We start from the raw sequence: 115,343 nt of genomic DNA on the forward strand, positions 1-115,343 counted from the left end.
CATAGAAGAATCAATTTGCGAAAAGGCAGTCAGGCTTCCCCGCATCTGTAATACCGTAAAGCGAGTGATATAAGCAATAAGCAAAATCCATATTGTGCCATAAACTCCTGGCTGAAAGCCTGGCACCGGCTGTAGCCACATTAAGATAATCGCTAATGCAAATACCGTTCCTGGCAAAGCATAAGGAATAGTTACAATAATTTCTGAGACCCTCACCAAAACAGATGGCTTTTTAAAACGAAGATAGGCAATAACGGTTCCAATTACCATACAAATCAGCATGGTTACCAAGGCAAGCGTTACGCTATTTCCTATCGCAGCTCCCGTTTTAGCATCCTCAAATAATAGATACGAATAATTTTTTAAGGTAAGATTTTCCCATGAAAGGGATAATCCATATGCCTTGATAAAGGATGTAGAAGCCATAACGACTAATGGTAAAAGTGTCGTGAGCAACAGGAACATCCAGAGCACTATTTCCACTGCATTTCGCCAGCCCCTTGGGAGAAAATACCTTGGCTCTATATCTCGTGCTGCTGTTTCACTTACATTGCTTTTTCTTATAATTGCCCATTGGAGGACTGTCCCAAGTAAAGCAATTACACCAAGAATAACGGAAAGAACAGCAGCTCTTGCAAAGGCAGATGGTCCATATCCAATAATCTGTTCGTAAATATACGTACTCAAAACGCGGATATTTGCTGGTATACCAAGAAAAGCCGGAATGCCAAAATTATCAATATTAGATAAAAAAGCAAGAATACCACCACTCGCAATTCCCGGAAGCGCCATTGGAAAAATTACCTTTCGAAAGACAACTCCCCCAGATGCCCCAGAAGTATTGGCGGCATATTTCAGTTCCCTTGGTATCCTGCGAAATACTTCCACACTCATCAAATAAACAAGGGGATAATGGGAAAGCCCAAGAACAAAAATGATTCCTCCCATACTGTACAAATTAACTGATTGATGGAAAAGAAATTGGATAGGGCCGTTTCCTCCAAAAAACTGTACCCACGCAAGGGTTGAGATATACGATGGTATCAAAAAAGGTAAAAAGATGAGTAATTGCAGCCACTTTTTTGTCCTGATATTCAAGTATGCCATGATAAATGCAAGACCTACTCCTAAAATAAGGGAGAGCAATGTGCTTGCGACCGTAATAATAACAGTGTTTTGAATCGTCTTCCACGTTGCCTTTTCTATCATTACTTCCTGATAAAGTTCCAGACTAATTCCTTCTCCAGAGGAAATGCTCAGCCAGACAAGACGCCAAACAGGAAGTAAAAAGATAAAGACAAGCAGCAGAAATCCAGGAATCCCCCACCACTTACGGGAAAAATAAGAAAAGGAGAGCGGAAATAATGCTTCCTTCTTCCTTTCAGAGCTCTGAATAGATGAGTTCATTATGTCCACTCCTTCATAAAAAGTGTTCTATTCACTAATTACTGTTTCAAATTCTTTCTTATCACCATCTCTGGCACGATATAATTCTTGCACATCAGTAGAAAGGACTTTCATTTCATCAATCGTTTTAAGTCCCTCAGGAGCTTCAATTCCTTTGCGAATTGGTGTATATCCAAGCTCGGCAGCAAGCTTTTGTCCTTGCTCGGATAGAACGAAATCAACAAAGGCCTTTGCTGCCCCTAAATTCTCGGCGTCTTTCATAATTCCTATTGGTTCAGTGATAACTGGCACCCCTTCTTCAGGATAAATTAGCTCCACTGGAGATCCTTCTGCTTTCGCGCGTGTAACTAGATAATCTACAACCATCCCATAGTCTTTTTCTCCACCAGCAACACCCTTAAGTACATCGCCATTCCCTTTTGTAACCGTTACATCATTTGCAGCAATATTTTTGTAAAAGTCCCATCCTAAGTTATCTTGACGAGTGAACACTCCTAAATTATAGGCAGCAGCACCAGAATATAATGGACTTGGCATAATAATTTTTCCTTTTGCTTCTTTAGAAGTAAGGACATTCCAGCTTGTTGGCATTTCTTTTACTTTTTGCGTGTTTACAACTAATCCAGTTGCCATGACCTTCGTTCCATAGTAAGTACGATCTGGATCCACAAGCTCAGCAGGAATTTCAGCAGCTTCTTTTGATTCATATGCTTTGAGCATATCCTCTTCTTTTAAACTTTCAAATGTTACTGCATCTGCTACCAATAGAACATCTGCTTGAATCTTGCCAGCCATTTTTTCCGCTTTAATTTTTGAAATGACTTCCTCTGTTCCGGAACGGAATGTTTCTACCTTTACATCAGGATATTTAGTTTGAAATCCTTCTACTAATTTAGCAGCATCAGCATCGGGCTGTGAGGTATAAAAATGAAGGGATCCCTCTAGCTTCGATTCTGATGAACCTGTATCTTTAGATGCATTACCGGGCTCACTGTTTTCCTTACTGCCACAGCCTGCTGCAAAAACCATCAATATTCCAAACATTAATACAAGCATCCACTTACGCATAATCTATTTCCTCCTCATCTGTACCAGCAATATTTAAATGAGCAAACCAACGTTCAATTTGTTCTTTTTTTCTTCTATGAAATGTTCTAAACTCAATCGGTGATATAGTCACAAAGCCTGTTCTCAACAAGGTGTAATCACTATCTGCATTAAGGTCCTTCATATTGTGAAGCTGATCCTTCAGCCAGTAGTACACTTGTCCATGTGGATCATTCAGTCCAACATATGAATATCTGGCAACATCCATATCCAGAGGGACAATACGTACTCCCTTATAAACTTCCCTTGAAAGGTATGGTAAGTTCACATTAAGAAAAACTCCTTTAGGAATCTTGTTTTGCAGAAGTACTTCCACAATAGGATAAAGCAGCTTTTTTACTTTCTCATAATTGATATCCATATCAGAAAAGGCATTTAATGATACTGCTACAGCTGGAATTCCATAAAGCTGCCCTTCCACCGCTCCAGCCATGGTGCCTGAATAATAAAGATCACGCCCTAAATTTGGTCCAAGATTTATTCCTGAAACAACAAAGTCTGGCGACTCTTTCATCAGCACTTCTATTCCAAGCTTGACGCAATCTGCCGGAGTTCCATTAACAGCCCAGCACCCTTTTACACCAGGAAAAAGCGGTAGTGGTTTTGCTTTTAAAGGAACTCTTAATGTTATCGAATGACTGACAGCACTTCTTTCCTGATCTGGGCAGGACACATAAACATCTGCAAAATGCTGAAGCACTTCAACTAGAGCCTGAAGACCTGGAGCGAAAATACCATCATCGTTTGTTACGAGCACTTTCATTGCGGTACCCCCTTCATCATTTCCAGGCTTTTTAAATAATGAAGATTATGATTCCACCAGTTTAAACTTTCTGATGCATCAAAGCCCTCTACTACAACAGGAAGATCATTTATCGATATGAATTCATTCAGCATATTTCTATCCAGAATACCCATACCAAGAGGAACATGCAGCTGCGCTCGTGAATTGTCACTAACATGAACTTTGTCCACATTTATTAACTGAGCAAAGGCTTGCTGTGGAGTTCCTTCTGAAATATGAGCAACGTCAAAGGTTGTTTTCAGTTCCGGTAAGAAGCTCGCGATTAATCGATTCATTATTTCCGGAGCTGTCACGAATTCCTTTGTCTTTACCTCCATCAATTCTATGCTTAAGGTTTTCTTGTACCGCTTTGCTGTTTCGATTAATGTAAAAATGGATTCCATCATGAAAGCTTCGTATATTTCCTGTTTTATCTGCGGAAGTGTCAACCTCCCCGGATGAAACGTTATCGAGTCTGCCCCTATCTCATCTGCTAACTTAATAGAATTCCGTATCTGCTTTACAGAGCCTTCTCTTATTTCTTTTTCTAAAGAACTAATATTTAAGTCCCAACTCGCTGCATGCATGGTTAGGTTGATAGACTGATCCCGATTCGCTTCACGAATTTTGTTTGGATCTGTACCGTGAAACCACACATGTTCTGCCCAAATTTCTAATCCTGATAACCCGCTCTGCTTAGCAAGCTGGACCACTTGATCTACCGGATAAGCCCAAGCTAGTGTGGAAGCAAAATGCATAAAAGTACCTCACTCCTTTTGATAGACACTATCTATAAAATGTTATTTCCTCTATTAATTTAATTTTAGAAAATAAATATAAAGCTACTTTGGGGAGTATTGTAAAGAAATTATCAATAAATTTTGGATTATTGTAGAAAGAGGGATTGATTTTACAAGAAGAAAGTGAGTTTTTGTAAAAGGAGCGTAAATTATTTACACTAGATTAAAATACACTGCAATTTAAGTGTGGAAAAGAAGCTTAAGTTAGTTTGAAGAAGCAGAGGGATATTCCCAATAGCTAATAAAATTAAGTTTTTCCATTAACAAAAAAATGCTCTCCGAATATGAAGGTCAACTTTAGAACCTCCAATTACTATACAATATGAGACTTTTGTTTCGAAAAATAAAAATATATAGATAAAGTAATTTTTTTTTATTTATGTAGACTTTATATCGTCAAACGATATAATAATTATATACATCGCATGGCGATATAACGCTTAAGGATATATTCATTTTGTTTGGAGGTGATTAAAATATCAGAAGAGAATAACCACGCAGCTTTATCAGAAACAACATACTATATATTACTATCTCTTATGAAGCCTCAACATGGCTATGGTATTATGCAATTTGTAAAAAAGCTTAGTAACAATCGTATAACTTTAGCCCCCGGCACACTTTACGGTGCAATTAAAGCACTATTAGGTAAAGGCTGGATTGAGCTTAATGAAACGGATATTATAAAAAGAAAAAAGGTTTATTTGATAACCGAAATCGGCTATCAAGTAATAGAAGCAGAAATATCAAGATTAAAGGAGCTGTATCAAAACGGATTAGAGATTACTGGAGGCCAGAAAAATGACTAAAAAAATGAAGAGAAGTTTCTTAAAAAATCTTTTTATTAATATAGAAAAAGAAGAGACTTGGTTAAACAATATGTGTGATAAAGGCTATGCACTTCATGATATTTCAGACGGATATTATATTTTTGAACGCTGTAAGCCTGGTACCTATATTTACAGAATAGAATTTCTCCAACAAGAAATTTTTCAAAAAGAAAAGGAGTTCTATCTGGAATTAATGAAAGATTTGAAAGTTGAATCGATAGCATCAATCAAAAGGTGGCACTATTTTAGAAGGGAATCCTCCCTAGGTGAATTTGAAATCTATTCTGATACCGATTCACAAATTGAACATTATAAAAGGGTTAATTTTATTTGGTACATCCTAGCCTTAATCTTTATTTTACCCGGCCTATTTCAAAACATTTTATCAGGAAACATCAGTCAGTTTGATTTCACTTTAAACATTATTTTAATAATCATCGGATTCTTCTTTCTTACTATGGCATTCCCACTTACAAGAAAAATCAACCACTTAAAGAGAAAAAAAACTTTGTATAAATAAGCGTTCTCCAGTAATCTCCCTATAAATAAAGATATCAATATTTGAAGTAAAATAGCCAATTAACCTTTTGTGAAAAAATTGCGATTAAATAAATCTCTAAGAATAGTCAATATTTACTTAGCCGCCACTAAGCAGAAATTGATTATTCTTAGTAACCTCAAATAATGAGCATCCTATTAATTATAAATATTTTATCTTTTAGAATAATTCACTAGCGTCGCATTAAAATAATTAAACACGAATCATTAATCAGAATTTTCTTTAATTATATTTTTCCACAAAAAAATCCTTTATAATGGTTGGCGGTAGTAACCTATCCAAATCCAAAATAAAGGACATATGCATGGATAAGTTTACACGAAAAACATCATTTGAACAATGGGTTTCACCACTTAACCCTTCCTTATTTAAGGAGCTGGTGAAAACCCATCAATTAAATTACTATACAAAGAAGTTACACATGTCTTCCTTTATGAAATTACTTTTGTATACTCAACTCCTGGGAACAGAGAGTTTACGAGCGTTAAGCGATGCTGTATTTTCAGAGGATCTCCAACGTGCAACAGGCCTTGACTCGATTAGTTTCTCCCAATTTGGAAGACGATTACATCAGATTCCAACGACGTTCTTTCAAACGATTTTTCTAGATTTGGTCGCTCAAATTCATGAAAAAACGGATTTTCAAAACAGAAGAAAAACGACAACACCACTGAAAATCATGGATTCAAGTACATTACCCCTGAACTTAACCAACCATAAATGGGCAGAGTTCCGAAAGACAAAATCAGGTGTAAAGCTTCACTTACGCCTTGTTTTCATGGAAAAGGGGTTTTCTTATCCTGATCGTTCGGTCATCACAAATGCCATCGAACAGATGAAATCGTGGTGATTGGGACGACCCAAAATCGTTCAGAAAACGTGTTTCGTCGGCTAAAATTACTTGATACAAAAGGAAACGAGCTAACCTTACTAACCAATCGATTTGATGTAAGTGCAGATGAAATCGCAGAAATCTATAAATCTCGTTGGGCGATTGAACTCTTTTTTAAATGGATGAAACAACATTGGAACATCAAAAAGTTTTACGGTCATAGTGAACAGGCGGTACACAATCAAGTGTATATTGCGATGATTGTGTATGGTTTGAACGTATTGGCGCAGCTGAACACGAATAGCGACCGAAGTTATTTACAGATTAGTCGCTATTTAAAAGCTACTCTATGGAATTCCGCACGCATATGGTTACGTAAAATCAAAGGAAAGAGCGTTCCATAAAGGTTTTTACAGTCGTTGTCGCACAAGTCACAGGTTATAGTAAAAAAATGGATGTGTACTACCTCAGCTTTGGTTTTTCAATTCTTCTTTAAAATGAGAGGAGATGAAAACTGAAAATTCAGAACTCATTTATGCGACGCTAGTGATAAAATTTACACAAAACAGTAAATTATTCCTATTTTCAAAATAATTACGCTATTATTCTTCACTCTTATAGTTTTCACTATAAATAGCAAAGCCTAAGGATATAATCCCTAGAATAACAACTATAATTGGTATTAACGCAAATCCATTATTAATAATTCTATACGTTCCAAACCCTACAAGTAATAGACATGTCAAATAATTCAACATTTTCATCTTCATTATCAAATATCCCTCCTAGGTTCTAGATATTTTCACTACACAATATAATTCTACCATTGTAGACATATGAACAAACGAACCTTTTTTCCTGAAATCTCACATTTTAAGATAAATTAACAATTTTATATTGACAAATATATACATACTATTCAATAATTAACGTGGAATTCTTTGGAAAACAATAAAAAAGGGTGTGTGTAGAATGCAATTAGAAACAGAACAACCCATTTAAAAAAAAGAAAAACCTTCTTTTTTTTAAATGATTAATGCTCCTCTTAAACAATTCAAGTTAATCAGAAAAAATCCTAAGATACTTGTCCCTATAATTCTTTCTCTTATCCTTACTTTATTAAGTTCTATTATCGTTACTATTTCATTAGATATCAGTAAGTTAGCTAGTCAACTACCACAAGATCTAGAGGTAGATGTTGAAAATATGCAGATGTTTATAAAAGTAATAATTGGTATAACTTCCTCATTCGGCATGATATTAGGAACTGCGCTAACTTGGTTTCTCTTATCAGCTGTACAATTAATATTTGCAAAACTAAAAAAATCTAATGTGACTTATAAAACATTTCTTTCTATGAATATACATATAGGTATTATTGGCATCTTAGGAACTATATTAAATGCAATATTAGTTCTAATTCTTGATTAGAACATTACCTTTACAAGTCTATCAGGCATTATCAATCCTTCATCTGATTTATTAAGAGCAATTCTTTCACCTTTTGAGATATTTTTAATTTGGCAATTGATACTCACTGCTATCGGTCTCCAAACTGTGGCCAACCTTTCAAAGGGTTACTCCTGGTCTATAGCAATTGTAATTAATATATTCTTGAGCTTAATAAATATTTTGACAGCAATCCTGCAATGAATCATCAATAATCTAAGAACTGTATTGCAAATTACTCTATCAAAATACTTGTTTTAAATTACAGTAATGTAGCATGAAATAAATGAATTTATACAGCTAATGGATATTCGTCTAACTGATTATATGTAACCTATTTGGATTAAACCTATACTATAAAATAGATTAAAAAAGCTCTATAGATTAGTTATTTGTTTCTTCGGTGTTAACTACAGTTGTTTACAAGTCACATTTTTCAGTATCAAATTCCCGACATATTCCAAATCTAATGAAGTAGGGAAACCATTCTCATGGCTTCTCCCTTATCCAACCGTACGTGCCCTATTAAGGCATGCAGCTTACCCATATATTACAATGTTGTTAATCAAAAGGATGTATTCTAGGCATTTTGCATCTTTTGAAGCTGGTGAGGAGTAAAATACTCTTCACCTTTTCCGTTCCTCCTCTTCCTTTGGGGCATAGAGAACGCTTTTCTGCTTGCTTTAATATTGAAAAATAAATAAATCAGAAATTGTGCTTGTAAATGCGGATTTTGTTCGAGGTTAACGAAACTTATTGATTTCGTTATTCGTATAGGATAGTAAAAATAGCGAATGGTGTTGATAACGATGTTTAAATCTGAATTAGTCAATTTAGTTTTGAAATTTGTTTGTTATGCTCTATTTATGCTTTTTATTCTCTTTAGTGTTGTTGATTATTGGTTAAAAATTGCCTTTGTCGTTCTTATTATCCCTCTATGGGTAATTACGGATGTTATAAAATATAGAAAAAAGAAAGAAAACCATGAATTTTAAAAAATAAAAATGCCTGCTGCCACTGGCTAATCGAGCAATCCGATTCTACCAGGAGTAGAGGCATTTTTTCTAATTTATAGTTTCATTAAACATTGGCCCAATTTCCAACACTCTTAATTTTCTTATATTCAGGCTGCCAAACTGCATCAACCACAGCCTTTGTTACATCCGTAATCTCGGCTCTTGCAATTCCTTCCTCTATAGCCGCTTTTGCGACTTCCACTGCCACATAGATAGATACATCATGTAATTTCTCAATCGAAGGAAGTAACGATGCCCCTGGTTGGTTCGTTTCGCACATCTCGGCTACCGCATTGGCGGCTGCGGCAAACATTCCTTTGGAAATAATTTGCGCTTTTGCAACAATAGCTCCAAGCCCTAAACCCGGGAAGACAAATGCATTATTCGACTGCCCAATTTCATAAGAAACACCATTATATTCTACATCAGCAAACGGACTTCCTGTTGCAATTAATGCTTTTCCGTCCGTCCATTTAATTAAGTTTTCCGGCATTGCCTCAGCAAGATTAGTAGGATTGGACATCGGCATAATGATAGGACGTTCTACATGCTTTGCCATTTCTTTCACGATTTCTTCCGTAAAAGCACCGGCTTGGCCAGAAGTGCCAATTAGGATGGTTGGCTTCACCTTTTTAACTACTTCCATTAAAGAAATGATCCCATCCTCATTTCGATTCCATTGCTTGACTTCTTCTGCTCTTCTTACATAAGGCATTTGAAATTTCAAAACATCTGGTGTTTCATCTGTTAGTAATCCTCGATAGTCAATCGCCCAGAAACGCTCATATGCTTCTTCTTTAGTAAGTCCTTCCAGAGCCATTGTATCAACCATTTGGTCTGCATTGCCGATTCCTGCAGCCCCTGGGCCAAAGACAACGATGCGCTGATCTTTCAATGCACCGCCTGTTACTTTTAATGCAGACATAATCGCTGCAAGCGTTACAGCACCTGTTCCTTGAATGTCATCATTAAAAGTAAGAATTTTGTCCCCATATTTATCCAAAATATTGCGGGCGTTCACATTGCCAAGATCCTCCCAATGAAGTAGTACTTCTGGGAAAAACTTTCTTGCGGTATGAATGAATAAATCAATAAATTGATCATAACGTTCTCCACGAACACGGGCAAACTTATTACCAATATAAATAGGGTCATCAATTAAGGACTGATTATTCGTACCAACATCTAGTACAACCGGCAGAACTCGGCTAGGATCAATACCAGCAGCAGCTGTATATACCGCTAGTTTTCCTATTGCAATATTAATACCACCTACTCCTTGATCTCCAATACCAAGGATACTTTCCGAATCAGTGACAACAATTAAATCTATATCATTTTTGGCTTTTCCTAGATTACGAAACGCCTTTTCCACCCCTTCCAAATGATCAATGGAAAGATATAATCCTTCTGGACGATGGTAGCTATGAGAGTAAGACTGGATAGCATCACCGACAGTCGGTGTATAAACAATCGGCAGCATTTCTGCAAGATGTTCCTTTAAAAGTCGGTAATATAGAACGACATTTCGGTTATATAAGTCATTCAGTAAGCCATTTTTGAAAAGGTTGGTGGTCCGCATTAAATATTGCTCATAGACTCTATTTACTTGTTCATCAAGCGTAAGTACTTGGGGCGGTAACAGACCGTCTAGACCAAGGTCTTCCCTTTCCTCTTTTGTAAAAGCTACTCCTTTATTTAAAAAGGGATTAGAGAGAATTTCTTTTCCTTTTAATGTTGTGATAATTACATTATCTGACACAGTCATTGTGGGTGATCCTTCTTTCTATTTAAAATGATGATCAAAAGATCGCTTTCTTTTGTTCCTATGTTATTACTGTTTGTACTTTCTCACTAGTTTATTTAACTTAAATTCATTATTTTGTAACTAAATAATGCAGTACTCCTTTTTACCTGTCATGCTGCACTCGCCATCGATTTTTTAGTCTTCTTTCTTTGCGACCTTTTAAATACATAGCTAACAATAATCGGACAGATAATGGCAGATACAACACATGCTGCTGCAACTTGAGCAGTAGCTGCTGGGGCTATAGAAGATAAGGTCGGATCTGCGGCTGCAACCACAGCTGGTGTAGCGACAGCATTCCCAGCAGTAGAGCCTGTTGCTAAGCCAACAATTGGATTTTCTTTAAATAATTTCAAAAGAAGATAAGCTCCAATTCCTGTAAATGCGGCTATTAATCCTAGTAATAATCCAGGTCCTCCTGCTTCTACAATGGTTCTAAGATCCATTCCTGCTCCTAATGGGAAAGAAAAGAATGGAATTAATAATAATTTACTGCTACCAAGAAACTTTCTCATGTCCGGATCAATATTTCCCAAAATCATTCCAATCAAAATTGGGATTAAGACACCTACAAGTGCCTGGAAAGGAATGGCTGCAAGTCCGGATGCTCCTAGTGCAACTAGCGTGAAAAATGGTCCGTCTTTTAAAGAAAATAATGCATATGCTCCTACATCTGTTTCATCACCATAGGAAGAAGCAAGCGATGCATATAATCCTCCATTCGCATTTAATAGGGCTGCAAGAATTGCCAATGGTGATAACCCTAATATTCCAGCAGGTCCAAAAAACATGGCGACTGCAATCCCTATCCCTGCCCCTACTATAAATTTACCTGTTAGTAAGATGGCACCCTTTTTGATTGCCTTTGGGGCAAGTTTGAAATTAATTTGTGAACCAATCAGAAACATAAATAAAGCAAGAATGGTGGATGATGCTTCCTTGCTGAATAAAGCTGTTGTAAAATGGCCAATTTCTAAAAATTGCGGAAAAAATGTGTTAGTTAATACCCCTAAAAATAACGGTACAACCATCATACCACCTGGAATTTTATCAAGTGTCTTCTTAATTGGAATATGCATTTTAATCCTCCTAACAAAGTTTTTACTCCCTATCGACTTCATTTGAGCCTTTATCAATACGTTTGAGATTGTTATGCTCAAACTGCTTTTGTTTTTTACAAGTTCATCTTACTCCCCTGTTAAACGCTTTCATAGTTTATGAAAGTTTAATAATTCTTTTTGTAAATAAAAAAAGTAAGCAGCCTTCATACTGCTTACAAAAAGTTTTTTATTCTGTGTTCTTTTAATCGATTATATTCATGTTGATAAACAGGTCTTCCAATCGTTCCATAGATTACCTTAACTTCCAGTATTCCTAAATCTTTTAAGAAATTTAAATACTTTCTAGCAGATACTCTTGATATACCTACTAAGTTCGCAGCATCATCGGTCGAAAAGGGTTCCTCTTTTAATTTTTGAACTGCTTCCCATACTTGTTTTAACGTATCCTTTGTTAATCCCTTCGGCAATTCTTCCACTGTCACAGTTTCTTCTCGATGCAAAAGAAGCGCATCCAACTCTTGTTGACTAATGGAAGCTTGCTTATTGGTAATCCTAGTTTGTTCTAGATAAGTTGTCAGTGCTGTGTTAAATCTTTCAAACTCAAATGGCTTTATTAAATAATCGACTACACCATGTCTTAAAGCCTTCTTAATGCGCTCAAGATCAGAAGCAGCTGAAATCACGATAACATCAATAGCAAGATCATTTTTTCGTAGATAAGCTAATAGCTCCAGTCCAATCTTACCAGGCATAAAAATATCTAAAAGGATAAGCTCTATTTTTTCTTTTTTTAATAAAGAAATCGCATCATCTACTGAATTGGTGGTTGCAGTTAAATGAAACCCATTGATTTGAGAAAGGTATCGTTTATTAATTTCTGCTACCATCGGATCATCTTCCACAATCATCACATTAATCATTTTATTCATCCTCTGCTTTATATGGTATATATACGGCAAAAGTGGTGCCCTTTCCAGGCTTGGACGAAATAATAAGTTCCCCCTCTAGCCTTTCAATCGCCATTGCCAATAAATACAATCCAAATCCCCGATTATTTCCTTTAGTAGAGAAGCCTTTATCTAGCACTTTATTTTGAAGGGCATTCGTCATTCCTATTCCAGTATCTTTCACTTCGATGGTTAAAATTTCTTCTGCATAATCCAAGGTAAGATCTACCTTTTTGTTTATGCTGTCTACCATTGCCTCTATTGCATTATCAAAGATATTTCCGATAATCGTAATTAGTTCATTTGTAATCTCCGGGTCTGCTGGTTTTGGAAGGATATTTTCACAAGCAAAGGAAAGGGAAACGCCTGATTCTCTAGCAAAACTTAGCTTACCAATCAAAAACCCAGCAAGTACAGGATCTTGAACCTTCTTCGTAACAAAGCCTACCTCTGTTTCCCGGTGATTAACCGTTTCACTTACATAATTAGCAAGGGTTTCATATTGTTCCGTACGAACTAAACCAAGGATAACATGGAGTTTATTCATAAACTCATGCGCCTGAGCACGGAGCGCATCCGCATAATTGCGCACCCCTGTCAGCTGCTCAGCTAATTGCTGAACCTCTGTTTTATCACGGAATGTGGCAATAGCCCCAACTACTTGATTTTCTACCACTACAGGAACTCTATTTACCAAAATGGTTACCCCATGCAAGTTCTGCTCTTGATCCAAATCCATTTCACCGGATTTTATAATGCGTGTTAACCGAGTTTCTGGTAAATAATCTTCAATGTTCCTTCCAATAGCATCCTCCCCAATGCCCGCTTTTTGAAAAAGCTTACTAGCTGCCTTGTTCACAAGCGTGATTTTTCCCTCTTGATCAATGGCTATAATGCCTTCACGCACAGACTGCAGCATCGAGCTTCGTTCTTCCAGAAGCTTGGCAATAGCAAAGGGTTCGAGCCCTAACAGAATTTTTTTGAAATATCTCGCCAGCACTACAGCCCCAATTATGCCAATGAGAATTCCTATTAATGTCCCTATTCCAATCCCCATCCGTCCTTTGTGGACAGCTTCTGTTACACTCTTTAAAGAAATTCCTACTGCCACTGCACCAATTTGCTCTTCCTCAGCGTTTTTTATTGGCGTAAATGCCCGCATCGATTTTCCAAGCGTTCCTTTGGAAATAGAAACATATTCCTTTCCATTAAGTACTGGTCCTTCATCCCCTCCACTGAAATGCTTTCCAACTTTACTAGATTCCGGATGGGATAGACGGTTTCCGTTCATATCCATCACCACAACAAAGTTCACATTCGTTTGTGCTTTAATTTTATTGGCAAACACCTGTACATCTTCTGTATTTTCTCTGCCTTCAAGAACTTCTATTACTTGCGGAGTTATCGCCATCATCCTCGCAACATTCAGTGCCTTCTCTTTCTGTGTTTCTTCCACGCTGGAGGTAATACTATTACTGATAATCAAATCCGTAATGCCAAGAGACAATGCAACAACTATACATACAAAAATAATAATGCTAGCTTGTAAACTGAATTTGCCTTTTTTCATATTCTCCTCCAAAGTGTTATAGGGTTAATTGTTTTAGTCATACGTAAATAAAAAACTGCTGCGCTCAAAAAGGGATAGAAGCAGACTCCATTCTCTATCATAAAGGCTATCATTTAATAAAAGAGTTTCTATCTGTTGATATATATGGCCATGAAAACTAAAAAACCTTCCCCTGTTAAGAGAAAGTTTTTTAAATTTATTATATACTTAAATAAGCTATGGGGCCTTTTTGTAATTAAAAAAAGTCCTTCCTTAAAACAAAGAAATGCTGTCATAGGTTGGTTTTGTTTTCATAAAAAATGATAAGTGTTCTTTTAAAAATGCCACATAACGGTCAATCTCTTCTACTGTAGAGTATGGCGAAATAGTGAAAAATTTATGCGCATATACAGGGATTTGCTTGTTTGAATTTGCTGCTTTTACTAGGCACTGCTTTTTTGTATTTCCAAAGAAGATCGTATCTCTTTCAGCACCGATTATTTCTGCAAACGCATCATTAAATTGATTAATTTCAATCATTTCCTCAGCAGTTAAAAGACCGTTCCTTTCTTCTATCCATTTTGGCTCTTCTGGATAAAAACGGAAAGTGGTAATCGGTGAAACCTCATTCGTAATGGCAGCATTCGGGATTTCTTTTGTCAGCGTCTCTCTAAATTTACTATTCACACGAATATAGTTAGCTAGCAGCTTTTGATATCCCTCCACACCAAATGCTAATAACGATGCATAAATTGCTAACGCACTTCCCATTCTCGAACATTCTAATGTATAGCCTGTATGATAGCTGCCGTAACCACGATTGCCAACATAAGGAGTTTCCTCTTCGTCTAAATCAACATACTTAAGACTCTCTCTGTTTTTAACCAAAAATAAACTCGTAATATACGGTGTTTGTCCTAGCTTATGGAAATCAAATACCATACTATCAGCAAGTTTGATCTGTGTAAACTTCTGTTGATAGGATTGCAAAACTTCCTTAACAACTTCTTCCAATTGAAGAGGATTTCTCTCAAAATCATAATCATTAAAAAAGGTATACATTCCTCCCATCGCTGAGTCTGCATGAATATAGAGCGGGCTTAGACAATGTCTGCGTTCTAACTCCTCCGCAAGCTGCTTAATTCCCTTTATATCATCGATTCCAAAGGTATCTGTTGTACCCATTGTTGCCAGAATATAAAGAGGCACCCCACCTTTTGCAATAACCTGTTCTATTTTCTCCTTTAAATCTTCAAGATTCATAGAATGATCTTGGTTCACCTTGACTCGAACCATATTTTCTACCCCAATTCCGGCAGCTTCTACCGATTTATATAAGCTGTAGTGAGATAGCTCCGAACAGAAGCAATAAAGATTTTTCGGAATGCCCATTAGGTTAGAGGAAGGAGCATAACGAGCAATAGCGAGGCGTAAAGAATTGAAAACAGCCCCTTGTCCTCCCCATGTTGTATAGCCCGCACTTAAATTTTCGTCATATCCGATTAATTTAGAAAGCATACTTGTGATTTCCACCTCAGCTGTAGCTGCGGCTGGACCTTCTACATCCCAAAGGTTATTGCCATTTACAAGCACCATGACTAAATTACCTATGATACTAGCAATATTCGGCAAAGGTGCTGCATTTGCCACATAATTACGATTGACATAGCGATGACCTTCTACCAATTTTAGAAGCTCCTTGATTACTTCATTGATCGACACACCTGCTTGAGGAACATTCGCATTTTGAATCACACGATTATAATAATCCTCTGTGTACTCTGGCATTTCTCCAAGTGTTAATTTGTCAGGATCCTTTAATTCATCTATTTTTGTTAAAATTGTCTTAAAGTAGGACAGCAATTCCTCTCGTTGAAAGTCATTTCCGTCCATGCTAGGAAACAATTCTTGTATTTCCTTCATTATTTGACCTCCTGAATGCTTCTTATTATTTAACAAAGTAATAATCAACCTGATAGGCCTGCTGCGTCTAAGATAACGATAATTATGACAATAGGAACAATGTATTTCAACAGGACGTAAAAAATACATATTCTTACCCTGCCAATCCTATTTTTGCTCTCCATTGCTCTTGTTGTGACATAATTACTCCCTTTCCACTTTTGCAGCATATACTCCCTTCTGCTAGAGACAAAAGTCCAAATAAAAAAGTCCACACGAAAGAGGACATAAAAAAGCAATATATTGCTTATTAGCAAATATCCAGCCTTTTTTGGCAACCCGGCTGCCATGGAAATTGGCCCGCAGCTTTGCGTCCTCATGTTTCAATGAGTTTGCTATTTTCAAAGGAATATAACAAAATACTGTTATTGACGTTAAAAGTGGAATGAAAGTAAAAGCTTCTCACAAGTTTGATTACCGATGAGAAGCTTTTTTTCTAGCTTAAACCGCTACACTAACATCACCTTCAGCATGTGGGTTTTGTGCTGATTCTTGATTCCACGTAGATAATAGTTTATCCACATCATTTTTCAATTCTAAAAGATTTTCGGCTTCTTGTACTAAATTTTGAATTGTTTGTAATTCATCATCGCTGATTTCGATTAATTCCTCAAACATTTCAACCGATTCCCGTGAGATAGAAGCTATCTGTACAATTGTTGCCATGATTTGTTGAGAAGCAGACGATAATTCTTCTGTACTTGCAGAAGAATTTTCATTATTTTCCGCAATAACCTTTGTCGTAGACAAAATCTGTTCAAACATTGTTCCAACCTCTAGAATGTTCGTATTTGTCTCTTTGAATTCTTCTGTGCCCTGCTGCATTGATTTGACAACTATATTCGTTTCTTCTTGAATATTTTTCACAATATTGGATACTTCTGAAGAGGACTGACGGGACTGTTCAGCCAATTTTCGTACTTCGTCTGCTACAACAGCGAATCCCTTACCGTGTTCACCAGCCCGAGCTGCTTCTATTGCTGCGTTCAATGCCAATAGATTAATTTGTTCAGAAATCCCTGTAATTACTTTTACGATTGTACCAATTTCTTTAGACTTTTCACCAAGATTATTTATCGCATGAAAAGTCGTATTGATTGTTTGGTTAAATTGCTTCATTTTCACTAAAGAGTCCTTTAACTTTTCGTCTCCCTCTTGCGTTAATTCTAACGTAGTATTGGACTGTTCAGAAATTTGATTGGATCTTATGGACAAATCTTCAATCGCCTGAGCCATTTCCTCCATTGAAAGGGCGCTTTCCTCTGTAGCGACTAATTGTTTCTGCAAACCTCTGCCAACCTCATCAATTGCAGCTCTTACAATGTCCGCCTTTTCCATCGCATATTCACCGATCTCCGTTAAACTTTCTCCCTTTTTATGTACGTTTTTGGAAAAAGAAAAGAACTTTCCCCTCACATGCTCTAAAAATTCAATTACTTGATTAAAGGTAGCATGATAAGAACTTGCTCCTTCTACTTTGCTGCTCATATTACCTGCCGCTATTTCTTTCATCCCGTTCATTATTTCTTTATTAATATGAGGATGGTTTTTCAATGTAAAATATCGATAAGCAAAATACACGGTGGTAACCAATAAGATAACAATAATACCTAGCAATATAGCCTCCATAATAAATAACTCTCCTATTTATATATTTGTTTAGACATTTGAAATTTTAAAGTTCTTTCATAATGATATATGTGCCGTCAGCGATTGTTGCAGGAATATCTTTTAATCTACTATTTTCTTGATATCTATGAACAATATAATTTCCTTTAACATCTTTATATTTTTTCATATTGTGATATTTTTCCATTACACGTATAGACTTAGGATTAGTTGCTTCTCCTACAACAGCCTTTAATCCCTGTTCAGATGCTTTCGTTATTAATTTATTTCCTAATTGCTTAATAATTTCGTGACGCTCGTGTTCAGCAGTTACTCCTAACATAAATAAATGAAGTATCTCGCCATCCTGCAGTTCTTTTCCAGTACGCTGCTTATAATCTTCCATAAAGCGTTTATCTACATCTTCAAGAACATGTAGAATAACATTCATATCTAAAAAGGTGCCTTCAAATACATCTTCCCCAATAATCTCTGGCGCATTAGTATCTCCAGCAAGAACACCAACAACCTTTTGATTATTATCTATAGCGACTGCACAATATCCCTGCTCCACAGTAGCATCTATATAATCTTTCGTGAACTGATAGAAATCATCATAGCCTATATTTAATTGTCCAACCATTGGCTCTTGAACCCATTTCCCAGCTATATCCACTCCAATAAATGAGCTCGCAAGACAGTCAGCAGCCTTTTCGATTAGTTCCGTTTGTTCCTTTGTTATAATTTCATATTTATACGACATTTCTACCTTTTTCACTTCATAACTCCCCTTCAAATCCGATTAAAAACAGCCTTCTATTTACAACCTGGCATTACTTAGAATGAGATGCACGATCAATAAATGTACCTGCAAAATCAATTCTTTCTAGGGCATTTCTAATTTGCACTTGGGCAATTTTAGACGAAGGCTTAATTACAAGAACATCCTTAAAACCTAAGCTAGAGTAAAATTGCATTGTTTGTTCTAACTGAGGTACCACCTTTGATGGAACGGGCGTTTGATGAGTACCATCCACGACAAAAGTATAGTCTTTTTTGGATACTTTACTTATCGTATCCTGTAAATCAACCATATACCCCTCTGCGTCTTCCTCTCTCATCAATCCATGTACCTGTACACGTACTTCTTTTGAGTTTTCATCTATTTCCATTTTGTACTTCTTTTTGTCTACAACAATCATCTCGAATCTCCTTTTCTATAAGTTTGTTTAGTTTATATTTTTTATTGTTCTCCCACGAATCCAAAGCAAAAATAAATAGCTATCCTAATACATAAATAGGGATAGCCAAATAATTGCTTAAAGTATACCTGGCAACCCGACTATCATTATCTAGGATGATTTTAGACTCGTAGCTTTGCGTCCTTACCTTTCGATAAGTTTGCTTTTTTCAATTTCAGGAAAACAATAGTTCTAATAGCATATATACATATTACTATTCCATTATAAGGAACTTGTCATTTTTTGTCGATACCAGGATTTTCTCTTCACATAAAAGAAACAAAAAATAGGTCTAATTACCTTATAATTTCCAAACGATAATATTTGAAAATTCTCTCTCCTTGCGTATATAGTTAAAATGTATAAAAAACCCAATAAAGGAGTGAAGTTATGGGATTGAAAAGGAATTGGGCAGGTAATTATCAATATAGCACGACGAACTGGCACGAACCAGAATCAGTGGAGGAAATTCAACAATTAGTTTTAAAATTAAAAAAGCTTCGTGTAATTGGAACTCGCCACTCATTTAATAACATCGCAGATTCAGACGAGAATATCGTCTCTTTGCAAAAACTGAATAAAGTTATTGCTATTAATAGGGAAGAAAAAACAGTAACTGTAGAAGCAGGAATGAAGTATGGAGATCTATGCCAAGTGCTTCAGCAGCATGGCTATGCCTTACATAATCTTGCATCCCTACCACACATTTCGATTGCTGGAGCTTGTGCCACAGCAACACATGGTTCAGGTAATCGCAATCAAAATTTAGCTGCTGCAGTTTCCGCTATGGAAGTCGTTACAGCGGACGGTAGTATCATAACTTTTTCAAGAGAAAAGTCAGAAGAGGAATTACATGGTGCAGTCGTTGGATTAGGAGGAATTGGTATTGTTACAAAACTAACCTTAGCTATTCATCCAAGTCATCAAATGCGGCAAGATGTTTATGAAAATCTTCCATTCGCTCAAATAGCTGATCATTTTGATATCATTTCTTCCAGTGCTTATAGTGTCAGTCTGTTTACAGATTGGCAGAACGAAACATTTAATCAAGTGTGGTTAAAGAGCAAGCTGACAAATGACCAGACTTTTTCACTAGGTGATGACTTTTACGGAGCAAAAGCAGCCAAAGAAAATCTTCATCCAGTACGAGGAGTCGCTGCAACTAATTGCACGGCACAGCTCGGTGTTCCAGGAGATTGGCTTGACCGCATGCCACATTTCCGAATGGACTTCACTCCAAGTAAGGGACAAGAGCTGCAAAGTGAATATATTTTCCCGCGAGAACATGCTTATAACGCTCTTTGTGCCCTTAGTGACATTCGTGAATACATTGCACCCCTTTTATTTATTTCTGAAGTGCGGACAATTGCGAAGGACGAACTTTGGTTAAGTCCATCCTATAAACAGGATTCCGTCGCTATTCATTTTACTTGGCAAGATAAGTGGAAAGAAGTTCAGCAAGTACTCCCGCTAATCGAATCCAAGCTCGAGCCTTTTCAAGCAAAGCCACATTGGGGGAAGCTATTTACTACTGCCCCTTCCAAAATACAATCGCTATATGAAAAAATGCCCGCATTCCAGCATTTACTTATGAAGTATGACCCACAAGGTAAGTTCCGCAATACTTTTATGAATAGGTATATTTTTAACGAACAGAATTGAATCCGTTTACAATAAAATGTCGCTAGGCTGCTTCTAAACTAAAAAGCAATGGATGCTTAATCTATTGCCCCCATTGCTTTTTAGAAAATATAATTTTTTTCACATCCTAAATCTCAATAATAATTGGAAGAATCATCGGCTTTCTCTTTGTTTGATTAAATAAATACTGGCCAACTGATTTTTTAATATTTTGTTTCATTACATTCCATTTATGAATATTCTCTGATTGCAAGTCATTGACAGTCTTTTTGACCAAACGGTTTACTTCCTTCAGTAATTCATCCGAGTTACGGGCATAAACAAATCCCCTCGTAATCGTATCTGGGCCAGAAATAATCTTCCTGTCGCCCTTGCTGATGGTGATAATAACAACAAGCATCCCATCTTCCGATAACTGCTTTCGATCTCTTAACACAATATCGCCAACATCCCCAACACCCATCCCATCTACATATGTGTCTCCTGCTGGGACAAAGCGTGTTTGACGGGCTACTCCATTTTTGATATCGACAACTTCTCCATTTTTAATAATAAAAGTATTCTCTTTTTCCACTCCCACTGATTCTGCTAATATTCGATGATGGTAGAGCATACGAGATTCTCCATGAATGGGAATGAAGTAGGTTGGTTTCATTAAGGTTAACATTAGCTTTAAATCTTCTTGATAACCATGACCGGAAACGTGCATACCGGTTGTACTGCCAGAACCATAAATTACTTTTGCCCCAAGTTGAAATAAATTATCTATGATTTTAGAGACGTCTTTTTCATTTCCAGGGATTGGAGATGCTGCTAGAATCACGGTATCCCCCGGATATATTGTGACATCGCGGAAGTTCCCACTTGCTAAACGTGACAAAGCAGCCATTGGTTCTCCTTGACTACCTGTACAGAGAATGGCAACTTTTTCTACTGGCAGTTGATCTACTTGACTGACATCAATTAACATTCCCTCCGGCATATGAAGATAGCCACGTTCTATAGCAACGTTCACCACATTTACCATACTGCGGCCAAGCAATGCTAATTTACGATTCGTTTTTATAGCAGACTCTACTACTTGTTGTATTCTATTAACATTCGAAGCAAATGTCGAAATGAAAATTTTCCCATCTGCTTTCATAAAGGCTTCATCTAAATGAGAACCAACCATTTGTTCAGAAGGAGTTAACCCCTTTCGTTCTGCATTTGTGCTCTCTGATATTAATGCTAAAACTCCCTGCTGCCCGATTTCCGCCATTTTATGTATATCAGCATATTGGTTATTAGCCGGGGTTAAATCAAATTTAAAGTCACCTGTGTGAACAATATTTCCTTCTGGGGTGTGGAAAACAACTCCAAGACAGTCTGGGATGCTGTGACTTACCTTAAAAAAGGAAACTTGCACTTCTCCAAACTCTAGCTTGGAGCTAGAATCAATAGTTATTAATTTTGTCTCTCCGTTTAGCTTATGCTCATTGATTTTAAGCTCTATTAAACCTAAGGTAAATCTTGTAGCATAAATAGGAATGCTTAATTTCCTTAGAATATAGGGGATTCCACCAATATGGTCTTCATGACCATGGGTAACGATTAAAGCTTTTATTTTATCTTGATTCTCCTCCAAATAGGTTATATCTGGAATTATTAAATCAATACCCAATAAGCTTTCATCAGGAAATTTCCCTCCACAATCAATAACAAAAATTTCATCCTGATATTGAACGACATACATATTTTTTCCGATTTCATTTATTCCGCCTAATGCAAAAAACGACAAAGCATTCTCATCCACTTTCATTATTCTCCTCCTTATCGCACTAAATATTGTTATTATTTCTTTTTTATTTAGCTTTCATGCAAAAAGAAGAGAAACACATCTATTGCTTAAGAAACTTTAAAGAAAAGGCTCCTGCAGAAAAAGAAAAAACCCCAATAAGGGGTCTTAATCCAAAATTCACTATTTTAAGTTTTTTATGCCAGTTTCTAATACTTCCATTTGCCATAACGTTTGTTCGTCTGTTATGGTCTTATCTTCCCCATTTATAATCGCTTTGTATAAATCATCATACACTCTTCCATAATCGCCGTTTACCGATTTCACTGTTTCTTCATGGATTGTCCCTTCATCATCAATGTAGGTTAATACTCCATAGTGTTTTATCGTATCTATCCCGAAATCTTTATTATCCGGCATGTAAAATAATTTTAAATGTTCCTCTTGACGATCTTTTGTTTCTTTCACAAAACATCCCTTTTTTCCATGAACGACAAAGCTTGGTCTTTCTTTCAATCTGAAATAACTAGACTTTACAGAAACTTTCATCTTCCCATAGTACAAATCTAAATCAAAATAATCATTCATTCTTCCTTGTCCTAATAATTGTCTCACATCATAATGAATATGATCAGGTTTGCCAAAATAGCTGATAACCTGATCAAGCGTATGGCAGCCATGTCCATATAAAAATGACTCTGCTGGATTAAAGGTCTGTGCAGATTCTGGTACTTCAGGACGGTAATAATCATAGTGCATCTCCAATTCCAGCAAGTCCCCTAGTTTTCCTTCTTCGATGACCTTTTGCACAGTCAGAAAATCACTGTCAAAACGTCTATTTTGATATGCCTGCACAATTAAATTCTTTTCCTTCGCCAATGCAAATATTTCTTTAGCCTGTTCGGCAGTTTCCATGAAAGGTTTTTCAACTAAACAATGTTTATCATGTTCTAGTGCTAATTTAGTGTATTCAAAATGACTGTCATGTCTTGTACAAATAACAATTAATTGAATGTCTTTATCGTTTAATAATTCATTTAAATCAGATGTATAATTTACTCCTGCAATTCGATCCCAGCTTTCATGCTTTGGATTTCTTTGAAAAATTGTTTTTACCTTGATATTCTCTCTTTGTAATACAAACGGCAGGTGATATCTGTTTGTGCTTTTCCCATTTCCAATATAACCAATAGTAAGCATAGCAGCCTCCTAGTAATTTATTCATTATACTATTTATCCCATTTTTCTTTCTATTTGTCATGTGAAAAGCACCTCCTAAAAAAAACAAAACTAGGAGGTGCTTTTCTCTTTTATATTGTCTTACTTACATTAAGTGAATTAGGTGGAATACAATACCTACCACGAATAAGCCAAGAATCATAACGATTGGAGAAACTTTCTTTCTAAGCAGCCACATACAAAGAAGTGTTAACAATAATCCAGCTAAACCAGGAATTAAGCTATCTAAGTTACTTTGTAATGTTGTTACTTTTATTGGATCTAATGAAAGACCAGCAGCTTGCTGTTCCAAGGCGGTTTTAATCCCCTCTGCTCCAGCAGGTAATTTATCCCAATCAATATAAGCACCTTCATCAAGCTCTACTGACGATACTACAGGGGTAAATTTGACCGATACCCACCGGTTTACGAGTGCACCGAGGATAAACATCCCGAGAATCGATGCCCCTTTTGTAATGTTTTGCAGCAACCCACCAGATAAGTCATCCGTAATTTTTGAACCAGCTTTGTAGCCAACTTCTTGTGTGTACCAAGTGAATCCCATGCGGATAAGGTTCCAAGCAAAGAAGTAAATAATTGGTCCAAGAATATTACCAGTTAAAGCAAGAGAAGCAGCCAAAGCACCAAGGATTGGCTTCACTGTAAACCAGAAAACTGGATCTCCAATACCAGCTAATGGTCCCATCATTCCGACTTTAACCCCTTGAATTGCTTTATCATCCACTGGTGCTCCATTGGCACGCTCTTCTTCAAGCGCTAATGTTACACCAAGAATAGGTGAAGCGACATAAGGATGTGTATTAAAGAACTCTAAGTGACGTTTTAGCGCTTCCGCACGATCTTCTTTTGATTTATATAATCTTTTTATTGCAGGAATCATGGCGAATGCCCAACCACCGTTTTGCATACGTTCATAGTTCCAAGAACCTTGAATAAACGTGGAACGCCACCAAACCGAAATACGATCTTTTTTTGATAATTTAAATGCTTTTTCCATTTTCTGTCCCCTCCTTCTTAGTAATTATCGATAATATCGCCTAGTGGATCACCAGTGTTCCCATTTCCGCCATTACCAGAGCCGCCTTTGTTAGAAAGCGCAAGATAGATAAGAGCAAGAGCCACACCGATAGCCCCAAGACCAATAAGTGTAATTTGTGAAACAGTCGCTAATACGAAACCAATCGCAAAGAATGGCCATACTTCTTTTGTAGCCATCATGTTAATAACCATTGCGTAACCAACAGCAACAACCATTCCCCCGCCGATTGCTAAACCGTTTGTCAACCAATCTGGCATAGCTGTAAGTAAGTCACTCACAGGACCTGCCCCAATAGCGATAATTAACGCAGCTGGTATAGCAATACGTAATCCTTGTAAGATGATCGCAAAAATATGCCATAGTTCAACTTTTTTAATGTTTCCTTCTTTCGCCGCCGCATCCATCAAATGCACCAATCCTGTTGCAATTGTACGAACGATGATAGTTAATAATAAACCAGCAACTGCAAGTGGAACTGCAATCGCAATGGCAGAGGATACACCGGCATCCCCTTGACCGCTTAAAACTAAAATAATGGCAGATGCAACTGATGCTAATGCAGCATCCGGTGCTACGGCAGCCCCAATGTTCGCCCAACCTAAAGCGATCATTTGAAGGGTACCACCTAAGATAAGACATGGTACTAATTCTCCTGTAACTAAGCCGATTAACGTACAGGCAATGATTGGTTGGTGAAAGTGGAATTCATCCAGGATTCCTTCAACACCAGCTAAAAACGCTACAATAATGACTAATAATATTTGAATCATATTCAAATCCATGTTTATTAATCCTCCTTTTTCTTTGATATTCGGATTATTTTCGTCTATTTAACTCTTCTTGTGCTTTCTTGATTATTTCATCCATATTACCTTTTGAATCATTCGGAACTTTACGTACATCGAAGCTTAAACCAGCTTCTTTTAACTTCGCAAATGCATCAATATCGTCTTGGTTAAAAGCTAACACCTTATTCGGTTGAACTTTACCAGGTGAGTGTGCCATAGAACCTACGTTGATTGTCTTCAATGGAACACCACCCTCAACTGCTCTAAGAGCATCCTGTGGATTTTCAAATAGTAGTAAAGCGCGTTGACCACCAAAGTGTTGATCATCTTTTGCAAGTTCGATCATTTTTTTCACTGGAACAACATGTGCTTTTACTCCTGGAGGAGCAGCTTGTTGGATTAATTTCTTACGAAGTTCATCCTTCGCTACTTCATCAGAGACAACAATAATACGGGTAGGCTGTGTCGTTTTTGTCCAAGCCGTTGCTACTTGCCCATGAAGTAAACGAGAATCAATACGTGCTAACACATATTCAAATTTTCCAGGAGCACCTGCACTTACTGGCTGAGCAGTCGTATTAGCAGCTGTTTCTGCTGGTTCTAAAGCTTCAGGTCTTACTTTAACTCCTTCTTTAGCTGTTCCTAAAATATGTGCGGCAATTTCATGTGCAGTGTTCATTGTAAAGCGTGATGCATAAGCTTCAATCAACATTGGTAAGTTCATACCAGCAACAATTGCCCATTTTTCATTGTGTTCTTCAAACAAGCTATTGGCTTGGTTGAAAGGAGTTCCACCCCAAAGATCAACTAAGAATAGTACTTCGTCTTGGTTATCGAAAGAGGCGATTGCTTCTTGCATTTTTGCCTTTACATCTGCAGGTCCTTCGCTTGGCATCAATGTAACAGCTTTTACATTTTCTTGCTCTCCGAAGATCATTGCTCCAGATTGCAAGATACCACTGGCAAATTCACCGTGACTAGCAATGATAATTCCTACCATCTTTTTACCTCCCATTATTATTTTTACAGCTATCAAGCTGCATTTTTCCAACTCATCTAAAGCGATTACATATAAGCGATTACAGTGTTTGATAAAAATAAAAAAGGCATGAGTAAAAAGTCGATTTAAATGAATTTATAGGTATAGAATGCCCCTATTCTCTTCATTCAATCATACTTTTTTACTCATGCCTGATCGAATCAGTAACACGTAAAATAATGACGATAGTTATTCAATTTATTCTGTAAACGCTTTAAACGGAGTAATTAATATCCTTCTGCTTCACTTTAGTAAGCTTGCAAAAAAATTATAGCACACTGGATTTTCTCTTTCAATAGGGAAATTTTTTTTTTGATTCCGCTATCATTTTCTTAAAACCTCTCTCAAAAACAATGCTGAGATTCCTAATTGCAATATATTTTTTTCCTCTATCCTTTCTACTGCGGATCTGTTATTTTTTCGACTTACCCGTTAATCCGCGTTTAATAACATCAAAGAAACTCAACGATTGAACCATACGCTTCGGATCAACATACTCACGAATTGCTCGTAAAACTTTTTTCGGGTCTTTAGAAGAAAATGTATACGTCCCATTTCGCTTCGTTTGGATAGAATAACGCGGGATCCATTTCCCCTTGAACATGATGGAAGCAATTACATAATCTACCTCTTCCCAAGGAATCTGGATAAACTTGCGAGCATCACGGCTATTAAAGAATTCAAAGCCCTTGTCCCCAATCATAATCTTCCCATATTCTGAGATTCCTGTGTGTGAAGTTGCATTCATAACTAAATCGACTTTTGTATTAATTGATTGGACCATTTGTTTACTCCATTTCTATCTTTTAATACTAATAATTATACGTGTTTTTTTGCTTTAAGCAAATACTCTGGGAGAGTTCACATTAACTTAAGAATTTAGATTATGCAATTAAGAAGCTACTGTATTCAGCGGTATCTTTAGAATTACTAGCAAATAGTTTTGATGAGTTGATCAAATATTGGTTGGGAATGCTCCAATCTATATGTTCACGGATAATTATTATTTCCGAACGTATTTAAAAAAAGTTTGAAATCATGCGTGCCGATTTTACAACATCGACACGCATGGAGAGTATTTTTAGGGCTGTCTATTTGACCATAATAGGACTAAAATTGGTTTCGCTTTTTTCTTTTGATCAGGAAATGAGGAATTAATATCAGATACGATATGCATAAAATACAAATCATAACAAAATCGCTATCTTGTTTATTTTTCAGCCTTCCTCAATCGGTGATGATCCATTAGAGGGTGCTCCTAAATGTCTCTACAATATGCTCTACTGTAAATCCATATTCCTCCATTAATCTATTTGCTGGAGCGGATGCACCAAAATGATCAATGGTAATCATTCTTCCATTATGTCCAATATATTCTCTCCAACCTAAACTAGAGCCTAATTCGATTGCCACACGTGCAGTTATATGACTAGGAATCACCCTTTCCTTATAATCTGCTGGTTGTTGTTCAAAAAGATCCCAGCTTGGCATACTTATAACAGAAACATATATGCCTTCCTTTTCTAACACTTCTTGTGCATCAAGAGCAAGGGTTACTTCTGAACCCGTAGCAAGTAACAGACCAACTACTTTTCCTTTTGCTTGTGATACAACATAAGCGCCTCTTTTTACCCCTTCATACACTTGTTCTTGATCAGCCTTAAGAGTTGGAAGATCTTGGCGAGTTAACACTAAAGCAGTCGGATGGTCTTGACTTTCAAGTGCTAAGCGCCATGCTGCCGCCGTTTCCTTCGCCTCTGCTGGCCTAGTGACTGAAATACCAGGCATTGCCCTTAATGCCGCAAGATGCTCGATTGGCTGGTGTGTCGGCCCATCTTCCCCGACTGCAATACTGTCATGTGTAAATACATAAGTAACTGGTAACTTCATCAGTGCGGCTAAGCGAATCGCTGGGCGTAAGTAATCAGAGAAAACAAAAAAGGTTGCTCCAAATACTTTCACTCCACCGTGAAGAGCCATCCCGTTTAATGCGGCACCCATTGCAAATTCACGAACACCAAACCAAATATTGCGTGCTTCATAACCATCTAACGCAAAGTTCTTTTCCGATGAAATCAAAGTTTTATTAGATCCTGCAAGATCAGCTGAACCACCGATCATTTGTGGAATGGCATTTGCTGCTGCATTTAATACTCTTCCTGAAGATTCCCTCGTTGCTATTTTTAATCCTGATTCAAATATAGGCAGATCCTTTCGCCAGTTTATAGGAAGTTCGCCTTTTACAGCACTCTCAAATTGCGCTGCAAGTTCAGGATAGGTTGCTTTGTACTCCTCAAATTGTTCATTCCACTCTTGCTCTATGGCTTTTCCTTTTTCTCTGATACTCGCAAAATGCTTTTCTACTTCTTCTGGTACAAAAAATGGTTCTTTTGCTTCCCACTGATAAGCCGCTCTCGTTAATTCAATTTCTTCTTTCCCAAGAGGTGCACCATGACTCGCCGAGGAACCAGACTTATTAGGTGAACCAAAACCAATTGTTGTTTTAACCTCAATTAAAGTAGGTCGTTCTAAATCTGTCTTTGCTTCTTTCACTGCCTTTTGGATAGCTTCAATATCATTACCATCTTCTACGCGCAGGACTTGCCATCCATATGCTTTAAATCGATCTGCTACACTTTCAGAAAAAGATAGATTGAGATTCCCGTCTAGTGAAATATCGTTAGAATCATATAGCACAACTAAACGACCTAGCTTTAAGTGCCCTGCTAGGGAAGCTGCTTCCGCAGATACCCCTTCCATTAAATCCCCATCGCCACAAAGACTATAAGTAAAATGATTTATTATATGGAAATTCTCCTTATTATACCTTTCAGCTAGATGACTTTCTGCCATTGCCATACCAACCGCCATCACGATACCTTGACCAAGCGGGCCTGTTGTCGCTTCTACTCCTTCTGTATGTCCATATTCAGGATGTCCAGGTGTTTTGCTTCCCCATTGACGGAAATTTCTTTAAATCCTCAATCGTCAGCCCATATCCGAATAGATGAAGCATACTGTATAGCAGGGCTGAACCGTGACCAGCCGACAGGATAAAACGATCACGATTCAGCCATTTAGGATTAGCAGGATTTATATTCATTTCTTTTGCCCATAACGTATAAGCCATTGGAGCAGCCCCCATTGCAATTCCTGGGTGACCAGAGTTCGCTTGTTCAATTGCGTCAATGGATAATAATCTAATAGTGTTAATAGCTAATTGGTCAATCAATTGGTTTGTAGTCAATTTAATAAAGCTCCTTTATTTTTTAAATTGTTTGTTTTTCTGAATATCTATTATTTATTTAAAAGGATTTTACAATGAATAAAGAGGCGGGTTTCCTTCCCCCACCCCTTTAAAAAATTAGGATTCTACTTCTTTCCCAGTCATGTCCTTGTAATCTTGACACATAATTTCCCATGACTTTTCAATATCTTCATTTACTCCAAATAAGCCACTGCGGCCGACGATATAAATGTCAGGACCAGCTTCATCAATTCTCTTAAATGTTTTTCGACTAGAGGAACCATCCATTTCAATAACATATTGATATCCCTTTTTGTCTCGTAATTCTCTTAATGCTACAATTTTATCTAATGTGCTTTCGATAAAACGCTGCCCGGCAAACCCTGGATCCACTGTCATAATGGTTATTTTATCTACTAATTCAATATATGGAAAAATTGTTTCAATAGGCGTTTCTGGATTCAGTACTACTCCAGCTTTTAACCCAGCATCATGTATTTGATCAAATAAACGAAAAGCTAAACCATCAAGTACTTCCGCATGCATGCAAATCCATTCACACTTTAAATCAACCAATTGTTGAACCCAGAAACTTGGATTTGTAACCATAAGATGGGCAGACATAGGTAAATCACTTATCTTCCGTACTTCCTCGATAAACCAAGGGGATAAAGTAATATTCGGCACATAATGCCCATCCATAATATCAATATGATAAGAATCTACATGCTGATTTAAAAATGTGATTTGTTCTTTAAATTTATCTAAATCCATAGTCATTAAGGATGGTGAAAATCCTACTTTTTTCATCATTTGCTCAACCTCCACAAACCTGCTATTTTCTTTAAATTAATGCTCTTTTTTTAAACCAAACTTATTAACTAATAAAACTTAGCTTTACTGGTATATCAGTTAATGGTCCGTGCATTTAGTTAAAGAATTTGTATATCATCTAAATCAATATCTTCCTCTTCCACTTCTACTTGTTCGTCTTCTTTTACGTTTTTCTTAATTAAGGCAAGCGCTAATCCTGTAACGACTACATTCACTAGAATAGCTGCAACACCCGCCCAAGGATTGGACATAGTTGGTAACATAAATACGCCGCCAAATGGTACTGTTGCATCTGCTCCTAACACCATTGTTACTGCTCCGCCAGCTGCTCCTCCAATGGCTACAGCTGTTACAGTACGAACGATATCATTCATAACAATTGGGATTACCCCTTCAAAGATATTAACAACACCCATTGGCACCGCTGACTTTAATGTCTCTACTTCTGATCGAGTATAAATATTTTTCTTAAAGACTTTTGCAATAAAGTAAGCTAATCCAAATCCAATTGGAGTTGCTGTATTTACTAATTGTAAAGCTGTGATCGGCCCATTAATTCCTTCTGCCTGCATGGTTAATACGAAGGCAAACACAGTCTTGTTAATTGGACCGCCAAAGTCAATTCCGCTCAATAGACCAACAATTCCGCCGAATACTAATAAAGAGGAGGTTCCTAAACTGTTTAATGCATCTGTTAATAAGGATGTAAAGGCAGCAATCGGGATACCGATAATGTATACCATGATTAATCCACCAATAATGGATGTGAAGAATGGAACAATTAGGGTTGGCATTAACCCTTTAGCCCAGCTAGGAACTTTAAAATGTTTTATAATTGCTATAGCAAGATAACCTGATAAAAATCCTCCCAAAATACCACCAATAAATCCAGCACCAATCGCGTTAGCAGTTAAACCAATAATGAATCCTGGAGCTATTCCTGGTTTACCAGCAATGGAATAAGAAATCCCTGTTGCAATAACGGCAGGTAATAACCCTAAACCTGCTCCACCCATTGTTGCTAATGCATCCCATATGTTAAATTCCCCTTGTACTAAGGTACCTTGACTAGTCCCGCCAAAAGCCATACCAATTGCGATTAAGAAACCTGCTCCACAAACAATTGGAATCAAAAATGAAATTGCTGTTAATAAATGGCCTTTTAAATTTAATTTTTTTACTCCACTCATTATTAACCCTCCTTTTAATTAAAGACCTCTCTCCATAAATTTCTTAGCTACATAAAGCTTCTTTCACATCTTCCGCATTTTTGGATTGCAGCATCTTCTTAATGACTTCATCATTTCCTAGTTTTCTAGCAAATAATGATAATAATTTCAGATGACTTTGTGCTCCGTCATCGTTTCCAACAGCAAACAGAATGATTCCTTTTACACCCTTTCCATCGAGGCTCTCCCAAGCAATTTCCTCTTGCGTTATACCAATGGCTACCCCTATTTTTTCAACAGAATCGCTTTTACCATGAGGAATAGCAATATAATTGCCTATCCCAGTCTGTCCGATTGCTTCTCTCGCATAAATATCCTTTGTGAACTCTTCGATATCTTTAATGTACTTGTTTTCAAGTAACACCTCAGCTAATTCCTGAATAGCTTCTTCTTTACTTTTAGCGCTCATGTTGGTTTTGATTGTATTTATATCTACAATGTTGTTTACTTCCATCATTCTCTCTCCTTTTACGATTATTTCTTTTGACTTACAACCTCTGCTGCTTTTTCAATTAGTTTATTTGGTGATTTAACAGCTATCTCTGTGGTGACTTGGATAATTCGCTTTCCGTCAAACCGTTCTCTTCCTGCGATTTTGACATCTGTAGCCAAAATTACGATGTCTGCTTCAGCTATTTGCTGTTGCGATAATTCATTCTCTATTCCAATCGTTCCTTGTGTTTCAATATGAATTTCATGACCTGCCTTCTTTCCAGCATTCTCTAATTTTTCCTGTGCGATATACGTATGGGCAATCCCAACTGTGCAAGCTGCAACTCCAACTATTTTCATGATTATTCCTCCTAATATCCTATAATTTCTTCGCTGAATTCTTCTTCTTCATGACTTTTCAATAAGCGGTTTAGATACTCTTCATCTGCAAAAGATCGGATAAATGAAGAGATGCGTTTCTTTATATTAACGCTTTCATTTTTCTTTAATAAAATAATAATCACTAGACAGATGTCTTTTGACTGATCCCATGTTATGATTGGATTTACTAAACGGATAAATAGAATTTGACTTTTCTTGAGTTGATCACTTTCAATATGTGGCAGCATTACATGCTCTGCGATTAACGTACTGCCTATTTTATCTCTCTCATTTAATTGATGGATCACTTCCTCTTTTGATATAGGATTATCTTGTGAAACAATCTTAGAAATAAAAGAGTAGACTTCTTCTTTTGTTTTTAACTCACAATTAAAATAAACTTGATAGATTGAATTAATATCCATGGTAAATTTCCTCTATTTTTCCCTGAAGTCTCTTCTGATCATCCATTGTAAACATTGCACTCACTAATAAATAAGGAATAGCTACTTCTTCCTTCATATGAACTGTACTTAAAATCAATTCAGCATCTGAGTACTTCTCTTTTAATATCTGTGTATTTCGTGATGCCACTACATCCACTATTTCTAACTCGGGGAATTTCTTGGAAACCTTTGCTCTTAGAAGTTCTGAAGTTCCAATCCCCGTTGTACACCTGATTAATGTTTTGATTGGATGCTGATATTGTCTCGTTTCCAGCGCCTTTGCAAAATAGAGGGTGATAAAACCATTTTCATCATCATTTATCGCTGGTAAGTTGAATTTTTCACTAATCGATCCAGAAACCTTCCTTACCCCCATAAATACTTCTTCATACGTCAACTTAATCTGACTTAACAAATTATTTTTAACCCGAATCTTGTGCTCCAATCGATTCAGCATTGGTTTAATATGATTGGCTAAATCGACAAATATAGACTGACACTGGCTGTCTATATCCATTCCTAAGCTGGTGCTCATTCCTTCAATATAGGCCTTCGTTACTCTAATCACTTCTGATGAAAAAGTAGCAGTAATAGCATGCGATCCCTGCATTCTTGATGACACTAGATATTGATAAAGAAAATACACTTCCATATCTGGCAAAGGACTGTTCAAATATTTCTCGATATTCTGCACAATCATCTTAGCAAGCGGATACAAAATATCTCGCTGCATGTTTTCCATTTCTTTAGAAGAAATCTCATCAGTAAATAACCTGATAGGAACTTTCCTTGATCGGCTCAAAAGTATATATAAATGAGAAAAAATATTCACATTATATGGATAAGGAATCGTTATGTTTAAATCCTCTTCCATCTTTCTCAATTGCTCCAATATAAATAAGACATCGTATTGATTAAAATTCAATTTCGGATTCCGCTTTAAATCATCAATATCAATAATATGAAAGATCTCAATAATATCTTTAATTGCCTTCCTAATATTCACTTCATCCCCAAGAATGGCTAAAGTTCTATTTTTTCGCTCTAAAACTAAATTGTATTTTTTTAGCTCTTCACTCATTATTTGTTCATCATTAAAAGCAACAGAGTCTCCTACATAATAGTCACTAAATAAATGATAAACATTTATAGGTTTCGGCGAAGACAATAATAGTTGTTCCATTATTCGTTTACGTCTCTCTTGAGGAGAAAACTGCATTTTCTTGTCTTTATAATTGCTTTTTTGTGCATGAATAAATTTTTCGTAATCTAGTTTATATCCTCTCCCTCTTTCAGATATGATTAAAGGGCCATCCTCGTACTCGTCATTAATTTTATTTACTAAACGATAGACTGTTTTTTGAGAAACATTTAGTACTTCAAGGAGTTCCTTCGAAGTAACATATCCTTGAGTCTTTGAAAGAAACAGTAACAGATCTTGTTCATAATTACTTTTAGAACTCATCTCCTTGCCTCCTTGCTATTATATTAACCTATACAATAACATACGCTTCGCTGGAAAATGACCGTTGCAACGGTCATTTTTTCATAGAATCTTTAGGTGATTTCTTTCCATCGTCAGACTGACAAAGCATTATGCATAAATGGTTTATGGTGGACAAAGCCCATCTACACCTGTAGTGTGTTTATTCATGTTATAAAAAGAAACAGAGACGCCTAATAAGTTCAGCGAACTTATTAGGCGTCTTTTTTTTAAACATTGATACCGTCATATCCTTTCTACAGGAAGATTCCTTTTTAGTAGCTTATATTTCTTAAGATCACCAAAAATACAAAAATAAAATAAACCCTGCCATTTGGCAAGATTTTATTTATACTAATTCTTTTAAATTATGATTGTAAATCCTGCGAATTTTTTCTATTTGGTTGATATAGGGTTTTCATCTTCTTCCATGTCCGCACAACTTTGATTAATAGCAAATTCTGTTCCTTTCATTATATAATACCATTCCTAAAATTGGTCCTCCAGATGCACCTATTCCAGTCCATATTACATACGCTGTTCCCATTGGATTTCCATTACATAGGCAAGTAAAATAAAACGTAAGCCAAACCCTGAGCTAAATAAACCAACTATAGTCTAGAAGTTCTCGTCAACATACTTCTTTATTGATCATCTCTTACTCTCCTTTCTGCGGATAAGTTTTGTACTGTTCATTTAAGTTGATTTTTGTATAAAATTTACTTTCTATTAAAATAATTACAACTTATAATGTATTTAAAACTATACTAAGGAGAAAGAAATGAATTATGAAAACATCTACCCCATGCCCTAACTGTAATAAATCTCTTACAATCGAACATTTTGAAGATTTTCCATCACCATTTAATATGAAATGCCCGCATTGTAAGGCCAAGTTAAAAGAAACGAAGATGACACCAATATTAATTTTAGTAGCAATAATCATAATTCCTCTCTTTATTTTACTTGGTGTCACTGTCAAAAACTTTTTAACTAACTTCTTTCCTGTTGTGGAAAAAATCCCCACAGCAATAATTTTCCTAGCATTTTGCTATCCCGTTTATGCTTTATATGAAGCTTTCAATGCTGTTATTATCTTTAAAGGGAATCTCCAATTAAAAAAGCGTCAGTAATAATAGAAGCGTGAATTCTCTCACGCTTTTTGATTAAATTAGAGCTTTTCTTTTCCGATCGCACAGCTATTATCTACTTTCTTTACGTTTAACTATTAGCTTTCGTCCATCACATATTTCCGTATCTAATTCTTGTTAATTTCATGAAAACGATGTCTTCATTTTCTATATCAAACAAAAACACCATACTCCCACGACATCGTCTAAAACCTTAGCCAACTATACTCCTCCTTGCTTCACTTTAGTTATCTGTTTTCACTTCATGTCGAATCTTTTAGTTTTTTGTGGAATTCTATTCCTTTAATAATTCCAGTATTTGATATACCATAAATATACTTATTACGTTTGAAAGGCGGTGAATTCATGAAAAAAAATCTCTTGAAAATTACAATGGTTTTTGGATTAATTTTCTCTGTGTCATCACCAGTATTTGGTTCAGATGTGAAACCAATGATTTCTGACTGTGGTGGTTCAGAACATCCAGTTCCGTGCTGGGCTTATTAAATTTTGTACAGTAATACATTGGAACCTTTATTGATTTACTTTTATGAAACAATTATGCCTTTCCTTCTCTCCCTCCCGAAGGATTAAAAATGATGATATTCCTTGATACAGCCAAAAGCTCGAATATCCAAATGACTATGTAATTTTCTTAATTCTTGCCTATACCTAGATTGCGGGCTGAAGGATTATAAGCCTTTAAGTGGAAAGGTATTGACTTTGGAGAACATACCATTAACGCCAGCTATCCACAAACGATTAACCCCTCATTCATTAAGACATACACACTTTTCTTTTAGCAGAAGCAGGAAATGAATTACTTCAAATCATGGACCGGTAGGAACATACACATTACTAATGACAGAAAAAAAGAAGCCTCTCAAAAGCTTGGTGAACTGATGAGAAGCCTATAAAGTGATGGAGTTTTTCCATCACTTTTTATTCCTTATAAATGTTCTATTCTTTAATGAAATACTATTTTAGCATGTCAAAAATCCAGTTACACAACTGTTGAGATGTTAAAAGCTCTATAAATATAGTGGTCAAGGTGCTACCAATTCAACCTTAATTCTATCCGGATCTTCAAAATAAACCGCGTAATGTTTTTCCCCTCCTGCATAGGGATGTTTGTCGGTATAAAGGATCTTAACACCCTTTCGTTCTAACTTTCTTGTCATATCGTCTATTTGTTGACGAGAACTTGCGTGGAATGCCAAATGGTTTAGTCCTACCCGACATCTATGGTAAGGTATGTCCATAAACCGTTCTTCTGCTTGTACGAAAACAATATATGTCTCTCCAATTTTCCAGCTATGTCCACTTTCCCACGACTGAAAAGACTCATATCCTAATTCCTCTAAAAACCACCCCCAAAAAGCGATTGAACTTTTCAAATTTGAAACATATATTTCAATATGGTGAATAAGACCTTTTGACAATGGATGCCCTCCTTTTCTAAATCTATATCGATTATTTTATCAGATAATTTTAGAGCTACAATTATTTAAAAACAACGTTCTTTGAGAATATCCTTAGAAAAATATTTTATTTGTTTTTTGTTGGTTAAAATTGGGCAAAGCTAATATTCCTTTTTAAAATACTCTCTGCAACTCTTCTCATCTCCGACCATCCATTCTTACATGCCTTTTAGTTAGGAATGAATTATCCATTGTTTTTTAACTGGAAGCTTCATATTACAAATACATGCTGGCTTTTTTATAATAAATTACGTTATCTACATACTTTTATAAGACAGAAGGAATAATGTTGGAATAATGAATATAAATAGGAAGTTAGCCATAAGGAAGTTTAAAATATGAAATCTCAGATAGGTGTAATAAGAAAGGCTAAAGGATTAATGCAGAAATATGTTGCTCAACAGGTAAGAAGTTCTCATCAGCAATTGAACGATTTTGAAAATAATAGGGATTACCCTTGAATATAAAAGGCTTATAAGATCACTAAAATACTTAATCATATTGTAAATAACTTGTATATTTTGGAAGACTAAAAACCCTCTGCTAGTGTTGCTGATCCAACCAAGATCCTCCATTTTTCCAAATTTCTCCTACAAACAATAAACAGTCATCTTTTACGATGACTGTTTTGCTATACATATAATATCCAATTACTTATTACCTTCTATATATTCTAATATCTGTTCTCTAAATAGTTTAAATACTGGATTTGTACTTTCCTCATATATTCTTACTATTTTATTTATGAATTGTTTATCGTTTGTTAACTCATAGGTTATTAAATACCATGCAGATCTCCCTGCTGCATTTGAAATAATTTCATTTTCACTTTTTATTAAAACTAATAAATTCTGAAGTTGTTCATTAAGAACTTTTCCATCTTCACCATATAATTTTTCATAAGCACTGATACCATTTAAAACATCCGTAGTATCACTACTTTTTATTAGTTCTCTGGCTTCTTCTAAGGTGAAAACAATAGCACCATCTACTTCTTCCTCCTCTTCCTCGTATATGTACAAATTATCTAACATTTCATCAAATGAATCGAATAAGCGGATAAATTCATTTTCCTCTGAAAATATGTAAATTACACTTGGATTAGAAGAAGACTCATTATAATCTAATGCTAGCCACTCATGACCCTCTCCACTAAGTATTATTATATTTTCTCGTTCAATTTGCCATTCTTCCACAAAGTATTTCGTTTGAAATATTCCCTCACCCTGCTTAATTCCAAATAAATACTCTATTATAATATAATTATCATCTTCCTCATGATTCTGTTTGAATGGTAGCGCATTATATTGTAATGTTCCACCATTTTTAATTTTTAATAAATCAATATATGATTTAGGTAATTTTACATTAAAATGTTTTTCTGCAAGTATAATATCATCTTGAACTAAGTCATCTAACGTATAATCATTAGCCCCACCCTTCCAAATATTCATATTTTTTCTCCCTCTTTTTTTAAAAATTGTCCGTTCATACTTTCTTTCCTCCCTTCCTTACTACTTACTAATAGGAGTTTTCTTTATTATAGATAGATATTCCTTTCTGTAGCTTCGAAATAAAGATTGATTAAAATATATTTGCTTTTTATTTTATCAAAGAATACAAAAAATCCATTTTGAAGAAAGATTATTCAAAATGGATTATCTATTAATAACTCTTTGACTTTTTTATAAGAAATTTTCGCTCCCTATTGAACTATTTAATTATCACTTCTGCTAGATTTTGTTAAGGCGTCTTTTCCATACATACGTTAAGGTAATAAAGATGTAGATGAAAAGTGTTATGATCGTTACGATGATGGATGTCGTGAGAATGATTCCAATCAGGATCATAATTAAAGCGATAATCGCAGCCCAAGTCGTATATGGGAACCATTTAACTGAATAGGCGCTTGTTTTTCCAGGCTGTTGTTTACGTGATTTCAAATGGGCGAAGGCAATGATCAACCAGATGAATAATACGGTATATCCCAGTGATCCCATCAGAAAATCGAAGGTCTTGCTTCCAGCAAATAAGGAAATCAGTACACCGCCAAATAAAGTAGAAGTACAAATTAATATTGCAAAAACAGGAACTTTCTTCTTCGATAAACTTGAAAAGATTTTCGGAATGCGGCCGTCCACGGCTTGCGTATATAGAACGCGGGATGAACCATACAATCCAGAATTCATCGATGAAATAATCGCTATTAGAACAACGGCGTTCATAATATGGTCAGCACCTGGAATCCCTATCATTTGAAAGACCATCACAAACGGACTTTCAGGCACCCCGTTTACTTCGTTCCAAGGAATTAAACTAACAATGATAAAAAATGGAATGATATAGAAAGAAATGATTCTGACCAATGTACTCCGAACGGCTTTTGGAACTACTTTTTCGGGATTTTTCGTTTCTGCCAATGTGACCCCGATAATTTCTGTCCCGCCATATGAATAAATTACCACCAGCATCGCCGTGATTAAACCAGTTGATCCATTCGGAAAGAAACCGCCATGATCAGTCAAGTTAGAGAAACCAACTGCTGTATGATCACCAAAAGTAACGAGTAGCAACAATAATCCAGCCATGATGAACACAATGATGACGGTTATTTTAATTAAAGCAAGCCAGTACTCCGTTTCAGCAAAAACCTTTACTGATAGCAAGTTGATTGCTGTAACTAACACCGAAACAGCTAATGCCAGTATCCAGATTGGATATTCAGGCAGCCAATATTGAATGAAAATAGCCGCAACGATTGATTCGGCCGTGATGTTCAATACCCACATTTTCCAATAGATCCAATCAAGGAAATAGGCAGGATACTTTCCTAAAATAGATTGGACAAGATCCCTGAATGTTCTTGCACCGCTATTACGGACCGCCATTTCAGCTAAACCTTGCATGATGAATAATAGAATGATGCCCCCTATCAAGTAGGCAATTATTGTGGATGGACCTGCCATATCAATTGCTGAACTGCTTCCTTTAAATAAACCTGCCCCAATGGCTCCACCTAATGCCATCATCGTAATATGCCTTGAAGTCATTGTCCTTTGTAAATTCGGTTTATCCGTTTCCATATCCTAACCTCCAAAAAAATCATAAAAGGCATATCGTCCCTTCTTCATTTGATTATGAAGAAAGAGACGATATGCCTTAAGCTTACCGCGGTACCACTCTTATTGGCCCTTTTCGAACCCTACTTTAAAAACCTTGTAACGAAGGTCAATCGTTAAAACCAGGAATAGATGAACTCTAATCTTTCGCTTTACCACTCCCAGGCAAGTTCAAAGTATCATTGGACTGCGTTGCACCAACCCGCAGCTCTCTTAACCGAATAATGAGCTTTTACTACTCCTGATCTTTGCGTTGTGAAAATTATATCTGAATATTTTTTATAATATCCAATACTATACGGACAATACGTGAATTTGTCAATATTTTTTTCAAGATAATAAATTAAAAGAAACAAATCATAAGAAAAATGTGGTGACATAGTTATATAAATAAATCAGGAAAATACTATCTAAAATATAATCTGATGCCTAATCCCCAGGAAAACTTGCAAGCGGCAACAATAAAGCTCCCCGGTTAGTGACTAAGTCAATTCTTCACAATCTTTCTTTTGGAAAGAGAAAGATGACCTTCACCTTGAAAATGATGAGTTAAAAATATTCCTTGATGCAGCTAAAAATTCGGAACATCCAGATGACTATGTAATTTTCTTAACTCTTGCTTGGACTGGATTGCGAGCTGGGGAATTACTGACCCTTAAATGGAAAGATATTGACTTGAAGACCATAGCCTTAACATTACTAAAAAATATTATAATCCCAAAAATAATACAAAGAACTTTCAACTACTTCCTCCAAAGGCAAAAAGATCAATTCGAAAAATAGATATAGAAGAAGTTAATAATACACTAAAAAAACATCAACTTCCCCAAAATGAAATAAAACTACAATTAGGGAAAGACTATTATGATAAAGATTTCATTTTTAGAAGACTAAATGCGCCTTATTTTGGTTATCCACATTTTATTAAGACAATTGAAAATCGGATGGAAAGCTTACTAAAGAAAACGCCAGATATCCACAAAAAAAAACCATTAAGCCCTCATTCATTAAAGCAGACACACACTTCTCTTTTAGCAGACAGGAGTTGAATTACTTCATATCATGGATCGATTGGGACATACAGAAGATGAAACAACTACACAAGTTTATCTTCACATTACTAAAGACAAAAAAAGAAGCTTCCCAAAAGTTCACAGAACTAGTGAGAATCCTCCGTTAATATCCTCAATGTTAGCAAATCACTCTCATCTCACTATAAAACCCATTCATATCAAGGGTTTGAGGGGCAGATTACATCATGCCGCCCATGTAATTTACGTTTTTATCTGTTTTTATCTAATTGTATTTACCTTGTTAATCCCTCAACATATTATCCAGAAACATTCCTCTTACTTTATTTGTTTTTACCATTATTTATTTTAAAGTTGGGTAAAAATTGGGCAACGCTAATAATATTTTTTTATAATACTCTCTACAACTCTTTCCAACTTCGTCCATACATTCTTGCATGCCTTTTAGTCAGAAATGAATTATCATATTAACCGAAAGTTTCATATTACAAATATCAGAAATAATATAGTTGTTTAATTTATAATAAATAGTAATATAGTTGTTTTTAAATTTTTCTTCCACTAAAGGGGATAGTTAAAGAAGGAAATTAAACTTATGTTGGAGAACTTATTTATTAAAATAAAATTGCAAAGAAAGGTCGTTTTTCATAAAATGAGTAATAAATTTAATTTTATTAAGGCTTCTATTGAAGACATTGATAAAGTAGTTAGCTTGCGGTTAGCGCTTCTTAAAGATTTGAGCGAGGTAAACTCTCCGCAGGAAATTAATCTTGTAGAAACTTCCACAAGAGAGTATTTACAAAAGGTACTTTTAAACAATGAATTTATATCCTATATGGCAGAAACGAATGGAGTGCCCGTTAGTATTAGTGGTATGGTTTTATTTAAAAGACCCCCGTATTTGGAAAATCTCCAAGGTATTGAAGCATACATTCTTAATATGTATACTGTCCCAGAGTATCGTGGAAATGGTTTGGCAAAAAGATTGCTTGAACATTGTATAGAGGAAGGTAAAAAAAGTGGCGTTAAACGCATTTGGTTGCATGCTTCTGAGGACGGTGAACATTTATACAAAAAAATGGGCTTTACTGCAAAGAAAAATGAAATGGAACTGTTCCTCTAAATGTACTGGGCATAATATTAGTTGTTACAAAAGATTGTGAATTATTGTACTTAAGCTATAGGGGGCTTTAGTTTAATAAGAATCAAACAACTTTATTATCAAATTCGAAGATAAGAATATTTATATTGATACAAAATTAATCAACTTAAAAAAAATCCTTACTACAGTAAATCGTAGTAAGGTTCTTGTTTTTTATTTCAAAATTAAACGTCTTTATTATCTCTATACATTACAAACATAAATCACTTGACAAATCGTCAATAATGTACATAGACTGAAATTAGTCAATAACGTACATAGAGAAAAATATGTCAAGAAAATTTGATCAAAAATGTGGATATTTTTTATCGCTAAGGCTATAATAAGAGTGTAACAACAACTTCCATCATGGAATGTTGGGTTTGTGTAGGTCAAGCTAGATAGAGCGACCTACTATCAGATTTATTTTCAGCTCGGATTTTAGCGCACAGCGCGGTAACAGGTTTCTCAATGTACACGAACATTGAGCCTCAATAATTGTTATTATTGAGTGTCAAAAAAAGCGTTTCACGATATTACGCCTTAAAAATCGTTGGGATTATTAAAAAGCGTTCACGATACTACGCCTAAAAATCGTCGAGATTTCCATAGCGTTTCACGATATTACGCCTTAAAAATCGTTGAGAAAGAGAATCGTGCTTCCCGGTGTGCACCCTTTTTAACATCGGAAGAAGGAACCTCTATAAACGGGGTTCTTTTTTGCTGATAAGGGGGAAAAGATGTCTGAGATTATTGAAAAAGGTATGTATTTCGCAAAAGAAGAGTTTTTTCAATTAATTAGGAATTTAGGTGGCACTTGGGACGATGTGAAGAAACGCCCAGTGGTTACACTAATCCAATCAAAGCAACATCCTGAAATATATTGGGCTATTCCATTAGGAAATTACAATCATCGAGATGCTAGGGGGCAAGCTAGAATTCAAAGTTATTTAGACTCCCCGGAACACAAAATACGCTCTTGTTATTATCACGTTGGGAAAACAGATAAAAAGTCTATTTTCAATGTGTCGCAAGTAGTGCCAGTGACCAAAAAATATATTGATCGTGAATATACATATGCTGGTAAACAGGTGCAGGTTGTCTTAAAAAACAAAAAGCTAGTCGAGGAACTAGAGAGAAAAGTTTCTAGGATTCTAGCCTATGAACGTGACTACATGAAGAAAAATGGAAAACCACGTTTCCAGCAATGCATTACAAAAATTCTTGATTATTTACATACTGAACTTGTAACAGAAGCTTATCAAAGGGAAATTGCTGCTTCTGAAGCAAAGATTGATGGTTTAGAACCAACCGTATAAAAGGGCACATGTTGCTCTTTTTTAGGTTTATGAAATATATAATCCCGCGGCTAGTGAAATATCTACATACGTAATATGTCCAAGAATAATTGTATTATGCAGATTTAGTTGATATGATGATCTTTTCGCTTTTAATTAATTAATTAATTAATGATCTTTGAAGCATGCTTTTAGATATCCGATAATGGATGATATAAAAAAAGACACCGAAGTGTCTTGTGTATTCACGTATAATAATGTTCTTTAAAAAATATTAAAGTTGGTTTAATACCGAATTATGTATTCAACACATGATAAAGGGATGGTGTGATTTGGAAAAGGTAAGTACGAAAACTATTCATCCATCAATCCGAGAACTTCTTTCCTTTGCAACTACATATTCTAAGGTTGAGTATGAATATGAAAAGTATTTAAATACATTTAACAGACAGTTATTCTTTCTTCAACAATACGGGGAAATCGTTGGTTGTATTGGAATTGAAATTATTAATCCTAACGAGTGTGTAATTAAACATATTGCAGTATCTACAAAACAAAGAGGAAAATCCGTTGGCAGCCAAATGATTAAATTTCTTTCTAAGCAGTATACATTTATCTCTGCTGAAACAGACAACGACGCAGTGGGTTTTTATCGGAAAAATGGATTTAAAATAACAAGTTTAGGAGAAAAGTACCCAAGTGTAGAACGGTTCTTATGTGTATATACGAATTAAAAATCTTAAAAAAAGTAGTTATTATTGAAAAAATATAGTAGTATTCCTTTCTTGTAATTAATGTAGAGTAGACTCCTTATGCAACAATCATGGCAGATTAGTGGAAGAACGTAAAAAAAGAACACAAATGAAAATATATCATTTGTGTTCTTCGAACTTTAGCCTAATCGGTCACCTTTTTCGACCCTTTGTTGCGGTTCTATTAGAACAACACCTTGTTTTGAATAGGTCCCCATTACCAAAACTTCCGAACTAAAGTCAGCTACTTTCATTGGAGGGAAATTAACTACTCCTACTACTTGTTTTCCAACAAGTTCATCTAAACTATAACAATCAGTTATTTGAGCACTACTTTGTTTAATTCCTATTTCTTCTCCAAAGTCAACCCATAATTTATACGCTGGTTTTCTTGCTTTAGGAAATGCTTCTGCTCTGATAATTTCTCCAACACGCATATCTATTTTTTGAAAATCGTTAAAAGTTATCATTACAATTCCTCCACTATATTTTGAGTATTTTTCACTCTTTTTTACATTTGAGATTTGATTGAATAAGATTCTGTTCTTCTTTTCTATCTCTTAAAACAATTAGTACACCCAAAAGAATTAAGAAAGAACCAAACCAAAAAGTAATACTAATAGTTTCACCTAAAATCAACCAACCTAATAATGTTCCAACAACGGGTTGAAAAAAGAAGAAAACTCCACCACCAGAGGCATTTAGCAATTGTAATCCACGATTCCACAATAGAAATGCGATAGCTGTTGATACTATCCCTAAATATAACAAGCCTCCCCATATAGAAGGGTTTGTTAATTCGGCCAAATTTAATTTAGTTAATTTTGTAATAACAAAAGGAGTTAAAACAACAAAAGCAATTAAAGTTGCATAGGTATTTACTACAATTTGTGAATAACCACTAGGTAAACATTTGATTAGAACGGACATTAAAGCCCATGTCAACGCAGCTATAATAAGCGAGATGCCACCTAGCATACTTGACATATTAATATCATCAATTCCAACGATAATAATGACCCCAATGGTGGCTAAGCTGACAGAAATTGCTTTCTTAAAAGTTAAACGCTCTTTAAGAATTAGACTAGCAAACACAACCATAAATGCAGGTGTTGTAGAAGTGATAATAGCTCCCATTTGGGCACTAGAAAGCATGGTACCTGTTTCTTGGGTAACAATGGAAATAACATATCCTACAATTGAAATTGCAGTTATTAACCCTATATGTTTCTTTTTAATCTTCCATTTTTGTTTAGTAACCAATCCAATGATTACTAACGCAACAAGTGCGATAATATATCGAATCCATACAAGTTCTAATGGTGGTATGACTGACACCACTACCTTTACGACAACATACATACCTCCCCATATACTTGAAGCTATTATTAAAAATAAAGAACCGATTATTGTGTTTTTCATATTTTTACCCTCCGTATTTTCAGGTCTGTTTGGACCTAACGGAGAGAATACAATTCTAAAATTTTCTCTCCGTTAAGATTGGGAGAGTACTGTTGGTACATCGTTTTCAAATAATGGAGTCCAATACATGTTTTCACCTCATAACAATTTTACGTATTTTCATATTGTAACAAATAATCATTTTGTTGAACATTGTTAATTAAAGAGAAAATAAAACCATTCTCCTGACTTGATTTTTCGTTTTAGTTTTTGGAAACACTGCTCTATGTTCTAAATTCTTTAAAGGGATTTTATGTGAAGTGTTACACTGAAACTCTAGGAGGGCTTTAGTGAATAAGAATTAAACTTTATTATACATTTTTGAAAAGTAAACCCATTTAAATGAATAGAAATTAAACACCTTTAAGGAGCATTACTGTTATAAAATTTAGCAAGGCTTATATCTTTAAAAACATAATTCAATAACTTAAACACCAGAGTCGAGTGCTTAACCGCAATATTGGTGTGTTAGAGTATGTACTTCATCTACATATATTTTTTCATTTAACAAAATATTTTTATCACAAATTATACAACGGATTTGATTACAGGATTAAGAGTAGGTGAGTTATGTGCATTAACATGGGATAGAGTTGATTTAGAAAAGAAAGTTATCCACATAAGCAAAACTGTGTATAACCCCAACAATAATAAAAATGAAACACTATTGGTACCTCCTAAAAATAAAAGTTCCATTCGTTTTGTGGATATTGATGATCACCTAATAAGATTGCTAAAAGAACATAAAGTTAAACAAAATAAACACAAGATGGAGTTACATAAAGACTATATTGATAATGGGTTTGTTTTTGCGAAAGAATTTGGCGAGGCAGAAATTGTTAAAAAAATAGAAACTCGTATGAATCTATTATTAAGAATTGCTGATTTGGATCCTTCTTTTTCACCACACACACTTAGACATACCCATACTACCATGTTAAGAGAAAAAAGAGTAGAGTTTGAATATATTCAAGCAAGACTTGGACACGCAAAAGGATCTCATGTAACAAATAGTACTTATATTCATCAAACAGAACAACAAAAAAAAGAAGCTACCGCTAAGATCAATTCTCTCAGCGGAAGCTTCATAATTTAAATTTTTGAGAAGAAAAATTGGGCAAGGGATGGGCAAAAACACTATCTCATCCCTTTCAAACCCTTGAAACCCATGGTAGTACTGGGATTCAGGAATTTGCCTACATCATGCCGCCCGTAAGATGAGAGTGTGTAATATCGTTAACGTGAGGTGAAATAAGTGCGGTAAATCAACGTTTTGGATATTGCTTACTGTAACATCTTTAACGGAGGTTTACCGTTTTTTATGGGATTGCGTTAGCAAAATGTTAGCATTTTCTATATAGTACAATTCAGAAGGTGGAAAGTATCCCCACACTTTTTTAACATATTATCAATAATTTGCTGAATTAATTATTATTATAAATATTTAAGTAGCTAAGTTCTCTTTCCATATTAGTAATAGTGTCATCAAATCTGCCAACCCTCATGCTGGTAAAAGAATCGTTATTCATTAATTTTGAGGAATAAAACATAAAATAAAAATGCCTCAAAATAAAATCAGTGAATTGAAAAGGTGTTAAAGGGGAAGACACTGGTATCCTACAATTTTTATATTGTCCTAAAGTTAAATGTGAAGCTGGATGTATGACTTCAATTGCTTCATCATTATCGAAATCAAATCTTATTGGAAATGGGTAGATATTAACACTTATTATATCCCCATATATTTCATCAGATATATACAACTCAGATTCCTCATCCATAGCAAATAAATTAGGTGAAGGAAAAAATGATAACCTCCCCTTTTTTAAATCATCACTTGTAGAAAATGTATATTGATATCGTAAAAAAGCACCATCAATCAATTTAAGATTATACGCTCTTTCAGAATTAATGGTGTTGTAGACAACATCATAAGAAATATTCTTCATAAATATATTAGTCACATTCGGATTGGATATATCGAGAATTATTTTGTCATTTTTATTAGTTATCGCGGGAAAGTTTTGATCAACGCTTAATCCTGTTGAAATCAGCAGGGTTGTAATTTGATTAATTTGTTTTAATAAATCTTTCGAGCTTAAATTATTCATCTGCATCGACTTCACTTTTTTTAAGTAGTGAAAGTAATATTTTTCTTTGCTCTTCATCTATATCTTCAACATTTAGTAATCCTTCAGCAAGAATTTTGTTAATTTCTCCAATACTTTTATTGGCATCCTTTACTCTTTTTTTCTCGGCAACACTCATATCCCTGTTAATCAGATTAATATTCTTTTGTTGTTCTTTTGTAGGATAATTAAATTCAAGGGTATAGTTATGATTTTTTACCTTTTTGTACTCAGTTATCAATTTTTCCATTTGAGTTCCAACACCTAATACTCTGACCCAAGCCTTACTCCGTGTAATCGCGGTAAAAAGTCTATTTCTTACAGTAGGGAGATTTCCAAAAGATTCATAGCAATCCTGACCGTTGATTATATATACCATAGCTGCCTCATTACCTTTTGCCCTGTAGATTCCAGTAAATGTAACGGAATTAGCGTTCTCAAAAAATACGTCTGGACTAGCGACTCCAGCAATATGAGTGTTATAACCCAGTTCATACAATTTTGCTCTTGCTGCAGCTACAGCACCTTTTGTCTTTAAAGGGTCGGGATTAATTACTATAATATCTGTTGGGAGAAGCTCATCCTCTTCAATATTTTTAACAATTTGGCTTACAAGCCATTCTGTTTGATCTATTTCGCGTTCAAAACAATTGAATTGTATCAAATCATCAATGGAAGAATGTTCTTCCAAGAACTTTGGACTGCTTTTTTCATCTCTTTTAAGAACCACTTCATGACCTTCTGAAAGATCACCTTCGGCAACCCTGTAACCAACCTCAGTCCATAACTCTTTGTTATCAAACATTTGGACTAAACCCGTTCCCGTCCTCTTGTCAACATTTCTGTATACCCCAAAACCTAATGCATGTGCCGTTACTAGTGTTGGTCTGGGGTTTCTATAGCACTTCTCTAAGATAATATCCTGACTAGCGTGACTTGTTTCATCAAACTTAACTTTAGGTTTACCAGAAGGTAGTATTCCGAATATTTCCTCTGGAGAAGGTAAACTGCTTCCTGAAAGGTTTTGAAGCTCATCATAAGCATAAACCAATCGTTTAGGTTCTTTTAAGAATTCATAACAAATTCTTAAAAAATACTTTGAAAAATCTTGCGCCTCATCTACGAGTAAGGCATCATAGAGAGGGACAGACGTATTCATGTTTTCTATTGCTTCTTTACATACTCCGGAAAATGCATGATCGTAACCAAAAATATTAGCTGCTTCACGAAAGTCTTTATATTTATTAATTTCTTGATGCTGGCAAAAGGTGTAATATAATCCGTTCTTTTCTCCACCACCGGGCGCCCCCCATGCATGAATAATATTTAAGTTATCCCAGTTTGGTGGTTGATTAGTTTGTTCAATATAAAATGTTGAAATAAAATCTCTAATTTGTCCCTTGAGCGCTCGTGTATTAAAAGTCACAGCAATCTTCCAATCGGGATGCTGAGCATGTAAGTATGCTGCTTTAAGGGCTAAAACAATTGTTTTTCCTGATCCAGCTAGTCCACGTATTCTTTGAACACCATCAACCGTCTCTATAACTGCCCTACTTTGCTGATTATCAAGGTTTGCAATAGAGTCTTCAACTTTTCTTAATTTATCGCCACGCGAATCCTTCTTAGTAATCTTTCTGGAAGTCCTATTGTTACGAATTGTTGAAATTGATTGCAACACCGATAATAGCTTTTTAAAATCCTCTTCCGTATATGGGGATTCCTCTAGATCATCAAATAAATCATCTAAATTATTCATATTGTATATAGGATAATCCAAATTTTGTACTAGGTTATTTACAGTAGGTGCAAATGTCACAACAGAAATTGAAGCTCTAAGCTGTCTCTTTGACGTTAACTCCTTATAATTTCTCAATTTTGATTCCATTTTATTATAACTCTCATCTTGCTTTTCCTCGTAACCAGTTATATCTTTACCCTCGATTAAATCGATAATGACCAATCCGTATTTTGAAGACAGAAAAACTGCATCGATTGGATATGGCCCATTGGCAGTACCAATTATAGGATAACCAGTGTATAAATAAGTGTCATCCATTCCAGTAAGGCCTTCAAAATAATCCGCTAGCAATCTGCTCGCTTCTGGTTTGGTGCTAGTACCCGGTATTACGGTAACCATCTACAAATCACCCCTAATGTTTATAATTATTATTACTATAAATGTATTAGTGTTTCATTATCTCTGACCATATATTAATCAAACACTTTAATTATAAATGTTATTGAAAAGATATTCAGCCTCTAGTTTGTATTCCTTTCTGGTTCAAAAGATTACGATTATTCACTGAGACTATATTTCAACAAACTTCTCACTGCCATATAGACTATTTACATTACCTTTAAAACCTAAGAGTCCGAGCTGGTTATTTATAAAGTCCCTACCGTATTTTTCCTCAACTTCTTTTGTGACCATAATCATTAATTCCTCTTTAGACCTTGTTAAAGCAACATATAAATAATTCAACATCTTGTTCTGCTCTTTATTTTCTCCAAAAAAGTAGGGGGCCAATTCCGTAGTCAGTAAAAATAAACATTTATTACCTTCCAATCCTTTGACACTATCTATTGAATTTACCAGCAGGCCTTCTTCCTTTGGAACTTCACGATTTAAATCTAGCGCTGCTCCAAGCTTCCCCTTGTCTTGTCGAGTCAAACTAACAGACAAATATCTCTCTAAACTATTAAAAATCGCGAAATTTCCTATTCTATCTAAGTCCTTCATTATCGCCTTTTTTATGATGTAAACAAATTTATCTCTTTCACTCTCTTTTACATTTGACCTCTTAACTAATGAACTAAGTTCATAGGTTAGACTTTGTTCTGCTAGATTAGTATCATTAGTATGAGTCATAAATTTTTCATTCTTGTTATATATAAATACGTAATCCCAATCAGATGAGGTAATAAACCTACTTACTTCAACACTACTTTCAAAAGCATAATTTAATTTACCAAAGATATCACTCTGAGGGGTCTGCTTCTCTTCTGATGTAACAAAATGATTAGCTAATATAACGTGGGAGATTGGACATCTATGATTGTCAGGTATATATGTAACATGCTCTTTGTTACAAGTAATCAATTCTTTGAAAGCATTTCTTCCGCGCAAATCTTGTTTTGGATCCCCTACTAATTGAATTTTAATTCCCCTTTCATTAAGGACTCCCATAATTCCAACTAGATGCTTGTCCATATCCTGCGCCTCATCAATAAAGACAGAATCGAGATATCTTGTTACAATAGATAATACTTTTTCTCTTTTTTCTTTATTAATCTTTCTATCACCAGATTTTTTACAAATGATCCATTTTGCTGTTTCAGTAACTTTTTCAACATGAATAAATTTATTAGTAGCAAGTTCCTTAATTTTTGAAGCTTTGAACCCGGCATTATCTGACAGCTGAATATGTGCTACTTTTGTATATTGTTGTTCAAAAATAAGATGATGAAAAGGAAAAATAAATTCTCTTAATAAGAAAGCATGTAAGGTTTCGATGAATAGTTGTTTGGGTATTGTACCATTCAGTTCAACGATTTTTTCTCTTACACGATCTCTCGCTGCATTAGTGTATGTAACAACATAAATAATTTTCTGGTCAGTTACTTCTTTTAATCGTTCTAATACAATCTGAGCCATTGAAGTTGTTTTCCCTGCACCTGCACCAGCCACTACAATTTTCATTCTTTTTCACCGCTCTGTAGGAATTTCAAAACTTTGTTGATATGTTGAGGTAATTCAATATCTACTAATTCATCAATTACAAGATCACTGCAAAACATTAGCATTGTTTCAGCTTTTGCACCTCTCCATTTATCAGATAATAAATCTGGTGTATCAACATTATCCCAACCATGATTGTTTATAAAATAACTTTTAAGCTTTTCAAAGTTAGAACCCGTTTTTACAATCTCCGGCTCAAGAGTATATTCCACTGTAGTAGCTACGCAAATGTTTTGATAAGAGTTATATTTTTCATGTTCCTCTTTGGCCTTTTGCTGATTATCGAAATCCCTAATAATACCAAGTTTATGTGATGAATTTTTATTCACTTTCAACCAAATGTCTAACATTTTTTTAAAACCCTTATGCAAAGAAATTACTTCAATATCGTTCAAGGATTTGTTTTTTGAGCTAATATAGGACTTAATAAACAATTCCTCTGTCGGTCCTTCTACTAATATGCATCGCCTTGAGAATAAGAATTTTAAAAAATCCAAATTGGGTTTTTTCGCTAAATAATTTAGTTGCTTCGTTTCCATTTCAGATTTTAGTGAAAAAGCATCTCCCTCTGAAACTACTGCAACATTTTCCAACTCTAATTTATTTAAAAATACTGAACTATGCGTTGAAATAAACAATTGAACTTGATTACTAGACTTTACAATTGAATTTATAAAACTGGTAAGCAATAGCTCATTACTTATACATAAATGCGCCTCCGGTTCTTCAATTGTTAAAATGTTTAAAGCGATATCAGAGTTTACTTTTAACGAATTCATCATAACAAATAGATAAACTAGATTCCGATACCCTAAACCTTGAGTATGTAAATATTCGTCTCCAAAACCAAGTCGGACATTGTTTAACAAGGAACTCATACTAGGCATATTAGGTAATAATGTAATTTCCTCAAAAAAATCCTTAGCATTTTCTAAATCGGACTCGTCTTGCCAATTAAATAAACCCTCTATTTTACTAATTTCCTTTAAATCAGCAAAAAATTTCTCATATGATCTTTCAACTTGTACTTTTTGATCTTCAGATAATTTATTCTGCAAAAGATTAACTAAAGCTTTTGATCCAAGTTGGGTATTTTTATTTGAAAAATCGTCACGTTCTGCTGCCAAAGAATTATATTTGAAATTTGTGAGATCACTATATGCTACTTGCTCCCCTGTAGATGGTATGATAATTGAATATTTATAAAGCTCAATCGGCAGTAAATTCATTTTTATATTATCAATTGAATCTGTATCTTGTAGAACCTTGCCTATGTGTACTAATAATTCATTCGGGTTTTCAATAAAAAACTGATACCTAATCGCATAGTGAGGCTTTTCACTATCTATCGAATTGACCCATTTGTGTACATAGTACTCATCAGCACCGTCTGGTTCAAAAGAAACTTCAACCATTACAAACGGTATAACATCAATAAAACTCTGGAGATCTACGCTTCCCTTTCTAATATCTTCAATATTTTCCTGTATATATTCAAAATATCTAGCCTTAGCTGAATTATTTATATCCTGCCAACCTAAATTTTTGTTCAGGTTGCCAATCTCATCATGTAAAAACGGTAAAGTAATTGCTTTAAGAAGATTACTTTTACCGCTATTATTTTCGCCAATAAAAATTACCAGTCTATTAAATTCAATATTAACATCACTTAAATTTTTATAATTCTGAATATGGACTTTTGAAATTATCATACCACTTGCTCCTTTTCAAAATATAAAAAAATACGACTCAGATTTCGATCCTTCTTTAATTGTATAAGTTCTCCAACATTTCTACAAATTTTTCCATACTTGCACCTTTGGAAAAATTACTTAAAGGAATTTTATAACTATACTTTCGTGTTTCTGCCTATTTCAATTCTTATCAAATAATAAAAAATGCTACAGGTTAAATGATACTATTTTTTGATAATATCATGTAACCCTAGCATTTTTCGAATGTAATTGTTAAATCAATATTTAGAATTTAATCTGTTTGAATAGCGATGTTCTCAATTTCCTTCATGATCATTTCATCATCCATATACTCCACAACCCTCAGTAAAAGCAATTTATTTTCAAACATAGCTTTTCGAACATCCGAATGAGATTTTATATGTTTAATATCATTCGCATCATCAATTATTAACTTTGCTAGTAAAACCTTTACCAAGAGGGGATCGTCGGTCTTATCTATCAACTGCCACGCTTCCTCCGTAAGTATCATATTATATTTTTCATTAACAAACGCAGCCAAAATCAGCTTTAATTTTTCTAAAGGTGCAGAGAAAAATTCCTTTAAAGCCCCTTCGCCTTCTCGTTTTAAAAATTTTCTAGTACTATATGCAATGGCTTTTAATGTTAATTCTTGTTCATCAGTGAATATAACTGTACTGCCATCGAAGTATAGAAAAGCATCTTCGTCAGCTAAGTACATTTTGTCTTCAGTGGAAGATTCCTTAATTTCAATAGCTGGTAGGATTTGATTATGGAAGGCTGACAATTGATCTTCAACCTTAGCAACTTCTTGTTTTAACTGTGATTCAATTTCACTTGCTGAATCAGGCAAATATTCTCCTAAGATTATCGTAACTTCAGTTAATGGGATATATGTTTTTATCTCCCGACCAGTAAACATCATATCTAACATGACCGATCCGAACTGCCGCTCAACAATTTCCGGATGACCTTCAACTTTTGCAAATAAATCAAGAAAGGAGAATTTTTCCCTCTGCAAGCAGATCCATGTTCTGGCAATAGCTCTGATTACTTCCGAATCAGAAAATTGCGGTCCTTTTTCAAATTTTAATACGATATTGAGTAAACCATTTAAATCGGCAGCTATGTTTAAATAATAAATTAACAATTTCAATGCACCAAGCTGATTTGGGGAAGAGTATGCTTTTAATTCATTGCCAAACCACTCAAAAAATGTCTTTCTAGAGAAGCGTTTGTAATAAATCCTTGACTTTTCCTCCTGTTCTGCGATTAACCATTTATTAATGAATTGAATCTGTTCCATTTCATTATTAAAATGAGCAGTTCTGGAAAGTAATTTGTCCACATCGACTCTTACAGGAATTTCAATTGGTGCTAAAAGATAATGATCGGCCCACTTTTTCGCCTTCACACATTGATCATAATCAATATTTCCACTTACCAAAGCATTATTCGGCAAACGGCTTTCGATTAACATTGCAATCGCCAATATGTACAGATGGTATTCATAGCCCTGTGTTTTAGAATTAAAAACATCAATTATCAATTGGTCTTCTTCAAATAAAATGTCATTACCAGTACTTTCTAATTGTACGGATCGATAGTGACTGATATCCTTGTACAATTTAAATGTTTCAGCAAATCTTTTACTTTTCAAATCACCTGTTATAGACCAATGCCGTTCTGGATTGATTTTTTCTGCTGATTTAACATAGACAGGTAATTTACTTCCACAAAACTCACGTCTATCAACATCCGCAAATGGAAAAGCATAAACTAGTTTTAAACTTTCCTCATAAACCTTTTCCCATTCCAAATTTGATATGTTATTAGGTAACATTGATAGATTAATATACGTTCCCACTATTTAATCTCCTTTTCAATGGAATATTGTTTCATAGATTTTTTTTACGATTTGTCAGTAATAGGAGACACCAAAATACTTAATCCAAATTCCTCATAATCCCACATCTTAATCCAAGCATAAGTGCCTTCTGGCAGAATAAATTCCCTTTCCTCTAAGGGTTTAATTGGTTCTTTATTAACAACACAGCCATGAGCTTGAGTTGCTGGATGAATTTTCACTAATCTCCCCGTATCATTAAAATACACTAATTTCAAAATACTGCACTCCTTCTAAAAATTACTATAATTTATTCGCTTACATTAATAGACACCAAATTGTAATTTTATTCATAAGGGGCCAGAAATTTTGTATTAGATATTTTTTTACAATGATTGGTATGAATTTTTATTAGTTGAGCATACTATACACGTTAGTGCAATTTGTAGGTCAGAGGAAAGAAGAAGTGCCTTTAGCATTTCTTCTTTTTCTTTTGTAAATCTTAAAAAAACTATGATTTTATATTAAAATGAAGGAAATCCCAAGATATAATGAATCCTGATTAACCGGTTAATTCAAATTTAATAAAGTAACCAAACAAGCGAAGCCCGCAGGTTACATGATGTTATCTTGTTAGATAATCATGTCCTGCGGGCTTTTTTGTTTATCTTGGAGGTTTTCAAATGGAAGAGCGAAAACGAAAAAAGTTAGATCCCCAGTGGATTAATAAAGTATTAGATTGTTCCGAAGAAGTAGGCGTTTCGAAGGCTATCATTGAACGATTTCATTATTACTACATTAAACAAAGGAGAGTTGACAGTGCAAAATCTTCTCAAATTACTTCAAGAACTAAAAGTACCAAAAATTGAGCCAAAGATTATGGTCGTACCAATAGATAAGAGTAAAACACAGGACCATCCTTACCAGTTGCAACTAGAATTGGATATTCTAAAAAACAACAACTAGTATAAATTTCCACAGTCCCGTCAAAGATTTTAAGTATTACTGACGGGAGGAATGTTTATGTCGCGAAAACCCATAGTCAAAGTGACTTTTAATGAAGAGTTACAAACAGAATCCTATTATTTTCTTAAACGTTTAATGGAAAAAATCTTGATTGATCAGCTAGATTTAGATCCTAAATTGAAAGGGATGCTGCTTATGGAAAGCAAACAAATTACCGAAAAGGAGTAAGTGATTAACTATGGAAATACCACAATATATTGATTCAAAGAAATTGTATGACGAATTTGTTATCGTCTATAGCCGTGTTAGTTCTGCTCAGCAGGATATTCAGAAACAAATTTTGTTAGCAGAAGCTTATGTAAACAATCATAACTATAAACAGGAATCTGTTATTTGGTTAAAAGACAATGATGTATCTGCAAACAAACTTTCAATGGATGAGCGACCTGCTCTACAGGAGCTACGATTATTGTTAAAACAAGGATTAATAAAAACAATCATCGTGTATAGTCGAGATAGATTAGCCCGTAACTTTTATGAATATGTGGCACTTGTGAAAGAATTCTATCAATACGATGTAAACGTCATTTTCACTTCAACTAAACAACCACCGTTCTCGAAAAAACTATCTATCGAAGCTTTGTATGGGATTTTTGCACAAACGGAAGGCCAAAGTATTTCTGGAAGACGAAGTGACACCAATAAACAATACCCATCAAACATCTTCGGGTATAAAAAACTTGGTAAAAAAAAGGACACGAAATACGTACCAGATGATAACGTTCAAAGGGAATTAAAAGCATTTCTTCTTGCCGTAAAAAAGGTGGAAAACGCCGAAAGTTTGTTTACAATCCTTTTGACATATAAGAAAATCCTTAAAAATAAAAAATATGATGATTTACTAAGATATTTACAAAATCCATTTTATTCAGGACATATGGAAACATTATATGGATATGAACAACTACGCCATGTGGAACCAATTATTACACTTGATGATTTCCAAGACAATCAGTCGAAACTGAAAAAGTTAAGAAATGAGATATTTGATGCCATCACCCTTGCAAGTAGTCATGGAATCATCATCCCTCACTGTAGCATTTGTAAGAAGGAGATGACATTTAGAACATCAGAGTTAGGCAAAAGCAGTTATTATGTCTGCAAAAAGAAACATGCAGAATTTATGTTACCTGTTAATGTATATAACGATTTAATTAGTAATCATTTAAAAGTGGTGCTAGGGTCAATTTCTATTGAAAAATTAAAGGGAGACTTATTGGCTTATTTAAGACAACTACAGACAGAACAAGAGCAAAATCTCATAGTAATAAATAGGAATTTGCAAAAAGTTCACAAGAAAATGACCGAAAATTATTCATCGCAATCAAATGCCAATTTGGATAAATTAGTACAGTCTTCTAGGAGAATTAAAGAAAACATCAAGGAAATTCATATAATTATTATTAAAATTGAAGAGGCGCGTAAAGGCATAAATGATCATATTCGAATGATTAAAGACAATATGATTGTGGAAATGCAAGGATTCGATTTGTATTATTTATGCCATCTATTTTTTTCAAAAATTGAAGTAAGCAATAATTCACTAATTTACCATGTTACATTCGGTAGATACTTTGAAAAAGGTGATCTTGATGAGCTTCGAGCATAAATACGTCTATATCGCTAATGGCATATTCTTGATTACAGATCGTCCTCGTACAAATTATGAGCAAGTAACATTGCCATTTAATATTTATATGGACCCGATAAAAATACTGACTGGCTACGTACGCTGGTCAGACGATAAGCAGTCATACGGCCATTCACTTGAAATGCAAGAATCAGTGATCATCTCTAGAGCAAAATTAGAGGGATTTCAAGTTGTCGTATTATTTATTGATGAAGCAACTTCTGCTTATCACACTCCAGCTCAAAAACGTAAAGTAATGCTTAACATGAAACAATACGTTTTAAGCAATTCAAATGTTACTGCAGCAATCTTTTATGAAGAATCCCGTGTAACAAGATTAATTGAAGACTTTGTTCTAAATATTCTTGGTCCTATTAAAGAAGCACGGCCAAATTTTATAGTTTACTCAACTCAAATAGAAGGCGAATGGGATGAAAACAACCCATATGTTCAAGCTAAACTTGCATATGCACATGAAGAGGTCGTTAATAAATCACAAAGGGGTTATGATTACCATAAAAGTGTTATTAAGGATTCTCCTACTCCACAAAGACCCGGCTCACGTAATCCCTTTGGTTATGACAAATCAACATTGACTGATGATGAGATTGAAACAAATGAGTACTCAGTTTTAGTGGTATTCATATTTTACCTTTACAGCTTTGGTTATAGTGATAAGAAAATTGCTGATTTATTAGAAAAGGCTTCAATTCCTCCACCATCCGCTGATGCAAAAGGTTGGTCAGATTCAAGTATTAGGTATATTTTAACTAACTACTGGTACATTGGAGATTTAGCATGGTTTTCTCGTACAAGCTATCATAGTAGTAAAAAGAAACCACTAGATGAGATTGAATTAATTAAAAATCACCACAAGGCACTCATAGGCCCAAATTTATGGAATGTCACTCAGTTTTTCCGCGAATTTAAACAAAACAAAGATCGAATGAATAGTCCCTTTATTTTGCGTGATATTGTTATTTGTGAAAACTGTGGAGAAAAGCTAGTTGCCAAGAATGCTACCCCTGCTAATTCAACAAAAAAGTATAATTATTATCGTTGTCCTAAATGCAATAAAAAAACCTCAATGGAAGAATTACATCAGACGATATTAAGCGATTTTTCATCCCGCTGGACAAGAGAACTAAAGCATTATATTGAAAAAGCGAATAAGATTCTCCATGCATGGAAGAAAATTTTAAATGTAAAGATATCAGATTCAACAAAACAGCTTGAGTCTTTAAAATACAATCTAAGTATGCTTAAAGAAGAACATGAATATTATCTAGATTTTAAAGAGAGCTTTGAATTACAAATAGCTGCTATTGAAAGGCAGAAACTACAATGTCTTGCTGTTAAAGAAGAAATTAAATACCAACTCAATGACCCAATGCTATACGAGTTAATAGAGCGATTTAAACAGGATATCCAACATTACTCGTTTGAAGAACAACGCTCACTTTTACTGCTTTCAGTCGAGAAAATTACGATCAACTTTGACACAAATAATCAAACAACAATTGGATATCGGCTCACACCTTTTGTCGAAATAGAAAACGTGATCAATACCATTAATAACAAATATGCATAACTGCTGTTTTCAAAACAGCAGTTTTTTAATATATAGCAGTGCTTACTTTACCGAAAAAAAGTCAATTCTACTGCTCACAATACCGAAACATTTGACGGTTTCATTCCAAACTTCAGCTAACAAATTCAGCAAACCCATTGGTATCAAGGCTTTCCTCTCATATTTATTCGGTAAAGTACTTATCGAGGGATACGTCGATGCTTATATTACCGAAAGACTTATTATCTTTATGCCCACTTTGCCGAATGTTTATACCTAGATACAAAAATGGGTATTGTCAATCCATTCGTTTTCCCTCCCAATCTCCCCCAAATTTATCAAGATAGAACTATTTTTCATAAAACCGCAGCAATAAAAACACTAACTAAAATAAATTCTTCAAATAGCTGGTATTGTTGAAGAATAATTGATCCGATTGAAAACAGTGTCACGTCATAATAACAAAGCACAACTCTTTTAAATCTGAGTTACGCTTCTAGAATTTATTCAAATGGATTATTATATTTTGGTCTATCGTTCTTCTTAAAGTCCCCGATCAATGGCAAACGAGAAAGCATATTTTGTAAATAAAGCGCATCCCACGGGATATGCTCTGTAATACCTACCCCGACAACTTTGTATTGTTTCCCTACATCTTGCAACACCCTGATTATTGTCTCAACACTTGAACCTTTTGGGAATTTATCTTTGTATTCTAAAAACCAATCCGCTTTAGCAGGTAAAATAGAACGAAATTCCTTCATATCTAAAACATCTAGATCAAGGTGAATAATAACATTAGAAGGATTACGCTCTTCTAACCATTTAAGAACTTTAGAGCTATCCTTTTTTATGTCTTCTGGTGATAGTGCATCAAGTTTCATCTTTTTTAAAGGCGGTGAGTCTAAAGCATCCAACATATCATTTAACCCTACAAACAAAACTTGTTCAGGATGAAAAGCTCTTGGAACCTCGTCAACGAATTCAGAATCACCTATGCCTAGTAGATTTGCTAAAACATGAGCATTATGAAACTTAAAATCTTCTGGAATTGATACATCAGGATGTGCATCTACCCAAAGTATAGCTGTATCTCCATCATATTTTTCATTCAGATAAGCAAAAGGAGCTAATTCAACACTACAATCTCCACCTAAGACAACTATGTTATCGGGAGAATGCTTTAATATAAGTTCCTTAGCAGCTTTAGCTTGCTTCAGAATACTACCTCTTGCAAAAATCCCTTTATCAACATCTAAATTAGGATTTTCATCTAAGGGAACCTCTTCAAAGGGTCCCTTAGATTTCGGAGCAAGCCAGTTTAATAAGTATGCTCCTAAAACGTATGGAGGATTATTACCACCTTGCCATTGTGGGAATAACAATCTTAAAGTCTTCATAAATATTTTCTCCTTGTTTTTACATATGATTCATTTCAATCCGTTTTGTGATAAAAAGCATGATGCTGCTTTTTTATTGGAAATCTTCCATCAATTCATCAACTATGCCTTTAACACTTTTGATTTCTTTAATTCTATCAATAGCAGTGTTTACACTTACTATCCCTTCATTAGAGTTTCCTAATCTCATTCCGGGAAGAAGACCTCCACCTTGAGTAATTAGTTGTTCGACTTCATCACTGGAAGAACCATTTAAACGCATTTGCTCCAACTTCTTCGCATAATTGTTTGGTGTGGAACGTTGATTATCGGAAACTAAGATTAGATCTGAACCACTAGAATTGATGATATCTTGCTTCGTTTTATCCGCAGCTGGACATTCTTCAGATACGACAAAACGTGTTCCAACATAAACACCATCCGCTCCTAATATTAAAGCTGCACGGACAGCTTGAATATCATTAATTCCACCTGCTGCTAAAACAGGTATATTCACAGCATTAACTATTGTTGGCACGATTGAGAAAGTACCTATTCCTCCATTTTGCGGAATCCATCCTCCCTCATCATAACCTGTTGCTATGATAACATCGGCTCCTAAAGATTCAGCTAACTTCGCCCCTTCTACGGTTGGGGTTAATTCACGAAGAATTAATTTAGCACCTTGATTTTTGATTGATTTAATCAATCTTTCATTAACATCACCAACGGAAACGAAATACTGAACCCCTTCTTCAAAAGCGACATCTAAATACTTCTGTGAGTGATTCTCTGTTTGAAGATCACCGTTTGGAGGGAAGAAAATATTTAAAGCGAAGGGCTTATTCGTCAGTTCCTTTATCTTTCGTATCTCATTACGGAGTTTTTCTGTAGATGTTAAATGAGTATCTTCAACTGGTCCTGCGTTTGGACCAATAACACCCATTCCTCCTGCATTAGAAACAGCTGCAACAAATTTTGCATCTGTTATCCAGTTCATAGCAGCTTGAATAATTGGATATTGAATATTTAACGATTCTTGTATTTTATTACTAAGGTTAATTTGCATTGTTCCCATTCAAGACACCTCGTTATTTAATGTTTTAGTGGACGGCTCTGTCTTGCCGATCTTATTTCCTTTATAAATAAAATAAAGTGCAATCATCATAAAAATAGCTGCAAGTAGTCGGTTTGTATCTAATGGAATTACCATACTATTAAACCAGCCGTAGTGATCAATAATTAAGCTAATTACTAACTCCCTCAATAAACAAACACTTATCTCTTAAATACGCAGTTTTTCTCCATATTGCTATCTAACTTGTTTAACTTTATAGATTCAGTTAGTGTGAAAAGATCATAAATAAGCAGTTTACAAAGAAAATGAGCGCAAGAAACTAGCCAACCTTCGGTTCATTTCAAAAAGTTGGATAAATAGGTATGTACGCACCAATGGATGTCCACATATCTTATGGAGGTCTACCCTCCCAAGTCTCACAGAGTCTACGCTCCTACATTCCTTCGTTCAACCTTTCCATAAGGTGGATGTCGGTCATGCTGCCCTACAGGATCTTGTCCTTACGTTAGTTGCGTTGCCGACTAATCCCATGCTGATTTTGTCTGTTCATCTGTTCAAATCTAGTCGATAAAAGTTAGTTTTATAGTGATTAAGCTGCTATTGGTTCTTGGATAAATGCATGCATATGTGGGATGTCCTTCAACATCTTCTCCTCTTGAAACACAAACTGTTTCTTACCAATAGAGAAGAGTATGCGGATGAGCTTATTACACAAAGCAATTAAAGACTGCATCTTTTTCAACGGATTGTCAGGTCTCGTTGTGTAGTAATGATGTAGGGCTTTAAAGGCTTTGTTCTTGGCTACTAGAATCATAGATGCCCGGAATAACAATGCTCGTAATTTCTTTCGACCACGTTTGGTTATTCTGGTCCTCCCTTTATGCTTACCTGATGTATTTTCTTTTAAGCTAAGCCCTGCCAGTTTGGTTATCTGACGAGGATGATTATATTCACTCAAATCGCCTACTTCAGCGAAGAAACCCGCCACTGTATCGCGTCCAATACCTGTTATCTCTAACATTTGATCAACACCTGGAATATCTTGAAGCAGTGTATCCAGAGTTTGGTCAAGCTCTTCGAACTTGGCTTGAATGAGTTCATACTTTTGGATTAAGGTTCTTAATTCCATTTTAGCCATCATGGCACCCTGTCGGATGCCAATCGAGCGATTGGCTGCTTCTTTTAAAGCTTGAATTTTCTTAATCCCTATACTACGTTTCACAGCTTGCCTAAGGTATTCTAGTAATTCTTCTTCTGTATATCTAACCAATTCTTCCGGTAATGCTTCAAGCTTTAATAAATGAAGAGCTGCTTTCCCTTCCCAACTTTTAAAAACAGTAAAGAACTCTGGGAAAAATCGATCTATCCAGTTGTGTACTTGTCCTTGTACAATCTGTAAGTCAACAGTTAATAGATCACGTAATTTCTTAGCCACACGCAGCTCCGCGAAAACTCCTTGTGGTATCGTTGGTTCGGCGTATCTACCATCTTTGATTAGTTGTGCAATGACTTTTGCGTCTTTGACATCATTTTTAGTGGGAGAGTTATCGTCTAGCTCCTTACTATGCTTGACGTGTAAAGGATTGACCGTGACGAACTTAATCTGTTCCTCCTTTAGAATATGAGCTAAATTAAGCCAATAATGGCCTGTAGGCTCCATTCCAGTAATGACAGACTCCATTTCGCATGACTCTTTTATTTGATTAATCCAATCAATAAATGTCTTAAATCCTTCTTGGGTATTATCAAAAAAGCAAGTAGAGCCTAGCTCCATTCCACGATAATCCTGCGCTCTAGCTACATGATGATGTTTGGCAATATCAATACCAATTACTAGAGTTTTAGGTGTGATTTGAGCTATTTTATGATTTTGGTTATAATTCATAGTGAGACCTCCGAGTAGATATTTTGTCCCTTTTAGCTGGCCAGGCTTAGGACACATTTATCTTATCAAGAGGTCTTTTTTCTTTCAAACCGCATTTTCACTTATTACAGGAATGCTGCCCTGTAATCGCAGCTACATTAGATGCAATAACGCCAATTTTCGGGACAGCAAAAATGATTAGTAATCCATACAGCGTCCCAAGAAGGGCTGCACTTAACTGCCATTTTGGCGCTTCTAATAGATTAAGTATCCCTCCTGAGCCAAAGAAGACAACTAAAATGGCAAGAAACAGCGTTCCTGTTATAAAGGTAAGAAAAGTAGTTTCTATTGTTCCAATCCTTCTACCTAGAGTTCCATTTATGGAGGATTGAGAACTTAGGAGAATTCCTCCTATTAATGTAAAGATAATCATATAGGCTCCTATTTCTAACACTCCCTAAAATATCAAAAATAATGCAATCGTCATGGACACAACTGAGAATATTTTTTCTTTGTTAATTTTGGCTTCTTTGCTTCCAAGCCATCCATAGTGTTCAATGACCATACTCATAATAAGCTGTCCTATGATGACCGAGACCATCGTAATTCCAACACCAACAAAAGGTACACTCATTACGATAATTGCGAGATATATTCCGCCCAATATTCCTCCGACAAGGAGCCATTTTGGTGAGCTTTTCACTTTAGAAAGTTTTCCTTTCCCCCAAAATAACCACATTAATCCTACGATGATCGATCCTATAAAAAAGTTGTAGAAACTCGTTTCTATTTTTCCAATTGAATTACCTAATTCAGCATACATTGCTCCTTCAAAGCTGAGAGCCGCTCCTGCTAATATTGCAGCGAAGTAAAATAATAAACGCAAATATATCTTTCCTCCCTAACAAACTATAAACATTTCATCAAAATCTCCAATTGAATTTCGGTTTATCAGTCTTATTTATATCACCTATTAATGGTAATCTGGCTAACATATTTTGCAATGCGTAAGAGTCCCACGGGAAATGTTCTGTAATTCCTAAACCAATGACTTCATGTTGGTTTGCAACATCTTGTAATAGCCTGATAATTGTTTCAAAAGTTGCTCCAGATTTTGCATTCTTTAACGTATCAATATAAAGATCAGGTCTCGCCCCTAATACAGAACGGAATTCCGTTAAATCTAGGACATCCAAATCAAAATGTATGAATACTTTCGAAGCATTGACCGACTGTAGCCAACTTAAAACAACCTCGCTATTGTCTGTAATCTCTTCTGGCGGTACACTTTTTAATTCAAGCTGATCAATCAAATCCTTTTCAGTTTTTTGCCATTGATTTAAACCTACAAGCAAGACATTTTGGGGATCTAGATGTTTAGGAATTAAAGAGACGAATTCCTCATCCCCATGACCGAGTAAATTAGCTAGAACATGAGCATGGTGTTCTTTCTGATTGGATTTATTATCGACATCGGGATGAGCATCGACCCAAAGAACAGCTATATCGCCATCATACTTTTCATTCATATAAGAGATCGGCGCTAGTTCAACCCCACAGTCCCCTCCAAGAACAATGACTTGATCAGGACTGTGTTTTTCCAGTGCCTTACTGGCATCGGCAAACTGCTTGAGTAAAGGTCCTCGTGCAAAGATCCCATTTTCGTTATATAATTCATTATCTAACGAAACGGGGATTTCTTCCTGAATATCGTTTTGATTTGGTGCAAGAAAGTTTAATAATTTTGCTCCTAAAAAGTAAGGCGGGTTGTATCCACCTTGCCATTGAGGAAATAATAAACGTAACTTTTTCTCTGTACTCATAACTAATCCTCCTAAATGATTTGCTGTCACCTAAACTGGTAATGACTTGTCAAAGATACAAGGCTGACCAATTCGGAAGTTTATTTATCTCTAAGAACCTGAGTAGATGAACAATTTCCAAGAGTGGCTACAAACAACAATAAACCCTATAGTAACTATAGGGTCAAGAAATGTTTTTATTCACTTTAGTTGATAATTAAAAACCATATGTTGTAATCCATAAAGGAAGCATAAGTTACGCATTCTTTATTATTCTTACCCGTAATTCAGTAAGAAACGTCGCTTCTTTTAAAGAACTATAGCTTGTAGGAAGCGATACTTCGTAGACAATATCATCCGTTTGGATCATATTTTGCTTGATGTAATCGAAAAGCTTACTATAGTAATAATCATAATTTTTTTCTTTAGAAGACCAATCAAACGATATGCATACGTAATCACCTGAAGGAATGACATCCAATTCAATCGGGTATTCAACCGCAAAATTCTCATTTTGAGAAACAGTTGTGTACATATAGTTATAGTGAATGCCAATGTCACTGTATGATTTCAAATCGAAGATATATCCATAATGATTGTCGATGATACAGCCTTTATCCTCCAGCACACTAGCCAATTTTCGTGCATTTAAACCCGGATCACTATCTGAATTTAAACACGGTGTAGAAACTTTTAAGATTTTTTCTTCACCTTTTTCTCTAAAATAGATAGTCCCTTTTTCTTTACTACAAATTTCTAGCTGTTCTTTAAGTTGCATTTTTCTTTTTTGAAGTAAACACTTAGCCGATTCTATTCTCTTCATTTCATCTTCAATTACCGTTTCTTGATTTTCAAGAAAGTCCCACATATCATGAGGATTATTTAATATATTTTTCTTAATATCCTCCAGTGGCGTTTGAATACCTTTTAAATACTTAATAATGTCCAAGTAGAAAAACTGCTTAATGTGATAGTATCTATAGCCATTCTCTGGATCTGTATAGTCAGGTTTAAAAATGCCAAGCTTATCATAGTACCGTAATGTCTGAATCGAGATATTGTTTAGACGAGCAGTCTCCCCGATTGTAAAATAGTCATCCATAGCAACCGCAACCTTTCATTAGAGAGGGAGTTCCCCAAAATACTTTTATCAATAATCACGCTACAAGCTCTCTACACCGTAAATATAATTAACAAATCGGATAATGTCAAAGTAATATTTAATTCACCTCTATCATTTCACTTTTAAATTACAGAGCCAACTTTATACTCTTAACGTTTTAAATCTACATTTTCCCATACTTCTCCATCTAGAACTTCTTCCCATGACACTTATTCCATTAAATGGCCGGTTTGTGGAAGACTTATCTTATTGAAAGTTTAGATGAAATCATATTATTTTAAGAAATGACTTCAAATATGAAATTTCGAAGATACAATGTATTACGGTTGATCAATCATAATTTCAAAAAGAATAAAAAAGGAAACGAAGAGCAATTCAATAGGACGAAAAATAAATTTAGCCATAATCCAAAAAATATTTATAATAAAACCCTTCGAATATGAAAATGCGAAGATAAAATATATTATGTGAGACTTAATCAAATATCGTAACTGAACAAGCGAAAACCGCAGACGTTACTTAGCCAATCAATTATTAGTGGGCTAAGTAAATCTGCGGTTTCTTTGTTTTCAATCATAAATAACTACGGAGGTTTCTATAAAATGCAAACAACAAAGAAGTATAAAACTTGGGATTCATTACCAGATACCCTTACAGCACAACATATTGCGGAGTTTCTCAGTATTTCGAGAAGAAGAGTCTATGAGTTATTTCAAACACAAATAGAACACGGCGGTATCCCCAACTTTTCGATTGGCACATCAAAAAGGGTGGAAAAATCAGACTTTAAACAATGGATTTTGAGATTAAAAGAGAAAAGTGAGGTAGATCAATAATTATGAAAGGACATTTTACAAAAAGAGGATGCAAATGTCCTCCTAACAATTGCACTTGTAATAAAAAGTGGTCCTTCGTTATTGACATTGGAAAGGATCCAAAAACAGGAGAACGGAGACAACACACAAAGGGAGGATTTAAAACGAAGCAGGAAGCTGAAGCAGTTGCTGCCTCTTTAATTACCGAAGTAAATCAGGGTACATTCATTAAAGAGTCAGATATTTTATTTAAGGATTGGGCTAATGATTGGTTACCACTCTATATTGAAAGAATTGCACCGAAACCCGGAACCATTCGTCTAAGACAATACAACATAAAAAAATTATTACCTTACTTTGCTCATTTAAAACTTAAAAACATCAATGAAGAAATGTATCAATCCGCATTGAATGATTTAAAAGATCAAGGTTTTGCTAGAACTACGATTGAAGGGGTTCATACTACAGCAAAAATGATATTTAAAATGGCTGTTAGTAAAAGAATACTTAAAATAGACCCCACAACAAATGCCTATATAAAAAAAGACGAGCAAATTATTATTGAATCAGATGAAGAAGAATTACCTGTATACTTCGAAAAAGAAGATCTTGCAGTGTTCTTAAAAGCCGTTTACGAACATGGACTTTTTATGGATGTCCTTATTTTTATTACATTATCCTATACAGGTATGCGAGTAGGGGAGCTAGTAGCACTCAAATGGAAGGATATAGATTTTAATAAACATACTATCCGGATCACAAAAACGTACTATAATCCCCAAAATAACACTAAAGAATACCAATTAGTTCCGCCTAAGACCAAAAAATCTCGACGTAAAATCATAGTAGATGAAGTTGTTATTGCAGCATTTAGAAAACATAGAGAAGAGCAAGAAAAGATGATTACTCGATTCGGTAAATCCTACAATGACAATGGCTTTGTGTTTGCTAATCTTAATCGTCATCCGGGCTACCCAGTCTTAATAAAGTTTATTGAAGGTAGAATGGCTAGGATATTAAATAAGGTAGACTTAAATTCAGACCTTACCCCGCACTCTCTACGCCATACGCATACATCACTTCTTGCTGAAGCCGGAGTAGGTCTGGAAGAGATTATGGATCGACTAGGCCACCATGATGATGAAGTTACTAGAAAAGTATACCTTCATGTTACAGACAATATGAAAAAAGAAGCCTCTGATAAATTTGGTGATTTAATGCGAGGGCTTATTTAATTATAACTTTGAAAGCAATCATCTTTGCTTTCAATATACATAAAATTTCATAAAGGAACTACTCAACCCAAGCTTATTAGTGTCATCATCCTGTTTAAATGAATCCTATTGAATGTGGATGTTAAAAAGCGGATAAGCAAATTTATCCCTCATCCCATTTACATACTTCAGAAACTAATTTCCATAAAGCATTATTTTCTTTATCTTTAGGTTCTAATTCTTTACATAGCCTTTCTACAGCCCTTTTAAACTCTTCGGAAACACCCTCGTCTTTTTCATCCACTTTTCAAACCCCCTTTATTCATGCTTTTCTTTACTAGAATTCCATTTCAACAAAGGTAACTCATTCATCCTTTCGATTAACCATCTCAAGAAGTTGTTTAATATCTTCTCCTGCAGATATAGCAGTGCCAGCTAATGAATTAAAACTATTTATTTTTTCCTGTTTTTCTTTAGGTTTTAATTTTACGAAAAAGCCATCCTTTTGCTCTTCAATAATAATTTGGTCGAATAATTTATGTTCTTTTAAAGTTCCTTTTACAATATTGAGGACTTTTGTCAATTTAAGATTTGCGTCATTTATTTCCAAAATCATTCACTCCTAATTAAAGCTCGACTCCCTTTAATTAACAATTTAACATTAACACCCAAACAAATAAAATGCTTTTTACTTTTCAATCGCAACAAAGTGAATTATTCACTATCAAAGCGGAAATAATGGACAATTGTAACAAAAAATAAAGAAAGTGAGGACATTCAATGAAAGGACATTTTTACAAACGAGGCTGTACATGCAAGAAGAAAAAATGCACTTGTGGAGCCAAATGGGCTTTTGTGATTGACATCGGCATAGATCCGGAAACCGGAAAGAGAAGGCAAAAGACCAAAAGCGGTTTTATAAATAAAGAAGAAGCTGTAACAGCTGCCGCTGCTCTCTTACAAGAATTGAATCTAGGGACGTATTTAGAGGAAACAGATCAAACATTTTGTGAATTTGCCAATGAGTGGCTTCCTATTTATAGTGAAGCAAAAGACGTTAAACCCGGAACCATTCGAGTCCGTCGTCATGAAATCAATAAACTCTTGCCCTACTTTTCCCGCCTCAAAATGAAGGACATTACGGGAAGGAAATATCAGGATGCACTAAATGATTTAAAAGATCAAGGATATTCTGATAGTACACGGGAAGGCATCCACCGTACAGGTAGAATGATCTTCCGAAAAGCATTAGAAATGGACCTGATTAAGAAAGATCCAACCGAATTTGCTTATTTGAAAAAAGATAAGAAAACGATTGAGCAACTGGAAGAAGAAGAAATTCCAAACTATCTTGAAAAAGAAGAACTTGCCCTGTTATTAAAAACAGCTAAGGATCATGGCCTTGAACATGATTACTTGATGTTTCTTATCCTTTCTTACACAGGAATCAGAGTTGGCGAATTAGTTGCTCTCAAGTGGAAAGATGTAGACTTTAGGAATCATACGGTCAGCATTACCAAAACGTATTACAATCCCAATAATAATACGACGAACTATCAGCTCGTCACACCAAAGACGAGAAAATCAAGAAGGAAAATTATTGTGGATGAAGAGGTGATTAACGCTTTGAAGAAGCATAAAAGGGATCAAGATCAAGTCATCGAACGGCTAGGGGACGATTACTACGATAAAGACTTTATCTTTGCCAAAATGGAACGACAATACGGATATCCTATCGTCATTAAGACCGTTCAAAATAGAATGGCGAGACTGCTTAGAATTGCAGGCCTAAATCCTGAGTTAACACCTCACTCGTTACGGCATACGCATACCTCGCTTCTTGCCGAGGCTAAAGTTGCTTTAGAACAGATCATGGATCGATTAGGGCATTCCGATGATCAAATTACAAAAAATGTGTATCTCCACGTTACACAAGAAATGAAAAAAGAAGCCTCCCAAAAGTTCAGTGAACTTATGAGAAGCCTCGATTAATATCCTCAATGTTAGCAAAATGTTAGCAAACCACTCTCATCTTACTTACAAACCCACTCATATCAAGGGTTGGAGGCACTTATTACATCATGCCGCCCATTCCGCCCATGCCACCCATGTCAGGCATTGCAGCACCTTGACCAGCTGGTTCTGGCTTGTCAGCAACTACAGCTTCTGTTGTTAAGAACATAGCAGCAACTGAACCTGCGTTTTGTAAGGCAGAACGAGTAACTTTAGTTGGATCAACGATACCAGCTTCGATCATGTTTACCCATTCGCCGTTAGCAGCGTTGAATCCTGTTCCCACTGGTTCGTTTTTCAATTTCTCAACGATTACGGATCCTTCTAGACCTGCGTTGAATGCGATTTGACGAACTGGTTCTTCGATCGCGCGTAGAACGATGTTGATACCAGTTGCTTCGTCGCCTTCTGCTTGGATAGCAGCTACTTTATTGTATACGTTTAGAAGTGCTGTACCACCACCTGCTACGATACCTTCTTCCACAGCAGCGCGAGTAGAGTTTAGAGCATCTTCGATACGTAGTTTGCGTTCTTTTAATTCTGTTTCTGTTGCAGCTCCAACTTTCACTACTGCTACACCGCCAGAAAGTTTTGCAAGACGTTCTTGTAATTTTTCACGGTCAAATTCAGAAGTAGTTTCTTCTAATTGAACACGGATTTGGTTTACACGTGCTTGGATATCTTCTGTTGAACCAGCACCTTCTACAATTGTAGTAGTCTCTTTTGTGATTACTACTTTTGCAGCGCGTCCTAAAGATTCAATAGATGTTGTCTTAAGCTCTAAGCCAAGATCTTCTGTGATTACTTGACCACCTGTTAAAACAGCGATATCTTCTAGCATTGCTTTACGACGATCACCGAATCCAGGAGCTTTAACAGCTACTGCAGTGAAAGTACCGCGAAGTTTGTTTAATACTAATGTAGCATTTGCTTCGCCTTCAACGTCTTCTGCAACGATTAATAATGGTTTACCTTGTTGAACAACTTGCTCTAACACTGGTAAAATTTCTTGAATGTTTGTAATCTTTTTATCTGTAATTAAGATATATGGATTTTCAAGAACAGCTTCCATTTTATCTGAGTCAGTTACCATGTAAGGTGATACATATCCACGGTCGAACTGCATACCTTCTACTACGTCTAGCTCAGTAGTGAAACCTTTTGATTCTTCGATTGTGATAACACCGTCGTTACCAACGCGTTCCATTGCTTCAGCAATTAATTGTCCTACTTCTTCATCTGCAGAAGAAATAGCAGCAACTTGTGCAATAGAAGCTTTGCCTTCGATTGGTTTAGAGATAGCTTTTAATTCCTCAATCGCAGTTGAGATTGCTCTGTCCATCCCTTTACGGATACCCATTGGGTTAGCTCCAGCAGTAACGTTTTTAAGTCCTTCGCGGATCATTGCTTGTGCTAGAACTGTTGCTGTTGTTGTACCGTCTCCAGCAACATCATTTGTTTTGCTTGCTACTTCAGCAACTAGTTTTGCACCCATGTTTTCGAATGCATCTTCTAATTCGATTTCTTTTGCAATTGTTACACCATCATTTGTAATAAGTGGTGAACCATATTTTTTTTCAAGAACCACGTTACGTCCTTTTGGTCCAAGCGTTACTTTAACAGCGTCTGCTAGAGCGTCTACCCCACGCAGCATTGCACGGCGAGCTTCTTCACTAAATTTAATATCTTTAGCCATTTTGAAAAACCTCCTCAAGTATTGTTATCTCATGTATTTTTATAATTCAGTAATCTCTTATGTTAAAATAAAGTTAGCCAATAATAGCTAAAATGTCGCTTTCGCGAAGGATTAAATATTCTTTCCCTTCGTACTTCACTTCAGTACCAGAGTATTTTGAGAAGATAATGCGGTCATCAACAGATACTTCAAGCGCAGCACGTTCTCCGTTGTCTAGTACACGACCAGTTCCTACAGCTACTACTTTACCTTCTTGAGGCTTTTCTTTAGCAGAGTCTGGTAATACGATACCACTTGCAGTTTTTTCTTCTGTTTCAACAAGCTCAATAATAATGCGATCTCCTAATGGCTTTAACAAGTGAAACAACCTCCTCAAATTATATACAAATTTTTTATTATTAGCACTCAATCACAATGAGTGCTAACACAATTATTATATTAATTAATCTTTTCTCAGAATGCAAGAGACAAGACTTATTTTTTCGTAAATTTTTTTCTAGTTTCTTTTGCCCTTACAAAGTATATACCTTTACGCCTTAAATATTCATTCTTTCTATTATTTTAGTTGCTACTATTTGAAACAAGACACTCCTTATTAGTAGAATAGAAAGTATGATTGTCTGTTATCTTCAATATAATATGAACAGATCAGCTTAGATATAATTCCTATGTCACAAACTTTTAAACCATATTTATTTAAAGGAGCTTTTATTTTGAAAAAAGAATATTGGATTATCATAATAGCTTACATTGCCATGCAGCTCTCTACTTTTGTTGGAGTTCCTGTTATTCTTTTTATCGCTGGTTTGCTTGGGTATAACCCAGCATCTAAAGCGATTCAATTCCAATCTAACGTTATTTGGTTGATATTTAGTTTTGTCGTTACCCTTATAATCTGTCTTTTTCTGTTAAGAAAAGAAATGAGAAATCCAATGCGTTCCGATATGATGAATATTCCTTCTTCTATCGGCTGGGCAATCGGGGGCATTTTTCTATCTTTATTTGCACAAACCTTCGCAGGCATAATCGAACGACTATTAGGCATAGAAGCTGGATCGGAAAACACAGAGCAAATCATGCAGCTTATTAATGCTGCACCTCTTGTCATTATCGTAGTAAGTATGATTGGACCCATTCTCGAGGAAATTGTGTTTCGTAAAATTATTTTCGGTTCCCTATATAAGCGGTTCGGATTTTTTATCTCTGCACTAATTAGCTCCCTTATCTTTGCGGTTGCTCATAGAGATTTCACCCATATCCTACTATATGCAAGCATGGGTTTTACATTTGCTTTCCTATATGTGAGAACCAAAAGAATCCTTGTGCCGATCTTCGCCCATGTCGCAATGAATTCACTCGTAGTTATCATGCAATTAAACTATGATAGAATTATCGAATGGCAGGAAAAGTACTCAGGCGTCACACACTTTATTGGAGGATTTTTATAAAATGAGAAGATCACCGCTATTTTCAGGAGTTCTATATATTATATTTGGAGCTTTCTTTATATACTTTGCTGTACATGATTTACAACGAAACCAAGAATGGGGATTCTATACATATTTACTAGTCATCCTCGCGACCTTTGATATTGGTTCAGGAATTAAGCTAATCAACTTTCACTTCTTCCTGAAAAAAAACCAACACGACAGCAAAAAACCAAAACAATAATCGAATGGCATTTACAGGAGATGAGCAAAAGAAATTGCCCTTATAAAGTTGATTGGAGTAGAAGTCCGTTGACTCCTGTTGGAAATCAACGAACACAAATTTCTCTAAAAAAAATGCGTGTATAAGAATGTAGTTATCTCTACACCCTTATACACGCATTTCCTTTTATTCTTCCGTTTCCTCAACCTCTACTTCAGCATCAGGAGTAGGATAATGTTTCAAGAAATAAACAAGAGATTGCAGTTCTACTGCTAAGTCAATATGATGAACTCGTACATATGATGGCACATTTAGACGAGCAGGAGTAAAGTTCAATATTCCTTTAATATTACTTTCTACTAAACGATCTGTAATTACCTGAGCAGCACTTGCAGGAACCGTTAATATCGCCACTTCCACCCCATTATCTTGCAGAACTTTCTCTAAATCATCCATATGATGAATCGGTACGTCGTTCACTAAAGTGCCAATCTTTTCTTCTATCACATCGAATCCCACTTCTATTTTTGTGTTATTATTCTTTAAGAAGTTATATTTTAAAAAGGCAACCCCAAGATTACCAACACCAATTAAAGCAACCTTTGTTAGTTCGTCTTGATCTAATGTTTTTCGGAAAAAAGACAATAAATAGTTTACATTATAACCATATCCTTTTTTTCCAAGGGCGCCAAAATAAGAAAAATCCCGTCTTATCGTAGCAGAATCAACCTTTACTGCTTCACTTAATTCAGCTGAAGAAACTCTCTGCTTTCCTGATGAATGCAAGTTTTTTAAAAAACGATAATATAATGGTAACCGCTTTGCTGTTGCCTGCGGTATTTTCATTACTTCATTATGCATACTTATCCCCTACCTATATTTAAAAATTAGCAGTTATATCTCCTGCTCTCTTTTGTAATCGCCGCTTTTCCCACCTGATTTCTCGACTAAATAGGTGTGCCCAATTACCATCCCTTTATCTATGCTTTTACACATATCATAAATAGTTAATGCTGTGGCAGAAGCAGCAGTTAATGCTTCCATTTCCACACCCGTATTCCCAACTGTCTTTACCGTTGCTGAAATAATTAGGTGGAAAAATCCTGCCTCTTCTTCCCATCGAAACGATATATCGACACCCTTCAACATAATTGGGTGACACATAGGGATAATATCAGCCGTTTTCTTAGCAGCCATAATTCCTGCCACTTGAGCAACAGCTAAGACATCCCCTTTTTTGATTTCCAGTTTAGTGATTTTCTGATAGATTTCTTCCCTTACTTTAACGCTAGATTGAGCAACAGCTATGCGAACGGTTTCACTTTTTTCTGAGATATCAACCATTTTTGCACGGCCCTCATGATTAAAATGTGTAAACTCCCCCATAATAACACCTCTAAGCAAAATGATACACTATTTTAAGGAGAATGTGTATTTATTATCACTTTTTTCCCATTTCACCTTTATTGCAGTATAACGTATTTTTAGGTTACACTTATGGTACATAATCCCCTGAGGTGAAGAAATGATACTATTACAAGTAAATCAGTTAACCAAGCACTTTGGAGCTGAACTTATCTTATCAAATATAAAATTAGAAGTACAAGCAAGAGACAGAATCGCTCTCGTGGGAAGAAATGGTGCCGGTAAGTCTACCTTATTAAAAATAATTGCCGGACAACTGTCTTATGACTCCGGTGAAATCATAAAACCGAAAAATGTTGAAATAGGCTACCTTGCCCAAAATACAGGGCTTGAATCAAGTCTTTCCATTTGGGATGAGATGTTAACTGTGTTCCATGAGCTTCAAATAAAAGAGAAGCATTTAAGAAAACTGGAACAACAGATGTCGGATCCTGGTACTATCGAGAACCCAGATGCTTTTGAGAAAATTTTAAAGGAATATGACAATCTGCAATACGAATTTAAGGAAAGCGGCGGCTACCAATACGAAGCAGATATTCGTTCCGTTTTACACGGACTGAACTTTAATACATTCGATTACAGTACTAAAATTTCCTCTTTAAGTGGTGGGCAAAAAACAAGACTAGCATTAGCTAAACTACTGCTTACGACACCAGATATACTAATTCTAGATGAGCCGACTAACCATTTAGATATTGAAACCCTTTCCTGGTTAGAGCAATACTTGCAAGGCTATAAAGGAGCTGTCTTAATCGTTTCCCATGACCGGTACTTCCTTGACAAAGTAGTAACACAAGTCTATGAAATATCCAGACATCATATACAAAAATTTCTAGGTAACTATAGCGGTTATCTTGAGCAAAAAGCAGAAAATTATGAGCGCGAAATGAAACTTTATGAAAAGCAGCAAGATGAAATTGCCAAACTAGAAACATTTATTCAAAAAAATTTAGCACGTGCATCTACAACGAAAAGAGCACAAAGTCGTAGAAAAACATTGGATAAAATGGACCGTATGGATCGTCCAGACGGAAATGAAAAGTCAGCTTCTTTTGGGTTTGAAATTACAAAACAAACAGGTAATGATGTTTTAAAAATGGATGATCTTTCTATTGGTTATAAAGATAATACCGTATCCAAACACATATCCTTCCAAATAAAAAGAGGAGATAGTGTGGCATTAGTGGGACCAAACGGTGTTGGTAAATCTACTTTATTGAAGACAATCATTGAAAAGCTGCCAAAGCATGCTGGCTCCATTTCACTTGGATCAAATGTAATGATCGGCTACTATGACCAAGAACAAGCAGAATTGACATCTAACAAACGCGTATTAAATGAATTATGGGATGACTTCCCACTAACTCCTGAAAAAGATATCCGAACGGTACTTGGTAACTTCTTATTCTCTGGTGACGATGTTTTAAAAACAGTTAACTCATTAAGTGGTGGAGAAAAAGCGCGTTTAGCATTATCTAAATTAATGATGGAAAAACCCAATGTATTAATTTTGGACGAACCAACGAACCATTTAGATTTAGATAGTAAAGAAGTACTTGAAAATGCTCTAATTGATTATCCAGGCACCATATTATTTGTTTCACATGATCGTTATTTTATAAATAGAATCGCAACAAAAGTGATTGAATTAAGTGCAGAGGGATCTACAGAATTCTTAGGTGACTACGATTATTATGTGGAAAAGAAGTTAGAACAAGCAGAGATTAAAGCATTGGAAGCAACGGCTTCTATTCAGGTTGAACGTGACAATGGTACAGAAGAAAAAACATCTTACCAGATGGATAAAGAAGCCAAAAAGTTAGAAAGACAAAGAATAAGAAGAATTGAAGAAATTGAAACAACGATTGAAGAACTAGAATTAAAAGTATCGGAACAGGAAACTCTCCTTTGTGAACCTGAAATCTTTCAAGATCATGCAAAAGTTTTAGAACTAAATAACAGCCTTGAATTATTAAAAGATCAAATTGATCGTTTGATGGATGAATGGACCGAATTGTCAGATAAGTAAAAAGTACTGGGTATGCCTATACCCAGTACTTTTTTCCACATTATTATCCACATATTAAAGAGTTATTATATAAGCTTTCCACATATTTACCCACAATATCCACAAAACTCTAATAATTTATACACATTATCCACATAATATGTATATAACAACATATTTATTCACAATTACTCTTTTCTATGCATATAAGTAAAAAGGCTTATTTTTCTTCATTGTGGATAGTTATATCCAATCCTGGATTTCCGTTCAAATCCAGCTGTGCTCGCTGTCCTTTCTCAAAGAAAATAGTGCCAGCTGCTGCAATCATCGCTGCATTATCCGTACATAAGGACAATGGGGGAATGGTTAACTTTACAGAATCTAACTGCTCAAATTTCTCTGCAAGTTCTGTTCTTAGACCATTGTTAGCAGCAACACCGCCCGCTAATACAACTTGTTTCACCTTGTATTCCTTTGCTGCTTCCACGGTCTTTGAGACTAATACATCTACTACACTTTCCTGAAAACTAGCAGCCAAGTCTTCTGGTCTAATAACTTCTCCACGTTGTTCAGCGTTATGCACAGTGTTGATAACTGCTGATTTTAATCCACTGAAACTGAAATCATACGTACCTTCTATCCATGCTCTTGGAAGCTTAACAGCTTTTGGGTTTCCTTCTCCTGCTAATCGATCAATATGAGGTCCACCTGGATAAGGAAGCTGAAGCGTTCTTGCGACTTTATCATATGCTTCGCCAGCCGCATCATCCCTTGTTTCTCCAATAACCTCAAAATGACCATGCTCTTTCATTAACACTAATTCGGTATGTCCACCAGAAACCACAAGCGCTAATAAAGGAAATTCTAAGTTATCCACAAGTCGATTAGCATATATATGCCCAGCAATATGATGTACACCCACTAAGGGGATATCATGTGCAAAACTTATTGCTTTAGCTGCATTTACACCTATTAAAAGAGCACCTACTAAACCAGGACCTTCTGTTACAGCAATAGCATCAATATCCTCATAGCTTATCTCTGCTTTTGAGAGGGCCTCTTCAATCACAATCGTAATTTGCTCTACATGATGTCTCGAAGCAATTTCTGGAACTACGCCGCCAAATCGTTTATGACTTTCGATTTGAGAAGAAACAATATTAGAAAGGATTTCTGTTCCATTTTTTACAATAGAAACAGCCGTCTCGTCACAGCTTGTTTCCATACCCATTATTATTACATTATTATTCTTCATAATTTCACCCACATTACTAAAGCATCTTCTTGATTATCTGTATAGTACTTCTTTCTAATTGCTCCATTTTGAAATCCAAGTTTTCTATATAAATTTTGTGCTACTTCATTTGTTACACGAACTTCTAATGTCATAGTAGTTGCACCTAGCTTTGTTGCTTCTTCCATAATCTTTGTGAGCAGCATTTCACCAAGTTTTTTCCCTCTAAAATCAGGCAGAATAGCGATATTTGTAATATGTGCTTCATCTACAACAATCCATACACCACAATATCCTACTAGCCCGTCTTCATATTGGATGACAATATACTTTGCAAACCGATTCTGTGTTAGCTCATTATAAAAAGCCTCTTTGCTCCAAGGAGTACTAAAAGAAATCGTTTCGATTTTAAAAACATCATCGATATCCGCGACTGTCATATTGCGAAATTCAAATGTTGACATTATCCCCTGTCTTCCTTTTTCTCTATTTTATTTGCCTTCAGCCAATTTGCCTCTGCTTCTGCCAAGCGAATATAATTGGGGGTAAACGTATGTATTGCTTCTCCCTCTCTTGCTTCACCTAACATTGCAAGGATAGACGGTCTAGGATTAAAGTCCACAGCGTCTGTTAACTGGGCAAACTCTCCCAACCCTTCTGTTAAAGTATCTTGATGTATTGGTAAGTCATTGCCTACAAACAATATTCGCTGTTTTAATGGGACAAGCTGCCCTACCCAATCAGTTGAAAGAATTAACTGATCATTTTTTACGATCTCAATATCATTCCTGCTAAATTGATAAAGTCCTGTGTAAATCTGTCCTCTTCTAGCATCAAATAAGGGAGAAACATATCCATCAAAGTATCTTCCCACAGATGCAGCAAGCACTTCTAAACTAGAAACACCTACGAGTGGGATGTTCAACGTCCAAGCCAGCGTTTTCGCAATGGTAACACCAATACGCACACCTGTATAAGATCCTGGACCTTTTGCTACCACAATTTTAGAAAGATCCTTTGGTTTTATATCACAGTCCTTCATTAACTGTTCAATTGCTGGCATTGCTCTAATCGAATGATTCTTTTTTAGGTTTGTAATATACTCCCCGATTACCTTCCCATTCTCATATAAGGCAACCCCTAATACAAAATTTGATGTATCTATTGCTAATATCTTCATGAAAATAACTCCTTACATAATTGCATATAACGGGAGCCCTTAGGTGATAAGACAATTTTTCTTCCCGATGTATTATCATAGTATAAGTTAATCTGCAGATAATCCACTGGTAACTGCTCCTCAATCAAATGAGCCCACTCCACTACTGTAACGCCTTCACCCTCGAAATACTCATCAAATCCTAAATCCTCATCGCTATCCTTTAAACGATAAACATCCATATGATACAATGGCAATTTCCCTTGATACTCTTTAATTATTGTAAAGGTAGGACTATTAACTGTTTTAGTTATCCCTAACCCTTTCGCTATTCCTTTTGTAAAAGTTGTTTTGCCAGCACCTAAATCACCTTCTAAAGTGATTACATCTCCTGCTTGTAAAAGCCATGCAATCCGCTCAGCAAAATCAATCGTTCCTTCCGCAGTATCTGCCTTCCATTCAAAGTTATTCATAAATTACTCCTAATACAAATTTAATAATGGTATTATCTTTTATTATACTCAATTACCCACTGAGTCTAAAGGTAGTCTTTTGTTTTTTGTGGAAAAGCTTCTGATCTTGCAATTTTATTTTTATTTAGTTATCCACAGTCTCTCCATTTAAAGAATTCCTAGACGAACAAAAAAATCCTTAGGTTTCATTCCTAAGGATTTTTCATTGTTTGATTGCGGGGACAGGATTTGAACCTGCGACCTTCGGGTTATGAGCCCGACGAGCTACCAGACTGCTCCACCCCGCGACGATATAAAATAATAAAAGCCTGGCGACGTCCTACTCTCACAGGGGGAGAACCCCCAACTACCATCGGCGCTGAGAAGCTTAACTTCCGTGTTCGGTATGGGAACGGGTGTGACCTTCTCGCTATCGCCACCAGACTATTTATTTTTGAGGTTATTCCCTCAAAACTAGATTATGAAGTAAAAGAAAGAATGAGTAATCAGTATTGTCCAGCTCCAACGCCGATAAACAGGCGTTTCCGCTTTTCATTTTAGTTAAGTCCTCGATCTATTAGTATCAGTCAGCTCCACATGTCGCCACGCTTCCACCTCTGACCTATCAACCTGATCATCTTTCAGGGATCTTACTAGCTTGCGCTATGGGAAATCTCATCTTGAGGGGGGCTTCATGCTTAGATGCTTTCAGCACTTATCCCTTCCGCACATAGCTACCCAGCGATGCCTTTGGCAAGACAACTGGTACACCAGCGGTGCGTCCATCCCGGTCCTCTCGTACTAAGGACAGCTCCTCTCAAATTTCCTACGCCCACGACGGATAGGGACCGAACTGTCTCACGACGTTCTGAACCCAGCTCGCGTACCGCTTTAATGGGCGAACAGCCCAACCCTTGGGACCGACTACAGCCCCAGGATGCGATGAGCCGACATCGAGGTGCCAAACCTCCCCGTCGATGTGGACTCTTGGGGGAGATAAGCCTGTTATCCCCGGGGTAGCTTTTATCCGTTGAGCGATGGCCCTTCCATGCGGAACCACCGGATCACTAAGCCCGACTTTCGTCCCTGCTCGACTTGTAGGTCTCGCAGTCAAGCTCCCTTGTGCCTTTACACTCTACGAATGATTTCCAACCATTCTGAGGGAACCTTTGGGCGCCTCCGTTACTTTTTAGGAGGCGACCGCCCCAGTCAAACTGCCCACCTGACACTGTCTCCCACCCCGATCAGGGGTGCGGGTTAGAATGTCAATACAGCCAGGGTAGTATCCCACCAATGCCTCCACCGAAGCTGGCGCTCCGGCTTCCAAGGCTCCTACCTATCCTGTACAAGCTGTACCAAAATTCAATATCAGGCTGCAGTAAAGCTCCACGGGGTCTTTCCGTCCTGTCGCGGGTAACCTGCATCTTCACAGGTACTATAATTTCACCGAGTCTCTCGTTGAGACAGTGCCCAGATCGTTACACCTTTCGTGCGGGTCGGAACTTACCCGACAAGGAATTTCGCTACCTTAGGACCGTTATAGTTACGGCCGCCGTTTACTGGGGCTTCAATTCAGAGCTTCGCACTAACGTGCTAACCCCTCCTCTTAACCTTCCAGCACCGGGCAGGTGTCAGCCCCTATACTTCGCCTTGCGGCTTCGCAGAGACCTGTGTTTTTGCTAAACAGTCGCCTGGGCCTATTCACTGCGGCTCTCGCAGGCTTGCACCCGCAAGAGCACCCCTTCTCCCGAAGTTACGGGGTCATTTTGCCGAGTTCCTTAACGAGAGTTCTCTCGCTCACCTTAGGATTCTCTCCTCGCCTACCTGTGTCGGTTTGCGGTACGGGCACCCTAAATCTCGCTAGAGGCTTTTCTTGGCAGTGTGGAATCAGGAACTTCGGTACTATATTTCCCTCGCCGTCACAGCTCCGCTTATGTGGTAATGGGATTTGCCTCATTACCAGCCTAACTGCTTGGACGTGCTAATCCAACAGCACGCTTACCCTATCCTCCTGCGTCCCCCCATTGCTCAAACGATTTAAAGGTGGTACAGGAATATCAACCTGTTGTCCATCGCCTACGCTTTTCAGCCTCGGCTTAGGTCCCGACTAACCCTGAGCGGACGAGCCTTCCTCAGGAAACCTTAGGCATTCGGTGGATGAGATTCTCACTCATCTTTCGCTACTCATACCGGCATTCTCACTTCTAAGCGCTCCACCAGTCCTTACGGTCTAGCTTCAACGCCCTTAGAACGCTCTCCTACCACTGACATCATAGATGTCAATCCACAGCTTCGGTGATACGTTTAGCCCCGGTACATTTTCGGCGCAGAGTCACTCGACCAGTGAGCTATTACGCACTCTTTAAATGGTGGCTGCTTCTAAGCCAACATCCTGGTTGTCTAAGCAACTCCACATCCTTTTCCACTTAACGTATACTTTGGGACCTTAGCTGGTGGTCTGGGCTGTTTCCCTCTTGACCACGGATCTTATCACTCGTAGTCTGACTCCCAAGAATAAGTATTTGGCATTCGGAGTTTGTCTGAATTCGGTAACCCGATGGGGGCCCCTAGTCCAAACAGTGCTCTACCTCCAATACTCTAAATCTTGAGGCTAGCCCTAAAGCTATTTCGGAGAGAACCAGCTATCTCCAAGTTCGATTGGAATTTCTCCGCTACCCACACCTCATCCCCGCACTTTTCAACGTGCGTGGGTTCGGGCCTCCATCCAGTGTTACCTGGACTTCACCCTGGACATGGGTAGATCACCTGGTTTCGGGTCTACAACCACATACTATTTCGCCCTATTCAGACTCGCTTTCGCTGCGGCTCCGTCTCTTCAACTTAACCTCGCATGTAATCGTAACTCGCCGGTTCATTCTACAAAAGGCACGCTATCACCCATAAATGGGCTCTAACTACTTGTAGGCACACGGTTTCAGGATCTATTTCACTCCCCTTCCGGGGTGCTTTTCACCTTTCCCTCACGGTACTGGTTCACTATCGGTCACTAGGGAGTATTTAGCCTTGGGAGATGGTCCTCCCTGCTTCCGACGGGATTTCTCGTGTCCCGCCGTACTCAGGATACACTCAAGAGGGAACGAAGTTTCGACTACAGGGTTTTTACCTTCTACGACTGACCTTTCCAGATCGATTCGTCTACCCCGTTCCTTTGTAACTCCATATAGAGTGTCCTACAACCCCAAGAGGCAAGCCTCTTGGTTTGGGCTAATCCCGTTTCGCTCGCCGCTACTCAGGGAATCGCGTTTGCTTTCTCTTCCTCCGGGTACTTAGATGTTTCAGTTCCCCGGGTCTGCCTTCAGTACCCTATGTATTCAGGTAAAGATTCTATCCCATTACGGATAGAGGGTTTCCCCATTCGGAAATCTCTGGATCAAAGCTTACTTACAGCTCCCCAAAGCATATCGGTGTTAATCCCGTCCTTCATCGGCTCCTAGTGCCAAGGCATCCACCGTGCGCCCTTTCTAACTTAACTTAGTTTCGACCAAAGATAAGCGGCGTATCTCTTCGTCAGCTTCTTCACTCTGCTCCTCACGTACTGTCGTACGCTCCGGTGCTCGTTCGGTCGCTTCCTTGACCTACTTGCTTTTCTTTGCTCTCCAATCTTTGAAGGAGTATTCGTTTAATACGATTACTTTCCAAAGAAGTAATTCTCTAAAATAGAGAATCTAAGATGGCGATTACTCGGTTTCTTTCTTGGTTCTTACTTTTCATAATCTAGTTTTCAAGGAACAATTTCGGCTAAAGATAAACTTCGCATCTCTTCGTCAGCTTCTTCGCTCTGCTCCTCACGTACTGTTGTACGCTCCGGTGCTCGCGCATTCGCTTCCTTGATCTACTCGTTTCTCTTTACCCTCAAACTTATTACTGTTTTTGAGGAATTGCTCCCTCAAAACTGAACAACAAATCGTCAACAATCTATGATGGAATGTAAATTCCATTTTCCTTAGAAAGGAGGTGATCCAGCCGCACCTTCCGATACGGCTACCTTGTTACGACTTCACCCCAATCATCTATCCCACCTTAGGCGGCTGGCTCCAAAAGGTTACCCCACCGACTTCGGGTGTTACAAACTCTCGTGGTGTGACGGGCGGTGTGTACAAGGCCCGGGAACGTATTCACCGCGGCATGCTGATCCGCGATTACTAGCGATTCCAGCTTCATGTAGGCGAGTTGCAGCCTACAATCCGAACTGAGAATGGTTTTATGGGATTTGCTCGACCTCGCGGTTTTGCTGCCCTTTGTACCATCCATTGTAGCACGTGTGTAGCCCAGGTCATAAGGGGCATGATGATTTGACGTCATCCCCACCTTCCTCCGGTTTGTCACCGGCAGTCACCTTAGAGTGCCCAACTGAATGCTGGCAACTAAGATCAAGGGTTGCGCTCGTTGCGGGACTTAACCCAACATCTCACGACACGAGCTGACGACAACCATGCACCACCTGTCACTCTGTCCCCCGAAGGGGAACGTCCTATCTCTAGGAGTGTCAGAGGATGTCAAGACCTGGTAAGGTTCTTCGCGTTGCTTCGAATTAAACCACATGCTCCACCGCTTGTGCGGGCCCCCGTCAATTCCTTTGAGTTTCAGCCTTGCGGCCGTACTCCCCAGGCGGAGTGCTTAATGCGTTTGCTGCAGCACTAAAGGGCGGAAACCCTCTAACACTTAGCACTCATCGTTTACGGCGTGGACTACCAGGGTATCTAATCCTGTTTGCTCCCCACGCTTTCGCGCCTCAGCGTCAGTTACAGACCAAAGAGTCGCCTTCGCCACTGGTGTTCCTCCACATCTCTACGCATTTCACCGCTACACGTGGAATTCCACTCTTCTCTTCTGCACTCAAGTCCCCCAGTTTCCAATGACCCTCCACGGTTGAGCCGTGGGCTTTCACATCAGACTTAAAGGACCGCCTGCGCGCGCTTTACGCCCAATAATTCCGGACAACGCTTGCCACCTACGTATTACCGCGGCTGCTGGCACGTAGTTAGCCGTGGCTTTCTGGTTAGGTACCGTCAAGGTACAAGCAGTTACTCTTGTACTTGTTCTTCCCTAACAACAGAGTTTTACGATCCGAAAACCTTCATCACTCACGCGGCGTTGCTCCGTCAGACTTTCGTCCATTGCGGAAGATTCCCTACTGCTGCCTCCCGTAGGAGTCTGGGCCGTGTCTCAGTCCCAGTGTGGCCGATCACCCTCTCAGGTCGGCTACGCATCGTCGCCTTGGTGAGCCGTTACCTCACCAACTAGCTAATGCGCCGCGGGCCCATCTGTAAGTGACAGCGTAAACCGTCTTTCAGCTTTTCCTCATGAGAGGAAAAGGATTATCCGGTATTAGCTCCGGTTTCCCGAAGTTATCCCAGTCTTACAGGCAGGTTGCCCACGTGTTACTCACCCGTCCGCCGCTAACTTTAAAAGCAAGCTTTTAAAGTCCGCTCGACTTGCATGTATTAGGCACGCCGCCAGCGTTCGTCCTGAGCCAGGATCAAACTCTCCAATAAAGAGTTGATTAGCTCATTGCTAAACTCTAGCTTTTTATTACTTTTTTGTTTTACAACATTCGTTATAAAACGATTATTGTTGACGTTTGTTTGTTCAGTTTTCAAAGAGCAATAAAATAAAATGGAGCGGGTGATGGGAATCGAACCCACGACATCAGCTTGGAAGGCTGAGGTTTTACCATTAAACTACACCCGCATAATAAGAGTGATATACTTTTTTTGCTTGACGAACATTCATGGTCGGGAAGACAGGATTCGAACCTGCGACCCCTTGGTCCCAAACCAAGTGCTCTACCAAGCTGAGCTACTTCCCGAATATGGCGCGCCCGAAAGGAGTCGAACCCATAACCTTCTGATCCGTAGTCAGACGCTCTATCCAATTGAGCTACGGGCGCATATTTCCGAAAGCGACTTTATAATCATACAATATTTTTTATCGGCTGTCAACACTTTTTTTGATGCGGCCGAGAGGACTTGAACCTCCACGGGGTTAACCCCCACTAGGCCCTCAACCTAGCGCGTCTGCCATTCCGCCACGACCGCACTATAAGAGATGATCCATTGTACATTCATAAATCTGTTTCGTTCATCAAATTAGATGGTGCGGGTGAAGGGAGTCGAACCCCCACGCCTTGCGGCGCTAGATCCTAAGTCTAGTGCGTCTGCCAATTCCGCCACACCCGCTTATTCTAATATATAATGGTGAGCCATGGAGGATTCGAACCTCCGACCCTCTGATTAAAAGTCAGATGCTCTACCGACTGAGCTAATGGCTCTTGGCTGGGCTAGCTGGATTCGAACCAACGAATGACGGAGTCAAAGTCCGTTGCCTTACCGCTTGGCTATAGCCCAATATTAAATATAAATGGCGGTCCGGACGGGACTCGAACCCGCGACCTCCTGCGTGACAGGCAGGCATTCTAACCAACTGAACTACCGGACCAAACTTTTTTTATAAAATAATAAATGACCCGTACGGGATTCGAACCCGTGTTACTGCCGTGAAAGGGCGGTGTCTTAACCGCTTGACCAACGGGCCATAATACCAAATTGCTTTCTGGCGGAGAAGGAGGGATTTGAACCCTCGCGCCGCTTACGCGACCTACACCCTTAGCAGGGGCGCCTCTTCAGCCTCTTGAGTACTTCCCCAAAAAAATGGCTCCGCAGGTAGGACTCGAACCTACGACCGTTCGGTTAACAGCCGAATGCTCTACCACTGAGCTACTGCGGAATAATTGTCATCGACATATTTGTTATCAAAAGAAACAATCACTAGCAGCGTTATAACAACTGCTCTCTTGTCGACTCTTTACATTATAAGGACATATAAATAATAAGTCAAGCACCTTTCAAAACTTTTTTTAAAACAAAATCCATCCATCATTCATTACTTATCCATCTGAATCACTTCTTCTAATTTTAATCTTCCCTTACATTTCCCACAAACATACTTTTTTATATCCATTCTTTTTCTTCTCGTATATTGCTGTTTACAGGAAACACAAGAGTAAATAAGTATTTTCTTCGATTTCCCTCTCTTACTTTCAACTGGTAACGGTGAACAATATCTTGGACCACCTACCATTTTTAGAAGAGATTTAAAATCGGCATCCTTGTGCTGATATCCTTTGTTTAATAAATGAAGATGATAATGACATAATTCATGTTTTATAATCCCTACTAATTCATCCAAACCCATCAGATCATAATATGTTTTATTGATTTCAATATTATGAGTGCTTAACAAATATCTTCCACCAGTGGTTCTTAATCGCGGATTAAAAATTGCCTTGTGCTCAAAACTTCTTTTAAAGTAATCCCACGATATATTCTCCACTAACTTTTGCAATTCCTCATTTGTCATCGTACCGCTCATTCCTCCTCAACAAGACAAACTATTATAGCATACAATAGTTTTATAACTTACTAAAACGTACACAATCATGTAATTATGTTAAATTGATAATTCTATAATCTCACCTTAAACTAGGCAATTTTCTACCTTTTTTAGTTATCGGCATGAAAGGCTAAAGCAAATTTATCTTTTTTTAGCTAGCCAAAATCAAAAAACAAGGAGTGAATATAATGCCTAATTGGTTACAAAACCAAATCAAAAAAGCTTTCTATGAAAAAAATAGCTATCAAGTCAAGCTGTTGAATCAATGCTGGTATTACTATTGCCGCAAAAATACTGCTAATTAACTTCTCATTATAAAATGAACTCACTTTCTCTTTATAAACTAAGAATACCTGCGTTATCTCTTCCATCAACGCAGGCTTCTTTTTATTGCTATTTTTCTTCTTTTGGATTTAGCATCGTTAGTGCAACTCTTCCTTTGTTATGGTCGACGCTGTCTACCCAAACAGTAACAACATCTCCCACACCTACTATATCAAGGGGATGCTTAACAAACTTATTGCTTAGCTTCGAAATATGGACCAAGCCATCTTGCTTTACACCAATATCTATAAACGCCCCAAAATCAACTACATTTCGCACCGTTCCTTGTAGTTCCATGCCCGTTTGCAGATCCTCTAGTTTCAATACATCTTTTCTTAATAATGGTGCAGCTAAATCGTCACGTGGATCTCGGGATGGACGAACTAATGCCTCAATAATATCCTTTAGCGTTAATTCCCCTATATTAAGTTCCTGTGCACTTTCCTTCAGATTAACATTTGTTAATGCTTCCCTTAAAGCTGTAGTACCGATATCTTTTGTTTTAAATCCTAATGTAGATAAGAGTTTTTTTACTTCATCGTAATGCTCTGGATGTATGCCCGTTCTATCTAAAGGCTCCTCTCCATCCAATACACGTAGGAACCCAATTGCCTGTTCATATGTTTTTGCACCTAAGCGCGGTATCTTCTTTAATTGTTTTCGACTTATGAATTTCCCTTCTTCTTCTCGTTTCTTTACGATATTATTAGCAACCGCTTTGGAAAGACCTGCAACATATTGTAACAAAGAAGGAGATGCTGTATTTACATTAACCCCAACTTGGTTAACTGCTGTTTCTACTACAAAGTGCAATGATTCTGCTAATTTTTTTTGAGATACATCATGTTGATATTGACCAACTCCAACGGATTTTGGATCAATTTTAACCAATTCAGCAAGCGGATCTTGCAGTCTTCTCGCTATCGATACAGCACTTCTTTCTTCTACTTGGAAATCCGGGAACTCTTCTCTAGCAATTTCTGAAGCAGAATATACACTCGCTCCCGCTTCATTCACTATTAAATAATAGATTTCTTTATTTTGCTTTTTTAGCATATCTGCTACAAATTGTTCCGTTTCTCTTGAAGCAGTACCATTACCTACTGCAACCATTTCAATATCATATCGATCTAGGATTTCTTGGAACTTCGCTTTTGCTTCTGCTGCTTTAGATACAGGCGGATGAGGATAGATAACCCCTATTTCTAATACTTTTCCTGTTTCATCTACTACCGCTAACTTACAGCCTGTCCGATATGCTGGATCCACTCCAAGAACCATTTTCCCCTTTAGGGGTGGCTGTAATAATAGATTGCGAAGATTCTCTGAGAAAATGTGTATTGCCTGTTCTTCCGCTTTCTCAGTTAACTCATTTCTTATTTCCCTTTCGATGGATGGCTGAATAAGACGTTTATAGCCATCATCAATAGCTTCTTTTATGATTAATCCTTCAGGGGATTGGGCATTTGTTAACCACTTTTTCTCCAAGTATTCAGTAATTACTTCTATCGGAGCAACGATGGCTACTTTTAAAATATCTTCTTTTTCACCTCTATTTAAAGCTAAAGTTCGATGAGGGACAATTTTATTTACTGGTTCTTCATATTCATAATACATTTCATAAATATTTTTTTCATCCTTCTCTACCTTTTTAGCGCTAGACTGAATTTTCCCAGTAAGCATTGTCTTATTTCTTATCCATTTTCTGCTCTCTGCATCATCTGATATCTGTTCTGCCAATATATCTTTCGCTCCATTAATTGCATCCTCAATGGATAAGACTTCTTTTTCCTCCGAGATGTATTTATTTGCTTCTTCTTCTAAAGAGTTTTTCTTTTCTTTACTAATTAACCATTCTGCAAAAGGCTCCAGCCCTTTTTCTTTTGCAATGGTTGCTTTTGTTCGACGCTTTTGTTTATACGGACGATATAAATCTTCTACTTCTTGTAGCTTAATTGCCTTTATAATGTTGTTATGCAGCTCTTCTGTGAGCTTCCCCTGTTCCTCAATTAAACGAATAACTTCTTCTTTTCGTTGTGCTAAGTTTTGAATATATGTATACCGATCAATGATATCTTTTATTTGCACCTCATCTAGTGCCCCTGTTTGTTCCTTTCTATATCTAGCAATAAAAGGAACCGTATTTCCATCTTCTATTAATGTAATAACGCTTTTCACTTGTTTAATTGATACACTCTGTTCTTTTGCTATAATCGCTAAATAGTTCTGTCCTTTTTCCTGTTCCAAAGCCTTCTCCATAACACTCACTATCCTTTCTAGATCCGTCGAACATCACGTAAATTATTATTCCATTCTCTTTATACTTGGAAGTAATACCTTTTATTTTGATCTATCTCTATTTTATCAAAAGGTTCTTGGAAAACATATTATCAACATAAAGGAAATTCCATCCCCTCCTTTCTCTTTCTATTTTACTAGCTTATAGGTTTCACTATCGAAGCAAAGGATACGGCTAAATGAATGAACTTTCATTTTGAACAAAAAAAAGCTTACTTTTCAAAGTAAGCTTCCTAGTATAAAAGTAGAATCATCGTTAGAATTATTATATTTCCCAATAATATCATCTGCTATGGACCTAATAGGCAAATATCCTCTTAGCAAATTTTTAATTCCTTGAATATTAAATCCATCGGAAAAAACAAGAAATTTAGCATGATTTTCAAAAGTAAAACGTTGTGTATGATAATGTTGAGGCCTTCCTGATAAATACCCCGTTACTGGGAGTGGATATGTCAGTTTACCTGAAGGAGAATAAAGAAAGAATCGTATGTTGCCTACACAACTGTAAACAATTGTCTTAGAAGCATAGTTTATTTTAAAAACACAAACAGCAGCTCCTCTTTTCTTGACTAGAACATTATTCGATAGTTCCATTAATTCATCTACAGACTTCCCATGGTTTTCTTTAATTATCTCCGTAACTGCAACGGATGCCTCGTTTGCATATTCGCCGCTGCCAAGTCCATCTGCTAATACACAAACAAAGTATTCATCCGTTGATGTATAAAAGAAACTATCTCCACAAAGGGTTTTCCCTTTCTTGCTAGTCTGATAGGAAAGCACATGAACATTATTGTCTTTCAACTCATTCATAAGATAAACTCCGAATTACTGGTCTCCGCCTGAATTGCTTCTTGCAGCTTTTTGATTGCTCTTCTCTGAAGCCTAGAAACATGCATCTGAGAAATCCCCAGCTTCTCTCCAGCTTCCTTCTGACTAAGATTATCCAAGTATGTATATTGAATAATACTCTTCTCTCTCTCTGTTAGTACATGGAGTACTTTTTCCAGCACTAACTTTTGATTTACTTTTTCAAAGCCTTGATCTACATCTCCGACAATATCTAGAAGTGTAACAGTTCCACCTTCCGAATCTGCTTCAATCGAATGATCAACAGACAATGCTTGATAACTTCTTCCCATTTCCATTGCTTCTAGCACTTCTTCTTCAGATACATCTAAATAATCGGCGATTTCATCCACCTTTGGAGAACGCTGTAAATCGGTAGTAAGCTGCTCAACCGTCTTCTTTATTTTAGGACCAAGCTCTTTTATTCTTCTGGGTACATGAACACTCCAAGTTTTATCTCTTAAAAACCGTTTAATTTCTCCAATTATGGTTGGAACCGCAAAGGCTTCAAAACTTTTTCCGAAGCTTTCATCATAGCGATGAATAGCCCCTATTAATCCAATGATTCCAACCTGTGTGATATCCTCATGAAACATTTTACCTTTAGAATACTTTCGTGCCAGCATTTCTACTAAATCGCGATAGTTTATAACAAGCGCTTCTTGCGCCTTCTCATTTTGTGTACTTTGAAAGTCTTTAATTAAAGCATTTACTTCTTCTTTTGATAAATGGCGATTAGGTTGAGATTGTTTCTGCATCCCTCTCCACCTGCTCTCCTTCGAGGTATTTTGTCATGAAAACAGTTACCCCGTTATTATGGTGAATCTTGACTTCATCCATTAATGTTTCGATCAAGTATAGGCCAAGTCCTCCTTCACGAAGAAATTCCACCGACTCATCCTGCTCATACGGACCCAGATCCTTTGTAGTGGAATGAAAGTCAAAGCTTTTCCCATTATCGGCTACAATGACTTCTAATCGATCATTATATAATCGAAATCCAACTAAAACTTCTCCTGCGTCTTTATTTTTATACGCATGTTGCACAGCATTTGTACAGGCTTCACTTGTTGCTATCTTTAAGTCTTCAATTTCATCGTAGCTAAAGCCCATTCTGCTTGCAATCCCAGACAACGTTAAGCGAATTATCCCAACATACTCTGGTTTAGAAGGAATTTTCATTTCGATGTACTCAAAATGACTCATTGTATTCCACCTTCTATCTTGCTATTTATGTCTATAATGTCTGCTAATCCGGTTATTTCAAACAATCTGATTAAGCGGCTTGATAGACCTACTAACTTAAATTCACCATTATTCGCTCGAACATTCTTAAATATACCTACAAATACACCTAAACCAGTACTATCCATATAATTTACATCGGATAAATCTATTATCATTTTTATTCCTTTTTTCTCAGAGAAGGAATAAATCCGCTCCCTTAATTTCGGAGCAGTATACGCATCAATTTCACCAGAAACCTTAACTTCTACATCCAATTCTTTTTCTTTTACATCTATTATGATATTCATCCCGACCCACCTTCACATTATTACGATATTGTCTTATACCCTATTGGAGGTACCATTAAACTTCTCTTTTAAAAATAATTAAAGTAAAATCATCACGTAATTGAAAATCTTGAATTTTTTCTAATTCCTTAAAGACATTTTCTACAATATTCTGTGCATCTAAATGCATATGTTTCCTTATGTATCCAAGAAGCGTTTCTTTTTCAATAAAGCCTTCCTTTGTTCTACACTCGGTTACTCCATCTGACATTAAAACAATCATATCTCCTGGATAAATTTGCTTTTCAAACTGCTGATATTTCGTTCTTTTATCAACACCCAGCAACAATCCCTTAGTCTTCAGCTCACTAAACTGTTTCGTTTCCGCTTGATAATATAAGCCAGGCTCATGACCAGCTGACGCATAATGAAATACATGTGATAGCACATCATATGCTCCGTAAAACATGGTAATAAACATACTAGGATCTACATTTTGTTCTACAACCCTATTTAAATTTTCTAGAACATTGCTTGGTTTATTCCTATTTTCCGGAAGACTGTCCATCGCATACTTAATCATCGACATGCACATAGCAGCAGGAATACCCTTCCCTATCACATCTGCAATGGCAATGTTAATAATCTGATCATCATCATGAACAAAGTGATAATAATCGCCATTCATCATTTTAGCCGGTACACTTATTGCCCCAATATCTAATCCATCGACTTTTGGAATATCTGTGCTTAATAATGTTTGCTGTACATTTGCTGCTATTTCCATTTCGCTTCTTAACTCTTGCTGAACATGACGCAAGCTTTGATGTTCTCTATAAGCAAATCCATAGCCTATCATAACCTCTAGAAGTATATCGAAGGATTTTGTTACATATCCAGGTATATCTGGATATAAATCCATCAGAATAGATTTATGTAAACTGATTATGTCTTCTGGTGATATTTTTTGTTCAATTGATTTCCTACTAAACTTTTGCCCTTGATAAAGAGCTTGTTCAGATTCATCTTTAATATAGTTCACAAGAAGATCTCGATATTTAGATTCCATCATTTCTCGGAAATCCATTATCTCCCCCCCTATCTTAGCCACTTCACCGCCTGGATTTCTGTTCCATCGCCAATAGAGGTTTTAATATCAAACTCATCCATCAAACGTTTCACACCTGGCAATCCGGCTCCTAACCCGCCAGAAGTAGAAAAACCATCTTGCATCACTTGTCTAATATCCTTAATTCCAGGACCACTATCCATCGCAATTAGTTTTAAACCAGCTTTCCCATTATCAAAAAGCTTTTCTATACAAATCTGTCCTTGACCAGCATATAAATATATATTTCTTGCTAATTCACTAATTGCTGTAGTTATACGGGCTTGATCAACGGTACCGAAGCCGAGCTCTTTGGCGAGGTTTCTGCCTAATTGCCGAGCGGCAACGATATCCCATTCATTTATGATTTTTACACAGGATTGGTCTCCCATAGGTCAGTCCTCCAATTCCTGTTGTAATTTCTCCAAACCTTTTTCTAGATCTAAGGCAGTTAAAACATCGTTTAAACTGATACCTAGCTCTACTAAGGTGATGGCAACAGCAGGCTGAATCCCTGTCAGTACCACCTTAGCCCCCATTAGCTTCGACATACCGATAACATCACCTAATACTTTTGCAATAAATGAGTCTATAAAATCAATAGAAGTTAAATCAATAACTACCCCGTTCGCACTGGTTTCATGGATTTTATTTAATAAATCCTCTTGAAACTGAAGGGCTGTTTGGTCATCTAATTCCCATTGAATGGATACTAGTAAGTAGTCATAAAGTTTTAATATTGGTATTCTTACTCTATTCACCCAAAACCAACCAACTTTCTTTTAATATTTTTTACACACTTATCCATCCCGCGTTAGGGATCCTCTATTTAGATGGAAGAAAATCTAAAATAAATGCAAGAAGCTTCACTTGGTAAACCTAAAGATTATAAAAAAATCCATCCATAATCACCAATTTGATTGCTCCATATTTTCCTGAGTTACTTCCTTCATTTTATCATATTAACAGAGACTTTTTATTTTCAAAAATGGGTATATTGAAAAACAAGTGGTACTTTTGGGCATATTCTCCACTTGAAAATTTATTCATCTTCTACTAAAGATAGGTGATGACTTTTCTATATTCCCATTTTCCTTATCCTTCAAACCTATTATAGAAATTTTTTTGTTATTTAGTAAAAATAATGCTTCACTATTTCCTGTCAAACTAGAAAGAACCTCCTTACTAAATAAGGAGGTTCTTTCTAGTTTGACATACGAGCTTTTTTACATACAAAAAGGTTGCAGTTAGGGTTATAAAAAAAAGCGCTTCAATGAGCGCATTATACTTAAAATTCAATGAGACCTAAACTAATTTGTAGAGCTTCATCGACTTTTTCCATCATTTCCTCATCAAGATGAGTAATTTTGTCCGTTAGCCTCTGTTTATCTATCGTACGAATTTGTTCTAAAAGAATTACCGAATCTCTTTCAAAACCATATCGCTTCGCATCAATTTCCACATGAGTCGGCAATTTAGCCTTTTGAATCTGAGCTGTAATTGCTGCAATAATGACTGTGGGACTGAACCGATTCCCGATGTCGTTTTGAATGACAAGTACAGGACGGACGCCGCCTTGCTCTGAACCAACAACTGGGGATAGGTCTGCAAAATAAACGTCACCACGTTTGACAATCAAAGGATTACCCTCCGCTTACAAGACGTTCTACTGTATGCTCTGCCTCGTATTCTGCGAGAAAGCTTTCTGATGCAATGGATAAATTTAATTTAGCCATTTCCATATATCCTCGTCTCATCGATTCGCGGATATGTCTCTTTTTCCGTTCGCGAAGATACATTTTCGTTGCTTGATAAATAAATTCACTACGATTAACATTTTCCTGCTTAACGAAGCCGTCCAATTCAGTTAACAAATGCTTTGGTAATTTTATCATGATCTCTGTCGTTGTGCTAGATTCAGACACAAACATACACCTCCACCATCACTACACACCATTTTTAGCTCTGCTTTTTTTAATCATACCACTAATAAGTGTTTCTGCAAAGTCCATTCAGCAATTCTACTGTATTATCCGCCAAAAATTATCCCTTTTATGCATGAAAGAATAGAAAAAACGAAAATTATTCACAAAAATAATAGCTGTTCTTCCATATTTTTCATATAAATAGATCTTCAAATGGTATCTGTGACCATAATTAATGTATTCAGTCATTTCCTTATCCATTACTTTTATTTGATCTTGAGTTTAAAATATTCATTTGGCAGCAAGATTCCGAAACCACCATTGCTTTGTCTTCCTCTAGATTAAGAAATTTACTGTTTCTGTGACATTTCCATTTTGTTTAAAAATCCGCGGGACTCTTGTAGAAATCATACATGTGACTTCATAATTAATCGTCTCTAGTTTAGCAGCAATTTCATTCACAGAGATTTCAGCATCCCTTTGCTTCCCAATTAGCGTTATTTCTGTTCCTGGCTCTAAATAAAACGGCAGCCTTATCATACATTGATCCATGCAAATTCTCCCTACAATCGGCGCTCTTATTCCTTCAGCGAGAACCTCTTGACCTTGCAGTTTACGTAACCATCCGTCTGCATAACCGATTGGTAAAGTCCCTATCCATTCCTCTTCTTTTGCCTCATAAGTCGCTCCATAACTTACTTTATCGCCCTTGTTTAATTTTTTCACTTGGACTAATTTTGTCCGCAAGGAAAAGGCTTCTTGTAATGGATAAGGTAAATCTTGTTCAATTTCAAGAGAAGGTGTTAATCCATACATCGAAATACCGAAACGCACAGCATTATATTGTAAATCAGGATGCAAAAGACTCGCAGCACTATTACTACAATGTATAATTGCAGGCAGTTTTGTAAAAGAAGAGAGCAATTCCTTAAAGCGTTGAATTTGGCTCTCAAAGTAAGAAGAGTTTTTTTCATCCGCTGTCGCAAAATGAGTAAAAATGCCCTCGACTACAATATTTGGGTGTTTTACCAGCAATTCTTCTACGGATTGAATTTCCAACTCGTTTCTAAACCCAATTCTCCCCATACCTGTATCTAACTTTAAATGAATCGTTAATGAAGCATCCTTATTTAAAAATTGGACAGCTTCTTCTAACCATTCTTTATAATAAACAGTTAAAGTTATTTTATATTTTATCGCTGTCATGACATCTCTCGGTCTACTTGCACCAAGTACAAGAATCGGTGCTGTTATTCCTTGCTTTCTTAAACTGATTGCTTCGTCTAAAAATGCTACAGCCAAGTAATTCGCACCAGACCGTAAAGCAGTTCTGGCAATTTGCAGAGCTCCATGCCCATATCCATTTGCCTTTACTACTGCTATTAACTTATTTTCTGGATGTAATTTTTTTCTTAATTCACCAACATTATATGCAATAGCATCAAGATCAATTTCCACCCATGTATCTCGATAAAAGGTATCTTCTTGATTCAAAATCCACACACGTCCTTTTTAATTAACAAACTTGTTCCTTAAATTATTCTACTGATTGATCCGCTTGTCAATTCTATCCTTATAAGTTTAGCAGAAGAAGTAATTATTCCACATAAAAAAACAGCCCCCTGTAGAAGGCTGCCTGAGTAGTACTTATTTTATTGCCTCTCCTTGTACGGAGCGCGCAACAGTAACTAATTCATCACGAGTTAAGTCACTTGATGCAATCGTATAATCGACGCCTTCAAACGTCCATGATACTTTAGAATCTGTAACTTCTCCAATGGTAAATCCTAAATCCACTGGATCGCCCTTACTAACAATTGGTCCTGCTGTAGCTGGTGCTACTACTGCTTTTTCTTGAATAATCGTATAAGATTTTTCTCCATCATATGTGAGGATTACACGATTCCCGTTTTCAGAAGCCATTTTTTTCTCTTCTACCAAGCTAACTCCTTCTAATGGTTCTTCAGGATATTTCACAGTAAAGTCTTTGTCTTCAATTTCTCCCATAACCGGGATTACCATCTTAGCCGCAGTCATGCTCTTTTGTAAATCAAAGTCCTTTTTATCAAAGGAAACATCAAACTTCACATTAGAAAACTTCACCGTAACCAATGCTACTCCCTCTACATCCTTTACTTTTACACTGACAGGAGAAAGATCCTTCTTACTGAAGGCAATCTCTTGAGTTGGAAGCATTTTATTATTCTGATAGCGTGTTTTTGTTTCAAAAACATAATGCTTATCTGTAGCAGAAAATTTCACCTCTTTATCTTCTTCAATATCCTTCACTAAAGACTCATAGAGATAAGCTTGACTACTATTTTCCGGCCACTCACTTTGAAACTTAAAGGATTTGTTTAAAGCTGGCGTTAATACATAGACGCCTTCTTCATTTTTCAAAATCATCTGGCTCTGATTTTTTGCTGAATTCTTTAAATTCACTCGATAAAAACTTGGGTCCTTATGCCACACTTCCACTTCATAAGTCTGTGGTTCTGTTCCCATCTTGAGAGTCATTTCGGCGTCTGCTTTATACCCCTTTGTCTCGACCTTTTCTTTTAAATCAGTCAGAATATCTTCTTTCGATTTTGTTCCGCAGGCAGTTAACAAAAGCATGACCGTTAGCCCTACAAATAGCAACCAAATCTTCTTGTTCATTTTTTCAACTCCCCTATTCTCATTTCACGTCGAAAGAGAGAAAAATAAGCAAACAGCATTTCTAATAGAAACTCCTCTTCCTTCTCTCTTGGAATTGCCTATTAGAAACCGCGAAACCATACTTGTCTCTCCTATTTCTCTATGAATATATGAGACAACCTTCGGGAATATGCTACTTGAAATCATAAGTCTTTTTGTTGATATTTCTTCTGTTTATTTCTCTTTGCCTAAACCAAAAACAGACCCGCTTCAAAAAGCCTGCCATTCCCCCTCCCAAACAAAAGAATAAGAAAAACGATGAAAACCCTCTCGCTCTCCTTATTCCTCAATAATAACTTGGGCAAAGGCATAGTGTTTGCTATGAGTTATAGATAAATGGACTCCTTTTGAAAATGGCTTTACAATACACGGCTTCCCTTTTTCCTCATATCCTATTTCAATATCCAAAAAGCTTAAGTTCGCTCCAATCCCTGTGCCTAGCGCTTTTGCAAATGCTTCTTTTGCTGCAAATCGTCCTGCTAAAAACTCACATTTACGATGCCCAGATAGCTGCTGAAATTTTTCCATTTCCGTATCTGTCAGAATGCGCTTCACAAACTTCGGCTTACTTTGGAGTAAAGATTCGATTCTGTCTATTTCTGTTATATCAATTCCCGTGCCTTTAATCATAAGACAACTCCTTCTATTCTATTCATAGTGAGCATAATATATTGTATCTTTCCCTATTCTTTGGCTATTATGGTAGAAAGAAGCTTTATTTAGGAGGTATTAAATACTGTTGTTTACCAGAAGAGAAAGCTTTAAAGAGTATATTACGTATTATCCTGTCGTTTCCATGATCTTACTTATTCATCTAATTCTCTATTTATTAACCAATCTTCCTATTTTTCCAAATAAATATTTATTAGAAACTATGATGGGTGTTAACCTTTATATAGTAGAAGGAGAATGGTGGCGATTAATCACTCCTATTTTCATCCATGGAGGTTTTGCCCATCTTCTATTTAACAGTTTCAGCATTTTCTTATTCGGACCCGGACTCGAAAGAATACTTGGCAAATTTAAGTTTCTCCTTATCTACTTAGTCACTGGTATCGCAGCAAATATTATCACTCTTCTTATCGAACCACTTACTTATGTCCACTTAGGTTCTAGTGGAGCAATATTTGGTCTATTCGGCTATTATATTAGTCTAGTTGTATTTCGAAAAGACATTATTTCTCAAGGGAACGCCCAAATTATTACGACCATTGCTGTTCTTAGCTTAATCATGACCTTTTTACAGCCAAATATAAATATTGTTGCCCATATTTTTGGATTTCTAACAGGGGTCATCGTCGGAAGTTTATCGGAATCAAAGGGAAAGAAGATACTTACCAGTTATAAAGAAGAATGGTATTATTTACGACAACAGCTCCGCCGCACAAAAAAGCCCGAAGCAAAATCTATTATCATTTGGATTATCATCTTCGGTCTTGCCATTATAGGATTTGTTAGTCAATAATAACCATTATATATATTGCTTTGTCCCAGTCTCTGTCAAAAACAAGATGAGACATAAATAATTTGACCAAATATAACTCCGAACAAGTATACATATATCTTATAAATTCGTATACTTGTTTTGGAGTTTTTATTTCACTTTAAGAAAGAATGTGTGTAGTCATCACCCGCAGACTGAATACACTCCGCTTTCCATGGGGGCGAGCCGCTTCGTCTCATATGATCCTGCAGGGTCTCGGACTTTCTCGCAGCTCCCATAGGAGTGTACGTGTATTCAGTTTGCTCCGTTTTATTTTCTTTTGAAAAAAATGATAGACCGAATTGATTTGACTACTAAATTAGAGCTTGTTGGGCTATTTAGCTTTATCCGACACTCACTTAACTTAGCGAATACCATTCATATACCTTTTCTACATCTTCTTTGGTCAGGTCTGTAACTACCCCAGTGGCTCCTCCAGCACCAGAAAGAACAACACCCTGTACAGAAGCAAGCTCCCCTTTTCGCTGCCACCATCCCTCTGTGTAATAAAGGGCTTGAATTCGATTTCGTCTCATCAGGAAAGTCGTTTTATTAAATTGGCGGAAGGATAATGTTAACTGCTTACCTGAAATACGATATCCAGCTGAACGATAATTCCAGTAGCCCCATAATGGTAAAACTAGTAATAACAACAACGATAACGCTCCCCATTCATGAAAAAAGTAAATCATAGCGATAATAACAGGTAATGCTATCCAACTATTTTTAATAATATATCTCCAAATTGATCGTTTTGGCGGCGAATGCAGCTCCTCATTCCATTCATACTCAGGTACCATTTCTTTTAATAAAAGTGGTAATTCCTTTTTCTTTAATAACGGAACGGCAACTACATCAGAAGCTTCTATATCATCAAAAGATCCACCAGCGCTAATAACAGATACACTAACTAATTGAAACGGCTGTCTAAGCATCGCTTCTGTTATTTTAATTGCTTGAATCCGTTTCAGCGGAATAGTAATCTGCTTTTTTTCAATTAGGCCACGTGTAATAATCAAATCATCTTTCGTCTTCGATAATGTAAAATTCGCATATTTTAATATAGTAATGAACCAAGATAAAACCCATAACAATACAAATAAAACAAAAACAACGATAGAAACTAACGCTACACCGCTTGTAATGACTTGTTGAACATGTTTGTAGATTTCCTTATACGGAATTAAATCATCAAATTGTGAAATAAAAGCAAATATTGCCGAGATAATCACACCTACGCCGCCCGAAGTTGACGCCAAAACGACTAATTTTTTAGATGAAATCCGGTAGATTTCTTGTTGAGCAGGTTCTACCTCTTCTATTATTTCGTCCGTTTCAATCTGCTCATTCTTTTTTTGAATAATATATCTTTTTAATTCTTGAGCAACCTTTTTAGAAATAGCGGTAAGTTCGCCTTCAGCTTCAGCACCACCTGCTGTTTCAATTTTTACTTTTACTAAACTAAATGGACGATGAAAAATTCCCTCTGTAAAATCGATACTTTGAATTCGTTCAAAGGGTATGTAGCGTTTCTTTTTTATAAATACACCATACTCGATTCGTAATTCATTTCCCATTACATAAAAGGTGAAAAAGTTCCATGACAAAAATCCGCTAATGAGAATAATCAAAAGTAAGAATGACGCTCCTAGAATTGTATATAATCCCCACTCGGTAGGCTTACCTCCAAGTACAATAATTCCAATAAACGGAAAAATAAACTCTCTTAACCGCTTCAAAATAACGTAAATGATGGAAACAGGATGAAGTCTGTTTTGATTAAACATCTTCTTCTGCCACCTTTGCTTTGCTAGAAATATACTGTCTAATCTCTTCTGCTTCATCCACTTGAAGTACAGGGATTTCGTGTACGGTTGCTGCTGTAGAAATCGACACTGTGGCAAGCTCGTACTTTCTTAATAGAGGTCCTTGCTTCATATCTACATGCTGCACTCTAATCATTGGAATGAGCGTTCGCTTTATTACAATAACCCCTTGCTGTATTTCAATTTCATCTCCTCTTACTTCATATCTCCATCTTTTCCACTTTAAAGGCGGCAGGATGCCAATTGTAAAAGCCATATGAAAAAGAAGATAAATTATCGTTCCTATACTTATAAGTATGTGCCAATCAAAAAGAATAGCAAACGTAATTACCCCAGCACCAATAACCATCATAATGAGCGAAGATATAACTCCTGTTAAGCGCCAAACAGTGATCCCCTTTTTCGATAACCTATTTTGAGGTATTGTTATCAATTACACTCCTCCTATTTTCTGAATTTTGTCTGTATCTCTTAACTATATACGAAAATACGATAAGGTGGTTTCATATTTTTCTGTCTCTCTATCACTATCCCCGAAATAAAAAACCTCCACGACATTCATGGAGGTTTTTAACACAAAGCTTAACGGTAAGACTTTGATTTATTGTAGCTATTGCCTGATTGACCTTGACGTTTATTGCTGCCATAGCCTTGGCGTTGACGTGGATTATAGTTTTTGCGTCCACCACGGTCATTATTTTTATCATATGGTCTGCGGTCACGTTTCATTGGCAATGGCTTTTCTTCTGTTAATTTAACAGGAGTTGTATCTGGTTCTTTTGTAAGCATCTTTAGAACTGCAGCTACAACAGTAGAAGCATCTTTTTGTTCCAATAAGTCATCCGCAGCATTTCGATAAGAATCTAAATTATTTTCCTCTATAATTTGTGATATTTTTTCCATAACAGCTTTTTGCTGACCTTCTATTGCTTGGTCGACTGTTGGAGGAATCATCTTTTCCATTTTTCGCTTCGTTGTTTTTTCCACAACCTGCAGATAAGATCTTTCACGATACGTAATAAACGTAATAGCTACCCCTTCTTTTCCTGCACGGCCAGTACGTCCGATACGATGTACATAGCTTTCTGGATCTTGAGGAATATCAAAGTTATAAACATGTGTTACACCGGAAATATCAAGTCCACGTGCAGCTACATCTGTTGCCACTAGTACATCAATCGTTCCCTCTTTAAACTTACGAAGAACAGACATACGTTTCGCTTGGCTTAAATCTCCATGAATGCCTTCTGCTGTATAACCACGTAGATTTAATGCTTCAGACAGCTCATCAACCCGACGTTTCGTGCGACCGAATATAATAGCTAGCTCTGGAGATTGAATATCCAGCAATCTTGTTAAAATATCAAATTTCGTTTTCTCTTGTGTTTCGATATAATATTGTTCAATCAACGGCACAGTCATTTCTTTTGCTTTCACTTTAACTACTTCTGGATCTTTCATAAAGCGCTCTGCCATTTTTCTAATCGGTCCAGGCATTGTAGCAGAGAATAGTAATGTTTGTCTTTCTGTTGGAATTTTTGAAAGGATTGCTTCAATATCATCAATGAATCCCATGTTTAGCATTTCATCAGCTTCGTCTAATATAACTGTTTGAACATTATCTAATCGAAGTGTTTTACGATTAATATGATCTAATATACGTCCAGGCGTCCCAACAATAATATGCGGGTTTTTCTTCAATGCACGAATTTGGCGATTTATATCCTGTCCGCCGAAAATAGATAATACTCTTGTACGCTTTCCATAACCAATTTTGTATAATTCTTCTGAAACCTGAATAGCTAGCTCTCTTGTCGGAGCAATAATAATCCCTTGAATTACTTCATTCGCTACGTCAATTTTATCAACTAAAGGCACTCCAAAAGCAGCTGTTTTCCCTGTTCCTGTTTGTGCTTGACCAATTAAGTCTTTATTTTGAAGGCTCAATGGAATCGTTTCTGCCTGAATAGGCGTCGCTTCCTCAAACCCCATTCTTTTTAATGCTTTCATTGTAGCAGGACTAATACCTAAATCTTGAAACTTTACCAATATATCCAATCTCCTTCTAGTCATTAAAAAATATCCATAAACAGATGGAATAAATCCATCATGCCAACCATTTGTATGTACCTCATTTTTCTAAATGAAACATATTAAAATGGCATATCGTATTCATCACATTATGCCTTCCCCATACAATTAAAAAGATAATGATGCTCGTTATATATAAATGATGAAAGTTATTGTTGGTTTCAATAGCCTTACAACCTTTATCAGGAGAATGATGAGGGTATATGCAAAATATTTAAGTCTTATTAGTTATGAGATACTATTTAACTTAGTTATAAATAGGAGGAAATTTCAAATGACTTCTATTTATTTTTATAATAGCTCTGTTACCACTTAATGATTAGTCTGTTTCTCCAAAATGAGAATCTTCAAAATTCACGCTCGAAAAAACATGATTTTTTCACGGAGCTTAAAACCAAATCAGCTAATCTAGAAAAGTTAGCCAAATACAAAGAACAATGGTTATTCCCTTCCTAAACAAAAGAATTCATTTTCTCGGAATTCTTCTTCCATTCATTTCTCTCTATTTGACTAATTTATCGTTTACAAAGAGGTTTTTTTCTCTAACATTATGCCCAAAATGTTAAGTTTGTCACCCTACTTTTTAAAATAATATTATCATTAAGATATACGCTTTGCAATAAATTGGGCAGCTGAAAATCTAGGTTTTATACGTGTTTTTACCATTTTTACAATGTAAACGCTTTATGCGGAATAAAGAGCCCCTTACGTTCTTTTATAGCCGTTTTGACACAAAGTGATCTTTTAAGTAAAGACCAAAATTGGCCAAACCTCCCTTCCTTTACTCTTTCCAATCAACCTTAAATCTATACGATTAAATAGGGTTACTTTTAACTTATGAGGGCGCCTTGAGGAATGTTATTATTTCTTGAAATAATGCTTCTCTTTTCTCACAATGACAAATTAAGTGCTTGGATTCCTGCACGTATAAGATTTTCTTATTTTCTGCACGAATTGTATTATACAAATAGGTTGCACTCTTCAATGGGACAATTCCATCCTTCTCCCCTTGGGCAATCAATGTAGGCACTTGAATGTTAGCTAACAATGGTTTTACATATTGCACAAGCTTCCTAAACTGAATGGCAGCGGCTAAAGGAGTACTTTTAATTTTGTTCATATAGCGGATAAATTGCTCATTCTCTCTAATTTTCCCTCGAAAAAAATCAGCACAAATTATTCTTATATCCTTTTGAAGCTGGATTAAGTTTACATAATAGGCTGCTGCACTTAAGAGAATTAATTTCTTAATCGGATACTTTGCTGCTAAATAGCTTGCTATTAATCCACCCATGGAAAAACCGACAACATATACTGTGTCATGTCTTTTTAATAAATCCTTTAACGCTTCTTCCGCATATTGGATCCACTCATTATATATAATCCCTTTTAATCTTAATTGATCGCCATGCCCAGGAAGTGTTGGAACCATACACTCCCAATTGGTATAGTTCTGGATATATTCAGCTAGTGGTTCTACCTCCATTGGAGAACCTGTAAATCCATGTATACATAAACACGCTGTCATTTACTCCCTCTCCTTTTAGAGATATTTTACACTATAAGAGTAATTCATTTTTTATATACATTTCTTAACTATCCACTCTAAAAAAAGCCGAACCTACAAGGAAAACTTTTTCGTTTTTCAAATAGGCTGGCCTCCTTCTATTATTGTATTGCCTTAACGATTTCCTCTAACTTCATTCCTCTAGAAGCTTTGACTAAAATTACTGTTTCTTTATTTAGAAAAGGCAGTAAAGTTTCTATTAATGGCTCTTTTTCTTGGAAAGAAAAAACATGATCTTCAGGAAGAACTGTTTTTGCACCTTCTGCAATGAAATTACCCAGCTTTCCATATGTTAAAACGTAATCGACTCCTTCTAAATGCTCTCCCATCTCATAATGAAAAGCTTCTTCTTGGTCTCCTAACTCTAGCATATCTCCAAGAACTGCAATTTTTTGCTTATAACCTGGCAGCTTCTTTAAGACATCAATAGCTGCAAGCATAGAAGTAGGACTGGCATTATATGCATCATTAATAACTTTCACACCTAACTGCCCTTCGACTAACTCCATGCGCATATTTGTCAGTTTTAGCGATTGAAGACCTTTATTCATCTCTTCATAAGGAATTTCAAAATACTCTGCCACTAGCATTGCTGCCAACGCATTTAAAATATTATGATTTCCTAAAACAGGCAATTCAAATGGTTCTGCCGCTTTATTAATTTGAAAAACACTGCCATTTTCAAGTGCCTTTATTTCATATGGGTATAAATCATTAGCAGGATCCATTCCAAAGGTTTTCATATCCAGGTTCCTGTCTTTGACACGGGTTGAAAGAAGAGGTTCATCTCCAAAGTAAACAAATCGTCCTTTCTCCTTCAATCCATTTAAGATTTCTAACTTCGCCTCTGCAATCCCTTCTCTTGATCCGAGATCTTGCATATGAGACTCCCCGATATTCGTAATTACAGCAATATCTGGTTCTGCTAACCGGCTCAAAAAGTCGATTTCTCCACGACTGCTCATGCCCATTTCGAGCACAGCAATATCTGTATCCTCCTCTAAACCAAGTACAGTTAAAGGAAGACCAAGATGATTATTATAATTGCCTTCTGTTTTTTGCACTTTATATTTTAAAGAAAGAAGACTTGTTGTCATATCCTTCGTAGATGTTTTTCCGTTACTTCCTGTTATTCCCACAATTTTAACCTTCAATTGCTGTAAATAGCTTTTAGCAAGCGTTTGAATCGCTGTTAACGAATCGTCCACAAAGATAAGAGGGAGATTCTCAGGCGGATTCGGGACATCCTTTTGCCAAAATGCCGCAGCAGCGCCTTGTTTAATTGCATCTGCGACATATTCATGCCCATCCGTCCTTTCTCCTTTAAAAGGGATGAATAATTGTCCTGCTTCTATTTTTCTCGAATCAATCGTTACCCCGCTAATAAGCACCTCATTATATTGCTCAAAAAAACGAGTACTGCTTGACATTGAAGCAATTTCTGCATATGTACGCTTAATCAAAATAAAACCTCCTTTAAAAATGAGCGGAGACTACTGCCCTTCTCTACTAAAAAACTTTCATTGGATGGAACAAAAGAAGAGGCATTTTTCTCACCTCTCCTTTTATGTTCTTCTTTTTAAATCGTATATTTAATACTTTGCTTTTCAGTGTGTCTTTCCACAGCTAGATCCACTAATTTATTGATCAGTGCATCATATTCTAAACCTGTGTGTTTCCATAATAACGGGAACATACTGAATGGTGTAAATCCAGGCATTGTATTCACTTCGTTAATATAAACTTTTCCTTCTTTTGTCAGAAAGAAATCTGCACGGACTAGGCCAGAACAATCAAGTGCTTTAAATGCTTTAATAGCATCTTCTTTAATCGCTGCATACTCCATATCTGTCACGTCTGCAGGAATAATTAAAGCTGTATCTCCATCTTCATATTTTGCTTTATAATCATAGAAATCTTTTTTCGGAACAATCTCACCAGCTACAGAAACTTCAGGATGGTCGTTTCCTAGTACCCCTACTTCAATTTCTCTTGCTGTTAAGCCTTCTTCTACAATAATCTTGCGGTCAAATTGGAATGCTTCAATAAAGGCTGTTTCTAGCTCTTCTCTTGTTGTACATTTACTTATCCCTACACTTGAACCAAGATTAGCAGGCTTAACAAAACAAGGGAAACCTAATTCTTTTTCTACACGTTCATAGGCTGCATCCTTATCACTTTGCCAGTCACTGCGGATAAAAGAATTGTATTTCACTTGATTTAATCCAGCTACTTCAAAGATGTTTTTCATAATTACTTTATCCATTCCAGCTGAAGAGGCTAGCACACCATTCCCAACATAAGGAAGGTTAAGAAGTTCTAACAATCCTTGTACTGTTCCATCTTCTCCATTTGGTCCATGAAGCAGTGGAAAAATAACATCTAAGGAAGCTTCGTCATTCGCTTGAAAGAGTGTAGTAGAAAGGGCATTCGAGCCGATTTGCTCCTGTGTGTTAAACGCAAGCTCTTTTACATTTTCAACTGGTCCCATTAATTGAGGACCACGAACCCATTCACCGCTCTCTGATATGTAAATTGGGTGAATATCATATTTATCTGTATCTAGTGCTTTAATTACAGCCATTGCTGTTTGCATGCTAACTTTATGTTCAGCTGATTTACCGCCATATAATAATCCCAGTTTCTTTTTCATTATGAGTATACCTCCATTTAATCAATGCACTTGTTTATTCTACCACTAGAATCATACCTTTAAAAATAAAACATGTGAGTCAAATAATAATTTAATCGAAAACACATATTTCTGTAATAGTGCCTATTAATCCTTTTCCATTTTAACTCTTAATACAATATGAAAAAAGGGAAAAATGGAAGCTTATTTATTTAAATATCTCCTAAAGAAAGAAAAAACCACTTTGTGCTTTTCTCTTATCTCGAAGTAACTTGCACTTCTTGAAAAAAGCCCCTCGTTAGTCTTTTTATTTCTGCCTCTACTTCCTTTTCATATTCAACAATAAAGCACGTAGCTGGACCAGCGGATTTTAAAAGATCTACAGAACACTGCACTTCTTCCTCTTGAATCAAATCGCCCTTTAGCTGCCCCAATTCATAAAGAATCCCCTTTGACCCAACAGGCTGAATTCGACATCTATCTACTTTCGCCACTCGGAAAAATACTGCTAAAGGCACTACATTTTCTTCTTGTCGAATCACTTCTTCTCCAACAAGAGGACTGCCTATTACAGCCATTTTTCCATTGATAATAGTGGCATTCTGTGAATCTGCAGTTCTTTTTCCAAGGACTGTGAGTCCTATTGCTGATTCACGGAGAGAAAAATTGCTTTCTGTGCTTCCTGTTATTCCAATTTCCCTCTCTAATCCAAGCTCCTCTATTCCTTTATATATACCTGCCAAAAGGGAAGCCCAAGCATCGTCTCCACAAAAATTCTGCAGGATTACCGAGAACGGTACTCCCCCCGCTGCCATACATTCCATAACCGCTACACGAAAGGAAAAATAGGAAACAATATCATAAGGGACGGAAAGTTGATCGGCTTCTTTCTGCCCAATTCCTCCACTATTATCCGCACTAATAATCAGCTCTTCTTTCTGATTCCACGGTACGACTTGTACATCTCTCACTGCTTGACCACTCTCCACTCTTTAAGAAAAACTGTAAGCCTTGGCATTAACAACTGGGCAATAATGCCGTTCAATACAGCTCCTATCAGCAGTACTGGAACCATCGAAATGTAAAAGCCCTTTCCCATTAGATATAAAAAAGGAAGTGGAAGTATTACACCATTTCCTAACACAAAGAACAATATGGAGATTATGCTATTTCCAGTTTGATAGATTTTTGAAAAAGTAAAAACAAGCAGAAACATTTCTACTGCGATAAAGAGATGAAGCATGCCTAGTGGCAGCCCGCCTAAATATGCAGAAACAAGGTGACCGAGGGCTGCAACTATTCCTCCAGCTAGCCCGCCTAAAAGTGCTCCAGCAATAAGACTTGGAGAACTATCAAGGGCAACACTTCCAATAAAACTTGGTATTTTTATAAAAGCCCCAATAACTGATATAGCAATAAAAATAGCAAGGACATTAATTTTCTTCGCGTTCATTTCGCTCTCCCTTTTTACTTGTTCGAAATACTTTTGCGCTTCGAATATACTCGATATCTGCCACATTGCTTCGGAAATTTATTACCCTCGCCAGTGCAAAAAAGTAATCAGAAAGTCTATTTAAATATTTTAAGGGCATTTCTGGAATGTCTTCCATTGTCTTCATTAATGTCACGACTAAGCGTTCCGCTCTTCTTGTCACCGTTCGTGCAATATGAACAGTAGCTGCCGCTTCTGTCCCTCCAGGCAGGATAAAGCGCTCCAAATCTGGTGTCTCCTCCATAAAATTATCAATTCTGTCCTCTAAATAAGTGATAGCAGATGCTGTTAACTTTAGTTGTCTTCTCGTCGAAATACTAGCTAAATCCCCGCCACAATCAAATAATTCATGCTGGATTTTCTCTAAATCTTCCTTAATATCAGCAAATTGTTCCCCTGTTAATTGCGCAACAATTAGCCCGACAAAAGAATTCAACTCATCGACCGTTCCATAGGCTTCTACTCGAATATCATCCTTTGATACTCTCCCTCCTATAATACTCGTTTCCCCGCTATCACCTGTTTTTGTATAGATACGCATTTTCTCCCCCTCTTTCTGTTATGTCCTTATTTTATGCCTATAGGCATTTTGCTGCTTCCTATCATTCGATCGATCACTACTTTAATCGCTCATTTAACCCATACCAAATAACATCTACTCTGTCTGCAGCGGCAGCAATTCGCTGAAAGATCAGCCCTGTGGCATCACGCCACAAGCGATCTCTTCTATCAATCGGAACAACGCCTTTTGTAATATCACTGCCAATTATAAACACGCAGCGATTATTCTCTTCTCTTTCCCATTGAAGCAAAGCTTCCACTAGTTTTTCTATATAATCGACTGTTTGCTCCAATGTTTCTTCCTGCAGACGATTTTTGATCATCCACTCTAGTCCTTCTATCCTATAGAAAGAACCCTTCTCATTATTTGCCATGTTTATTTCCTTTTCATCAAATAGACGGAGAACCTTTCCTTCTGTAAATCCCTGCTCTCTTGCAAATGTTACTGTCCAGCTTTTTTTCCCGTGAAAGCTACCTCCTGTAATAAAGTGCATCTTTTCTTCCTCCTAAAACTTTCTTTGTGGGACCAAATTAACTCGATACCTTCACCAGGAGAAATCGTATAATCCCAAAAATCCCTTTCTGTTACACCATATTTACTAAGCAAGTATCGAATGACACCGCCATGTGTAACTACCGCCATTCTATTATTTCGAGTACTCTGTTTAATTAAGTGATTCCAGCCCCTATCCACTCGCTCTATCAGCTCTGCAAAAGATTCTCCATTTGTTGGAGCATTAGTAAATGGAGCATTTAACCATTTGCAATATTCAGGTAACTCTTTTAATTGTTCGTATGTTTTTCCTTCCCAATCCCCAAAATTTATTTCACGAAAAGCAGAAACACTGTGCAGAATCTGTTCAGGAAACCAATATGCTGCTGTCTCTTTCGTCCGCAATAAATCACTTGTACTTATCCAGTCATATTTAGACACTGGCCTTCCTTTTTCATAAAGCATATTTCTTCCCTTTCCACTTAAAGGCGCATCCGTCCAGCCAATATATGCCTTTCGTTCATTTGCAGCCGTTAGCCCATGACGAAGTAATGCAATAACCATAGTGTCGCCCATAGTGCCATTTCCGTCCCTTCTACACTTGCACCTAATAAGTCACCTGTTAATCCACCAAAAGCCTGTTTCATAAATCGGCTGAATAATAAGTAGCAGCCGATGCTCACGAAAAGAAACAAAAAGAATAATGGCAGCCATTTGGGAAACAATAACAAGAAAACTAGCAAAACAGCTGCAATATATCCACTATAAAAAAACATGCGCTGCCCTTGGACAGACTTTTTAAAGTATGCGCCGAGTCCGTCCCTTTTTGCCTCTTGAACAAATAGTAAGCTCCAGCCCATTACCGCTTTAGAAAAGAATGGCAAGAGCATCACAAAAAAATAGGTGAATTCTTGCATATGTGTCACGATTTCATAGATAAAAAAAAACTTCGTACTCAATAAAAGAATGACAGACAAAACACCAAAGGCACCGACATGAGGATCTTTCATAATTTCTAATCTTTTTTTTGCATCTTGATAAGAAAAATAAGCATCACTTGCATCCATCCAGCCATCTAAATGAAGTCCGCCTGTTAATAAAATCGTACTGATCCAAACAATAAAAGCAACGGCGAGAGCTGTAAATGGAGTATATTCATTTAGCAAAAAGAAAATCCCCATATAAATAAAGCCTTGGAAAAGGCCTAGCAAAGGGAATGTTTTTATACTTTTCTGCAGAAACTCCCCTTCCATCGGCAGCACCTTTCTCACTGGTATTGCCGTAAAGAACTGTATATTTACTAAAAAACCAATACACCATTTTTTCATTGGTCATCACCAGCTTGAAGGATTTCCCATATTTTCTCCCAATCAAGATGTCTCTTCATCTCATCAGCAAGCGCATCAAAGCGTTTATCCTTTTGCTCTCGCATAAACAGTGTTTTTCTTTCTGCCATGCCCTTTTGCAGTCGTATCTGATTTAACCATGTATTACGAAACACATCGTTGTAGAAAAGATGATGCATATAGGTTCCTATCAATTTTCCGTCTTCTCGATAATAACCCTCATCCCTATTATTAAGTAATAGAAACGGACATCTTTCGGCAGAATTCTCATACTCTGTTTTACCTAAATGAATCTCATACCCCTCTATTTTTTCTGAGGATAGCTTTGTAAAGGGATGATAACTACCTTCCACGCGAATTGTTTCTTTTTTCTGTTCAAATACCGTCTTTGCAGGTATAAGCCCCAGCCCTTCTATTTCTTCGCCTGCGATTCCAGTATCAGCTCCATACGGATCCAATAAGACAGAACACAGCATTTGATAGCCTCCACATAAACCTATTACTCTGCCGCCTTCTTTATAATAGCGCTTAAGCCGGACATCTAATCCATTGCTTTTCATTTCTCTTAAACCCTCTATCGTACTTTTTGTACCTGGAATAATGACTGCATCTGGATTTCCTAAATCTTCGCCTTTATCAATCAGACGGATAGTAACATCTTCCTCTAGGAAAAATGGTTCTATATCCGTAAAATTAGACATATAACGATTGTTTACTACTGCTAAATCAAGCACTTCTTGTGAAGTTGCTATTCTTTTCTCCCGTATAGACAAGGAGTCCTCTCCTTCAATCATATGGTTATGAATAAAAGGAAGGACTCCGAGAACGGGGATGCCGGTCTTCTCCTTCAGCCATTGCACACCATCTTCAAAAAGCGTGACATCACCGCGAAATTTATTAATAATAATCCCCTTTACCCTGCTTCGTTCCTCTTCTGAAAATAAGGAGAGGGTACCAACAATACTCGCAAACACACCGCCGCGATCAATATCAGCAACGAGAATAACCGGGATGTCAGCCATTGCTGCCACCTTCATATTTACAAGCTCTCTATCTTTTAAATTTATTTCTACTGGACTTCCCGCCCCTTCCATGATTACCATCTCATAATTCCTTTGCAGGTAATGAAGACTTTTTTGAATAACACGAATGCCTTCTTCATAAAACTGTTCACGATACCCTCTTCCTGAAAGAGTATTACTTGCTTCTCCAAGCAGGACAACTTCTGATTGGAAGTCAGATCTTGGTTTTAGGAGAATTGGATTCATCCAAACTGTTGCCTCTATCTTTGCTGCTTCCGCCTGCACTCCTTGTGCTCTTCCAATTTCTTTTCCATCTACTGTGACATAAGAGTTGTTCGACATATTTTGTGATTTAAATGGCGCTACCTTTATTCCCTCATTTGCTAGCATTCTGCATAAAGCAGTCGCAATCAGACTTTTCCCCACATCAGATGAAGTCCCTTGTATCATCACACCCTTCATTCTTATCCTCCCTTCTTCCGTTGTGCGATTCCGTTTTCTACTAGATATGCCTCATGTGCATGCTGTACGAGAAAATGATGCAGCCGATTTAAAATCCTGCAATATTTCTGTACAGCTGGATCGAGAGACGGTTCATATGTAACCTCATTACTTACAAGGATAAGATAACGGCAACTTCGGCTTAGTTCTACTAGATCCTTTTTCAGCTTTCCCTCTATCCCTTCCTGTTGTTTATCTTGGAAAAAAAGTTCATTATTGACCAAAACGGTTAAACAATCGAGCAAAACAACATCCTTTTTTGTAAAGACAGCCGCTAACTCCCCAATATCAACTGGCTTTTCATAGCTATTCCATTTCACCTTTTGTGCCTCTCTGTTTTGTTGGTGTCTGATAATTCTTTCTTCCATTTCAGCATCCGTAATGACAGCAGTAGCGATATAATGCAATTCTGCTCTTTCATCTTGCGCATATTTGATTGCCAATCTCTCAGCAAGCGAAGATTTTCCACTTCTCACGCCACCAGTTACAAAGATGATGGATGATTTTGTTTCCATTTAGTTAACACTCCCCGCAATCGCTGATTCTGTTCCATGCTTTTAATCGCAAACCGCAGCCAGCTTCCTTCTAAACTTGGATAATTATATGTATGTCTTGCAATGATGCCATTGTTTAGCAGGAAAGTAAGGAATTCCTTTTGATCCGTTAACCTTGGATCCTTTAACAAGTAATAATTAGCAGCAGAGTTGGAGTACGCAAAATATTCATTCTTAAAGAAGGAAAATAGCTTTTTCTTCTCCTCTTCTATATAGCTTTGCGTTTTTTTTAGAAACTCCTCCTGCTCTATTAATAACTCGCCAGCCTTTAAAGCAATTCCGTTGATACTCCATTGTGTTTGCAAATGCTGCAGTTGTGCAATTAGTTCTTCTGATGCTAATACGTAGCCTAGGCGTATTCCTGGTATACTGTACATTTTAGTTAAAGAACGTAAAATAATGAGATTTGGGTAATTTTTCAAGAGCGGAAGCATATCCTCATATCCAACTACAAAATCATAGAAAGCTTCATCTAGAACAACGGAACAATCGTTTTGCATACAAATATCCAATAACTCTTCTACTAATTTCTTCGGATAAAATATCCCTGTTGGATTATTAGGATTACATAAAAATACAGCATCGACTTGACGAATATCCTTTTCCAATTTAGCGGGAGACAGCTCCCATCCTGTTTCTGCGAATAAATAATGATGATAGATGTCGCAATTATTAATCCGGCACACTTCTTCATATTCAGAAAAGGCTGGCTGAAGAAGCAATACCTTTTTTCCCGTCAGAATTCTCCCTAATAAGGAAATGATTTCCGCAGCTCCATTTCCAATCAAAAGCTGCTTGGAAGGAATTCCATAGTGGTTTGAAATTTTTTCTTTTAGGCGACTTGCAAAAGGATCTGGATAAAGATGAACGGTCTGAAAAAGGTCATTCCACTTCTTTAATAAAATCGGCGGAGGTCCTAATGGATTAATATTTGCACTAAAATCAATTGCATCCACTGGCATTTCTAAATTTGTCTTTTCATATATATACTGGGGATTAGCTCCATGCATTGGCCAGTTCAAATCCAATTCCTCCTATAAATAAAAAAAGATAGAAGTAAACAACTGCTTTATTAGCAATTTTAGTCGACTCGATAATATGTTTCTTTCCTAAAGGCTGCAGTGCTGTTC

Annotated in this window: 108 protein-coding genes, 12 tRNA genes, 3 rRNA genes, 5 pseudogenes, 2 riboswitches and 1 other annotated feature (2 of these 131 cut by a window edge); of the genes and pseudogenes, 27 read left to right on the forward strand and 101 right to left on the reverse strand. The window is 36.5% G+C overall.

Annotated features, from left to right (window positions below; genetic code table 11):
• The 4 genes in view from NSQ89_RS20235 to NSQ89_RS20250 are tightly spaced (at most 27 nt apart) and all read right to left on the reverse strand, a layout consistent with a single transcriptional unit that may run on beyond the window.
• Window positions 1-1,407, reverse strand: the 5' portion of a protein-coding gene (locus NSQ89_RS20235) for an ABC transporter permease (RefSeq protein WP_061801096.1). Its footprint begins 318 nt before the window's first position; only the first 1,407 of its 1,725 coding nucleotides appear in the window; its start codon is at window positions 1,405-1,407; its stop codon lies off the left edge, out of view.
• 27 nt (window positions 1,408-1,434) lie between these two features.
• Window positions 1,435-2,475 carry an ABC transporter substrate-binding protein gene (locus NSQ89_RS20240; RefSeq protein ID WP_328283234.1) on the reverse strand — a complete coding sequence of 347 codons (1,041 nt, stop codon included), beginning with the start codon at window positions 2,473-2,475 and terminating at the stop codon, window positions 1,435-1,437.
• The gene (surE, locus tag NSQ89_RS20245) at window positions 2,468-3,277 is read right to left on the reverse strand and encodes a 5'/3'-nucleotidase SurE (protein ID WP_251689532.1); all 810 of its coding nucleotides are present in this window, start codon (window positions 3,275-3,277) and stop codon (window positions 2,468-2,470) included. Before surE ends, NSQ89_RS20240 begins: the two co-directional genes overlap by 8 nt.
• Window positions 3,274-4,056, reverse strand: coding sequence for a sugar phosphate isomerase/epimerase family protein (locus NSQ89_RS20250; protein WP_341133201.1), 783 nt, complete (start codon window positions 4,054-4,056; stop codon window positions 3,274-3,276). The genes surE and NSQ89_RS20250 overlap by 4 nt, the downstream gene beginning before the upstream one ends.
• 509 nt (window positions 4,057-4,565) lie before the next feature.
• Between NSQ89_RS20250 and NSQ89_RS20255 the strand changes: the two genes are divergently transcribed.
• From NSQ89_RS20255 to NSQ89_RS25430, 4 genes and pseudogenes are all read left to right on the forward strand, one after another.
• On the forward strand, window positions 4,566-4,907 hold the full coding sequence (locus tag NSQ89_RS20255) for a PadR family transcriptional regulator (protein WP_341133432.1): 342 nt from the start codon (window positions 4,566-4,568) through the stop codon (window positions 4,905-4,907).
• Complete coding sequence (locus NSQ89_RS20260; protein ID WP_341133202.1) at window positions 4,900-5,448, forward strand: DUF2812 domain-containing protein; 549 nt, start codon at window positions 4,900-4,902, stop codon at window positions 5,446-5,448. The genes NSQ89_RS20255 and NSQ89_RS20260 overlap by 8 nt, the downstream gene beginning before the upstream one ends.
• A gap of 343 nt (window positions 5,449-5,791) precedes the next feature.
• Window positions 5,792-6,337 (forward strand): DUF4372 domain-containing protein, encoded by a 546-nt coding sequence (locus NSQ89_RS25425; RefSeq protein WP_445668973.1) that lies wholly within the window; start codon window positions 5,792-5,794, stop codon window positions 6,335-6,337.
• 74 nt (window positions 6,338-6,411) lie between these two features.
• Window positions 6,412-6,571 (forward strand): annotated as a pseudogene (locus tag NSQ89_RS25430) (transposase); the annotation flags it as partial.
• Window positions 6,572-6,921: 350 nt separating this feature from the next.
• On the opposite strand, the gene NSQ89_RS20270 reads toward NSQ89_RS25430, so the two are convergent.
• On the reverse strand, window positions 6,922-7,089 hold the full coding sequence (locus NSQ89_RS20270) for a hypothetical protein (RefSeq protein WP_341133203.1): 168 nt from the start codon (window positions 7,087-7,089) through the stop codon (window positions 6,922-6,924).
• A gap of 259 nt (window positions 7,090-7,348) precedes the next feature.
• Between NSQ89_RS20270 and NSQ89_RS25435 the strand changes: the two genes are divergently transcribed.
• Window positions 7,349-7,750, forward strand: coding sequence for a YIP1 family protein (locus NSQ89_RS25435; RefSeq protein WP_445668974.1), 402 nt, complete (start codon window positions 7,349-7,351; stop codon window positions 7,748-7,750).
• Between the two features lie 827 nt (window positions 7,751-8,577).
• The gene (locus tag NSQ89_RS20275; RefSeq protein ID WP_061801099.1) at window positions 8,578-8,763 is read left to right on the forward strand and encodes a hypothetical protein; all 186 of its coding nucleotides are present in this window, start codon (window positions 8,578-8,580) and stop codon (window positions 8,761-8,763) included.
• Between the two features lie 85 nt (window positions 8,764-8,848).
• On the opposite strand, the gene NSQ89_RS20280 is transcribed toward NSQ89_RS20275, so the two are convergent.
• The 8 genes from NSQ89_RS20280 to NSQ89_RS20315 all read right to left on the reverse strand — a co-directional run bounded on the left by NSQ89_RS20280 (window position 8,849) and on the right by NSQ89_RS20315 (window position 18,920).
• Window positions 8,849-10,552 (reverse strand): NAD-dependent malic enzyme, encoded by a 1,704-nt coding sequence (locus tag NSQ89_RS20280; protein ID WP_341133204.1) that lies wholly within the window; start codon window positions 10,550-10,552, stop codon window positions 8,849-8,851.
• A 149-nt stretch (window positions 10,553-10,701) separates the two neighbouring features.
• On the reverse strand, window positions 10,702-11,670 hold the full coding sequence (locus NSQ89_RS20285; RefSeq protein WP_047943353.1) for a 2-keto-3-deoxygluconate permease: 969 nt from the start codon (window positions 11,668-11,670) through the stop codon (window positions 10,702-10,704).
• 194 nt (window positions 11,671-11,864) lie between these two features.
• On the reverse strand, window positions 11,865-12,572 hold the full coding sequence (locus tag NSQ89_RS20290) for a response regulator (protein ID WP_095259355.1): 708 nt from the start codon (window positions 12,570-12,572) through the stop codon (window positions 11,865-11,867).
• A 1-nt stretch (window position 12,573) separates the two neighbouring features.
• On the reverse strand, window positions 12,574-14,169 hold the full coding sequence (gene dcuS, locus NSQ89_RS20295) for a DcuS/MalK family sensor histidine kinase (RefSeq protein ID WP_047943351.1): 1,596 nt from the start codon (window positions 14,167-14,169) through the stop codon (window positions 12,574-12,576).
• A gap of 252 nt (window positions 14,170-14,421) precedes the next feature.
• Window positions 14,422-16,071 carry a pyridoxal phosphate-dependent decarboxylase family protein gene (locus NSQ89_RS20300; RefSeq protein WP_341133205.1) on the reverse strand — a complete coding sequence of 550 codons (1,650 nt, stop codon included), beginning with the start codon at window positions 16,069-16,071 and terminating at the stop codon, window positions 14,422-14,424.
• Window positions 16,072-16,380: 309 nt separating this feature from the next.
• A riboswitch (cyclic di-GMP riboswitch) is annotated at window positions 16,381-16,457 on the reverse strand.
• Window positions 16,458-16,551: 94 nt separating this feature from the next.
• A complete protein-coding gene (locus NSQ89_RS20305) occupies window positions 16,552-17,739 on the reverse strand; it encodes a methyl-accepting chemotaxis protein (RefSeq protein WP_047943349.1) in 1,188 nt (395 codons plus the stop codon).
• Window positions 17,740-17,785: 46 nt separating this feature from the next.
• On the reverse strand, window positions 17,786-18,496 hold the full coding sequence (locus tag NSQ89_RS20310; protein ID WP_235850145.1) for a hypothetical protein: 711 nt from the start codon (window positions 18,494-18,496) through the stop codon (window positions 17,786-17,788).
• A 55-nt stretch (window positions 18,497-18,551) separates the two neighbouring features.
• A complete protein-coding gene (locus NSQ89_RS20315) occupies window positions 18,552-18,920 on the reverse strand; it encodes a hypothetical protein (RefSeq protein ID WP_047943348.1) in 369 nt (122 codons plus the stop codon).
• A 127-nt stretch (window positions 18,921-19,047) separates the two neighbouring features.
• A riboswitch (cyclic di-GMP riboswitch) is annotated at window positions 19,048-19,134 on the reverse strand.
• A gap of 215 nt (window positions 19,135-19,349) precedes the next feature.
• On the opposite strand from NSQ89_RS20315, the gene NSQ89_RS20320 reads away from it, so the two are divergent.
• Window positions 19,350-20,621 carry an FAD-binding protein gene (locus NSQ89_RS20320; protein WP_095259358.1) on the forward strand — a complete coding sequence of 424 codons (1,272 nt, stop codon included), beginning with the start codon at window positions 19,350-19,352 and terminating at the stop codon, window positions 20,619-20,621.
• Between the two features lie 106 nt (window positions 20,622-20,727).
• On the opposite strand, the gene NSQ89_RS20325 is transcribed toward NSQ89_RS20320, so the two are convergent.
• The 14 genes and pseudogenes from NSQ89_RS20325 to NSQ89_RS20390 all read right to left on the reverse strand — a co-directional run.
• Complete coding sequence (locus tag NSQ89_RS20325; RefSeq protein WP_047943346.1) at window positions 20,728-22,401, reverse strand: ribonuclease J; 1,674 nt, start codon at window positions 22,399-22,401, stop codon at window positions 20,728-20,730.
• 159 nt (window positions 22,402-22,560) lie between these two features.
• Window positions 22,561-23,577, reverse strand: a complete 1,017-nt coding sequence (locus NSQ89_RS20330) for an oxidoreductase (protein ID WP_341133206.1) — start codon at window positions 23,575-23,577, stop codon at window positions 22,561-22,563.
• Between the two features lie 124 nt (window positions 23,578-23,701).
• A complete protein-coding gene (locus NSQ89_RS20335) occupies window positions 23,702-24,613 on the reverse strand; it encodes a PTS system mannose/fructose/sorbose family transporter subunit IID (RefSeq protein WP_047943344.1) in 912 nt (303 codons plus the stop codon).
• Window positions 24,614-24,630: 17 nt separating this feature from the next.
• Window positions 24,631-25,437 (reverse strand): PTS mannose/fructose/sorbose transporter subunit IIC, encoded by an 807-nt coding sequence (locus NSQ89_RS20340; RefSeq protein WP_047943343.1) that lies wholly within the window; start codon window positions 25,435-25,437, stop codon window positions 24,631-24,633.
• Window positions 25,438-25,471: 34 nt separating this feature from the next.
• Window positions 25,472-26,443: a mannose/fructose/sorbose PTS transporter subunit IIA gene (locus tag NSQ89_RS20345; protein WP_047943342.1), complete on the reverse strand. Its 972-nt coding sequence runs from the start codon at window positions 26,441-26,443 to the stop codon at window positions 25,472-25,474.
• Window positions 26,444-26,894: 451 nt separating this feature from the next.
• Window positions 26,895-27,266 carry a DUF956 family protein gene (locus NSQ89_RS20350; protein ID WP_047943341.1) on the reverse strand — a complete coding sequence of 124 codons (372 nt, stop codon included), beginning with the start codon at window positions 27,264-27,266 and terminating at the stop codon, window positions 26,895-26,897.
• Window positions 27,267-27,727: 461 nt separating this feature from the next.
• Window positions 27,728-29,729: pseudogene (gene tkt, locus NSQ89_RS20355) on the reverse strand (transketolase).
• 117 nt (window positions 29,730-29,846) lie between these two features.
• Complete coding sequence (gene alsE, locus NSQ89_RS20360) at window positions 29,847-30,539, reverse strand: D-allulose 6-phosphate 3-epimerase (RefSeq protein ID WP_144546470.1); 693 nt, start codon at window positions 30,537-30,539, stop codon at window positions 29,847-29,849.
• A 122-nt stretch (window positions 30,540-30,661) separates the two neighbouring features.
• The gene (locus NSQ89_RS20365; RefSeq protein ID WP_341133207.1) at window positions 30,662-31,753 is read right to left on the reverse strand and encodes a PTS fructose transporter subunit IIC; all 1,092 of its coding nucleotides are present in this window, start codon (window positions 31,751-31,753) and stop codon (window positions 30,662-30,664) included.
• A 43-nt stretch (window positions 31,754-31,796) separates the two neighbouring features.
• Entirely contained in the window at window positions 31,797-32,249 is a 453-nt protein-coding gene (locus NSQ89_RS20370; protein ID WP_235850147.1) for a PTS sugar transporter subunit IIA, read from the reverse strand.
• Between the two features lie 17 nt (window positions 32,250-32,266).
• On the reverse strand, window positions 32,267-32,584 hold the full coding sequence (locus tag NSQ89_RS20375) for a PTS fructose transporter subunit IIB (protein WP_047943337.1): 318 nt from the start codon (window positions 32,582-32,584) through the stop codon (window positions 32,267-32,269).
• Between the two features lie 11 nt (window positions 32,585-32,595).
• Window positions 32,596-33,030: a PTS sugar transporter subunit IIA gene (locus NSQ89_RS20380; RefSeq protein WP_047943336.1), complete on the reverse strand. Its 435-nt coding sequence runs from the start codon at window positions 33,028-33,030 to the stop codon at window positions 32,596-32,598.
• Window positions 33,020-34,516, reverse strand: a complete 1,497-nt coding sequence (locus NSQ89_RS20385) for a BglG family transcription antiterminator (protein WP_341133208.1) — start codon at window positions 34,514-34,516, stop codon at window positions 33,020-33,022. Before NSQ89_RS20385 ends, NSQ89_RS20380 begins: the two co-directional genes overlap by 11 nt.
• 487 nt (window positions 34,517-35,003) lie before the next feature.
• Window positions 35,004-35,140: pseudogene (locus tag NSQ89_RS20390) on the reverse strand (SMR family transporter); the annotation flags it as partial.
• A gap of 182 nt (window positions 35,141-35,322) precedes the next feature.
• Here NSQ89_RS20390 and NSQ89_RS20395 point away from each other — a divergent pair.
• Together NSQ89_RS20395 and NSQ89_RS20400 are read left to right on the forward strand one after the other, a co-directional pair.
• Complete coding sequence (locus NSQ89_RS20395; RefSeq protein WP_061801106.1) at window positions 35,323-35,667, forward strand: hypothetical protein; 345 nt, start codon at window positions 35,323-35,325, stop codon at window positions 35,665-35,667.
• 363 nt (window positions 35,668-36,030) lie between these two features.
• Window positions 36,031-36,171, forward strand: coding sequence for a hypothetical protein (locus NSQ89_RS20400; protein WP_156485486.1), 141 nt, complete (start codon window positions 36,031-36,033; stop codon window positions 36,169-36,171).
• A 539-nt stretch (window positions 36,172-36,710) separates the two neighbouring features.
• Here NSQ89_RS20400 and NSQ89_RS20405 read toward each other — a convergent pair.
• On the reverse strand, window positions 36,711-37,106 hold the full coding sequence (locus NSQ89_RS20405; protein WP_047943333.1) for a VOC family protein: 396 nt from the start codon (window positions 37,104-37,106) through the stop codon (window positions 36,711-36,713).
• 377 nt (window positions 37,107-37,483) lie between these two features.
• Between NSQ89_RS20405 and NSQ89_RS20410 the strand changes: the two genes are divergently transcribed.
• Window positions 37,484-37,606: a helix-turn-helix transcriptional regulator gene (locus NSQ89_RS20410; protein WP_141231720.1), complete on the forward strand. Its 123-nt coding sequence runs from the start codon at window positions 37,484-37,486 to the stop codon at window positions 37,604-37,606.
• Between the two features lie 189 nt (window positions 37,607-37,795).
• On the opposite strand, the gene NSQ89_RS20415 is transcribed toward NSQ89_RS20410, so the two are convergent.
• Window positions 37,796-38,599 carry an SMI1/KNR4 family protein gene (locus NSQ89_RS20415; RefSeq protein WP_095259363.1) on the reverse strand — a complete coding sequence of 268 codons (804 nt, stop codon included), beginning with the start codon at window positions 38,597-38,599 and terminating at the stop codon, window positions 37,796-37,798.
• 279 nt (window positions 38,600-38,878) lie between these two features.
• Window positions 38,879-40,228: an amino acid permease gene (locus tag NSQ89_RS20420; RefSeq protein ID WP_341133209.1), complete on the reverse strand. Its 1,350-nt coding sequence runs from the start codon at window positions 40,226-40,228 to the stop codon at window positions 38,879-38,881.
• A 59-nt stretch (window positions 40,229-40,287) separates the two neighbouring features.
• Window positions 40,288-40,522, reverse strand: a binding site (T-box leader).
• A gap of 288 nt (window positions 40,523-40,810) precedes the next feature.
• Between NSQ89_RS20420 and NSQ89_RS25440 the strand changes: the two are divergent.
• The 4 genes and pseudogenes from NSQ89_RS25440 to NSQ89_RS20435 form a co-directional block, all read left to right on the forward strand.
• A pseudogene (locus NSQ89_RS25440) lies at window positions 40,811-41,047 on the forward strand (site-specific integrase); the annotation flags it as partial.
• Between the two features lie 900 nt (window positions 41,048-41,947).
• Window positions 41,948-42,418 (forward strand): GNAT family N-acetyltransferase, encoded by a 471-nt coding sequence (locus NSQ89_RS20425; protein ID WP_341133210.1) that lies wholly within the window; start codon window positions 41,948-41,950, stop codon window positions 42,416-42,418.
• A 758-nt stretch (window positions 42,419-43,176) separates the two neighbouring features.
• Window positions 43,177-43,755, forward strand: coding sequence for a hypothetical protein (locus NSQ89_RS20430; protein ID WP_176474115.1), 579 nt, complete (start codon window positions 43,177-43,179; stop codon window positions 43,753-43,755).
• Window positions 43,756-44,066: 311 nt separating this feature from the next.
• Window positions 44,067-44,468, forward strand: coding sequence for a GNAT family N-acetyltransferase (locus NSQ89_RS20435; protein ID WP_095323048.1), 402 nt, complete (start codon window positions 44,067-44,069; stop codon window positions 44,466-44,468).
• A gap of 158 nt (window positions 44,469-44,626) precedes the next feature.
• Here the strand turns inward: NSQ89_RS20435 and NSQ89_RS20440 are convergent, their stop codons facing one another.
• Together NSQ89_RS20440 and NSQ89_RS20445 are read right to left on the reverse strand one after the other, a co-directional pair.
• The gene (locus NSQ89_RS20440; RefSeq protein WP_095323047.1) at window positions 44,627-44,956 is read right to left on the reverse strand and encodes a tRNA-binding protein; all 330 of its coding nucleotides are present in this window, start codon (window positions 44,954-44,956) and stop codon (window positions 44,627-44,629) included.
• 31 nt (window positions 44,957-44,987) lie between these two features.
• Window positions 44,988-45,908: a DMT family transporter gene (locus NSQ89_RS20445; RefSeq protein ID WP_095323046.1), complete on the reverse strand. Its 921-nt coding sequence runs from the start codon at window positions 45,906-45,908 to the stop codon at window positions 44,988-44,990.
• 580 nt (window positions 45,909-46,488) lie between these two features.
• Between NSQ89_RS20445 and NSQ89_RS20450 the strand changes: the two genes are divergently transcribed.
• Window positions 46,489-47,043, forward strand: coding sequence for a site-specific integrase (locus NSQ89_RS20450; RefSeq protein ID WP_336044540.1), 555 nt, complete (start codon window positions 46,489-46,491; stop codon window positions 47,041-47,043).
• A gap of 328 nt (window positions 47,044-47,371) precedes the next feature.
• Here NSQ89_RS20450 and NSQ89_RS20455 read toward each other — a convergent pair whose 3' ends face one another.
• The 6 genes from NSQ89_RS20455 to NSQ89_RS20480 form a co-directional block, all read right to left on the reverse strand.
• Window positions 47,372-48,058, reverse strand: a complete 687-nt coding sequence (locus NSQ89_RS20455; RefSeq protein ID WP_341133211.1) for a DUF2290 domain-containing protein — start codon at window positions 48,056-48,058, stop codon at window positions 47,372-47,374.
• Window positions 48,051-50,213 carry a DEAD/DEAH box helicase gene (locus NSQ89_RS20460; RefSeq protein WP_341133212.1) on the reverse strand — a complete coding sequence of 721 codons (2,163 nt, stop codon included), beginning with the start codon at window positions 50,211-50,213 and terminating at the stop codon, window positions 48,051-48,053. The genes NSQ89_RS20455 and NSQ89_RS20460 overlap by 8 nt, the downstream gene beginning before the upstream one ends.
• A gap of 171 nt (window positions 50,214-50,384) precedes the next feature.
• Window positions 50,385-51,776 (reverse strand): UvrD-helicase domain-containing protein, encoded by a 1,392-nt coding sequence (locus NSQ89_RS20465; RefSeq protein ID WP_341133213.1) that lies wholly within the window; start codon window positions 51,774-51,776, stop codon window positions 50,385-50,387.
• On the reverse strand, window positions 51,773-53,527 hold the full coding sequence (locus NSQ89_RS20470; protein WP_341133214.1) for an ATP-dependent nuclease: 1,755 nt from the start codon (window positions 53,525-53,527) through the stop codon (window positions 51,773-51,775). Before NSQ89_RS20470 ends, NSQ89_RS20465 begins: the two co-directional genes overlap by 4 nt.
• Window positions 53,528-53,801: 274 nt before the next feature.
• Window positions 53,802-55,397: a hypothetical protein gene (locus NSQ89_RS20475; RefSeq protein WP_341133215.1), complete on the reverse strand. Its 1,596-nt coding sequence runs from the start codon at window positions 55,395-55,397 to the stop codon at window positions 53,802-53,804.
• A gap of 44 nt (window positions 55,398-55,441) precedes the next feature.
• Window positions 55,442-55,645 (reverse strand): hypothetical protein, encoded by a 204-nt coding sequence (locus NSQ89_RS20480; protein WP_341133433.1) that lies wholly within the window; start codon window positions 55,643-55,645, stop codon window positions 55,442-55,444.
• 414 nt (window positions 55,646-56,059) lie between these two features.
• On the opposite strand from NSQ89_RS20480, the gene NSQ89_RS20485 reads away from it, so the two are divergent.
• The 4 genes from NSQ89_RS20485 (at window position 56,060) to NSQ89_RS20500 (ending at window position 59,623) form a co-directional block, all read left to right on the forward strand.
• Window positions 56,060-56,245 (forward strand): hypothetical protein, encoded by a 186-nt coding sequence (locus NSQ89_RS20485; RefSeq protein ID WP_341133216.1) that lies wholly within the window; start codon window positions 56,060-56,062, stop codon window positions 56,243-56,245.
• Window positions 56,246-56,399: 154 nt separating this feature from the next.
• Window positions 56,400-56,570 (forward strand): hypothetical protein, encoded by a 171-nt coding sequence (locus NSQ89_RS20490; protein ID WP_341133217.1) that lies wholly within the window; start codon window positions 56,400-56,402, stop codon window positions 56,568-56,570.
• 10 nt (window positions 56,571-56,580) lie between these two features.
• Entirely contained in the window at window positions 56,581-58,011 is a 1,431-nt protein-coding gene (locus tag NSQ89_RS20495) for a recombinase family protein (RefSeq protein ID WP_341133218.1), read from the forward strand.
• Window positions 57,995-59,623: a recombinase family protein gene (locus NSQ89_RS20500; protein WP_341133219.1), complete on the forward strand. Its 1,629-nt coding sequence runs from the start codon at window positions 57,995-57,997 to the stop codon at window positions 59,621-59,623. Before NSQ89_RS20495 ends, NSQ89_RS20500 begins: the two co-directional genes overlap by 17 nt.
• Before the next feature lie 482 nt (window positions 59,624-60,105).
• Here the strand turns inward: NSQ89_RS20500 and NSQ89_RS20505 are convergent, their stop codons facing one another.
• The 8 genes and pseudogenes from NSQ89_RS20505 to NSQ89_RS20540 form a co-directional block, all read right to left on the reverse strand.
• Window positions 60,106-61,002 (reverse strand): arginase family protein, encoded by an 897-nt coding sequence (locus tag NSQ89_RS20505; protein ID WP_341133220.1) that lies wholly within the window; start codon window positions 61,000-61,002, stop codon window positions 60,106-60,108.
• A gap of 73 nt (window positions 61,003-61,075) precedes the next feature.
• Complete coding sequence (locus NSQ89_RS20510) at window positions 61,076-62,059, reverse strand: NAD(P)H-dependent flavin oxidoreductase (protein ID WP_341133221.1); 984 nt, start codon at window positions 62,057-62,059, stop codon at window positions 61,076-61,078.
• Window positions 62,060-62,248 carry a DMT family transporter gene (locus NSQ89_RS20515; RefSeq protein ID WP_445668975.1) on the reverse strand — a complete coding sequence of 63 codons (189 nt, stop codon included), beginning with the start codon at window positions 62,246-62,248 and terminating at the stop codon, window positions 62,060-62,062. It abuts the gene before it with no gap.
• A gap of 400 nt (window positions 62,249-62,648) precedes the next feature.
• Complete coding sequence (locus NSQ89_RS20520) at window positions 62,649-63,944, reverse strand: IS110 family transposase (RefSeq protein WP_341132193.1); 1,296 nt, start codon at window positions 63,942-63,944, stop codon at window positions 62,649-62,651.
• A 115-nt stretch (window positions 63,945-64,059) separates the two neighbouring features.
• Window positions 64,060-64,368, reverse strand: a pseudogene (locus NSQ89_RS20525) (DMT family transporter); the annotation flags it as partial.
• 12 nt (window positions 64,369-64,380) lie between these two features.
• The gene (locus NSQ89_RS20530; protein ID WP_341133222.1) at window positions 64,381-64,809 is read right to left on the reverse strand and encodes a DMT family transporter; all 429 of its coding nucleotides are present in this window, start codon (window positions 64,807-64,809) and stop codon (window positions 64,381-64,383) included.
• Window positions 64,810-64,846: 37 nt separating this feature from the next.
• Window positions 64,847-65,746, reverse strand: a complete 900-nt coding sequence (locus tag NSQ89_RS20535; protein WP_341133223.1) for an arginase family protein — start codon at window positions 65,744-65,746, stop codon at window positions 64,847-64,849.
• Between the two features lie 235 nt (window positions 65,747-65,981).
• Entirely contained in the window at window positions 65,982-66,827 is an 846-nt protein-coding gene (locus NSQ89_RS20540; protein ID WP_341133224.1) for a MerR family transcriptional regulator, read from the reverse strand.
• 623 nt (window positions 66,828-67,450) lie between these two features.
• On the opposite strand from NSQ89_RS20540, the gene NSQ89_RS20545 reads away from it, so the two are divergent.
• Window positions 67,451-67,684 carry a helix-turn-helix domain-containing protein gene (locus tag NSQ89_RS20545; protein ID WP_341133225.1) on the forward strand — a complete coding sequence of 78 codons (234 nt, stop codon included), beginning with the start codon at window positions 67,451-67,453 and terminating at the stop codon, window positions 67,682-67,684.
• Window positions 67,685-67,686: 2 nt separating this feature from the next.
• The gene (locus tag NSQ89_RS20550) at window positions 67,687-68,898 is read left to right on the forward strand and encodes a site-specific integrase (RefSeq protein WP_341133226.1); all 1,212 of its coding nucleotides are present in this window, start codon (window positions 67,687-67,689) and stop codon (window positions 68,896-68,898) included.
• Window positions 68,899-69,040: 142 nt separating this feature from the next.
• Here NSQ89_RS20550 and NSQ89_RS20555 read toward each other — a convergent pair whose 3' ends face one another.
• Both NSQ89_RS20555 and NSQ89_RS20560 read right to left on the reverse strand, forming a co-directional pair.
• Complete coding sequence (locus NSQ89_RS20555) at window positions 69,041-69,181, reverse strand: hypothetical protein (RefSeq protein ID WP_341133227.1); 141 nt, start codon at window positions 69,179-69,181, stop codon at window positions 69,041-69,043.
• A gap of 60 nt (window positions 69,182-69,241) precedes the next feature.
• Window positions 69,242-69,487, reverse strand: a complete 246-nt coding sequence (locus tag NSQ89_RS20560; protein ID WP_341133228.1) for a hypothetical protein — start codon at window positions 69,485-69,487, stop codon at window positions 69,242-69,244.
• 170 nt (window positions 69,488-69,657) lie between these two features.
• Here NSQ89_RS20560 and NSQ89_RS20565 point away from each other — a divergent pair, with 170 nt between their 5' ends.
• On the forward strand, window positions 69,658-70,869 hold the full coding sequence (locus NSQ89_RS20565; protein WP_341133229.1) for a site-specific integrase: 1,212 nt from the start codon (window positions 69,658-69,660) through the stop codon (window positions 70,867-70,869).
• A gap of 82 nt (window positions 70,870-70,951) precedes the next feature.
• Here the strand turns inward: NSQ89_RS20565 and groL are convergent, their stop codons facing one another.
• Together groL and groES are read right to left on the reverse strand one after the other, a co-directional pair.
• Entirely contained in the window at window positions 70,952-72,586 is a 1,635-nt protein-coding gene (gene groL, locus NSQ89_RS20570; RefSeq protein WP_047943331.1) for a chaperonin GroEL, read from the reverse strand.
• Between the two features lie 73 nt (window positions 72,587-72,659).
• On the reverse strand, window positions 72,660-72,944 hold the full coding sequence (gene groES, locus NSQ89_RS20575; RefSeq protein ID WP_047943330.1) for a co-chaperone GroES: 285 nt from the start codon (window positions 72,942-72,944) through the stop codon (window positions 72,660-72,662).
• A gap of 355 nt (window positions 72,945-73,299) precedes the next feature.
• Between groES and NSQ89_RS20580 the strand changes: the two genes are divergently transcribed.
• Entirely contained in the window at window positions 73,300-74,034 is a 735-nt protein-coding gene (locus NSQ89_RS20580) for a CPBP family intramembrane glutamic endopeptidase (protein ID WP_341133230.1), read from the forward strand.
• A gap of 1 nt (window position 74,035) precedes the next feature.
• Complete coding sequence (locus NSQ89_RS20585; protein WP_341133231.1) at window positions 74,036-74,257, forward strand: YdiK family protein; 222 nt, start codon at window positions 74,036-74,038, stop codon at window positions 74,255-74,257.
• A 165-nt stretch (window positions 74,258-74,422) separates the two neighbouring features.
• Here NSQ89_RS20585 and NSQ89_RS20590 read toward each other — a convergent pair whose 3' ends face one another.
• Both NSQ89_RS20590 and moaC read right to left on the reverse strand, forming a co-directional pair.
• Entirely contained in the window at window positions 74,423-75,097 is a 675-nt protein-coding gene (locus NSQ89_RS20590) for a redox-sensing transcriptional repressor Rex (protein WP_341133232.1), read from the reverse strand.
• Between the two features lie 33 nt (window positions 75,098-75,130).
• Window positions 75,131-75,622 carry a cyclic pyranopterin monophosphate synthase MoaC gene (gene moaC, locus NSQ89_RS20595; protein ID WP_341133233.1) on the reverse strand — a complete coding sequence of 164 codons (492 nt, stop codon included), beginning with the start codon at window positions 75,620-75,622 and terminating at the stop codon, window positions 75,131-75,133.
• A gap of 139 nt (window positions 75,623-75,761) precedes the next feature.
• Here moaC and NSQ89_RS20600 point away from each other — a divergent pair, with 139 nt between their 5' ends.
• Window positions 75,762-77,690, forward strand: coding sequence for an ABC-F family ATP-binding cassette domain-containing protein (locus NSQ89_RS20600; RefSeq protein WP_341133234.1), 1,929 nt, complete (start codon window positions 75,762-75,764; stop codon window positions 77,688-77,690).
• Between the two features lie 199 nt (window positions 77,691-77,889).
• Here the strand turns inward: NSQ89_RS20600 and tsaD are convergent, their stop codons facing one another.
• The 20 genes from tsaD to NSQ89_RS20700 form a co-directional block, all read right to left on the reverse strand.
• Entirely contained in the window at window positions 77,890-78,924 is a 1,035-nt protein-coding gene (gene tsaD, locus NSQ89_RS20605) for a tRNA (adenosine(37)-N6)-threonylcarbamoyltransferase complex transferase subunit TsaD (RefSeq protein ID WP_341133235.1), read from the reverse strand.
• On the reverse strand, window positions 78,921-79,367 hold the full coding sequence (rimI, locus tag NSQ89_RS20610) for a ribosomal protein S18-alanine N-acetyltransferase (protein ID WP_341133236.1): 447 nt from the start codon (window positions 79,365-79,367) through the stop codon (window positions 78,921-78,923). The genes tsaD and rimI overlap by 4 nt, the downstream gene beginning before the upstream one ends.
• Window positions 79,367-80,083, reverse strand: a complete 717-nt coding sequence (gene tsaB, locus NSQ89_RS20615; protein ID WP_341133237.1) for a tRNA (adenosine(37)-N6)-threonylcarbamoyltransferase complex dimerization subunit type 1 TsaB — start codon at window positions 80,081-80,083, stop codon at window positions 79,367-79,369. The genes rimI and tsaB overlap by 1 nt, the downstream gene beginning before the upstream one ends.
• Complete coding sequence (gene tsaE, locus NSQ89_RS20620; RefSeq protein WP_047943321.1) at window positions 80,080-80,535, reverse strand: tRNA (adenosine(37)-N6)-threonylcarbamoyltransferase complex ATPase subunit type 1 TsaE; 456 nt, start codon at window positions 80,533-80,535, stop codon at window positions 80,080-80,082. The genes tsaB and tsaE overlap by 4 nt, the downstream gene beginning before the upstream one ends.
• A 213-nt stretch (window positions 80,536-80,748) precedes the next feature.
• Window positions 80,749-80,822: transfer RNA gene (locus NSQ89_RS20625), tRNA-Met, on the reverse strand.
• Window positions 80,823-80,841: 19 nt separating this feature from the next.
• Window positions 80,842-80,958, reverse strand: a 5S ribosomal RNA gene (rrf, locus tag NSQ89_RS20630).
• 113 nt (window positions 80,959-81,071) lie between these two features.
• A 23S ribosomal RNA gene (locus NSQ89_RS20635) occupies window positions 81,072-84,007 on the reverse strand.
• A gap of 475 nt (window positions 84,008-84,482) precedes the next feature.
• Window positions 84,483-86,030, reverse strand: a 16S ribosomal RNA gene (locus tag NSQ89_RS20640).
• The 16S, 23S and 5S rRNA genes sit together here with 12 tRNA genes alongside, the layout of an rRNA operon.
• Before the next feature lie 122 nt (window positions 86,031-86,152).
• Window positions 86,153-86,226 (reverse strand) — tRNA-Gly (locus tag NSQ89_RS20645).
• Between the two features lie 41 nt (window positions 86,227-86,267).
• A tRNA-Pro gene (locus NSQ89_RS20650) sits at window positions 86,268-86,344 on the reverse strand.
• A 4-nt stretch (window positions 86,345-86,348) separates the two neighbouring features.
• Window positions 86,349-86,425 (reverse strand) — tRNA-Arg (locus tag NSQ89_RS20655).
• A gap of 64 nt (window positions 86,426-86,489) precedes the next feature.
• Window positions 86,490-86,573 (reverse strand) — tRNA-Leu (locus tag NSQ89_RS20660).
• Window positions 86,574-86,629: 56 nt separating this feature from the next.
• Window positions 86,630-86,714 (reverse strand) — tRNA-Leu (locus NSQ89_RS20665).
• Window positions 86,715-86,730: 16 nt separating this feature from the next.
• Window positions 86,731-86,806, reverse strand: a tRNA-Lys gene (locus NSQ89_RS20670).
• Window position 86,807: 1 nt separating this feature from the next.
• Window positions 86,808-86,882, reverse strand: a tRNA-Gln gene (locus NSQ89_RS20675).
• A gap of 14 nt (window positions 86,883-86,896) precedes the next feature.
• Window positions 86,897-86,973: transfer RNA gene (locus tag NSQ89_RS20680), tRNA-Asp, on the reverse strand.
• 24 nt (window positions 86,974-86,997) lie between these two features.
• Window positions 86,998-87,069, reverse strand: a tRNA-Glu gene (locus tag NSQ89_RS20685).
• A 19-nt stretch (window positions 87,070-87,088) separates the two neighbouring features.
• Window positions 87,089-87,179: transfer RNA gene (locus NSQ89_RS20690), tRNA-Ser, on the reverse strand.
• 7 nt (window positions 87,180-87,186) lie between these two features.
• Window positions 87,187-87,261: transfer RNA gene (locus tag NSQ89_RS20695), tRNA-Asn, on the reverse strand.
• Between the two features lie 156 nt (window positions 87,262-87,417).
• Window positions 87,418-87,894 carry a SprT family protein gene (locus NSQ89_RS20700; protein ID WP_047944169.1) on the reverse strand — a complete coding sequence of 159 codons (477 nt, stop codon included), beginning with the start codon at window positions 87,892-87,894 and terminating at the stop codon, window positions 87,418-87,420.
• A gap of 221 nt (window positions 87,895-88,115) precedes the next feature.
• On the opposite strand from NSQ89_RS20700, the gene cmpA reads away from it, so the two are divergent.
• Complete coding sequence (gene cmpA / locus NSQ89_RS20705; protein ID WP_095258007.1) at window positions 88,116-88,232, forward strand: cortex morphogenetic protein CmpA; 117 nt, start codon at window positions 88,116-88,118, stop codon at window positions 88,230-88,232.
• A gap of 88 nt (window positions 88,233-88,320) precedes the next feature.
• Here the strand turns inward: cmpA and NSQ89_RS20710 are convergent, their stop codons facing one another.
• The 13 genes from NSQ89_RS20710 to acpS form a co-directional block, all read right to left on the reverse strand.
• Entirely contained in the window at window positions 88,321-90,510 is a 2,190-nt protein-coding gene (locus NSQ89_RS20710) for a Tex family protein (RefSeq protein WP_341133238.1), read from the reverse strand.
• A 258-nt stretch (window positions 90,511-90,768) separates the two neighbouring features.
• A complete protein-coding gene (locus NSQ89_RS20715) occupies window positions 90,769-91,365 on the reverse strand; it encodes a PP2C family serine/threonine-protein phosphatase (RefSeq protein ID WP_047944171.1) in 597 nt (198 codons plus the stop codon).
• Window positions 91,362-92,159: an RNA polymerase sigma factor SigB gene (gene sigB / locus NSQ89_RS20720; RefSeq protein WP_047944172.1), complete on the reverse strand. Its 798-nt coding sequence runs from the start codon at window positions 92,157-92,159 to the stop codon at window positions 91,362-91,364. The genes NSQ89_RS20715 and sigB overlap by 4 nt, the downstream gene beginning before the upstream one ends.
• Window positions 92,137-92,607 carry an anti-sigma B factor RsbW gene (gene rsbW / locus NSQ89_RS20725; protein ID WP_047944173.1) on the reverse strand — a complete coding sequence of 157 codons (471 nt, stop codon included), beginning with the start codon at window positions 92,605-92,607 and terminating at the stop codon, window positions 92,137-92,139. The genes sigB and rsbW overlap by 23 nt, the downstream gene beginning before the upstream one ends.
• Window positions 92,604-92,936, reverse strand: a complete 333-nt coding sequence (locus NSQ89_RS20730; RefSeq protein ID WP_047944175.1) for an anti-sigma factor antagonist — start codon at window positions 92,934-92,936, stop codon at window positions 92,604-92,606. The genes rsbW and NSQ89_RS20730 overlap by 4 nt, the downstream gene beginning before the upstream one ends.
• A gap of 55 nt (window positions 92,937-92,991) precedes the next feature.
• A complete protein-coding gene (locus NSQ89_RS20735; RefSeq protein WP_047944176.1) occupies window positions 92,992-94,002 on the reverse strand; it encodes a PP2C family protein-serine/threonine phosphatase in 1,011 nt (336 codons plus the stop codon).
• An 11-nt stretch (window positions 94,003-94,013) separates the two neighbouring features.
• Window positions 94,014-94,415, reverse strand: coding sequence for an anti-sigma regulatory factor (locus tag NSQ89_RS20740; protein ID WP_047944177.1), 402 nt, complete (start codon window positions 94,413-94,415; stop codon window positions 94,014-94,016).
• A gap of 3 nt (window positions 94,416-94,418) precedes the next feature.
• Window positions 94,419-94,784 carry an STAS domain-containing protein gene (locus NSQ89_RS20745; protein ID WP_047944178.1) on the reverse strand — a complete coding sequence of 122 codons (366 nt, stop codon included), beginning with the start codon at window positions 94,782-94,784 and terminating at the stop codon, window positions 94,419-94,421.
• 527 nt (window positions 94,785-95,311) lie between these two features.
• Window positions 95,312-95,662, reverse strand: coding sequence for a type II toxin-antitoxin system endoribonuclease NdoA (ndoA, locus tag NSQ89_RS20750; RefSeq protein WP_016201246.1), 351 nt, complete (start codon window positions 95,660-95,662; stop codon window positions 95,312-95,314).
• 4 nt (window positions 95,663-95,666) lie between these two features.
• Window positions 95,667-95,948 (reverse strand): CopG family ribbon-helix-helix protein, encoded by a 282-nt coding sequence (locus tag NSQ89_RS20755; protein ID WP_047944180.1) that lies wholly within the window; start codon window positions 95,946-95,948, stop codon window positions 95,667-95,669.
• 336 nt (window positions 95,949-96,284) lie between these two features.
• Window positions 96,285-97,442 carry an alanine racemase gene (gene alr, locus NSQ89_RS20760; RefSeq protein ID WP_047944181.1) on the reverse strand — a complete coding sequence of 386 codons (1,158 nt, stop codon included), beginning with the start codon at window positions 97,440-97,442 and terminating at the stop codon, window positions 96,285-96,287.
• Window positions 97,443-97,595: 153 nt separating this feature from the next.
• A complete protein-coding gene (locus NSQ89_RS20765) occupies window positions 97,596-98,606 on the reverse strand; it encodes a LolA family protein (RefSeq protein WP_341133239.1) in 1,011 nt (336 codons plus the stop codon).
• A gap of 318 nt (window positions 98,607-98,924) precedes the next feature.
• The gene (gene acpS / locus NSQ89_RS20770) at window positions 98,925-99,275 is read right to left on the reverse strand and encodes a holo-ACP synthase (RefSeq protein ID WP_144580905.1); all 351 of its coding nucleotides are present in this window, start codon (window positions 99,273-99,275) and stop codon (window positions 98,925-98,927) included.
• A gap of 109 nt (window positions 99,276-99,384) precedes the next feature.
• Between acpS and NSQ89_RS20775 the strand changes: the two genes are divergently transcribed.
• Entirely contained in the window at window positions 99,385-100,110 is a 726-nt protein-coding gene (locus NSQ89_RS20775; protein WP_047944184.1) for a rhomboid family intramembrane serine protease, read from the forward strand.
• Between the two features lie 377 nt (window positions 100,111-100,487).
• On the opposite strand, the gene NSQ89_RS20780 is transcribed toward NSQ89_RS20775, so the two are convergent.
• The 16 genes from NSQ89_RS20780 to cbiB form a co-directional block, all read right to left on the reverse strand.
• The gene (locus NSQ89_RS20780; RefSeq protein WP_341133240.1) at window positions 100,488-101,915 is read right to left on the reverse strand and encodes a PH domain-containing protein; all 1,428 of its coding nucleotides are present in this window, start codon (window positions 101,913-101,915) and stop codon (window positions 100,488-100,490) included.
• Complete coding sequence (locus NSQ89_RS20785; protein ID WP_047944186.1) at window positions 101,908-102,387, reverse strand: PH domain-containing protein; 480 nt, start codon at window positions 102,385-102,387, stop codon at window positions 101,908-101,910. Before NSQ89_RS20785 ends, NSQ89_RS20780 begins: the two co-directional genes overlap by 8 nt.
• A 149-nt stretch (window positions 102,388-102,536) precedes the next feature.
• Complete coding sequence (locus NSQ89_RS20790) at window positions 102,537-104,003, reverse strand: DEAD/DEAH box helicase (protein ID WP_047944187.1); 1,467 nt, start codon at window positions 104,001-104,003, stop codon at window positions 102,537-102,539.
• An 877-nt stretch (window positions 104,004-104,880) separates the two neighbouring features.
• Window positions 104,881-105,573: an alpha/beta hydrolase gene (locus tag NSQ89_RS20795; protein WP_047944188.1), complete on the reverse strand. Its 693-nt coding sequence runs from the start codon at window positions 105,571-105,573 to the stop codon at window positions 104,881-104,883.
• Between the two features lie 140 nt (window positions 105,574-105,713).
• Complete coding sequence (locus NSQ89_RS20800) at window positions 105,714-107,075, reverse strand: UDP-N-acetylmuramoyl-tripeptide--D-alanyl-D-alanine ligase (RefSeq protein ID WP_410796096.1); 1,362 nt, start codon at window positions 107,073-107,075, stop codon at window positions 105,714-105,716.
• A 116-nt stretch (window positions 107,076-107,191) separates the two neighbouring features.
• The gene (locus NSQ89_RS20805) at window positions 107,192-108,265 is read right to left on the reverse strand and encodes a D-alanine--D-alanine ligase (protein ID WP_047944189.1); all 1,074 of its coding nucleotides are present in this window, start codon (window positions 108,263-108,265) and stop codon (window positions 107,192-107,194) included.
• A 236-nt stretch (window positions 108,266-108,501) separates the two neighbouring features.
• Window positions 108,502-109,215 carry a hypothetical protein gene (locus NSQ89_RS20810; RefSeq protein WP_047944190.1) on the reverse strand — a complete coding sequence of 238 codons (714 nt, stop codon included), beginning with the start codon at window positions 109,213-109,215 and terminating at the stop codon, window positions 108,502-108,504.
• A complete protein-coding gene (locus NSQ89_RS20815; RefSeq protein ID WP_047944191.1) occupies window positions 109,212-109,697 on the reverse strand; it encodes an ECF transporter S component in 486 nt (161 codons plus the stop codon). Before NSQ89_RS20815 ends, NSQ89_RS20810 begins: the two co-directional genes overlap by 4 nt.
• Window positions 109,678-110,277 carry a cob(I)yrinic acid a,c-diamide adenosyltransferase gene (locus NSQ89_RS20820; RefSeq protein WP_047944231.1) on the reverse strand — a complete coding sequence of 200 codons (600 nt, stop codon included), beginning with the start codon at window positions 110,275-110,277 and terminating at the stop codon, window positions 109,678-109,680. The genes NSQ89_RS20815 and NSQ89_RS20820 overlap by 20 nt, the downstream gene beginning before the upstream one ends.
• A gap of 76 nt (window positions 110,278-110,353) precedes the next feature.
• Window positions 110,354-110,791 (reverse strand): bifunctional adenosylcobinamide kinase/adenosylcobinamide-phosphate guanylyltransferase, encoded by a 438-nt coding sequence (locus NSQ89_RS20825; protein ID WP_047944192.1) that lies wholly within the window; start codon window positions 110,789-110,791, stop codon window positions 110,354-110,356.
• The gene (locus NSQ89_RS20830) at window positions 110,740-111,366 is read right to left on the reverse strand and encodes a histidine phosphatase family protein (RefSeq protein WP_341133241.1); all 627 of its coding nucleotides are present in this window, start codon (window positions 111,364-111,366) and stop codon (window positions 110,740-110,742) included. Before NSQ89_RS20830 ends, NSQ89_RS20825 begins: the two co-directional genes overlap by 52 nt.
• Entirely contained in the window at window positions 111,324-112,118 is a 795-nt protein-coding gene (gene cobS / locus NSQ89_RS20835; RefSeq protein ID WP_163185667.1) for an adenosylcobinamide-GDP ribazoletransferase, read from the reverse strand. The genes NSQ89_RS20830 and cobS overlap by 43 nt, the downstream gene beginning before the upstream one ends.
• Entirely contained in the window at window positions 112,115-113,620 is a 1,506-nt protein-coding gene (locus tag NSQ89_RS20840) for a cobyric acid synthase (protein ID WP_341133242.1), read from the reverse strand. The genes cobS and NSQ89_RS20840 overlap by 4 nt, the downstream gene beginning before the upstream one ends.
• A 2-nt stretch (window positions 113,621-113,622) precedes the next feature.
• Window positions 113,623-114,174, reverse strand: coding sequence for a bifunctional adenosylcobinamide kinase/adenosylcobinamide-phosphate guanylyltransferase (locus NSQ89_RS20845; RefSeq protein ID WP_095322699.1), 552 nt, complete (start codon window positions 114,172-114,174; stop codon window positions 113,623-113,625).
• Window positions 114,144-115,235, reverse strand: coding sequence for a threonine-phosphate decarboxylase CobD (gene cobD, locus NSQ89_RS20850; RefSeq protein ID WP_341133243.1), 1,092 nt, complete (start codon window positions 115,233-115,235; stop codon window positions 114,144-114,146). The genes NSQ89_RS20845 and cobD overlap by 31 nt, the downstream gene beginning before the upstream one ends.
• Window positions 115,210-115,343: the final stretch of an adenosylcobinamide-phosphate synthase CbiB gene (gene cbiB / locus NSQ89_RS20855; RefSeq protein WP_341133244.1), read on the reverse strand. Its footprint extends 829 nt past the window's final position; only the last 134 of its 963 coding nucleotides appear in the window; its start codon lies beyond the right edge, outside the window; it ends in the stop codon at window positions 115,210-115,212. The genes cobD and cbiB overlap by 26 nt, the downstream gene beginning before the upstream one ends.

The sequence above is a fragment of the Niallia sp. FSL R7-0648 genome (genome assembly GCF_038007005.1).
Lineage (GTDB): Bacteria > Bacillota > Bacilli > Bacillales > Cytobacillaceae > Niallia > Niallia circulans.

What these genes read in the sequence shown, in the direction of transcription:
- NSQ89_RS20240 (WP_328283234.1), bottom strand. Translation starts at nt 2,475, where the DNA reads ATGCGTAAGTGGATGCTTGTATTAATGTTTGGAATATTGATGGTTTTT.
- surE (WP_251689532.1), bottom strand. Translation starts at nt 3,277, where the DNA reads ATGAAAGTGCTCGTAACAAACGATGATGGTATTTTCGCTCCAGGTCTT.
- NSQ89_RS20250 (WP_341133201.1), bottom strand. Translation starts at nt 4,056, where the DNA reads ATGCATTTTGCTTCCACACTAGCTTGGGCTTATCCGGTAGATCAAGTG.
- NSQ89_RS20260 (WP_341133202.1), top strand. Translation starts at nt 4,900, where the DNA reads ATGACTAAAAAAATGAAGAGAAGTTTCTTAAAAAATCTTTTTATTAAT.
- NSQ89_RS25425 (WP_445668973.1), top strand. Translation starts at nt 5,792, where the DNA reads ATGGATAAGTTTACACGAAAAACATCATTTGAACAATGGGTTTCACCA.
- NSQ89_RS20270 (WP_341133203.1), bottom strand. Translation starts at nt 7,089, where the DNA reads ATGAAGATGAAAATGTTGAATTATTTGACATGTCTATTACTTGTAGGG.
- NSQ89_RS25435 (WP_445668974.1), top strand. Translation starts at nt 7,349, where the DNA reads ATGATTAATGCTCCTCTTAAACAATTCAAGTTAATCAGAAAAAATCCT.
- NSQ89_RS20275 (WP_061801099.1), top strand. Translation starts at nt 8,578, where the DNA reads ATGTTTAAATCTGAATTAGTCAATTTAGTTTTGAAATTTGTTTGTTAT.
- NSQ89_RS20280 (WP_341133204.1), bottom strand. Translation starts at nt 10,552, where the DNA reads ATGACTGTGTCAGATAATGTAATTATCACAACATTAAAAGGAAAAGAA.
- NSQ89_RS20285 (WP_047943353.1), bottom strand. Translation starts at nt 11,670, where the DNA reads ATGCATATTCCAATTAAGAAGACACTTGATAAAATTCCAGGTGGTATG.
- NSQ89_RS20290 (WP_095259355.1), bottom strand. Translation starts at nt 12,572, where the DNA reads ATGATTAATGTGATGATTGTGGAAGATGATCCGATGGTAGCAGAAATT.
- dcuS (WP_047943351.1), bottom strand. Translation starts at nt 14,169, where the DNA reads ATGAAAAAAGGCAAATTCAGTTTACAAGCTAGCATTATTATTTTTGTA.
- NSQ89_RS20300 (WP_341133205.1), bottom strand. Translation starts at nt 16,071, where the DNA reads ATGAAGGAAATACAAGAATTGTTTCCTAGCATGGACGGAAATGACTTT.
- NSQ89_RS20305 (WP_047943349.1), bottom strand. Translation starts at nt 17,739, where the DNA reads ATGGAGGCTATATTGCTAGGTATTATTGTTATCTTATTGGTTACCACC.
- NSQ89_RS20315 (WP_047943348.1), bottom strand. Translation starts at nt 18,920, where the DNA reads ATGATTGTTGTAGACAAAAAGAAGTACAAAATGGAAATAGATGAAAAC.
- NSQ89_RS20320 (WP_095259358.1), top strand. Translation starts at nt 19,350, where the DNA reads ATGGGATTGAAAAGGAATTGGGCAGGTAATTATCAATATAGCACGACG.
- NSQ89_RS20325 (WP_047943346.1), bottom strand. Translation starts at nt 22,401, where the DNA reads ATGAAAGTGGATGAGAATGCTTTGTCGTTTTTTGCATTAGGCGGAATA.
- NSQ89_RS20330 (WP_341133206.1), bottom strand. Translation starts at nt 23,577, where the DNA reads ATGCTTACTATTGGTTATATTGGAAATGGGAAAAGCACAAACAGATAT.
- NSQ89_RS20335 (WP_047943344.1), bottom strand. Translation starts at nt 24,613, where the DNA reads ATGGAAAAAGCATTTAAATTATCAAAAAAAGATCGTATTTCGGTTTGG.
- NSQ89_RS20340 (WP_047943343.1), bottom strand. Translation starts at nt 25,437, where the DNA reads ATGGATTTGAATATGATTCAAATATTATTAGTCATTATTGTAGCGTTT.
- NSQ89_RS20345 (WP_047943342.1), bottom strand. Translation starts at nt 26,443, where the DNA reads ATGGTAGGAATTATCATTGCTAGTCACGGTGAATTTGCCAGTGGTATC.
- NSQ89_RS20350 (WP_047943341.1), bottom strand. Translation starts at nt 27,266, where the DNA reads ATGGTCCAATCAATTAATACAAAAGTCGATTTAGTTATGAATGCAACT.
- alsE (WP_144546470.1), bottom strand. Translation starts at nt 30,539, where the DNA reads ATGAAAAAAGTAGGATTTTCACCATCCTTAATGACTATGGATTTAGAT.
- NSQ89_RS20365 (WP_341133207.1), bottom strand. Translation starts at nt 31,753, where the DNA reads ATGAGTGGAGTAAAAAAATTAAATTTAAAAGGCCATTTATTAACAGCA.
- NSQ89_RS20370 (WP_235850147.1), bottom strand. Translation starts at nt 32,249, where the DNA reads ATGATGGAAGTAAACAACATTGTAGATATAAATACAATCAAAACCAAC.
- NSQ89_RS20375 (WP_047943337.1), bottom strand. Translation starts at nt 32,584, where the DNA reads ATGAAAATAGTTGGAGTTGCAGCTTGCACAGTTGGGATTGCCCATACG.
- NSQ89_RS20380 (WP_047943336.1), bottom strand. Translation starts at nt 33,030, where the DNA reads ATGGATATTAATTCAATCTATCAAGTTTATTTTAATTGTGAGTTAAAA.
- NSQ89_RS20385 (WP_341133208.1), bottom strand. Translation starts at nt 34,516, where the DNA reads ATGAGTTCTAAAAGTAATTATGAACAAGATCTGTTACTGTTTCTTTCA.
- NSQ89_RS20395 (WP_061801106.1), top strand. Translation starts at nt 35,323, where the DNA reads ATGAAAACATCTACCCCATGCCCTAACTGTAATAAATCTCTTACAATC.
- NSQ89_RS20400 (WP_156485486.1), top strand. Translation starts at nt 36,031, where the DNA reads ATGAAAAAAAATCTCTTGAAAATTACAATGGTTTTTGGATTAATTTTC.
- NSQ89_RS20410 (WP_141231720.1), top strand. Translation starts at nt 37,484, where the DNA reads ATGAAATCTCAGATAGGTGTAATAAGAAAGGCTAAAGGATTAATGCAG.
- NSQ89_RS20415 (WP_095259363.1), bottom strand. Translation starts at nt 38,599, where the DNA reads ATGAATATTTGGAAGGGTGGGGCTAATGATTATACGTTAGATGACTTA.
- NSQ89_RS20420 (WP_341133209.1), bottom strand. Translation starts at nt 40,228, where the DNA reads ATGGAAACGGATAAACCGAATTTACAAAGGACAATGACTTCAAGGCAT.
- NSQ89_RS20425 (WP_341133210.1), top strand. Translation starts at nt 41,948, where the DNA reads ATGAGTAATAAATTTAATTTTATTAAGGCTTCTATTGAAGACATTGAT.
- NSQ89_RS20430 (WP_176474115.1), top strand. Translation starts at nt 43,177, where the DNA reads ATGTCTGAGATTATTGAAAAAGGTATGTATTTCGCAAAAGAAGAGTTT.
- NSQ89_RS20440 (WP_095323047.1), bottom strand. Translation starts at nt 44,956, where the DNA reads ATGATAACTTTTAACGATTTTCAAAAAATAGATATGCGTGTTGGAGAA.
- NSQ89_RS20445 (WP_095323046.1), bottom strand. Translation starts at nt 45,908, where the DNA reads ATGAAAAACACAATAATCGGTTCTTTATTTTTAATAATAGCTTCAAGT.
- NSQ89_RS20455 (WP_341133211.1), bottom strand. Translation starts at nt 48,058, where the DNA reads ATGAATAATTTAAGCTCGAAAGATTTATTAAAACAAATTAATCAAATT.
- NSQ89_RS20460 (WP_341133212.1), bottom strand. Translation starts at nt 50,213, where the DNA reads ATGGTTACCGTAATACCGGGTACTAGCACCAAACCAGAAGCGAGCAGA.
- NSQ89_RS20465 (WP_341133213.1), bottom strand. Translation starts at nt 51,776, where the DNA reads ATGAAAATTGTAGTGGCTGGTGCAGGTGCAGGGAAAACAACTTCAATG.
- NSQ89_RS20470 (WP_341133214.1), bottom strand. Translation starts at nt 53,527, where the DNA reads ATGATAATTTCAAAAGTCCATATTCAGAATTATAAAAATTTAAGTGAT.
- NSQ89_RS20485 (WP_341133216.1), top strand. Translation starts at nt 56,060, where the DNA reads ATGGAAGAGCGAAAACGAAAAAAGTTAGATCCCCAGTGGATTAATAAA.
- NSQ89_RS20490 (WP_341133217.1), top strand. Translation starts at nt 56,400, where the DNA reads ATGTCGCGAAAACCCATAGTCAAAGTGACTTTTAATGAAGAGTTACAA.
- NSQ89_RS20495 (WP_341133218.1), top strand. Translation starts at nt 56,581, where the DNA reads ATGGAAATACCACAATATATTGATTCAAAGAAATTGTATGACGAATTT.
- NSQ89_RS20500 (WP_341133219.1), top strand. Translation starts at nt 57,995, where the DNA reads ATGAGCTTCGAGCATAAATACGTCTATATCGCTAATGGCATATTCTTG.
- NSQ89_RS20505 (WP_341133220.1), bottom strand. Translation starts at nt 61,002, where the DNA reads ATGAAGACTTTAAGATTGTTATTCCCACAATGGCAAGGTGGTAATAAT.
- NSQ89_RS20510 (WP_341133221.1), bottom strand. Translation starts at nt 62,059, where the DNA reads ATGGGAACAATGCAAATTAACCTTAGTAATAAAATACAAGAATCGTTA.
- NSQ89_RS20520 (WP_341132193.1), bottom strand. Translation starts at nt 63,944, where the DNA reads ATGAATTATAACCAAAATCATAAAATAGCTCAAATCACACCTAAAACT.
- NSQ89_RS20535 (WP_341133223.1), bottom strand. Translation starts at nt 65,746, where the DNA reads ATGAGTACAGAGAAAAAGTTACGTTTATTATTTCCTCAATGGCAAGGT.
- NSQ89_RS20540 (WP_341133224.1), bottom strand. Translation starts at nt 66,827, where the DNA reads ATGGATGACTATTTTACAATCGGGGAGACTGCTCGTCTAAACAATATC.
- NSQ89_RS20545 (WP_341133225.1), top strand. Translation starts at nt 67,451, where the DNA reads ATGCAAACAACAAAGAAGTATAAAACTTGGGATTCATTACCAGATACC.
- NSQ89_RS20550 (WP_341133226.1), top strand. Translation starts at nt 67,687, where the DNA reads ATGAAAGGACATTTTACAAAAAGAGGATGCAAATGTCCTCCTAACAAT.
- NSQ89_RS20565 (WP_341133229.1), top strand. Translation starts at nt 69,658, where the DNA reads ATGAAAGGACATTTTTACAAACGAGGCTGTACATGCAAGAAGAAAAAA.
- groL (WP_047943331.1), bottom strand. Translation starts at nt 72,586, where the DNA reads ATGGCTAAAGATATTAAATTTAGTGAAGAAGCTCGCCGTGCAATGCTG.
- NSQ89_RS20585 (WP_341133231.1), top strand. Translation starts at nt 74,036, where the DNA reads ATGAGAAGATCACCGCTATTTTCAGGAGTTCTATATATTATATTTGGA.
- NSQ89_RS20590 (WP_341133232.1), bottom strand. Translation starts at nt 75,097, where the DNA reads ATGCATAATGAAGTAATGAAAATACCGCAGGCAACAGCAAAGCGGTTA.
- moaC (WP_341133233.1), bottom strand. Translation starts at nt 75,622, where the DNA reads ATGGGGGAGTTTACACATTTTAATCATGAGGGCCGTGCAAAAATGGTT.
- NSQ89_RS20600 (WP_341133234.1), top strand. Translation starts at nt 75,762, where the DNA reads ATGATACTATTACAAGTAAATCAGTTAACCAAGCACTTTGGAGCTGAA.
- tsaD (WP_341133235.1), bottom strand. Translation starts at nt 78,924, where the DNA reads ATGAAGAATAATAATGTAATAATAATGGGTATGGAAACAAGCTGTGAC.
- rimI (WP_341133236.1), bottom strand. Translation starts at nt 79,367, where the DNA reads ATGTCAACATTTGAATTTCGCAATATGACAGTCGCGGATATCGATGAT.
- tsaB (WP_341133237.1), bottom strand. Translation starts at nt 80,083, where the DNA reads ATGAAGATATTAGCAATAGATACATCAAATTTTGTATTAGGGGTTGCC.
- tsaE (WP_047943321.1), bottom strand. Translation starts at nt 80,535, where the DNA reads ATGAATAACTTTGAATGGAAGGCAGATACTGCGGAAGGAACGATTGAT.
- NSQ89_RS20700 (WP_047944169.1), bottom strand. Translation starts at nt 87,894, where the DNA reads ATGACAAATGAGGAATTGCAAAAGTTAGTGGAGAATATATCGTGGGAT.
- cmpA (WP_095258007.1), top strand. Translation starts at nt 88,116, where the DNA reads ATGCCTAATTGGTTACAAAACCAAATCAAAAAAGCTTTCTATGAAAAA.
- NSQ89_RS20710 (WP_341133238.1), bottom strand. Translation starts at nt 90,510, where the DNA reads ATGGAGAAGGCTTTGGAACAGGAAAAAGGACAGAACTATTTAGCGATT.
- NSQ89_RS20715 (WP_047944171.1), bottom strand. Translation starts at nt 91,365, where the DNA reads ATGAATGAGTTGAAAGACAATAATGTTCATGTGCTTTCCTATCAGACT.
- sigB (WP_047944172.1), bottom strand. Translation starts at nt 92,159, where the DNA reads ATGCAGAAACAATCTCAACCTAATCGCCATTTATCAAAAGAAGAAGTA.
- rsbW (WP_047944173.1), bottom strand. Translation starts at nt 92,607, where the DNA reads ATGAGTCATTTTGAGTACATCGAAATGAAAATTCCTTCTAAACCAGAG.
- NSQ89_RS20730 (WP_047944175.1), bottom strand. Translation starts at nt 92,936, where the DNA reads ATGAATATCATAATAGATGTAAAAGAAAAAGAATTGGATGTAGAAGTT.
- NSQ89_RS20735 (WP_047944176.1), bottom strand. Translation starts at nt 94,002, where the DNA reads ATGGATTTCCGAGAAATGATGGAATCTAAATATCGAGATCTTCTTGTG.
- NSQ89_RS20740 (WP_047944177.1), bottom strand. Translation starts at nt 94,415, where the DNA reads ATGGGAGACCAATCCTGTGTAAAAATCATAAATGAATGGGATATCGTT.
- NSQ89_RS20765 (WP_341133239.1), bottom strand. Translation starts at nt 98,606, where the DNA reads ATGAACAAGAAGATTTGGTTGCTATTTGTAGGGCTAACGGTCATGCTT.
- acpS (WP_144580905.1), bottom strand. Translation starts at nt 99,275, where the DNA reads ATGATTAAAGGCACGGGAATTGATATAACAGAAATAGACAGAATCGAA.
- NSQ89_RS20780 (WP_341133240.1), bottom strand. Translation starts at nt 101,915, where the DNA reads ATGTTTAATCAAAACAGACTTCATCCTGTTTCCATCATTTACGTTATT.
- NSQ89_RS20795 (WP_047944188.1), bottom strand. Translation starts at nt 105,573, where the DNA reads ATGACAGCGTGTTTATGTATACATGGATTTACAGGTTCTCCAATGGAG.
- NSQ89_RS20805 (WP_047944189.1), bottom strand. Translation starts at nt 108,265, where the DNA reads ATGAAAAAGAAACTGGGATTATTATATGGCGGTAAATCAGCTGAACAT.
- NSQ89_RS20815 (WP_047944191.1), bottom strand. Translation starts at nt 109,697, where the DNA reads ATGAACGCGAAGAAAATTAATGTCCTTGCTATTTTTATTGCTATATCA.
- NSQ89_RS20820 (WP_047944231.1), bottom strand. Translation starts at nt 110,277, where the DNA reads ATGCGTATCTATACAAAAACAGGTGATAGCGGGGAAACGAGTATTATA.
- NSQ89_RS20825 (WP_047944192.1), bottom strand. Translation starts at nt 110,791, where the DNA reads ATGCACTTTATTACAGGAGGTAGCTTTCACGGGAAAAAAAGCTGGACA.
- NSQ89_RS20830 (WP_341133241.1), bottom strand. Translation starts at nt 111,366, where the DNA reads ATGGGCGACACTATGGTTATTGCATTACTTCGTCATGGGCTAACGGCT.
- cobS (WP_163185667.1), bottom strand. Translation starts at nt 112,118, where the DNA reads ATGAAAAAATGGTGTATTGGTTTTTTAGTAAATATACAGTTCTTTACG.
- NSQ89_RS20840 (WP_341133242.1), bottom strand. Translation starts at nt 113,620, where the DNA reads ATGAAGGGTGTGATGATACAAGGGACTTCATCTGATGTGGGGAAAAGT.
- NSQ89_RS20845 (WP_095322699.1), bottom strand. Translation starts at nt 114,174, where the DNA reads ATGGAAACAAAATCATCCATCATCTTTGTAACTGGTGGCGTGAGAAGT.